This window comes from Streptomyces sp. NPDC052396 (assembly GCF_044593195.1).
Lineage (GTDB): Bacteria > Actinomycetota > Actinomycetes > Streptomycetales > Streptomycetaceae > Streptomyces.
In genome coordinates, this window is sequence record NZ_JBIUAW010000002.1 from 109,422 (window position 1) to 222,530 (window position 113,109).

The window sequence follows — 113,109 nt, forward strand, 5'->3', positions numbered from 1 at the left end:
GGGTGCGCTTGGGCTTCTCCTCGGCGGGAGCCTCAACCGCGTCCACGGCGGCGACGGCCTTCTTCGCGGTACGGGTCCGCTTCGGCTTGGCCTCGGCTTCCTCGGTCACCGCCGGGGCGGCGGCCTTGGCGGTGCGGGTGCGCTTGGGCTTGGCCTCGGCCTCGCCGTCCACGGCGGCCACGGCCTTCTTGGCGGCGGTGCGGGTGCGCTTGGGCTTCTCCTCGGCGGGAGCCTCAACCGCGTCCACGGCGGCGACGGCCTTCTTCGCGGTACGGGTCCGCTTCGGCTTGGCCTCGGCCTCGTCGGCCACCGCCGGGGCGGCCGCCTTGGCGGTACGGGTCCGCTTGGGCTTCTCCTCGGCAGGGGCCTCGACCGTCTCCACGGCCGCGACGGCCTTCTTGGCGGCGGCGCGGGTGCGCTTCGGCTTCTCCTCGGCGGGAGCCTCAACCGCGTCCACGGCGGCCGCGACGGCCTTCTTCGTGGTACGGGTCCGCTTGGGCTTCTCCTCGGCGACGACCTCGGCCGCCTCCACGGTCTCCACGACCGCGACGGCCTTCTTGGCCGTACGCGTGCGAGTCCGCTTCGGCTTGGCCTCGGCGGCGACCTCGGCCACCTGCACGGCCTCGACCGTGGCCTCGATCACGGCAGCGACCGGCTGCGCCTGGGGCACCACCGTCTCGACCGGCGTGACCGCGGCAACCGGTGCCGCCGTCGCACCACCGCGCGTCCGCCGGCGGCGGCGCGGGCGGGCCGGGGTCTCCGGAGCCGTGGTGGCGGGGACGGCCTCGGCGGGAGCCGACGCGGCCGGGGCCGCGGCGTCCAGCGTGCGCCCGGAGCGGGTGCGGCGGCGCTGGCGCGGAGTGCGGGTGCGCTCCGGACGCTCCTCGGTCACGGCCGGACCGGAGGACCGGCGGCCACGGCCGCCCCGGCCCTGCCCGCCCGGCTCGCCGAGGTCCTCGATCTCCTCGGCCGCCAGCCCGGCGCGGGTGCGCTCCGAGCGCGGCAGGATGCCCTTGGTGCCGGCCGGGATGTTCAGCAGCTCGTAGAGGTGCGGCGAGGTGGAGTAGGTCTCCTCCGGCTCGTCGAAGTCCAGGTCCAGCGCCTTGTTGATCAGCTTCCAGCGCGGGATGTCGTCCCAGTCGACCAGCGTGACCGCGGTACCGGACTTGCCCGCCCGGCCGGTGCGGCCGATGCGGTGCAGATAGGTCTTCTCGTCCTCGGGGGACTGGTAGTTGATGACATGGGTGACGTTGTCCACGTCGATGCCGCGCGCCGCGACATCGGTGCAGACCAGCACGTCCACCTTGCCGTTGCGGAAGGCCCGCAGGGCCTGCTCGCGGGCACCCTGGCCCAGGTCGCCGTGGACCGCGCCGGCCGCGAAGCCGCGCCGGGTCAGCTGCTCGGCGATGTCGGCCGCGGTCCGCTTGGTGCGGCAGAAGATCATGGCCAGGGCGCGGCCCTCGGCCTGCAGGATCCGGGCGACCATCTCCGGCTTGTCCATGGAGTGGGCGCGCAGGACGTGCTGGGCGATGTGCGCGTGGGTCTGGCCGGAGTCGTCCGGCTCGGTGGCCCGGATATGCGTCGGCTGCGACATATAGCGGCGGGCCAGCGAGATCACCGCGCCCGGCATGGTGGCCGAGAACAGCATCGTCTGCCGCTTGGCGGGCAGCATGGTGATGATGCGCTCCACGTCCGGCAGGAAGCCGAGGTCGAGCATCTCGTCGGCCTCGTCCAGCACCAGTGCCTTGACGTGGGCCAGGCTCAGCTTCTTCTGGCCGGCCAGGTCCAGCAGCCGGCCGGGGGTGCCGACAATCACGTCGACGCCCTTCTTGAGCGCCTCGACCTGGGGCTCATAGGCCCGGCCACCGTAGATCGCCTGGACCCGGACATTGCGCACCTTGCCCGCGGTGAGCAGGTCATTGGTGACCTGCTGGCACAGCTCACGAGTGGGGACGACCACCAGCGCCTGCGGGGCGTCGGTCAGCTGCTCCGGCTTGGCCCGGCCCGCCTCGACGTCGGCGGGCACCACCACACGCTCCAGCAGCGGCAGTCCGAAGCCCAGCGTCTTTCCGGTACCGGTCTTGGCCTGGCCGATGACATCGGAGCCGGCGAGGGCGACCGGGAGCGTCATCTCCTGGATGGGGAAGGGGTGGACGATGCCGACGGCCTCAAGCGCTTCGGCGATCTCGGGCAGGATCCCGAGGTCCCGGAAAGTGGTCGGAGTCTGCGAGGTGTTGGAGGTTTTCAGGGGTTTGCCTCTTCTTGTGAGACGCGGCGCGAAGCGGCGAAGGGGGTCATACGGGTACGTACGTACCGCGCCGGATTACGCGTCGGCCTGGGGGCCGGGTGGCGCGGGACCACTGCCTTCACACGGGCATTCGTGCCGCGAGCGGATCCCTCCTGGCATGCGGACGTCTCGTCCGCAGGGCGTGGAGGGCGGTCGGTTTTGTGGAAGCCGATCGGGCCACCGACCGGGCATCCGCTGGCACTCCAGGGAATCGCTCCCAGAAGAACCGGCATGGGTGCGGCCTGCCGAATACCCGGCGGGCCACATAGCACTGTACCCCGGAAAGCCGCATCCGTGCCCCGACGGAACGTGACCGTTACCGGAGCCCGCTGGCTGACCAGGCATTTCGGGGCGGGACAGGGCGGGCTATCGTTCGGTTCATGGAGACGCCCGACAAGGCCACCGAGCCCGCAGAAGAGCACACCGGAATCGCCGCCCAGAACTGGGATCAGGCATCCGCCGACCCGCAGTACCGGGCCGCCGTAGTGGATCTGCTCGGCGCCCTCGCCTATGGCGAGCTCGCCGCCTTCGAGCGGCTCGCGGAGGACGCCAAGCTGGCGCCCACGCTGGACGACAAGGCCGCCCTGGCCAGGATGGCCGCCGCCGAGTTCCAGCACTTCGAGCGGCTGCGCGACCGGCTGGCCGCGATCGACGTCGAGCCGGTGGGGGCCATGGAGCCGTTTGCCGCCGCGCTGGATGAGTTCCACCGCCAGACCGCACCCTCGGACTGGCTGGAGGGCCTGGTCAAGGCGTATGTGGGCGACTCGATCGCCAGTGACTTCTACCGGGAGGTCGCCGCCCGGCTGGACTCCGACACCCGCGCCCTGGTGCTGACCGTGCTGGATGACACCGGCCACACCAGCTTCGCGGTCGAGAAGGTCCGGGCCGCCATCGAGGCCGAGCCCCGGGTCGGCGGCCGGCTGGCGCTGTGGGCCCGGCGGCTGATGGGCGAGGCGCTCTCCCAGGCGCAGCGAGTGGTGGCCGACCGGGACGCGCTGTCCACCATGCTGGTCGGCGGGGTGGCCGACGGCTTCGACCTGGCGGAGGTCGGCAAGATGTTCTCCCGGATCACCGAGGCGCACACCAAGCGGATGGCCGCCCTCGGACTGGCGGCCTGACCCGAGCACTCCGGCTCGCACCGGGGTCCCCGAGAGGCCCGCTCACGCCGTCGCTGACCGGCGGGGCGGGCCTGACGGCCGCAGCAGCAGCGACAGCAGGGTGCCGCCGACCACCAGCGACCCCACCAGGGTGGCCAGGGCGTGACCGGGGCCGAGCACGGAATGGGTGAGCAGGGCGCCGAACAGCCCGGCGGCCGGCCCCGTGGCCAGGGCGAGCGCACCAGAGCGGAAGCGTCCGAAACGGGCGGGCAGCCAGCGCAGCGCGCCGGAGGCGACGGCGAGGCCGATGAGGACCGACCCGAGCGCTTCCCAGAGGATCATGGTGGTTCCCTCCCATGCGATGCCGAGAAGCGGATGCGATTCGGCCGATGGCGGTCTTACCCCACGTCTCCACCGGGCAACCCTCACCGGCTCCGGGGACGGCAACGGCGGGGCCCGGGTGAACTCGCCACCCGGGCCCCGCCGTTGTCATCAGCTGCCATCAGCGATGACTGCTGCTCAGATCGTGGTGAAGCCGACCCTGCGGACGGTGGGCTTGCCGATCTCGACATAGGCCAGCTTCTCGGACGGGACCAGGACCCGGCGTCCGTCTTCGTCCGTCAGGCTGAGCAGCGGTGCCTTGCCGGCGAGGGCCTCGGACACCAGGCGCTCCACCTCTTCGGTGGCCTGCCCGGTCTCCAGAACGATCTCGCGGGGCGTGTGCTGCACGCCGATCTTGACCTCCACGGCTACTGTCCCTCCGATGGTGTGCGGTCCCCCATGGCGTAGCCCCAGGGGAGGGGTGCGCGGCCGACCGCGCCGTACGTTTCACACATTAGCCCGGCGTGGCCGCCGGTCAGTGCTCCGGGCCGCTCTTGGGGAAGCCCGCCAGACCGCGCCAGGCCAGCGAGGTGATCAGCTGCACCGCGGTGGCCCGTGGCACCGTGCTCTCGCTGGACAGCCAGTAGCGGGCCACCACCTGGGAGACACCGCCCAGGCCCACTGCCAGCAGCATGGCCTCCTCCTTGGCCAGCCCGGTGTCCTCGGCGATGACCGCGCTGATCGCCTCGGCGCAGGCCAGCGAGACCCGGTCCACCCGCTCGCGGACGGCGGGCTCATTGGTCAGGTCGGACTCGAAGACCAGGCGGAAGGCGCCGCCCTCGTCCTCCACATAGGCGAAGTAGGCGTCCATGGTGGCCGCCACCCGCTGCTTGTTGTCATTGGTGGAGGCCAGTGCGGTGCGCACCGCCTGCAGCAGGTTGTCGCAGTGCTGGTCCAGCAGGGCCAGATAGAGGTCCAGCTTGCCCGGGAAGTGCTGGTAGAGCACGGGCTTGCTGACCCCCGCGCGCTCGGCGATGTCATCCATCGCCGCGGCGTGGTACCCCTGCGCCACAAAGACCTCCTGGGCGGCGCCCAGGAGCTGGTTGCGTCGGGCTCGGCGCGGCAGGCGCGTGCCCCGGGGGCGCGCCTCGGTCTGCTCGATGGCTGTCACGCCGCCTCCCATGATTGTTCCCTGTACGGCGAGCACCGCGTTCGCCATCGTACTTTTGGGTAACCGGCCGTCGCCTGGCCGTAGGGGAGAATTTCATCCGGCGGACGCTGTGGGAAGCCCACAAATATCCGACAATTTCCGCAGGTCACCACAGATCGCCCCCGTTCCCCCGGATCAGCGGTAGTCGTCCTCGTCCAGCTCCACGACGCGGGCCTGCTCCGCACGGTCCGCCTCGTTGGCCGGATAGCTGTCCAGGGGGGTCAGCGGATCGTCGCGGTCGGGTGCCAGCTCCGCGTGCTGCTCCGCGGCGTCGGCCTCGGGTGCCTCGACATCGAACTCCATGGCGTCGCCTTCGTCCTCGGTGATGTCGTCTTCGAAGGTGTCAGGGTTGGTCGGATCGACGGGCATGCTGGATGTCCCCTTCCGCGCGTGTCCCTCTGCCTTCCGGGTGCCTTCCGGGAAGAGCGCCCACTGCTCCTGCCTACGAGCCTAGGAGACCCGGCCCCGCGCCGCCAGGTGATCTGTGACCGCCGCCACAGGCATTTCCGGCGTGATCGTCTCGTAACATTGCCGCATGTCCGAGACCGAGTCCCTGGGCGCCCATGCCGTGCCGATGGTGCCGTCCATGCCCTTCGCGCAGCTCAGCGCGGGGGAGGAGCGGCGCACGGTGACCCTCCCGGGGGTCACGCTGACGGTGCGCCGCCGGCCGGGCGCCGAGCCCGGACTGCCGCCCGCTCTCTTCGTCCACGGTCTGGGCGGCTCGTCCAGCAACTGGACGCCGCTGATGGCGCGGCTGGCCGACGCGGTCGACGGAGAGGCACTGGACCTGCCGGGCTTCGGCGACGCGCCGCCGCCGGACGACGGCGACCACTCCATCACCGCCTACGCCCGGGTGGTCATCCGTTATCTGGACGCCGCCGGCCGCGGCCCCGTGCACCTCTTCGGCAACTCCATGGGCGGCGCCATCGTCACCCGGGTCGCCGCCGTCCGCCCGGACCTGGTGCGCACCGTCACCCTGGTCTCGCCCGCCCTGCCGGATCTGCGGCTGCAGCGCACCGCGCTGCCCACCGCGCTGATGGCGATGCCCGGTGTGGTGCCGCTGTTCGCCCGGCTGACCAGGGACTGGACCCCCGAGCAGCGCACCGCCGCGATACTGGCGCTCTGCTACGGCGACCCCGCCCGGGCCACCCAGGAGCAGTTCGACACCGCGGTCGAGGAGTACCGGCGACGGCTGGCGCAGCCCTACTGCTGGGATGTGATGGCCCGCTCGGTACGCGGCCTGGTGGACGCCTACACCCTTGGCGGCCAGCACTCGCTGTGGCGTCAGGCCGAGCGGGTGCTTGCCCCTACCCTGCTGGTGTACGGAATGCGCGACCAGCTTGTCTCCGTCCGTACGGCCCGCCGAGCGAGCGCCGCCTTCCGCGACTCGCGGCTGGTCGTGCTGGTGGGTGCGGGCCATGTCGCGATGATGGAGGACCCGGACGCGGTGGCCCGCGCCTTCCGGGATCTCCTCACGGACACCGCCAAGACGTCTGAACGGAGCGCCTCGCCTCGTGGGTAAACACAGCGCACGCGCCCCCCAGGCCGCTCCCGCACCCCCCGCGGACCGGCCCGGGACCGTGACCGGCTGGGCCGTCATCGGCCCCCAGCGCGGCCAGACCGCGCCTGCCGCCGCACCGGTGCCGTCGCCCCGCCGGGAGGCCGCGTCCTCACACCGTGGCGGCGGTGGCCGGGCGCGCACCGTCACCGGCGTCGCGGCCGCGGTGGTCACGGCCGTGCTGGCCGTGGTGGTGGCCGGCCAGGTCGAGGACGGTACGGACACCAAGGCTCAGGCCAGCACCGCCGACGTGGACGGCCACTCCGCCCCCCAGAAGGCCTCCCGCTCCGACAGCCGCCCAACACCGGACGGCGGGGTCCGGGCCCCCGCGAGCTTTGAGCAGAAGATGGCGCTGCGCTACCCGCTGGACGCCAAGGCAAAAGCCTCGGGTGATTTCGAGACCGTGGGCGGCCATGACCAAGCCCCCGGTAAGGGTGAAGTTCTCCGTTACCGCGTTGACGTGGAGAAGGGCCTGCCGCTGGACGGTGCCCTGTTCGCCGAGGCCGTCCACAAGACGCTGAACGACGACCGCAGTTGGGGGCATGGCGGCCGACGTACGTTCGAACGGGTCTCGTCCGGCCATGCGGACTTCGCCGTCACCCTGGCCAGCCCGGGCACGACGGCCTCCTGGTGCGCCAAGTCCGGCCTGGACACGACCGAGGACAATGTCTCCTGCGACTCGGCGGCGACCGATCGCGTGATGATCAACGCCTACCGCTGGGCGCAGGGTTCTCCGACATTCGGCGACCAGATGCTGGCCTACCGCCAGATGCTGATCAACCACGAGGTGGGGCACCGGCTGGGCCACGACCATGAGACCTGCCCCAAGGCGGGGGCGCTGGCGCCGGTGATGATGCAGCAGACGAAGTTCTTGGCCACGGATGGGGTTACTTGCCGGCCCAATCCTTGGCCGTTCCCTGGGTAGTTGGCTCACCGCCAGTCACAGCTCTTTCATCTCGCAACTCGAACCACACCCGCTTCCCCACGAGTTGCAGCTCGTCCCAGTCCCAGCTGACCCCGGACGCGTGCGCGAGGCCGCGCACGAGCGCCAGCCCGCGACCGCTCTCCTCGTCATCCCGGGCCTGCCGGGGCCAGGGGAGGCGACGGGTGTTGTCGTCGCAAACGGCCACGACGACGGCGGACGCGGTGGCCGTCAACTCAATGCGCAGGCTTTCCACTCCGGCGTGCTGGACGGTGTTGGTGACGGCGTCGGAGACGCACACGCAAGCGTCATCACGCAGGCTGAGATGCCCGGTTGCTTCGAGTGCGCCAGCGACGAACCGCCTTGCGAGCAGGGGCGTACTGCAGTTCGCTGGGGCGGTCAACTCATAGTGAGACTGCGCCGTTTCTTCGCAGATGGTGCTCGCGGCAGTGATCAATGCTGTGCCCATGGAGGTCTCCCAACGCGATACCCGATGGTCAGCACTCTCATGACCGCCCGTGGTACGGCCCGCCACGAATCAACACTCTTGCAGCAGGCGGCACTTCGAGCCCTATCGGCAATGAGGTGCGCAGCGTGAGCAGACCACACCCAGCGGCCGTAGCACCAGTTCTACAGCTGAGGTAAACCCGTTGGAGTGGTGTGTCGCTCACCTGCCCAACGTGGCAGCATGGGACCACCCGTGAGGAGGCAGGACGCAAGTGCCACCGAGACCAGCACCAACCGCACGGCAACAGCGACTTGGCGCCGAACTGCGCAAGCTGCGCGAGCACGCCGCAATGACGGCACCGCAAGCTGCGAAACACCTCGGCACCAACCGAACCGGCATCAGCAACATCGAAGCCGGCCGCTTCGGGGTGAGCGCAGAACGCGTCAGAGCGCTGGCTCGCATCTATGGCTGCGAAGACCGGTCCTACGTGAACGCGTTGGCTGCCATGGCCGAAGAGCGGACAAGGGGGTGGTGGGAGGAATATCGCGGCTCCATCCCAGTGGGTGCCCTGGATGTGGCCGAGCTCGAGCACCATGCCCATCGAATTCGCACCATCCAAATTATGCACATGCCCGGCCTTCTCCAGACCGAGGACTATGCCAAAGCTGTCCTTGCCACGGCTGTGCCCTCACCAGCACCGGCAGAACTCCGACGCAGGTTGTCTTTCCGTATGCGGCGACGCGATGTTTTGGACAAGGAGAGCGCGCCCATCTGTACATTCCTAATTCACGAGGCTGCGATGCGCATGCAATTCGGCGGCCCAAAGGTTGCTCGCCGTCAACTTGCCCATGTGTTGGAGGCCACGGAGCGGGACAACGTCGCGGTACGTGCGATCCCCTTTATTGCAGGCGGATTTCCTAATGCTGGCATTTCAACGCTCTATGCGGCTGGACCGGTTGTGCAACTGGACACGGTCCACCTTGATGTCGCCCACGGAAGCGCGTTGTTGGATGCCGATACGCAGCTGACGAACTACAGGGACATCCTGGACCGCACCGAAGAGGTGTCGCTTAGCATCGAAGGCACACATGCTCTAATGCTGGAAATCATCAAGAAGCTATAAAGGTGTAGTATGTCAGATATAGCCTGGCAAAAGTCATCGTTCTCTACAGATGGGAATGAGTGTATAGAGCTAGCACGAAAAGGGCGGAAGATACTCGTTCGCGAGAGCGCCTGTGCGCGCGTGATCTTATACTGCACACCTCTCGCGTTCCGACGTCTTTTGGAACGCGTCGGAACTAATACCGATCCGCACGTCTAGAAGGTCCTTCTCTTCGCGGTTGACCGGTCAATCACATGAAGCCGATCGAGGCTCTGAAGCGCAAGAGAGGGAAGTGGCCTGTCGTCTACGGTGACGGTTGCCTAGAAGTGTGAGTGCGGGTTGGTCATCTGGTTTGGGTGGCCGCGTTATCAGCGGTGTGGATTGGGTGTGGCGGTAGCAGCCCATTGCTGGGCTGCTGACAAATGCTTGACTGGCGCCGTCCTTGGCTTCTTTCGAGGCCAGGAGGGCTAGTTACCAACGGCGCCCTGTGGTGCTACCTCGGCAGCGGAAAGCGAATGCCGCGCCTGCTGTATTCTCCCCGCAAGCTGGACTGTACGTCCGGGTAAAGAGATCTGAATGCGTCGCCATCAATAGCTCTGGAGCGGATCCAAACTGCCGCAAGCGCAATTCCCAACTCGTAGCTGGCAACCAACTCCAGCTCCTCGTCGTGCGCCGAGGCAACTATCGCCCTGTCGGCCCGCTCATCTTCCCAGCGGGTAAGATCGATCAAAGCGTTGAGTCGCCAAGTAGGGTTTGCGTCAGGAGTTGCTAGATGGTCTCTCAGGATATCGGCCCGCGAATCCCATGTAAGGGGATTGCGGTTTAGAAGTGCGTCAACGAACTCCTGCGGTGGCGCGTATCGATGAAGCTCGACATAGTGACACACGAGTGCCGGAGCAGAGTAAGTCTCACCGCTGTCCGCGTAAACGTGAATTTCTCCATTGCCTACCGCTGGGATGGAGCCTGAGCAGAATTCACACTCATGGGTCCCGAGCTGCATGGTTCTAATTAGTCGTGTCTCGTCTTTCAGGCGTTGAGAAACGAGATCGTCGACTTCGACCAATTGGTTCTGCAGTCCGTACTTCGTACCCAGCCAGCCGATGTTCTTCATCGGAAACGGGGTGTCGCCGTAACAGTACGGGGATAGATCTCGATATTCAGCCATTCCCAAATCCAGGACGTCGACAAGCTACCCAATGACAATCACCCATCCCTGGCTTGAGTATATCACTCAGCAGAGTCGGCTCGTCCACTACGATGGAGCCCTCCCGGTATTTTAGCGGGAGGCCCGTCTGCGGGTGCCTTCCTAGTGGTGACAAAGTGTAGTTAGGGACGGTGTCACCAGGACCGAACATTTCCTCATATGGAACCCTTGGTCCGCCTGGGCCGGCGATTCTCAAGCCCACCAGCTGGTCGAGTGCCTTTCCGTCCTTAACGTACATATAAAGCTTTGTTCCTTCAGGCATTTCGAAGGTTCCGTCTCCGCGGTATCCGCCGTGGCCATGGATTACTGTGCTGCCATCGTCACGCAGCCCTGGAATTGCCTGAGCGCCGCCCGCTCGTTCGGGTTTGTCCAAGGAGAGCTCGACGTCACCCGAATCTTCAGGTGGGCATGGGGCAAGTCCTAGTGGGTCTGACCAGTTGTGTGGGTTGCGGACGTATGTCGCCGGGTTAGGTGCTGGCGTGAGCCCAAGGGGATCTGCTGACGCATACCGCCCGGTTTCCGGGTCGTAATGGCGATGGAAGTTGTAGTGGAGACCTGTTTCTGGGTCAAAATATTGGCCTGGAAAGCGGAGGGGTGTATAGGCACTGCTGTCTGTTGACCAGGCTGTCGCTCCCCAGAGAGTGCTGCGTGTATACCACGCCAACTTCCCTGATTCATCTACCAGTTCTGTAGGGGTGCCGATGAGGTCAGTGATGATGGCGAAGAAGCGGCGATCGATCTCTTGTTGGGGGGCGTTGACTGCAGATATTTTCTCGGTCTGCGTGACGGGGTGAAGGCCATTGTGGTCCCAGGTGAGGGTGACCTGGTTGGGGTGACCAGCTGAAGCGGTGGTTTGTTCGGTGAGGGTTGGCCCGTCCCAAGTGAAGTTGACTTGTTCGGCTATCTCGCCGGTTTCGGTAAGACGTTCTTTAGCTATCCGGCGACCGAGAGGGTCGTAGAGGTAGTGCCAGCGGGAGCCATCGGGAGTGACCACCGCGATCAGGCGGTCTTCGGCATCCCACTCGTAGCGCCAGGTGTCCGGCTTGCGGGACAGACGGGTCTTCTGGCGGAGGACGATGCGGCCCTGATCGTCGTATTCATAGCGGACGTTGCCAGCACGAGTGATACGCGTGCCGGTGTAGGTGCGAGAGCCTTGGGCCTCGGCGCCGGGGTGTTCGGTGGGCCAGGATGCTTCGGTTTGGTTGCCTGCTGAGTCGTAGGCGTAACGCTCCGTCCAACCGGGTGCATTGACTGCGGTGACACGGCCGATGGCATCCAGGTCGAAGGTACGGGTTCCACTGCGGGAGTCGGCGATGCCGGTGAGGTAACCATCGCGGCGATAGGTGTATGCGCGGTCGATGAGTGGAGTGGTCGTCTCGGCGCCGCTGGTTAGGGTCTGGGAGGTGAGGCGGCCGAGAGGGTCCCAGTTGTGGATAAGAGTGGTGTCGTCGCCGAAGTGGCGGGTTATCTCGCGGCCTGCAGCGTCGCGTTCGAGGTTGAAGGTGTGGCCGGAGGCGGTGAGGGAGGTTCGGCGGCCTGCGGCATCGTATGTCCAGGTGCTGGTGGCGCCGCTGGGGGTGATGCGGCGGGTTCGCCGGCCGAGTGCGTCGTAAGCGAAGGTTATGGTGCGGCCGTTGGTTGTCTCGGACTTGACGCGGCCGAGTCGGTCCCGGTGGTAGATGAGGGTGGCGTCGGGGTTGGTTGCTTCGAGGAGGCGGCCGGCGGGGCCATATGTGTAGGTGGTGATGTGGCCGTTGGGGGCGGTTTTGGTGACGACGTGGCCGAGCGCATCGTGCTCGTAAGTAATTGCCTCGCCGAGGGCATTGGAGCGTGAGATCAACTGCCCGTCAGCGTCATGGGTGTAGCTGAGTGTGCGGCCGTCGAAGTCGGTCTCGGAAATCAGGCGACCGACCGGGTCGTAGTCGTACGTCCAGGTCAGACCTTGAGGGTTGGTGACTTGGCGGAGGTTGAGGTCGGTGTCGTGGGTGAACTCGTGACGGACTCCGTCCGGGGTGGTTTGGGCGGTGAGCAGGTCGAAGTGGGTGTACTCGTAGGTGGTGACGCCGCCCAGGGCGTCGGTGTGGCGGATGCAGTTGCCTTCGCCGTCGTAGGTCCAGGTCTCCTCGGAGCCGTCCGCTGAGATGCGGCGGGCGAGCTTGCCCTCGGTGGTCCAGGTCAGGCGAGTGGTGGCGCCGAGAGGGTCGATGATGGTGGTGATGCGGCCGAAGGGGTCCCGGCGATAGGAGGTGACGCCGCCCAGGGGATCGGTGATCTCCATAGGAAGACCTGCGGTGTTGCATGCGATACGCGTGGTGTTGCCCAGGGCGTCGGTAACGGAGGCCGGGTGACCGTACTCGTCGTAGGTGTAGCGGGTCTGGGCGCCTGTGGGGTCGGTGACGGACATGCGGTTGCCCGCTTCATCACATGTCTGGCGCCAGACAGAGCCGTCCGGGCCCTGAGTCTCCTTCGGCTGCCCCATGTCGTCGTGGACGGTGGTTAGTTCGCTGCCATCCGGTCGGACGACCCGGGTCAGTCGGCCATCAGCGTCGTAGGTGAATTCGGTGGTTCGGTCCAGGGCATCGGTCTGCGCGATCAGCCGGTTGTGCCGGTCCCAGCGCGAGCGGGCCACGGCGCCATTCGGGTCGACTTCGGCGACCACCTGCAATACGTCATTGATCAGGTAGCGCGAGGTGTGTCCCAGGGAGCCGGTGACAACCGTGGTGCGCAGGCCGGTTTCCGGGTCGGGCTCACCGTATTCGAAGCGCGACCGCATGTGGCCTTCGGTGCCGGACTGTGCGACGCATCGGTGGAGTTGGTCGTAGACGTAGTCGAACCGGCTGCCGTTGCGGTCCGTCCAGGAAGTGATACGGCCTTCCTGGTCGTAGCCGAACAGGAGTGGGAGGCCAGAGGAGTTGAAGACGTGTGTGAGGTGGCCGTTGGTGTAGCCGTAGCGGATAAGTTCGAGGTCGGAGCCGTCAGTGGCGGCGCCCGCCAAATGGAGCGCGGTGATGCGGCCGGAGTCGGTGGTGATGCGTATGCGGTAGCCGCCGTCGTGGGTGATGGCGGTGGGGGTGCCATCGGCGTCGTATGCGAAGACGATGCGGTGGCCGTTGCGGTCGGTGAGTTCGTCCAGGAGTGCCAACTGGTCGGACTGCGGGGAGAAGTGCCAGGTGCGGCCGGTGAGTGGGTCCGTCACCGTGTAGGTGCCGTCCGTGGCGATGGCTAGTGGCCAGCGCACACCCTTGGTGGGAAGGGTGGGGACGTCTGCAACGGGGTGGGGGTAGGACAGCAGCACGCCGTCTTCGCCGATGAAGATGACGCCTTCGGCGTCGATCTCCAGGCGCTGGTCGGCGGTGCTGGCCCAGCCCGGGCCGAACCACTGTCCTGCACGGTAGGAGGTTTCGAAGTGCCGACGGAAGACGAGCGGTAGAGCGGCGGGCAGGGTGACGTCCGTTTGTGGAAGCAGCATGCGGCCCGTGGCTACATCGACCGGATCCTTTTCGCATGTTTTGGCCGCAGGGCTGCGCGATAGGTCATTCGGGTTGTCGTTGAGGTGTCCGCGCGCCGCGTTTTGGGCGCCGCGCTCGGCCCCTTCCTCCGCCCCCCGCTTGGCCGCGCTCATCGCCCCGCGTTCGGCGGCCGCGGCCTCACCCCCGCCCGTGAGCATCAACAGTGCGTTGCCGAAGAGGCGGCCGCCCGACTGGGACGGGTCGGAGCTCCAGCCGTCGCCCAGCAGGGCCTTGGGGAGGCGTTCGGGGTGGGAGGCCATGGAGAGCAGGCCGGCCGACATGGTGCTCAGGCCGTCCAGGTACATGGCGGGGTGCGTCATGTTGTACGGGTCAAGCGGGTTGACCATGCGGGACATCTTGACCAGGTCGGTGCCCGCGCGGAACACACCTCCGCCGAAGTGGAGGAGTTCGAGCTTGCTGCCGTCCTTGGCGTCAAGGAGGTCGGCCTTGAGGCGGTTCTTCATGGACGGCTTGGGCGGGGCGAGTTGGACGGCGGCGTCGATCTTCGACTGGGCCTCGCTGCCGGCGGTGTTGCGTTGTTTGCGGGCCTCGGCCAGCAGGTGCTGGGCCTTTTCCAGGTCGGCCTCGCCCGGGTCGGTGAACGGGGCGGGAACGGGGCCGGGGTCCTCATGGTTGGCGGCTTTGGCCTTGTAGGCGTCGACCTTGTCGTTGTAGTCCTTGCGGGCCTTCTCCGACGCGGCCTTGCCCTGCTTGTAGAGGCGGATCGCCTCCTTGGCCTGGCCCTGGGCCCAGGAGACGGTATGGGCGTACGCCTCCAGCGCGCCGGCCGCCTTCTCGCAGGCGTCTGCGGCCTTGGCCCACTTGCCCGGCTCCGGGGCGAACTTGGCGTCGAAGGCGTCGGCGCCTTCGCCCTTCCACTCGCCGGAGTGGATGCGCTGCAGGCCGGAGTGGACGGAGTTGAAAGAGGTGTGGAAGGTGCGGAGATGCTTTGCCGTGGCGTTGAGCTGTTTGACGTCGCCGTGGATGAGGTCCTTGGGGTCGTCGCTGTCGCCCAGCTGGTGCTCGCCGACATGGGCGCCGAGGTCGGACGCCTTTTCCTCGCCCCAGTGCCGTACCGACTTGGCGGTGTCGTGGGCGCCGACGTCGTCGAGGAGGTCGCCGGTCTTGTCGGTGGACCAGTGGACGGCCTCGCCGAGGTCCTTCTTGCCCTCGTTCCAGAGGCCCTTCGCGCCATGTCCGAGCTTGCTGAAGCCCTTACCGATGTCCATCAGTCATTCCCCTTGATGTCCCGGACGGTGCGGTAGGCCGTGCCGAACGGGGTCGGGCCGCCGGTCTTGGCGCTGTCCTCGAGGTCCTTGCCGGTCTGCGTCCACGTCTGCTCGGCGTGGTGGGCGGCGTCCTTGAAGGACTTGCCGCTGAAGTCCGGGTGCAGGGCGTCATTGACGGGGTTGTCGCCCAGGGTCTGCTTCCAGGACTGGTTTTCGACCTGTTCCTCGGTGAGGTGGGGGTTGCCCATGATGGAGTTGACGCCGACCTTGAGGGTGCCGGAGATGTAGTGGTCGGTTTCGTAGTAGGCGCCCGCGGACAACCCCACCTTCTTGGCGAAGTCGTTGGCGTCGCGCATCAGGCCGCGTACGCCCCATTCCCAGCGGTCGCAGAAGTGGCTGAAGGAGGAGGCCAGGCCGTCATGACCGGTCTCCAGGGCGGACATGGAGAGTTCGCCGAAGCCACGGCCGGTGGCGGATTCACCGACGCCGCCGATGCCCTTGAGCTCGCCCATGGAGTCGCGGATGCCCTTGGTGATGTCGGACAGCGCCTGGGCGTTCGCGTCGAGCTTGCCGTCGCCGCCGCTCATGACGCGTCCTCCTGCTCCATCTCCGCCAGCAGGCGGGCCGCTTCCTCGGGGGTGACGCGCAGGTCGGGGTTGTCCACCGCGCAGGCGTCGGGGACGATGCCCAGCACGGGCGGGAAGAGCATGGGACGCGGGCCGGCGATGTCCAGGGCGACGCCGGCGGGGACGCCGAGGGCCGGGATGGCCACATCGAGGAGGCGGGCGCCGTGGGCGGTGCGGTATTCGATGTCCCGGGGCTCGGTGCCGTCCGGTGTCCGGGCGAGCGCGAAGCGGGCCAGGGCCGCTTCGTCGGTGAAGGCCAGCAGCCAGCAAATGCCGTGCTGGGTCAGGGACATCAGGTCGCCGGAGCCTTCGTGCACGGGTACCAGCACACGGGTGCGGCGGAACTCGCCGACAAGCGCCTTGGGATTGCCCTCCTGGGCGTACAGCGTGGTTAGTTCGTAAGTTAACGACATTTTTTGGTCCCCTCCCCGGTCCGGCAGGTTATCGGGAAGGTGTGACAGCGGAGGAAGAGGGGGCGGCGGTGCGTCGGGTTTCTCTGAGGTGGGTGTCGATGTAGTCGGCGAGAACCCGGCCGTCACGAGGGGAATCGGCCTGGAAAGTGACGCGACGGAGGAGGCTGACCCCGTTGAGCGCGACGCCCTCACGGGCTAGGACGAAAACGAGGGCGAGGAAGGCGGACCGGGCGTTGCCGTCGTCGAAGGGGTGGAAGAAGCAGATGTCGAGGTAGGTGCGTGCGGCGCGGGCGGTCAGGGGGAGGGGGTGTCCGCTGTCCTTTGCGCTCTCGGCCAGGCAGGCGTCGAGGCGGGTGCGGGTGTCCGGGCCGATGCCATAGCGTTCCCGGCCGCCCTTGGCGAAGGCGGGCAGGGTGCGGAACTGCGGTGGCTGTGGGGTGCCCAGGACGTGCTGCTGCCAGCTGCGGAGCAGTTCGAAGTCGAGCGAGGCGCCGCGTGCGGCGTCGGCCCGCAGCAACTCCAGGGCGGTGAGCAGGCCCGCCGCGCGGGCCGGGTCCACGGCGGCGTCGAAAAGGCGGATGTCTTCCGCCGCACCGTCGCGGGAAGGGGCCACGGGATCGTCCCCGCCGCCGTCCGGGGCCTCGTGCCATGGCGTGGACTCGCGTACGGCCAGCCAGCGCTCCAGGTGGTCCGGCGTGGGGGCGGGGGATCGTTGGCCGTCGTCCGGTCGCAGCGAGAGGGCCAGCCGTTCCGCGATGTCGTCGACCAGCACGATGTCGGGGGCGGTCCAGCTTCGGAAGCGCCCGCCGACCGCCTGGTCGACCAGATCCTGTGCGAGGTCGGGGGCGACCCCCCAGCGGCTGAGGTACCAGGTGAGGACTTGGCGGCAGTGCCTGTGCCAGCCGCTGCCGGCGCCGGTGCGGTCGGTCACCTGCAGGATCAGGTTGCGGGCGGTGCGTTCCCACAGGATCCGCTGGTCCTCGATGTCGGCCAGGTCCAGCGGGTACCTCTCGAACCAGTCGGCGAGACTCTCCAGCCACCCGCGCCACTCGCCCAGCGCCGCGACGACCCGGGCGAGGGTCTCCTCAGGGGTGGTGACCGAGTGCTGTGGGCAGCACCAGTTTCCAACCGGCCCGCCGCCGTTGTCCCCTTCGTCGAGTGACCAGCGCCAGCCCACGACCCAGTGGCCATAGCGTCCGACGAGGGCATGGGACATGGCGTCGGCCCACAGTTCGGCCGCCTTGCTGTCGATGTCGGGGAGGTCCGGGCGGCATGGGACGCGCTGGGCCGGTCCAAGCGAGTGCACCACCCGCGCCGCCGAGGCGGCGTCGAAGGGATGACGGTCGGGGTCCACCTCGTCCCAGCTCAGCTCACCAGGGTTCAGATCGAAAAACACCGGTTGAGCCTGCCATGCCTGCCCGGTATGACTTCAAGTGAATTTCCCCAGGTCAGTGGCGTGGGGGAGTATCCCGCGAGCAAGGTTGTGAGACAGTTCGTCCCGCATGGCGAGACACCTTTGCGATGACCCGCAAATTAGTTCAATCTGCTACGCATGTCGCGTCACGCCCACCCCGCCGCCAAGAACGCCAGCATCGAGCTGGCGCTCATCGGTGTGGCCGCGCACGCCGTCGCCGACATTCACTGTCGCTGAACGCCTTCCTCGTTCCCCCGCGCCGCCCCGCCGGGGGCGGTTCGCGACGGCCGAGTACCTCAAGTACACCGTGACGCTCTGATCAACCGCCTTCGCGGGTGCGTGCATTGCACTGCATCCCTTGCGCCCGCGAAAGGCAACCATCATGCCCCGTCACACCCACCGCATAGCCGCCGCCGCCACCCTCGTCGCCCTGATCACCGGTGCCGTCGCCTGCGGCCCCAAGGGCCAAGGCGACACCAAGACCGGCGCCGCCGGTGCGCCCAAGAGTGGTGGCACGCTCACCGTGCTCAACAGACAGCCGCAGAAACAGTTCGATCCGGCGAGGCTGTATACCTCCGGCGGCGGCAATGTCCCCAGCCTGGTGTTCCGTACGCTCACCACCCGCCACCGCGCGGCCGGTGCCGAGGGCACCAAGGTCGTCCCCGACCTGGCCACCGACACCGGCAAGGCCAGCGATGACGCCAAGGTCTGGACGTACACCCTCAAGGACGGGCTGAAGTACGAGGACGGTACGCCCATCACCAGCGCCGACATCAAGTACGGCATCGAGCGCTCGTTCGCCGCCGAACTCTCCGGCGGTGCCCCCTACTTGCGTGACTGGCTGGTCGGCGGTGAGAACTACCAGGGTCCGTACAAGGAGAAGAAGGGGCTCGACTCGATCGAGACCCCGGATGCCAAGACCATCGTCTTCCATCTGCGCAAGTCCGAGGGCGACTTCCCCTACCTGGCCACCTCCACCCAGTTCGCCCCGGTGCCCAAGGCCAAGGACACCGGTGCCAAGTACGCCGAACACCCGGTGTCCTCGGGCCCGTACAAGGTGGTCAAGAACGAGGGCGACGGCCAGCACCTGGTGCTGGAGCGCAACACCGAGTGGTCGCAGAGCAGTGACAAGGAGCGGCACGCCTACCCGGACAAGGTGGATGTGCAGTCGGGGCTTTCGTCCGAGGTGATCAATCAGCGGCTGTCCACCGGGTCGGGCGCGGACGCCGCCGCGGTGACCACCGACACCAACCTGGGGCCGGCCGAACTCGCCCAGATCGGCGGCAACAAGGAGCTGGCCGGGCGGGTGGGCACCGGGCACTTCGGTTACACCAACTACCTGGCGTTCAACCCGAAGAACAAGCCCTTTGACGACCCCAAGGTGCGTCAGGCGGTGGCCTATGCCATCAACCGCACCAGTGTGGTCAACGCGGCCGGCGGTTCTTCGCTGGCCGAGGCGGCCACCACCTTCCTGCCCAACCGGTCGACCTTCGGCTACACGCCCTATGACCCGTTCCCGGCCGGCGCCACCGGCGACCCGGAGAAGGCCAAAGAGCTGCTGAAGGAGGCCGGGCACCCGGACGGGCTGGAGATCACCCTCACCCATTCCACCGCCCAGGACTTCGAGACCAGCCCGGACATCGCCACCGCCATCCAGGCTTCGCTGGAAAAGGCCGGTTTCAAGGTGAAGCTGGCGGGTCTGGAGACCAACGCCTACGACGAGAAGGTGCACAGCGTCAGCAACCAGCCCGATCTCTTCCTGGCGCACTGGGGTGCCGACTGGCCGTCCGGCGGGCCGTTCCTGGCGCCCATCTTCGACGGGCGGCAGATCGTCAAGGACGGTGCCAACTTCAACACCGCCCAGCTGGACGACTCCCAGGTCAATGATGAGATCGACGCCATCAACAAGATCACGGATCATGATGCGGCAGCCAAGCGGTGGGGTGCGCTGGACCAGAAGATCGGCGAACAGGCCCTGGTCGTCCCGCTGTTCCACCCGGTCTACAAGCGACTGGTCGGCAAGGACGTCAAGAACGTCGTGATCAGTGACTGGACCGGTGTGCTCGACGTCTCGCAGATTGCGGTCAAGTGACGCAAGAGACCGACTCCGCCGGCGCCCGGCAGGTGCTGCGGCGGTTGCGTGCGCGCAAGTCCGCGCTTGTGGCCGCCGCCGTGCTGGGCCTGCTGGTCCTGTTCGCGCTGGCCGCGCCGCTGCTGGCGGGCCTGGAGGGGCAGGACTCCACCACCTATCACGACAACCTGGTCAACTCGGCTGCCGGCGGTGTGCCGTTGGGGTCGTTCGGCGGCGTCAGCGCCGAGCACTGGCTGGGCGTGGAGCCGGGCACCGGCCGCGATGTGTTCGTCCGGCTCTGCTACGGCGCCCGTGTCTCGCTGGTCGTGGCGCTCGGCGCCACCGTGGTCCAGGTGCTGGTCGGGGTGGCGCTGGGCGTCACCGCCGCGCTGGGCAACAAGCTCGCCGACAGTGTGATCGGGCATCTCACCGATGTGCTGGTGGCCCTGCCGTTCCTGGCCTTCGCCGTGGCGCTGACCGCCGTGGTTCCGGCCGACTTTCCGCGTCCGGTGCTGCTGGTGCTGGTGATTGGGCTGCTCAACGGTGTCGGCGGACTGGCGCGGCTGGTACGGGCCCAGACGCTCAGCCTGAAGAAGCTGGACTATGTCTCGGCGGCCCGGCTCAGCGGCGGCTCCTCCTGGCGCATCGCCCGGCGTGAGCTGCTGCCCGCGCTTGCCGCACCCGTGATCACCTATGCCGCCGTGCTGCTGCCGTCCAACATCGTGATGGAGGCCGGTATGTCCTTCCTCGGCGTGGGCGTCAAACCCCCGACCCCCTCCTGGGGACAGATGCTTTCCACCGCCACCACCTGGTTCCGCGCCGACCCCATGTATGTGGTGCTCCCGGCGCTGTTGCTGTTCATCACCACCCTCGCCTTCACCGTGCTCGGGGACGCGCTGCGCACCGCGCTGGACCCGCGCGAGGCATCCCGGCTGCGGGTCGGCCGGGTCGGCCGGGTCGGCCGCGCCGGCCGAGTGGGCCGGGCCGGGCGCCGGAAGGAGGGTGCCGCATGACCGGCTATCTGCTGCGCCGGATCGCCGGCGGACTGGCCGTGCTGCTGGTGCTCTCCGTGATCATCTACGCGGTGTTCTATGTGGCGCCGGGCGACCCCGCCCGGCTGGCCTGTGGACCGCGCTGCAACCCGGAACAGATCCGGCAGGTCCGTGAGCAACTCGGGCTCAACCAGCCGGTGTATGTGCAGTACTGGCACTTCCTGCAAGGGCTGGTGGCCGGACATGACTACTCCACCGGCACCGGCACCATGCACTGCCAGGCGCCCTGCCTGGGCCTGTCGTACCAGAACGACCAGCCGGTCACCGACCTGATCGTCCAGCGGCTGCCGGCCACCGCCTCGCTGGCGGTGGGCGCCATGGTGCTGTGGCTGCTGCTGGGTGTGGGCAGCGGAGTGCTCTCCGCGCTGCGCCGTGGCGGGATCACCGAACGGGTGCTGACCTGGCTGACCCTGGCCGGCACCGCCACCCCGGTGTTCATCACCGGCCTGGGGCTGCTGATGCTGTTCTGCGCCTACTTGCGGTGGCTGCCCTTCCCCTCCTATGTGCCGCTGACCGACGACCCGGAGCAGTGGGCCTGGAACATGCTGCTGCCCTGGCTGGCGCTGGCCCTGCTGGAGTCCGCCAAGTACGCCCGGCTGACCCGCAGTTCCATGCTGGAGACGCTGGCCGAGGACCATATCCGCACCTTCCGTGCCTATGGTCTCGCCGAGCGCTCCATTGTCGGCGGGCACGCCCTGCGCGGTGCGCTGGCACCGGTGATCGCGCTGTCCGCGGCCGACTTCGGGTCGATCTTCGGTAACGCCATGCTCACCGAGACCATGTTCGGCCTGCCCGGTCTGGGCCAGCTGATGGTGACCTCGACCAAGACCATCGATCTGCCGGTGGTGGTGGGCGTGGTGCTGGTCACCGGCACCGCCGTGGTGGTCGCCAACATCGTGGCGGATGTCCTCTATGCCGTCGCCGACCGAAGGGTGGCCCTGCGATGAGCCGACCGCTGGTATCCGTCTCCGGCCTGACCGTGGACTTCCCGGTGGGCGAGGGCGCGGTACGGGCCGTGGACGGCCTGAGTTTCGAGCTGGCCGAGGGCGGCGCGCTGGGCATTGTCGGCGAGTCCGGCTCCGGCAAGAGCACCGCCGCTTTCGCGCTGCTGGGGCTGCACCGGGGGACCGGTGCCGGGGTCACCGGCTCGGTGCGGGTGGCGGAGCATGACGTCAACGCCGCGGATGATGCGGAACTGCGGCGGATCCGGGGCGGGGTGGCGGCCATGGTCTTCCAGGATCCGCTGTCCTCGCTTGACCCCTATCAGGCCATCGGTGACCAGATCGCCGAGGTCTACCGGGTCCACCGGCGTGCTGCCTCCCGGCGCGCGGCGCGCGCCCGCGCCGTGGAGGTGCTCGACCGGGTGGGCATTCCCGATGCCGCGCGCCGGGCGCGCTCCCGCCCGCATGAGTTCAGCGGCGGACAGCGCCAGCGCGCCCTGATCGCCATGGCGCTGGCCTGCGAACCCAGGCTGCTGGTCGCCGACGAGCCCACCACGGCGCTGGATGTCACCGTGCAGGCCCAGATCCTGGACCTGCTGCGGGAGTTGCGCCAGGAGACCGGCATGGGGCTGATCCTGGTCACCCATGACCTGGGCGTGGCCGCCGGCAGCGTGGACGAGCTGCTGGTGATGAAGGGCGGGAAGGCGGTGGAGCACGGCCCGGTGCGTACGGTGCTGGACGCGCCGCGCGAGCCGTACACCCGCGAGCTGCTGGCCGCCGTGCCCCGGGTGGAGGTGCGGCGCCCGGTCCGGGCCGTGGCCGAAAACGAGCCGCTGCTCGAAGTCACCGGGCTGCGGAGGGAGTTCGGGCGGGGCAAGCAGCAGGTGACCGCGGTGGAGGGCGTATCGCTGACCGTACGGCCGGGGGAGACCGTCGGGCTGGTGGGGGAATCCGGCAGCGGCAAGACCACCCTGGGGCGGATGCTGGTGCGGCTGCTGGACCCCACCGGTGGGCGGCTGCGCTACCGGGGGCGGGAGATCGGTGGGCTGAGCGAGCGTGAACTGCGGCCGTTCCGCAGTGAGTTGCAGATGGTCTTCCAGGACCCGGTGGCCTCGCTCAACCCCCGCCGCAGCATCGGCGAGTCCATCGCCGATCCGCTGCGCGCCGCCGGAGCGCTGACCGACGGCGAGATCGCCGCCCGGGTGCGGGAACTGCTGGAGCGGGTGGGCCTGGACCCCGGCGCCTACCACCGCTATCCGCATGAGTTCAGCGGCGGGCAGCGGCAGCGGGTGGGCATCGCCCGGGCGCTGGCCCCCCGGCCCAGGCTGATTGTCTGCGATGAGCCGGTGTCCGCCCTCGATGTCACCACCCAGGCGCAAGTGGTGGGGCTGCTGGGTGAGTTGCAGCGCGAGCTGGATCTGGCGCTGGTCTTCATCGCCCATGACCTGGCCGTGGTGCGGCAGGTCAGCGACCGGCTGGTGGTGATGAAGGGCGGCCGGATCGTGGAGGAAGGACCCGCCGACACGGTCTATGAGCAGCCGCAACATCCCTACACCCAGGGCCTGCTGGCGGCCGTGCCCCGCCTGACCCCCGCCGAGGCTGCTCTCTAACGGTCCGGCCAACGGGAAGGTCACGCCCGTTCACCCCTTCCGGTGGCGCGACGGACAACCGTCCGCCGCGCCACCGGGCAGCGCCCCTAGCGTGCTTCCGGCTGCCGTACGTCGGTGTGTGTCGGAGGAGATTCGGGGGTGTTGCGCTCGTGCGTGTGGGACTGCTGACCGAGGGTGGTTACCCGTATGCGGCAGGTGAGGGCGGGGAGTGGTGCGACCGGCTGGTGCGCGGGCTGCCCCGTCATGAGTTCGAGGTCTACGCGCTGAGCCGTACCGCCCGTCAGGAGGACAGCGGCTGGTACGCGCTGCCCGGCAATGTCCGCCGGGTACGGGCGGCCCCGCTGTGGGGCGATCCCGGACCGGGCCGGGCCGGGCGGGCCCATGGCAGCTACGGTCGGCGGGAACGGCAGCGGTTCGCCGAGCACTTCACCGGGCTGGCCGCCGCCCTGACGGCACCGGACTCGGAGGCGTACCGTTTCGCCGAGGGGCTCTACGGGCTGGCCGCGCTGGCCCGTGAGGAGGGCGGGCTGGCCGCCGGGCTCCGCTCCGAACAGGCGCTGCGCATCCTGGAGACGGCCTGCCGCGCCCCGGGGGCGCATCCCGCCGCCCTGGACACCCGGGTGGCCGATCTGCTGGTCGTCTCCGGCCTGCTGGAACGCGCCCTGCGGCCGCTGTCCCAGGACTGGTACGGGACGGCCGACGGTGATCTGGGGCTGGCCCGGGTGGATCTGTGCCATGCCGCCTCGGCCGGTCCGGCCGCCCTGGCGGGACTGCTGGCCAAACGCTTCTTCGGTACTCCGCTGCTGGTCACCGAGTACCGGGTCCATCTTCGCGACTACTACCTGGCCGCACCGCCCGGCCCCTCTCCCGCGGTGCGCGCCCTGCTGTCCGCCTTCCACCGGGCGCTGACCACCGAGGTCTACGCCCAGGCCGCCCTGATCACCCCGGGGGACGCCCAGGTCAGACGCTGGCAGGAGCGGTGCGGCGCGGACCGGGGCCGGCTGCGCACCGTGCCGCCCGGCATGGACGCCGGGCTCTATGAGGCGGTCGGCGAGGGGACGGCCGGGGGGTCGGCCGGGGCGGCCGACGACGGGCTGACCCTGCTGGGCGTGGGCGGACCCGCCGAGCCCTGTCTCTGGGAGGCGTTCGCCGCCCTGCGGGAGGCCGAACCCGGGCTGCGGCTGCGGCTGGCCGGCCCGGCGGAGGATCCGCCGCCGGAGCGGGACGGGGTCACCCGGGCCGACGGCTGCGGACCGGAGGACTACGCGGCGGCCGGCGTGGTGGTGCTGGCCGGCGCCCCGGACGGCTTCCCGGTGCCGCTGGCCGAGGCCATGTTCTGCGGCCGCGCGGTGGTGGCGCCGGATGCCGCGGTGGTACGTGAAGTGGTGGGCGGCACCGGCCTGTTGGTGCCGCCGGGCGACCCGGCCGCGCTCGCCGAAGCCTGTCTGGCCCTGCTGCGCGACCCCGGGCGCCGGGCCCGCCTGGGCGCCGCCGCCCGGGCCCGGGCGCTGGAACTGTTCACCGTGGAGCAGAACATCGCCGCCTTCGGCGCCCTCTATCTGGAGATCCTCTCCAGAGCGCCGGTCCGGCAGGACAACCCCGGGCAGGCCGTCCCCTTCGCCGAGGCCGCCCGCCCCCGCGCCACGCTGTCCTGGTCGCCCAGGGCCGCCTCTCCCACCTGGGCGGGCCGCCGGTGAGCCCTTCGGTAACCGCCCGCCCGGGCCCGGCGGCCCATGAGGCCGCCGGCATAGCCACCGACCCGGTGAAGGCCCTGCTCCACCGCCATCAGGAGCTGTGCGCGGGCGCGGTCGACCCGCTGGAGATCGCCGCCGGTCTGGAGGTGCGCGGCGTCACCGACCGGGTGGCCGCCGAGTACCGGCACCGCGATGTGTTCTCCCTGGCCGAGGAGCTGCACGCCCGCGCCGAAGGGGTCCAACCGGCCGCGCCGGCAAGGCCGTTGGACCCGCCGCCCGGGCCGCCCGAGGGCTGCTCGGTGCGGCCGGGGCGCAGCGGCTGGGGTGCGCGGGGCACCCTGGCCTGGCTCTGGCTGGTGGGCTACGGACTGATCGGTGACCGGGTGCTGGTGGCCCTGCTGCACCGCGGACACCACCCGGGCCCGTACGGCCTGGCCGCGGCCGCCGCGCCCACCGCCCTGGCCCTGGCCTGTGTGGTGGCCCCGGCCGCCTGGTGTGCGCACTGGTTCACCGCCACCGCCCGCGCGGTGCTGGCCGGCAGCCGGTCGCTGGCCGAGGTCGGGGCCCGGCTGCGGCCGGTGCTGCTGGTGGCGCTGGCGGTGTTCACCGGGATCCTGCTGGCCTTCCTGTGGTCCGCCCGGTCCGCGCTGCCGGCCGGCCACCCGGCCTCGCCGGCGCCGGTCTACGCGGCGGTGGCGGCGCTCGGCGGGCTGCTCTTCCTGGCCCGGCTGCTGGCCGGGCACGGGCTGGCCCGGACCGCCGTGGCCGCCACCGGCGCGGCCGCGCTGGCCGAGGCACTGCCGCTGGGCGTGCTGCTGGCCGCCCGGCTGCCCGGCTGCGGGGCGCTGGCCTGGCCGGTGGACGAGACCACCCGGGCCTTCGGGCCCGCCGCGCTGCCACTGGCGGCCTGCGCCGTGCCGGCGCTCGCCCTGCTGGCCCACGCCCTTCCCGCGCTGACCCGGGCCTCGGCCCATGGGCGCGGGGACCCCGCATCCGCAATCGGCACCGTGTGCTGACGTCCCTCCCAGCGCATCGCCGCACCGCAACCGCCTTAAGGAGCACCAGAGATGACCGTCCATTCCAAGAGTTACTTCCGGAGTCACCCCCGGAGTCACCCGCAGAGCGGCACCGGGCGAGAGCGAGGGCGCCAGCGATGAGGGTCCTGTTGCTCGGTGCCAATGGCTACCTCGGCCGCTTTGTGGCCGACCGGCTGCTCGCCGACCCCGCCGTCCAGCTCACCGCCCTCGGCCGGGGCGATGACGCCGATGTCCGCTTCGACCTGGCCAGCGGCAGCCCCGGCGCGCTGACCCGGTTCCTCAACGCCGTCCACCCCGGAGTGGTGATCAACTGCGCGGGCGCCACCCGGGGCGGGGCCCGGGACCTGGCCCGGCACAACACGGTGGCGGTGGCCACGGTCTGCGAGGCCATGCGGCGCAGCGGGTGCGGGGCCCGGCTGGTGCAGATCGGCTGCTCCTCGGAGTACGGCCCCTCCCAGCCCGGCTCCTCCACCGCCGAGGACGCGGTGCCGCGCCCCGGCGGCCCCTACGGGGTGAGCAAGCTGGCCGCCACCGAACTGGTGCTGGGCTCCGGGCTGGACGCCATTGTGCTGCGGGTGTTCTCCCCGGTCGGCCCGGGCACCCCGGCGGGCTCCCCGCTGGGGCGGCTGGCCGAGGCGATGCGGCGGGCCATGCAGAACGGCGACAGCGAGCTCAAGCTCACCGGCCTGGGGGTGCAGCGCGACTTCGTGGACGTCCGGGACGTGGCCCGGGCGGTGCACGCGGCCTCGCTGTCCGCCGCCCAGGGCGCGGTCAACATCGGTACCGGCCGGGCGGTGAAGCTGCGCGAGGCGGCCTCCCTGCTGGCCCGGGTGGCCGGCTTCGGGGGCGCGCTGCACGAACTGGACGACCCGCACCTGGGCTCGGCCCCCGCCTACCCCTACCCGGACGGCTGCGGCGCCTGGCAGCAGGCGGATGTGCGCACCGCCCGGGACCGGCTGGGCTGGCGGCCGAGGATCGGCCTGGAGGAGTCGCTGGCCGACATCTGGATGGAGGCCGCGTGCCGTATCTGACCTCGGGCCGGGGCCGTCCGGCGGCCAGGGGGCCGGGGCACCGCGACCCGCTGCGGCTGGGGGTGCCCGGCTTCGGCCATCCACTGCTGGCCCCGGCCGAGTGGTCCCGGCTGGCCAGACCCCGGGTGCCGCTGGACTGGGTGGTGGTGGGCGGCAGTTCGGCCGGGCCCGGCTGCCGGCCGGACCCCTACTGGTCGGCGGTGGTGCTGCCACTGCGGGCGGCCGGAGTGCGGGTGCTGGGGCATCTGGACTTCGCCTTCGGCGCCCGCCCCTTCGGGGAGCTGATCTCCGACGCCCAGCGGTACCTCAACTGGTACCGGGTGGAGGGCTTCGCGGTGGGCCGCTGCCCGATGGACGCCGAGGCGCTGCCCGAGGTGCGGCGGCTGGCCGGGGCGCTGCGCACCCTGCTGGTCGGCGCCCGGCTGGTGCTGGTGCACGGCAGGTACCCGGAGCCCGGATACGCCGCGCTGGCCGACCAGTTGGTGACCTTCACCGGCCCCTGGTCCCGCTACCGCCACTGCCAGGCACCCCGGTGGGCCGGGGAGCATCCGCCCGGCCGGTTCTGCCATCTGGTGCACTCGGTGCCGGGCGACCGGCTGGCGGAGGCCCTGTCCCTGGCCCGCGCCCAGCGGGCGGGCACCGTCTACCTCACCGACCGCACCGACCGGGACGGGATCAGCCCCTGGGAGGCGGTGCCCGGCTACTGGGACGATCTTGTCTCGCGCATCGGACCTGGTGTCTCGGAATGAGACGGGGCGTGGCAGTGTTACGGAAAGAACGACCGTACTGACATACCGACCATCGGAGTCCCCGTGTCGCTGCCACCCCTGGTCGAGCCCGCCGATGGGCTCACCGTCGACGAGGTCCGCCGGTACTCCCGCCACCTGATCATCCCCGATGTGGGGATGGACGGGCAGAAGCGGCTGAAGAACGCCAAGGTGCTCTGTGTGGGCGCTGGTGGCCTCGGTTCGCCCGCTCTGATGTACCTGGCCGCGGCCGGTGTCGGCACCCTGGGCATCGTCGAGTTCGACGAGGTCGACGAGTCCAACCTGCAGCGCCAGATCATCCACTCGCAGTCGGACATCGGCCGTTCCAAGGCGGAGTCCGCGCGGGATTCGGTGCTGGGCATCAACCCGTATGTGAACGTCGTTCTCCACCAGGAGCGCCTGGAGGCGGAGAACGTGATGGAGATCTTCGCCCAGTACGACCTGATCGTGGACGGCACCGACAACTTCGCCACCCGCTACCTGGTCAACGACGCCTGTGTGCTGCTGAACAAGCCCTATGTCTGGGGCTCCATCTACCGCTTCGACGGCCAGGCCTCGGTGTTCTGGAGCGAGCACGGCCCCTGCTACCGCTGCCTGTACCCGGAGCCCCCGCCGCCGGGCATGGTGCCGTCCTGCGCCGAGGGCGGTGTGCTGGGCGTGCTCTGCGCCTCCATCGGCTCCATCCAGGTCAATGAGGCCATCAAGCTGCTGGCGGGCATCGGTGAGCCGCTGGTCGGCCGGCTGATGATCTATGACGCCCTGGAGATGACCTACCGCCAGGTCAAGGTCCGCAAGGACCCGGACTGCGCGGTGTGCGGCGCCAACCCCACGGTCACCGAACTGATCGACTACGAGGCGTTCTGCGGGGTGGTGAGCGAGGAGGCGCAGCAGGCGGCGGCCGGCTCGACGATCACTCCCAAGCAGCTCAAGGAGTGGATCGACGAGGGCGATCCCATTGAGATCATCGATGTCCGGGAGCCGAACGAGTTCGAGATCGTCTCGATCCCCGGGGCCCGGCTGGTGCCCAAGAACGAGTTCCTGATGGGCAACGCGTTGCAGGATCTGCCGCAGGACAAGCGGATCGTCCTGCACTGCAAGACCGGTGTCCGGTCCGCGGAAGTGCTGGCGGTGCTGAAGTCGGCGGGCTTCTCGGATGCGGTGCATGTCGGTGGTGGCGTCATTGGCTGGGTGAATCAGATCGAGCCCGACAAGCCGGTGTACTAGGGGCCCCGTAAGGGGCGCGGGGCAGCGGCTGTTTGCGGCTCCGCCGCGTGGGGGCGACCAGCCACGGACGGCCCGCACCGGAAACCTATGAGCAGGTCGCCCCGGCCTTCGGCACGGTGCCGTCCAGCAGGTAGTGGTTGACCAGGCCGGTCATACACGGGTTTCCGGAGTTGTACGCGCCGTGCCCCTCGCCCCGGTAGGTGGCCAGGACGCCCACGTCCCGGCCCAGTTGCCGGGCCATTCGTCCGGCGCCCTCGTAAGGGGTCGCCGGATCACCGGTGTTGCCGACGACCAGCACGGGGGCCGCGCCCGGTGCGCTCACCTGAGGGGTGCGCCACTTGCCGGGCACCGGCCAGCCCGTGCAGTCCAGCAGGGACCAGGCCGCCGGCTCGCCGAATGTCGCCGACGCGTCCTGGAACCGGGGCAGTTGGGCGCGTACCTGGTCGGCCGAGTAGCGCTGCTGGGCGTCCAGGCAGCTGATGGCGCGGTTGGCGGCCTGGAGGTTGCTGTAGTGGCCGTCCGGTGAGCGGCCGGCCAGGGAGTCGGAGAGGGACAGCAGGACGCTGCCGGTGCCCTTGGTCATCGCCTCGCGCAGGCCCAGGCTCAGATACCGCCAGGTGTCCTTGGAGTAGAGCGCGGCGGCGATGCCGTTGACCGCCTCGTCCCGGGTCAGGACGCGCCCGTTCTGCTCGGTGGGCAGCGGGTTCCGGTGCACCCGGGACAGCAGGTCGGTGATGCCGGCCTGGGTGGGGCAGCCGTCGGTGCAGGCCTTGAGGTAGTCCGCCAGGGCGAGTTGGAAGCCCTTGGCCTGGCCCAGGGAGGCCTCCACCGGGTCCTGGGTGGGGTCCACCACCGCGTCCAGCACCGCCCGGCCGACCTTCCCGGGGTACAAGTGGGCGTAGACGCCGCCGAGTTCGGTGCCATAGGAGATGCCGAAGTAGTGCAGCTTGTCGTCGCCCAGCGCCTGGCGCAGCAGTTCCATGTCGCGGGCCGCGCTGGTGGTGTCGACCTGGCCCAGCAGCCGCCCGGAGTTGTGGGAGCAGGCCGCCGCGTAGGCGGCGTTCTGGGCCTGGGTGCGGCGCAGTTCGGTGTCGTTCTCCGGGGTGGTGTCGGTCTGGGCCGCCGCGTCCAGCGCCTTGTCGTCCAGGCACTTGACGCCGGCGCTCTCGCCGACGCCGCGCGGGTCAAAGCTGACCAGGTCATAGCGGGCGCGCAGGGCGCGGTACCCGGGGGCGAACTGGGGGAGGGCGGCCACTCCGGAGCCGCCGGGGCCGCCGAAGTTGAAGACCAGGGAGCCGATGCGGTGGGCCTGGTCGGTGGCCCTGGCGCGGATCAGGGCGATGCCGATGGTGTCGCCGTGCGGCTTGGTGTGGTCCAGCGGTGCGCGCAGGGTGCCGCACTGCCAGTCCGGGCCGGGTGCCCGGCCGCCGCCCTGGGCGGCGGTGGGGGCGCCGCAGGGCTTCCAGCCGAGCGCCGGGGGCCGGTCGTCGGTGCGGTCTCCGCTCGCCGGGGTGCCGCCACCGCACCCGGCGGCGGCCAGGGCGAGCGTGAGCGTGAGCGCGGGCAGGGTGCGGGTGGGGCGCATGTCCCGACTCTACGGAACGGCGGGGGGCGCGCAGCAGGGGGCGGTTGGGAGCGCGTCAGAGCCCGGAGGACAGCGAGCGCGGGTCCGGTGGGGGCTGGCTGGGCGGCGTGGGGCTGGGGCTGGGCCCATGTGGTGGGTGAACCATCGGCCCGGACTGCGTCTGCCAGAGTGCCACCAGGGTGGCCAGCAGTGCGGCGACGGCCAGGGCGCCGGTGGCCAGCTGCCCCCGGTGTCCGTCGCGCGAGGCGCGGTGCGGCATATGCCCCCTCCCAACTGATCCGGTTCCTATAGGACTATGCGTCCTATGAGCACACCTTGTCGTGCCCCGGAACCGTACCGTTCAGGAGATAGGTGTCCACCGCGTCCTTGACACACGCATTGCCGCTGTCATAGGCGCCATGACCCTGGCCCCGGTATGTCATCTCGGTGGCGACGCCCGGGCCCAGCGCCTGGACCATCTTCCGCGCTCCCTCGTAAGGGGTCGCCGGGTCACCGGTGTTGCCCACCACCAGGATCGGTGCCGAGCCCTTGGCGCTGACGTCCGGGGTCTGCCACTCGCCCTTGACCGGCCAGCCGGTGCACTGGGTCAGCCCCCAGGCCATGAAATCGCCGAAGACCGGGGAGGTCCTGCGGAACTCCGGGAGCAGGGTGGAGATTTGCTGGGCGGAGTAGCGCTGGGCGTAGTCGGCACAGGTGATGGCGGTCAGTGAGGCCTGGAGCGAGCTGTAGTGCCCGTCCTGGCTACGGCCGTTCATGGCGTCGCCCAGCGCCAGCAGCACCCGCCCGTCGCCGTTCTCCGCGTCCTCGACGCCCTCGGTGAGGTAGTCCCAGAAGTCCTTGGAGTACAGGGACTGGGCTATGCCGCTGGTGGCCAGCGACTGGGTCAGCCGGCGGCCGTCGGCTCCGGCAATGGGCTGCTTGGCCAGCCGGTCCAGCAGGCCGGTGATCTGCTGCTGGGTGGGGCAGTTGTCGTGCTGGTGGGGGCAGTCGGCGAGGTAGTTGTCGAGCGCCAGCTGGAAGCCCCGGGTCTGGCCCAGGGCGCCCTGGACCGGGTCGGTGGTGGGGTCCACCACCGCGTCGAACAGGGCCCGGCCGACCCGTTGCGGGAACAAGTGGGCGTAGACGCCGCCCAGTTCGGTGCCGTAGGAGACCCCGAAGTAGTGCAGCTTGTCGTCGCCCAGCGCCTCGCGTATCAGGTCCATGTCGCGGGCGGCATTGGCGGTGCCCACATAGGGCAGGACCTTGTGGGAACGCTCATGGCAGCCCTCCGCGTACTTCTGCACCCTGTCCACCAGGGCCTGTTGGTCCTCGGGGCTGGTGGGGGTCGACCCGGCCGCGTAGTAGGCGTCCAGTTCCTTGTCGTCCAGGCACTTGATGCCATTGCTGCGGCCGACGCCGCGCGGGTCGAAGCTGACCAGGTCGTAGCGGGCGCGCAGGGACTTGTAGTCGTCGGCGAAGGCCGGGAGTGTGGTGACCCCGGAGCCGCCGGGGCCGCCGAAGTTGAAGACCAGGGAGCCGATGCGGTGGGCCTGGTCGGTGGCCCTGGCGCGGATCAGGGCGATGCCTACGGTGTCGCCATGCGGCTTGGCGTAGTCCAGCGGGGCGTGCAGGGTGGCGCACTCCCAGTCGTTGCCCGGCTTCTTGGCCGGGGCGCCCTCGCTGACGTCGGGGGCCGGGCAGGAGCCCCAGTCCAGATGGGGCCCGGTGGCGCCGGTGGCCGTGGACTTGGTCGCGGCGGCCGTGGGTTCGGCGGAGTCGGCGGTGCAGCCGGACAGGGCCAGCGCCAGGGTCAGCAGCCAGCAGGAGCGTATGAGACGGGACACGGCACGCTCCCTGGGCTCGGCGGCGGGGACATGGTCCATGCTCCGGGCGGCGGGGGGAGGGCGCGCGTGCTGTGCGGCGTACGGGTGAGGTCACCGTGCTACGAGTGTGACCTGTGCGGCCTCGATGCTGGACCACACCCGGGTGCCCTCGGCCAGGGCCAGCCCGGCGGCCATGGCCGGGGAGAGCTCGGCGGTCAGCTGCGGCGGGCCGCTGATCAGTGCCTGTAGCCGGCCGCCCTGGGCGGTGAGTTCCCGAACGGTGCCCGGCCAGACATTGCGAGTGGCGGCGGGCTCCGGGGCGGTGGTGTGCAGGGTGACCGCTTCGGGGGCGATCACGGCGAGCGCGGTGTCGGTGCCGGGGGGCAGCGGGTCCGCGGCGGTGATCTCGGTTCCGTCGTCGAGCAGCAGGGTACGGTCCGAAGTCACCTTGCCCGTCAGGGCGTTGCGACCCAGCATCCGGGCCGTCCAGGGGGTGCGCGGACGATGGCCGAGCTCGGCGGGGGTCGCGTCCTGGACGGTGTGTCCATCCTCCAGCACCAGCACCCGGTCGGCCAGTGACAGGGCCTCCACCGGGTCATGGGTGACCAGCAGGCAGACCCCGGGGAAACCGGCCAGGTGGGTGCGCAGGGTGTGCCGGACGCGGGCCCGGGTGGACTGGTCCAGAGCCGCCAGCGGCTCGTCCAGCAGCAGCAGCCGGGGGCGTGCGGCCAGGGCGCGGGCCAGGGCCACGCGCTGGGCCTGGCCGCCGCTGAGCGCCTTTGGCCTGCGGTGCGCCAGGTCGCCGATGCCGAGCCGGTCCAGCCATTGCTGGGCTTGGCGGCGTGCCTCGGCCCGGGGGACGCCCTGGGCGCGCAGGCCGTAGGCGGTGTTGGCGAGGGCGGTGAGGTGGGGGAAGAGGGCGCCGTCCTGGGGGACCCAGGCGATGCGGCGCCGGTGGGCGGGGGTTGTGGGGTCCGTCTCTCCCAGGCGCAGGTGGGTTGCGGTGGCGCGTTGGGTTATGCCGAGCAGCGCTCGCAACAGGGTGGTTTTTCCGGCGCCGTTGGGGCCGACGAGGGCGACGGTGGTGCCGGCCGGGATGTCGAGGGTGGCGTTGACGGCGCCGGTGAGGGTGGCCTGGAGGGGATCCGCCGGTGCCGGGTGCGGCGCCGTCTCGGGGCACGCGCCTTCGGCGCGTGAGGCATCCCACCCGCACCACCCCTGACCCGGCGCGGGGCCGGCCGAGGTCGCCTGCGGGGGCTGAGCGCCGTCGGCGGCCGCCGCACCCAGCCAGCGGCCCCGTAGCGAGACCAGCACCCCCGAGGCGATCACCAGCAGCAGCAAGGAGACCGCCGTCGCCCCCGCCGGATCGTCCTGCAACAGCAGGTACACCTGGAGCGGCAAGGTCTGGGTGACCTCAGGAAGGTTGCCCGCGAAGGTGATCGTCGCCCCGAACTCGCCCAGCGCCCGCGCCCAGCACAGCGCCGCCCCGGCGACCAGCCCGGGCGCGACCATCGGCAGGGTCACCGTGGCGAACACCCGCAGCGGCGCCGCGCCCAGGGACGCCGCCGCCTCCTCATGGCGGACGTCCAGCCCGGCCAGCGCCCCCTCCAGGCTCACCACCAGGAAGGGCATGGCGACAAACGTGGCCGCCACCACCGCCCCCGCGGTGGAGAACGGCAGGGTGATGCCGAGGGAGGCCAGCCAGCCGCCGGCGATCCCGCGCCGCCCGTACCCCTGGAGCAGCGCCACTCCGGCCACCGTGGGGGGCAGCACCATCGGCAGCATCACCAGGCAGCGCACCCATGCCTTGCCGGGGAAGTCCGTTCGGGCCAGCAGCCAGGCCAGCGGCACCCCCAGGCACAGGCTCAGCAGCAGGGCCCAGCCGGACACCGTCAGGGAGAGTGTCAGCGCCGAGCGCACCTCGGTGGAGCCCAGCCGGGACGGCAGGGTGCTCCAGGGAGTGCGGGCCAGCACCCCGCTCAGCGGCAGCAGCAGGAAGAGCACCGCCAGCCCGGCGGGCAGGGTCAGGGCAAGGGGCGTGCGCCTCACGGCTGTTGGAAACCGGCCGCGTGCAGCAGCTTCTGGGCGTCGGGGGAGGCAAGCCACTTGACGAAGTCGGCCGCCGCGTCGGCATGCCGCGAGGACTTCAGGGCCGCGGCCGGATAGGAGGCCACCGCGTTCTGTGCGTCCGGAATGTCGACCGTGGCCACCTTCCCCTTGGCCGCCGCCGCATCGGTGACATAGACGATCCCCGCGTCCGCCTCGCCCATCGAGACCTTGCTCAACACCGCGCGCACGCTGGGCTCCTGGGAGACCGGATGCGCCGTGATGTGCTGCCGGTCCAGCACCTGCTTGCTGTAGCGGCCCACCGGCACCTGGGGGGCGGCGAGCACCACCTTGAGTTTGCTGTCAGCCAGGCCGGACAGGTCCTTCACACCCTTGGGATTGCCCTTGGCGGTGGCGATGACCAGCCGGTTCCTGGCGATCAGGGCGGGGGTGCCGGTGTCCGAGCGCAGCCCGTCCATGGTCTTGGTGTCCGCGGTGACCAGCGCGTCGGCCGGTGCTCCCTGGCGCACCTGCGCGGCCAGTTCCTGGGAGCCGGCGAAGGAGAACTTCACGGTGGTGCCGGGGTGTGCCTTCTCGTAGGCGGCGCCTTCCTGCTTGAAGACGTCGGTCAGGGAGGCGGCGGCCAGCACGGTGAGTGTGGTCTTCCCGCTGTCCTTCCCCTCGCCCTTCCCCTCGTCCTTGGACGAGGAGCAGGCGGCCAGGGGGATCAGCAGGGCGGCGGCCACGACGGCAGCGGCGGACTTGCGGCGCATGGAGGGCTCCAGGGATTGCGGGTCAGGCGCGGTCGGCGCGGTCGATGTGCACATTGGTGGCCTTGACCCGGGCGACGGCCTCCATGCCGACGGCCAGCCCGAGTTCCTCCACCGCCTCACGGGTCAGCAGCGAGACCAGCCGGTGCGGGCCGGCCTGGATCTCCACCTGGGCAGCGACATCGCCGAGCTTGACGGCGGTGATGATGCCGGGGAAGGCGTTACGGGCGGAGGTGTGGGACTCCTGCTCGCCGCCGTCCGCCGCGTCGGCCGCCAGGGCCACCGAGAAGGTGGCCAGATCGGGGCCCTGAATGGTGCGCTTGCCGGACTCGTCCCGTTCGGTGGGGATCCGTCCGGCGTCCGCCCAGCGGCGCACGGTGTCGGGGCTGACGCCGAGCAGCCGCGCTGCCCGGCCAATGGTGTAGGACCGCATATGCGGCACGTTAGGGGCGTTGGGCTCGCATCTGCAAGGCGATCCTAGATCGCTCCCTTGCGGGTGAGATGGGTGAAGGAGATCCAGCCGGGCAGCACCGGCAGCCATAGCGTCATCAGACGGAACAGCAGCACCGCGGGCGCGGCATGCTCGGCGGGCAGCCCGGCGAAGGTCAGGGCACCGGTCATGGCGAACTCCACCGCGCCCACCCCGCCCGGCGTGGGCGCGGCCGAGCCCAGGGCGTTGGCGGTCAGGAAGACCACCGCGGTGCTGGCATAGCTCAGTCCGCCGCCGAAGGCACGGATGGCGGCGTCCAGGCACATCACATTGGCCGCTGTCAGCAGCAGCATGCCGCCGATGCCGGAGAGCAGCTTCTGGGGGCGCTGGAGCACATCCAGCATGCGCGGCACCACCCCGGCGAACAGCGAACGCACCCGGGTGGAGACAAACTTGCGCAGCACCGGGATGGCCGCCACCACCAGCACCAGGACCGCCGCGGTCAGCAGACCGCCGATCACGGTGCGGGAGGGGCCCAGCGAGGAGCTGCGCTCGGTGCCGGTGACATAGCCGAAGGACAGCAGCAGCATGATGTGGCAGGCCAGGCCGAAGAGCTGGGAGGCGCCCACACTGGCCACCGCCAGCCCGGGCCGTACACCCGCCCGTTGCAGGAAGCGGGTGTTGAGCGCCACGCCGCCCACCGCGGCCGGAGCCACCACCTTGACGAAGGAGCCCGCCACCTGGGCCAGCACGGTGCGGCCGAAGCCCACCTTCTCCGGGACGAAGCCCAGCAGGCTCATCGCGGCCGCGACATAGGTCAGGACCTGGAAGGCCACCGCCACCGCCACCCAGATCCAGTTGGCCTGGTCCACCAGCTTGCCGAACTGGATGTGGGTGAGCTGGGTGAGCAGGAAGTAGGCGGCGAAGGCACCGGCCACAAAGCTGATCAGGGTCCGGGGCTTGATCCGCTCCAGCCGCACCGGCTCTATCGGGGCCTGCGGACGGATCAGCAGCACCTGCTGGCGGATCTTGACCAGCGGGTCCTCCTCGCGGGCCTCCTCCAGGGCCTCGTCCACGGCCTTCTTCTCGGCCTGGCGCTCGGCCTTCTCGGCCGCCTTGAGGGTCTTGCGGTCGGTCTCCGGGGCGCGCGCCGCCTCCTTGGCCTCCTTGGCCGCCCGGGCGTTGGCCAGCACCGTCTCGCGCTCCCGCTCGGCCCGTTCCCGGGCCAGCTTGCGCAGCGCCGCCCGGCTGACCCGGCTGAGCGCCAGCGGCTGGAGCAGCGGCAGGCTGTTGGCGACGGCGTCCGGGCCCAGCACATTCACCGCGGTGGCCACCGCACGCTCCGGGCCCACCCGCAGCGCCAGGGTGACCAGCAGCTGTGACACGTCCATGCGCAGCACCAGGTCACCGGCGGCGATCTCGCCGCCGCGCAGGTCGGTGAGGACCACATTGCCGGAACGATCCACCAGCAGGGCGTCGCCGTCCAGCCGGCGGTGGGCGATCCGGCGGGACTGCAGGGCCCGTACCTGGTGCCAGGCGCTGGCCATCAGCTCGTCGGTGATCTCCTGGTCCGGGATGGTGTCCAGGGTGCGGCCGGCCACATGCTCGTACACCAGCATCACCGCGTCCGGGCCCAGCTCGGAGGTGGCGATCAGCTTGGGGGCGTTGGCGCCCGCGGCGATGGCGGCATAGGCCAGCAGGGCCTCCTGCTCCAGCGCCTGGCGCAGCGACTGCAGGTTGCGGCGCTGGATGATGCCGCGCAGCGCCAGACGCTGCCAGAGGCGGTAGAAGAAGCCCTGGGCCTGCTGCTCCCGGTCCACCACGGTGACATCCAGCGGCGGCCCGTCCTCCAGGGTGACGATGTAGCGGCGGCCCCGGTCGTGGTGGACGTGCTCGGCGGGCTCCTCGGTGCGCAGCGCGGTGACCGGCTTGAAGCCCACCCGGCGCAGGCCGGCCAGCAGGTGCTGGCCGGTGGGGCGGACATTGGGGGAGCCGACGGCGTAGAGGGTGCCATAGGCGACGGTCCAGCCGATGAGGACCGTGATCACGATGGAGAACGGGGTGGTGTAGCCGTTGACCAGAACCGCGAAGGCGTCCAGCAGCAGCACCGCCCACATGGCGATCCGCCAGCGCGGGCGGCGGGACATGCCCACCGCCGTCATATAGGCGATCACCGGGGAGAGGTAGCCGTGCACCGGGTCGGTGACACCGCCGCCCGGGGTGACCCGGATCAGCGCCTGGTGGATGGACTCGGGGGCGGCCTTGGCCACCCAGAGGTCGGTGGCCAGCGAGACGCCATGGGCGAGCACCGCGGCCAGCACGCCGTCGGCGACCCGCAGCCCGTCCCGCTTGATCAGCCGTTCCACCGCGAAGGCCACCGGGACGATGAAGATCGCCACATTGGCGGTGAGCCCGGCGAGATTGGCCAGCAGCTGCGGCGCATGACCGGCGCTCTCATGGATGTCCTGCGCCAGGCCGGTGGTGGTCTGGTGCGCGAACGCGGCCAGGGCCAGCACCAGGGCGATGCCCAGGATGCCCAGGAAGAGGCGCACCAGGTCGGCGGGGCGGTGGACGCGGGCCGGAAGCAGGGGCTCGTCGCCGGAGACCTTGTCGATGTGGATCTCGCCGTCCTCGTTGTCGCAGGGGTACGAGCCGTGTGCCCCCGTTCCTCCGTCGCCGGGCAGCCCCTGGGGAGCGCGGTGCTCCTCCTGGGGAGGCTGCGCGCCCTGTGGTTCGTCCGACTCTTCCTGGTCTTCTCGTTCTCGTATCACCGTCACCGCCCGGAAGATGGTGGCATGGCCCGGCCGGGCGCGGGGGTAGCAGGGTGCACTTCAGGGGCGCGGCCAAAGGATCGTACGCCCTGTATTGCCGCTGCGCACTCTGGGTGATCTTGTGGAATACCGGACTCCGGACAGGGCCGGGGCCGATGTCCGAGGGCTGGGGCAGGATGGGCGGAATGGACGCGCTGCCGGAATACGCGGAACGGGTGCTGGCCGTCGCCGAGGAGATCCCGCCGGGCCGGGTGATGACCTACGGCGATGTCGCCGAGTGGCTGGCACAAGAGGAGCAGCCCGAAGGGCTTCCGGTGGAGGGTGGTGGTGGGCGACGGGTGGGAGGTCCCCGGCAGGTGGGCCGGGTGATGGCCCTCTATGGCGGCGCGGTGCCCTGGTGGCGGGTGGTCCGGGCGGACGGCGCCCTGCTGCCCGGCCATGAGGCACGCGCCCTGGAGCACTACCGGGTGGAGGGCACACCGCTGCGCGAGGGCCCCTCGGGGCCGCGGCTGGCGATGGCCCGGGCGCGCTGGGACGGTGTGCCCGCCGTGGGCGGTCCCGATGGGGGCGATCCCGGTGTGAATCGCGCCACCTGAGCGGGGCCGGGGGGACAGCGACACCCGAAGGGATGAGGCGGGAGCAGGGCCATGGTGACCCGGGGGACGCCCTGCGACCCGGGGGCATCCTGGCGTAGCGTCGGGGGTCTCCCTTTCCGACTTCCCCACCGACGGCACCACCTCTCCCCGCGAACCCATCAGGACCGGCAACCCACGTGAGCTCGACCCTCTCCCTCGCCGCCGCCACCGCCCCGGGTGGCTACCGGCTCGTCCGCACCAGGCCGGAGCGGGTGGCTCCTCCTGAACTGGACGCCGCCCAGCGGGCCGTGGTTGAGCACCGGCAGGGGCCGCTGCTGGTGCTGGCCGGCCCCGGCACCGGGAAGACCACCACGCTGGTGGAAGCGGTGGTGGACCGGGTCCGGCGGGGCACCGACCCGGAACGGGTGCTGGTGCTCACCTTCAGCCGCAAGGCCGCCGTGGAACTGCGCGACCGGATGGCGGCGCGCCTGGGGGGCGCGCAGGGTCCGCAGGCCACTACCTTCCACTCCTATTGCTATGGACTGGTCCGCACCCACCGGGACGCCGATCTCTTCGCCGACCCGCTGCGGCTGCTCTCCGGCCCCGAGCAGGATGTGGCCGTCCGTGAACTGCTCGCCGGCCAGGCCGAGTTGGAACGCGAGGGACGGGAGCGGGTGCGCTGGCCGGAGGAGCTGCGCGCCTGCCTGACCACCCGGGGCTTCGCCAACGAGGTCCGCGCGGTGCTGGCCCGCAGCCGGGAACTGGGCCTGGACCCCGGGGCGCTGGGCGCCTTCGCCGCCCGCAACGGCCGCACCGACTGGGCGGCCGCCGCCGGCTTCCTGGCCGAGTACCTGGATGTGCTCGATATGCGCGGCGTGATCGACTACGCCGAGCTGGTGCACCGGGCGGTGCTGCTGGCCGAGCGGCCGGAGGTGGCGGCGGAGCTGGCCCGCTCCTATGACGCGGTCTTCGTGGACGAGTACCAGGACACCGACGCGGCCCAGGCGCGGCTGCTGCGGGCGCTGGCCGGATACAGCGGGGCCGTGCGAAGCACGTCGATGAGGGGTGGTGGCCGGGCGACGGGCGGCCGTACTCTGGTCGCCTTTGGCGACCCCGACCAGTCCATTTATGCCTTCCGGGGCGCCGACGTGGGCGGCATCCTGGACTTCCCGCACGCCTTCCCGCGCGCCGACGGCACCCCCGCCCCGGTCGCGGTGCTCACCACCGCCCGCCGCTCCGGCGCCGGCCTGCTGGCCGCCACCCGGCTGCTCACCCACCGGATGCCGCTCACCCGGCTGCCGGCCGCGGCCGTCCGCGCCCACCGCGAGCTGACCGCCGCCCGCCGGGGCGGCCAAGTGGAGGCGTACACCTACCCGACGCCCAGCGCCGAGACCGACAACATCGCCGACATCCTGCGCCGGGCCCACCTGGAGGACGGCGTCCCCTGGGGCGAGATGGCGGTGCTGGTCCGGGCCGGCGCCCGCTCCCTGCCGTCCGTACGCCGCGCGCTGACCTCGGCCGGAGTGCCGGTGGAGGTCGACGGCGACGATGTCCCGCTGCGGCACGAGCCCGCGGTGGCCCCGCTGCTGACCGCGCTGCGGGTGGTGGCCGAGCCGGCGGACTCCCCACGGGTCCGGCTGACCCCCGAGGCCGCACTGGACCTGCTGACCTCACCCCTCGCCGGCATGGACGGCACCGACCTGCGCCGCCTGGGCCGGGCGCTCAGAGAAGAAGAGCGCACCGCGGGCAACCCCGTCCCCCGCCCCTCCGACACCCTGATCGCCGAGGCCCTCGCCGAGCCGGAACGCTTGGTCGCGCACGACCCCTCGTACGCCAAGGCCGCCCACCGCCTGGGTGCGCTGCTGCGCACGGCACATGAGCTCCTCGCCCGGGGCCGCACCGTCGAGGACGCCCTCTGGACGCTGTGGAACGGCACCCCCTGGCCCGACCGGCTGCGCCGCTCCGCCCACCGCGGCGGCGCCGCCGGCCGCAACGCCGACCGTGACCTGGACGCGGTGTGCGCCCTGTTCGAGACCGCGGCCCGGGCGGACGAGCACACCGGCGGCCCCGGCGCCCTGAACTTCCTGGACGAGCTGGACGCCCAGGACATCGCCGCCGACACCCTCACCCGCCGCGCCGTCCGCCCGGACGCCGTCCGGCTGATGACCGCGCACCGCGCCAAGGGCCTGGAATGGCGGCTGGTGGTGGTGGCCGGCGTCCAGGAGGGCCTCTGGCCCGACCTGCGCCGCCGCGGCTCCCTGCTGGAAGCCGACCGGATAGGCCGCGACGGCATCACCGAACCGCTCAGCCAGGCCGCCCTGCTGGCCGAGGAACGCCGGCTGTTCTATGTCGCCGCCACCCGCGCCCGCGACCGCCTGGTGGTCACCGCCGTCAAGTCCGCCGCCGAGGACGGCGACCAGCCCTCCCGCTTCCTCGCCGAACTCGGCGTCCAGCCGGCCGACATAACCCAGCGCCCGCGCCGCCCGCTGGCCGTCGCCGCCCTGGTCGCCGAGCTGCGCGCCACCACCGTCGACCCCGGCGCCTCCGCCGCGCTGCGCGCCGCCGCCGCCCAGCGGCTGGCCCGGCTGGCCGCGCTGCGCGACGACGAGGGCCAGCCGCTGGTGCCCGCCGCCCACCCCGACCGCTGGTGGGGCCTGGACGAGACCACGCACAGCCCCGCCCCGCTGCGCGACCCCGGACAGCCGCTGGCCCTCTCCGGCTCCGCCCTCGACCAGCTGGCCAACACCTGCTCCCTCCAGTGGTTCCTGGGCCGCGAGGTGAAGGCGGACGCCCCGGCCACCGCCGCCCAGGGCTTCGGCAATGTGGTGCATGTCCTCGCCGACGAGGTGGCCTCCGGCCGTACCCCCGCCGACCTGTCCGTGCTGATGGAACGCCTGGACACGGTCTGGGACGCGCTGGCCTTCGACGCCCCCTTCAAATCCCGGCAGGAGAAGGAGAACGCCCGCGCCGCCCTGGAACGCTTCCTGCGCTGGCACATCCTGGAGCGCGGCCGCACCGTGGTCGCCACCGAGCACGGCTTCGATGTCACCCTGGAGGCCGGCCGGTACCGGATCCGGGTGCGCGGCTCCATGGACCGGCTGGAGAAGGACGCCGGGGGCCACGCCTATGTGGTCGACTTCAAGACCGGCCGCAGCGCGCCCAGCGCGGACGAAGTCGCCCACCACCCCCAGCTCGCCGTCTACCAGCTGGCCCTGGAGCAGGGCGCGGCCGACGAGGCGTTCGGCGGGGTACGGCCCCGGGCCGGCGGCGCCGAGCTGGTGCACCTGCGCCAGGGCGCCACCCGCAAGGACGGCGGGGACGCCCTGCCCAAGGTCCAGGGCCAGCCGCCGCCCGGCGAGGCGGCGGACGGCGACTGGATCGGCGAGCTGCTCGCCGAGGCGGCCGGCCGGGTCCTGGAGGAGCGCTTCGCCCCACGCAGCGGCCCGCACTGCGGCCACTGCTCCTTCCGCGCCTCCTGCTCGGCCCGGCCCGAAGGCCGCCAGGTGATCGAATAGCCGGGCGGCCGAGCAACCGGGTGATCGAATAGCCGGTTGATCGAATAGGGCATTGTCAGTGGGTCCGGTTAGCGTTTTCGATCGTGACCCCGCGCCTGACCGACCCCGAGCAGCTCAAGGAGCTGCTGGGCATCCCCTTCACCCCGGAGCAGACGGCCTGCATCACCGCGCCGCCCGCCCCGCAGGTCATCGTGGCCGGCGCCGGGTCCGGCAAGACCACGGTGATGGCCGCCCGGGTGGTCTGGCTGGTGGGCACCGGCCAGGTCGCCCCCGAGCGGGTGCTGGGGCTCACCTTCACCAACAAGGCGGCCGGCGAGCTGGCCGAGCGGGTGCGCAAGGCCCTGGCCCAGGCCGGGATCCACGCCGGGCCGCCGGACGGCGCCGGGCCGCTGGACGACGGCGCCACCGGCGAACCGCAGATCTCCACCTACCACGCCTTCGCCGGCCGGCTGCTGAAGGACCACGGCCTGCGCATCGGCCTGGAGCCCGACGTCCGGCTGCTCGCCGACGCCACCCGCTACCAGCTGGCCGCCCGGGTGCTGCGCGCCGCCCCCGGCCCCTACCCCTCGCTCACCCGCCCGTTCGGCGACCTGGTCGCCGACCTGCTCGCCCTGGACGGCGAACTCGCCGAGCACCTGGTGGAGCCGGACCAGCTGCGCGCCCATGACACCGGGCTGCTGGCCTGCCTGGAGGACGCCAGACTCTCCAACGCCGACCTGCGCAAGGTGCCGGAGGCGGCCCGCGCCCGGCTGGAACTGCTCGGCCTGGTCGGCGCCTACCGGGCCGAGAAACGGCGGCGCGGCCTGCTGGACTTCGGCGACCAGATCGCCCGCTGCGCCGAACTGGCCCGTACCCGCCCGGAGGTGGGGCGGCTGCTGCGCGAACAGTTCCAAGTGGTGCTGCTGGATGAGTACCAGGACACCTCGGTGGCTCAACGCCTGCTGCTGGCAGGGCTGTTCGGCGAGGGAACCGGCCACCCGGTGACCGCGGTCGGCGACCCCTGCCAGGCCATCTACGGCTGGCGCGGCGCCTCGGTGGCCAACCTGGACGACTTCCCCCGGCACTTCCCGCACGCCGACGGCCGTCCCGCCCGCCGTCAGTCGCTCAGCGAGAACCGCCGCAGCGGCGGCCGGCTGCTGCGCCTGGCCAACGGGCTGGCCGCCGAGCTGCGTGAGCGCCACGAGGGGGTGGAGGCGTTGCGCCCGGCGCCCGGCGCCGAGCACGACGGCCTGGTCCGGTGCGCCCTGCTGCCCACCCACACCGAGGAACTGGCCTGGCTGGCCGACTCCATCTCCCACCTGGTGCGCACCGGCACCCGGCCGGGCGCCATCGCGGTGCTCTGCCGCACTGCCACCGACTTCGCCCGGATCCAGGGCGAGTTGGTGTCCCGGGACATCCCGGTCGAGGTGGTCGGGCTGTCCGGGCTGCTGCACCTGCCGGAGATCGCCGACCTGGTCGCCGTCTGCGAGGTGCTCCAGGACCCCACCGCCAACGCCTCGCTGGTGCGGCTGCTGACCGGCCCGCGCTGGCGGATCGGCCGGCGCGACCTGGCGCTGCTGGGCCGCCGGGCCCGCACCCTGGTGCCGTACGGCAGCGCGGGCACCGACCCGGAGCGGCGGCTGGCCGAGGCGGTCGAGGGCCGGGACCCGGCCGAGACCATCTCCCTGGCCGATGCCCTGGACACCTTCCTGACCGGCCGGTCCGGCCAGGAAACGGATGACGGCCTGCCGTTCTCCGCCGAGGCCCGGGTGCGCTTCGCCCGCCTCGCCGCCGAACTGCGTGAGCTGCGCCGCTGCCTGGCCGACCCGTTGATGGACGTGCTGCACCGGGTGCTGGCCACCACCGGCCTGGAGGTGGAGCTCTCCGCCTCCCCGCAGGCCCTGGCTGCCCGCCGCCGGGAGACGCTCACCCAGTTCCTGGACATCGCCGCCTCCTTCGCCGGGCTGGACGGCGAGGCCGGGCTGCTCGCCTTCCTGGGCTTCCTGCGCACCGCCGTCCAGTACGAGAAGGGGCTGGACAACGCGCTGCCCGGCGGGGAGGACACCGTCAAGGTGCTCACCGCGCACAAGTCCAAGGGCCTGGAGTGGGATGTGGTCGCCGTCCCCGGCCTGACCGCCCGCGCCTTCCCCAGCGAACAGTCCCGCGACCTGTGGACCGCCCAGGCCAGGGTGCTGCCGCACGCCCTGCGCGGCGACGCGGACACCCTGCCCGAGCCGGCCGCCTTCGATGCCAAGGGGCTGGCCGCCTTCAAGGCCGCCATGAAGGAACACCAGCGGATCGAGGAACTCCGCCTGGGCTATGTGACCTTCACCCGCCCCCGCTCCCTGCTGCTGGCCTCCGCCCACTGGTGGGGCCCGGAACAGAAGCGCCCGCGCGGCCCGTCCGCCTTCCTGAACGCCCTGCGCGAGCACTGCGAGGCCGGCCACGGCGAGATCGAGATCTGGGCCGACCCGCCCGAGGAGGGCACCGGCAACCCCGCGCTGGCCGAGCGCGAGGCCGACCTGGCCTGGCCACTGCCGCTGGACCGCACGGCCCTGACCCTGCGCCGGGCCGCCGCCGCGGAGGTACGGGCGCGCCTTGAGCGTCAACTCGAGGAGGAGGGCGCCGACTTGCCCGCCGAGGCGCGGACGGACCGTGCGGCCGGTGAACCGCATGCCACCGCGCCGGACCGGGACCCCGGTCCCGGGCACGCGCACGCATACGCCTACGACCCGGACTGGCCGCCTCCGCCGGAGGAGGGCGAGTTCCCCGAGTTCGCCGGGCCGATGGACTGGGACGCGCTGTCCAGCGTCCGTCCGGAGGACGAGCAGGGTGAACTGCCGCACGGTCGGGCCGAGTTCGCGGGCGGCGCGCCGGCCGCTGATCGTCCCGGCCCGGGGACCGACGGTGTGCCGTCGCCCTCCGGGCCGGATTCGGTCCGTCCGGAGAGCGGCCCGGCCGGGGAGCCGGATGGGCTGCCGCACGCGCGGGCCGGGTTCGCCGACGGTGCGCCGGCCGGGCGCGCACAGCCGGACTCCGGCCCGGACACCGTCCGTCCGGAAGGCGATCCGGCCTGGGAGCCGAGCGAACCGCCGTACGCACGGGACGAGTTCGCCGATGACGTGCCGGCCGACGGCCGCCCGGGGGGCCCGGACACCGGTGCGCGTCCCGGGCGGGGCGTCGCCGAAGGCTCCGGCGGCCGGGGCCCGCTGCCCGCCCCCCGGCACGAAGACGAGGTGCTCACTCCGGAGGAGGCGCGCCTGATCGCCTCCTGGGACAGAGACCTCGGCTCGCTCGCCGGTGAGCTGCGCCGGGCCCGGGCCGCCGTGCGCGACGTCCTGGTGCCGGCCTCGCTGACCGCCACCGAGCTCACCCGGCTCGCGGCCGACCCGGACGCCTTCGCCCGGGAGCTGGCCCGGCCCATGCCGCGGCCGCCGCAGCCCGCCGCGCGGCGCGGCACCCGGTTCCACGCCTGGGTGGAGTCCCGGTTCGAGGCCCTGCCACTGCCCCTGCTGGGCCCGGATGAGCTGCCCGGCGGCGCCGAGGACGAGCCGGAGATCGCCGACGAGCGCGACCTGGCGGCGCTCAAGGAGGCGTTCGAGCGCACCCCTTACGCCCGGCGCACCCCCTACCGGGTGGAGGCACCGTTCCAGCTCGCCCTGGCCGGCCGGGTGATCCGCGGCCGGATCGACGCGGTCTACCCGGGCGAACAGCCCGGCACCTTCGAGATCGTCGACTGGAAGACCCACCGCCGCCATGACGCCGACCCGCTCCAGCTGGCCGTCTACCGGCTGGCCTGGGCCGAGCGGCACCGTCTGCCGCTGTCCGCGGTGAGCGCCGCCTTTGTCTATGTCCGTGACGGCGAGGTGGTCCGCCCGTCCGGCCTGCCCGACCGCGCCGGGCTGGAGCGGATCCTGCTGGAGGGCGACGAAGGTCACGGGCGAAGATGACGGATGAGGTGGTGAGGAAGGAAACACCGGTCCCGGTTACCGCGGGTGTCCGGATAGGCTCGACGGCATGAGCCCCACCCCGGACAGCGCCGTCCGCAGCTATATCGACACGCACCGTGCCGCCTTCCTCGACGACCTCGCCGAGTGGCTGCGCATCCCGTCCGTCTCGGCCGACCCCGGCCGCGCGGCCGACGTGCGGCGCAGCGCCGACTGGCTGGCGGCCAAGCTCACCGAGACCGGCTTCCCCACCGTGGAGATCTGGGAGACGCCCGGCGGCCCGGCGGTCTTCGCCGAGTGGCCCTGCGGCGCCGAGGACGCGCCCACCGTGCTGGTCTACGGGCACCATGACGTCCAGCCCGCCGCCCGGGAGGACGGCTGGCACACCGAGCCCTTCGAGCCGGTGATCAAGGACGGCCGGCTGTACGCCCGGGGCGCCGCCGACGACAAGGGGCAGGTCTTCTTCCACACCCTGGGCCTGCGCGCCCACCTGGCCGCCACCGGCCGCACCGCGCCCGCCGTCAACCTCAAGCTGATCGTGGAGGGCGAGGAGGAGATCGGCTCGCCGAACTTCCCGGCCCTGATCCGCGAGCGCGCCGACCGGCTGGCCTGTGACGCGGTGATCGTCTCCGACACCGGCATGTGGGCCGAGGACACCCCCACCGTCTGCACCGGGATGCGCGGCCTGATCGACTGCCAGATCGACCTCCACGGCCCGGACCAGGACATCCACTCCGGCTCCTTCGGCGGTGCGGTGCCCAACCCGGCCACCGAGGCCGCCCGGCTGGCCGCGGCCCTGCACGACGAGGACCGCCGGGTGTCCGTCCCCGGCTTCTACGACGGCATCGTGGAACTGACCGACCGCGAGCGCGAGCTCTTCGCCGAGCTGCCCTTCGACGAGAAGCGCTGGCAGCGCACCGCCCACTCGCACGGCACCCTGGGCGAGACCGGCTTCACCACCCTGGAGCGGGTCTGGGCCCGGCCCACCGCCGAGGTCAACGGGATCTCCGGCGGCTACCAGGGCCCGGGCAGCAAGACCATCGTGCCGTCCAGGGCCCAGCTGAAGCTCTCCTTCCGGCTGGTGGCCGGCCAGGACGCGGAGGGCATCCAGCAGGCGCTGCGCGCCTGGGTGGCCGAGCGGCTGCCCGAGGGCATCCGCCACGAGATCCACTTCTGGGGCACCACCCGGCCCTGCCTGACACCGCTGGACGACCCGGCGCTGCGGGCCGTCGTACGGTCGATGGAGCGCGCCTTCGAGCAGCCGGTGCGCTTCACCCGGGAGGGCGGCTCCGGACCGGCCGCCGATCTGCAGGACGTGCTCGGCGTCCCCGTGCTGTTCCTGGGCATCTCGGTGCCCTCGGACGGCTGGCACGCGCCGAACGAGAAGGTGGAACTCGGCCTTCTGATGAAGGGCGTGGAGACCGCCGCCTATCTGTGGGGCGAACTCGCCGGCTGAGCCGGCGATCCGCACCACGACGTAACACCACCATTCGCAGGGGGAGTTGGAAGCAGCCGTGACCACCTGGACCGATCTAGCCGCCGACCGGCCGATCAAGCTCAGCGGCGCGAGCGGCATCGACCGCGCCGCACACCACCGCCTGGACGAGGCCTGGCTCTCCGCGGCGTGGAGCCACCCCTCGACCCGGGTCTTCGTGGTCTCCGGCGGCCAGGCCCTGATCGACGACACCCCCGACGGGCGCACCGAGCTGGTGATGACCCCCGCCTTCGAGGCCCCGCCCACCGAGACGCACCGCTACTTCCTGGGCCAGGACGAGGACGGGGTGGCCTACTTCGCGCTGCAGAAGGACGCGCTGCCGGGCCGGATCGACCAGTCGGCGCGCCCCGCCGGGCTACGCGAGGCCGGACTGCTGCTCTCCCCGCGCGACGCCGGGCTGCTGGTGCACGCGGTGGCCCTGGAGAACTGGCAGCGCCTGCACCGCTTCTGCTCGCGCTGCGGCGAGCGCACCGTGATCGCGGCGGCCGGGCACATCCGCCGCTGCCCGGCCTGTGGTGCCGAGCACTACCCGCGCACCGACCCGGCCGTGATCATGCTGGTCACGGATGAGAAGGACCGGGCGCTGCTGGGCCGGCAGATGCACTGGCCGGAGGGCCGCTTCTCCACCCTGGCCGGCTTTGTGGAGCCGGGGGAGTCCATCGAGCAGGCGGTGCGGCGGGAGGTCGCCGAGGAGGCCGGGGTGCTGGTCGGGGCGGTGGAGTACGTCGCCAGCCAGCCCTGGCCGTTCCCCTCCAGCCTGATGCTGGGCTTCCGGGCCCAGGCGCTGTCCTCCGACATACAGGTGGACGGCGAGGAGATCCACGAGGCCCGCTGGTTCTCCCGGGAAGACCTGCGGGCCGCGTTCGAGTCCGGAGAGGTGCTGCCTCCCACCGGAATCTCGATTGCGGCCCGGCTGATCGAGCTCTGGTACGGCGAGCCCCTGCCGTCGTAAGGGGCCCCACCGGCGTAGGGGTCCCGCTGTGGGCCCCGGCCCGGGTCAGACGCCGATCTTGGCCTTGACCTGGGCCAGCGAGGGGTTGGTGAGCGTCGAACCGTCCGCGAACAGCAGGGTGGGGACGGTCTGGTTGCCCCCGTTGGCCTTCTCCACAAAGGCCGCCGAGTCGGCGTCGAGCTCGATGTTCACCTCGTTGTACGTGATGCCCTCGCGGTCCATCTGGCTCTTCAGGCGTCGGCAGTAGCCGCACCAGGTGGTGCTGTACATCGTCACGGCGGACATCGAGGCTCCTTGGCGGGTCGGGGTGGGTGGTGTTCCGGTGGTTGAACGCGCGACGGGCTTGGGCCATTCCCCGGCCTTCCCGGATTCCCGGCCTCCCCGGCATTCCGGATTCCCGTCGCCTCCCCGGCATTGATATGACCGGGAGGGCCCGGCTGTGGACGACGGTCCCGGCTTGCTCCGCGAACCTGGCAGCATGGCGGGGTGACAGCAGCAACGCACTCCACCCTCTTCCCCGCCGTGCCGGAGACCCCGGACGCGGTGCTCGACGGGCTGGACCCCGAGCAGCGCGAGGTGGCCACCTCCCTGGACGGGCCGGTGTGCGTGCTGGCCGGAGCCGGTACCGGCAAGACCCGGGCGATCACCCACCGGATCGCCTATGGCGTCCGCTGCGGGGTGCTCCAGCCCGCCAGTGTGCTGGCCGTCACCTTCACCAACCGGGCGGCCGGCGAGATGCGCGGCCGGCTGCGCCAGCTGGGCGCCACCGGAGTCCAGGCACGCACCTTCCACTCCGCGGCCCTGCGCCAGCTGCAGTACTTCTGGCCCAAGGCGGTCGGCGGCGAGCTGCCCCGGCTGCTGGAGCGCAAGGCCCAGCTGGTGACCGAGGCCGCCGCCCGCTGCCGGCTCCGGCTGGACCGCACCGAGCTGCGGGATGTCACCGGCGAGATCGAGTGGGCCAAGGTCACCCAGACCGTCCCGGAGGACTACCCGGCCGCCGCCGCCAAGCACGGCCGCCAGGCCCCCCGCGACCCCGCCGAGATCGCCCGGATCTACGGCACCTATGAGCAGCTCAAGCGCGACCGCGGAGTGATCGACTTCGAGGATGTGCTGCTGCTCACCGTGGCCGTGCTCCAGGACCGGCATGACATCGCCGAGACCGTGCGCCGCCAGTACCAGCACTTCGTGGTCGACGAGTACCAGGACGTCAGCCCCCTGCAGCAGCGCCTGCTGGACCTGTGGCTGGGCGACCGGGACAACCTCTGCGTGGTCGGCGACGCCAGCCAGACCATCTACTCCTTCACCGGCGCCACCCCCGACCACCTGCTGAACTTCCGGGTCCGGCACCCGGGTGCCACGGTGGTCAAGCTGATCCGCGACTACCGCTCCACGCCCCAGGTGGTGCGGCTGGCCAACGGCCTGCTCTCGCAGGCCCGGGGCCGGGCCGCCGAGCACCGGCTGGAGCTGGTCTCCCAGCGGGAGAGCGGACCGGAGCCGGAGTACGCCGAGTTCGCCGACGAGCCCGCCGAGGCGGAGGGCATCGCCCGGCGGATCCGCCGGCTGCTCGACTCCGGCACGCCCGCCAGCGAGATCGCCGTGCTGTACCGCATCAACGCCCAGTCCGAGGTGTATGAGCAGGCACTGGCCGACGCCGGGGTGCCCTACCAGCTGCGCGGGGCCGAGCGGTTCTTCGAGCGGCCCGAGGTGCGCGAGGCCCAGCTGCTGCTGCGCGGCGCGGCCCATGCCGCGGCCGGGGCCCTTGACCCCCGGCTGGACGGTGCCGAGGAGCTGACCGCCCAGGTGAGCGCGGTGCTCTCCAGCCGGGGCTGGACGCCGGAGCCGCCGGCCGGCTCGGGCGCGGTACGGGACCGCTGGGAGTCGCTGGCCGCGCTGGTCCGGCTGGCCGAGGACTTCGGCCGGGCCCGGCCGGGCGCCACCCTGGCCGACTTCTCGGCCGAGCTCGCCGAGCGGGCCGCCGCCCAGCACGCGCCCACCGTGGAGGGTGTGACTCTCGCCTCACTGCACGCGGCCAAGGGCCTGGAGTGGGACGCCGTCTTCCTGGCCGGGCTCACCGAGGGCATGCTGCCCATCACCTACGCCAAGACCGATGAGCAGATCGAGGAGGAGCGCCGGCTGCTCTATGTCGGAGTGACCCGGGCCCGGCACCGGCTGACCCTCTCCTGGGCGCTGTCCCGCGCCCCCGGCGGCCGGCCCTCGCGCCGGCCCAGCCACTTCCTCAACGGCCTGCGGCCGGGCTCCAAAGCGGTCCGGACCGGGACGGCGGACATCTGGGAGCCGATGGCCGCCGGGACCGAGCGGGGCCGGACGCGTACCCGGGTGCAGCGGGCGCCCGCCCGCTGCCGGGTCTGCGGCCGCACTCTGACCGAGGCCGGCGAGATCAAGCTGCTGCGCTGTGAGGGCTGCCCCTTCGAGCTGGACGAGGGGCTCTATGAACGCCTGCTGGAGTGGCGGGGCGAACAGGCCCGGCGGCTGGGCCAGCCCGACTTCTGCGTCTTCACCGACAAGACGCTGCTCGCCATCGCCGAGGCGGTGCCGGGAACCGAAACCGAGCTGGCGAGCATCCCTGGTATGAGGAGACGCAAGCTCGCCCAGTTCGGGGATGACCTGCTCGCACTGTGCGCCGGAGGGGAACCGGAAAAGTCTCCGGAAAAATAGTTTGCGCGGTCGGATGGCGTACCCATAGCCTTCCGAACACGGAGGCAAACGGTTCTTCCAGGAGCCGTTGGTTCCGTGCTGTACTCAACCGAATCTGATGGATCCCGATCCGTCACCGAGACGCCGAGAGGAGGCGAGACCAATGATCAGCTTCATCATTCCGAACAAAATGACCGATCGCCCGGTCTTCGCCATGCTTCCGCTCGGCGCCGCCATCCGTCCCGTGTTCGGTTCGGTCAACGGCACCGGTATGTCCGCCGTCGTCCCGTCCCTGGTCAATGAGCGACCGACCAAGGCGTCTGCGGTAGTGGAACCGGCAGCGGCAGCGGCACTCGCCCCGGCGAGCGCCCTCGCACCGAAGACCGAAGGCGCCGGATCCCTGAAGCGGCAGTACCAGCTCCACTCGCAGTGGGCCTTCCGTGGGCTCGAACCCTGGAGAGATCCAGCCTGATCGCGTGATCAGGTCGGCACCTTCCAGGGCCGCGGAACCCACACCGGGATCCGCGGCCCTTTTGTTTGTCCCCCAGCCGGGGACACCAGCCCGGCCACCAGCCGGAACAACAGACGAGGAAAAGACACCGTGCAACTCAGGACGCACACCCCGTCAGCCACCGACTTGATCCCCCCGCCCGTCCCCACGGAGGACAACTTGACTTCCCTCACCGCCCTGACCGACCTCGACGACGCGATCGAGAACCTGGGCGTGGCCGTCCCCTGCCGCAGCAACGACCCCGAGGTCTTCTTCGCCGAGTCCCCGGCGGACGTGGAGTACGCCAAGTCGCTCTGCCAGACCTGCCCGTTGCGCGAGGCCTGCCTGGCCGGCGCCAAGGACCGCCGCGAGCCGTGGGGTGTCTGGGGCGGCGAACTCTTCGTCCAGGGTGTGGTGGTGGCCCGCAAGCGCCCCCGCGGCCGCCCGCGCAAGAACGCGGTCGTCGCATGAACGCCATCGGCACCATCGACCACCCCCTGACGCACGACCCCAAGAAGCAGGATCCGACCATGCAGCGCCCCATCTCCGAGCCGTTCGGCCCCAAGTCCTTCGCCCGTGACACCTCCGGTGCGACCGCCTCGCGCCAGAACAGGAACCTCGAAATGCAACTCATCCCAGAAGTCCTGGCCCGAGCCCAAATGCAAGACCGGCTGCAGGAAGCCGAGGCCGAACGCCTGGCCTGGCGTCTGGCCACCGCCCGGCGCATGCAGCGCCGGGCCGAGCGGGCCTCACTGCGGGCCCGCCGGGCCCTGGCCATGGCCGTGATGCACTGACCCGGCAGGCCGGTACGGCCGATGCGGCCACACCACAGGGGGCCGGTCCGAACGGACCGGCCCCTCGGTGTTCGGGTGCGTTGTCCGCCGGTGAACCGCCCACGGGGATATCGTCTCCGGGTGGACCAGAAGACGCCTGACCCAGCGCAGTTGGACCCTGAGGCCACCGGGAACACGGTGTGTGCCCGATGTGGCGCCACCGCCGCCGATGGCGCGCCGCCCACCTGGACCTGCTCCGTGGAGAACGGCAGCCGCCGCTACTTCTGCGACGACTGCGCCCGGGCCAACCTCAGAGCGATCGAGGGCCGGCTGGACTCCTCCTGGTGGTAGGGCCCGGGCACCGTCCCGCTCAGGCGGGAGTCTCCTGACCGAGACCGCCGGCCGCGAACCCGGGGACCCAGGCCTCCATCTCGTCCCGCAGCCGCACCGTGGCCCCCAGCTGGCACAGCACCCCGATGGTGCTGGTGGTCACCCGGTGGATCAGCAGGTACGAGGGCGGCAGATTGAGCTGCCGGGCCAACTGGTAGGCGGGGGACCGAGGATCGGCGATCCGCGCCGCCTGGGCCCGCATCCAGTCGCGGCTGAAGGTGAACTCCTCCGTGCGCGCCGGCTCGATGATCGGCAGCAGGTAGTCCAGCACCGCGCCCGGATCCAGCTCGATCTCCGGCTTGACGAAGCCCTCCTCGCACAGCAGTTGGTGCACCTCCTCCGCCTCGCCGTCCAGCGTCAGCCGCAGCGCGGTGCCGATCTCCGGCGGCAGCCCCTGCGGCAGCCGGTCGACGGTGCCGAAGTCCAGCACCCCCAACCGCCATCTCTCCGGCGGGCCGTCGGGGGCATCCCCGGTCAGTAGCCGGAAGTTGCCCGGATGCGGATCGGCGTGCAGCAGCCCGGTGCGGGCCGCACCCGAGAACAGGAAGCGCGCCAGCAACTGCCCGGCCCGGTCCCGCTGCTCCTGGGTGCCGTTGGCTATCACCTCGGACAGCGGCATCCCCTCCAGCCACTCCGTCACCAGCACTTGGTCGCTCTGGTGCACCACCTCGGGCACGGTCACATCGGGATCCCCGGCGAACTCCCGGGCGTGGGCCCGCTGGGCACGCGCCTCCAGTTCATAGTCCAGCTCCTCCGACACCCGGTCGCGCAGCTCGGAGATCAGCGGCTTGATGTCCATCCCCGGAACCAGCGGCCCCAGCAGCTTTGCGAACCGCCCCAGTTGGGTGAGGTCGGACAACAGCGCCTCGCCCGCTCCCGGATACTGCACCTTGACCGCGACCTGGCGCCCGTCATGCCAGACGGCCCGGTGCACCTGCCCGATGGACGCCGCCGCGGCCGGCTTGTCCTCGAACTCCTGGAAAAGATCAGGCCAGTCGGGCCCCAGCCGCTCCGCCAGCGCCGCGTGCACCGACTTCACCGGCATCGGCGGAGCCGCCTCCTGAAGCTTGGTCAGCGCCGCCCGGTAGGGGCCGGCCACCTGTTCCGGAAGCGCCGACTCAAAGACCGACAGGGCCTGTCCGAGCTTCATCGCCCCGCCCTTGAGCTGGCCCAGGGTGGCGAAGAGCTGATCGGCGGTGCGCTGCTGCAACTCCGCGGCGATCAGCTCGGCCGGCCGTCCGCCGATGCGTTTGCCGAGCCCCAGCGCCGTACGCCCGGCGAACCCCAGTGGCAGCGCGGCCAATTTGGCGGTACGAGCGACCGCCTTGCGCGGTAGATCAGACATGCGCCCCTCCAACTAGCTGAACAGCCACGCCGCTGACGGCGGTTACCCGTGCATTCTCCCGTGCGGCGCTCCGGCGGCCGAGGGGCCGTCCGGATCACCGGATCCCGCCGCACCGCAGGGGCACCGCGGATGAGGTGCGACAGGACGCGAGGACCAGCCCGGACCCGGCAGCGCCAGCTCCAGGCGTGACCCCGCGTTCACCCGGGACCCACCGTCGAGGAAAGCCAGCGCCCACGACGCGGTCAGCCCCGCCACCACCGTGGCCAGTGCCATGTCGCACGACGGTACCGCCGAGCGCCGGCCGGACCGCCACTGGGCGAGCATCCGGGGCCAGGTGGCATCCCGGTCCACCTCGGCCAGCTCCAGACAGCCCGCGCAGGCCGACCGGCCGGGCAGCACCAGCGGACCCACCACCCCGGTCGCCTCGACGACCCCCGCATACAGATGCGGGATGCCCGCCGCGAGCAGCTCCCGGGCGCCGGCCGGATCCGGGGCGTAGACCGCCAGGCCGTCCCGGGGCGCCAACACCGTGAGGGACAGCGGAGGTTCGGGCGGGGCCCCGCCGCCGGCCCGCGCCCGGGGCGGTGGCTGGGAGGCGGTCCGCCGCACCACCCGGCGTGCCGCCGCCTCCCTCCGCTCCCCGGCCTGCTCGGGATCCACCCCGCCGGGCCCGGCGTCCCAGGGCTCCACACAGCCGCCGTCCATCACATCCACCCTGCCCACCCCCGAGGCGGACAGCAGCGCCGCGACGGCCGCTCCCACCCGCCCGGCGCCCCGCACCTGCACCCGGGCCCGGCGGCGCGCCGCCAGCAGATGAGCCGCCGCCCCCGGCTCGGAATGCAGCAGGGCCAGCGAGAACAGATCCGGCCGCAGTCGGTCCCCGGCGGCGCCCGGGGCGGGTGAGGTGGTGCCGTCGCGGCCGGTGGAACGGTCGTCCAGCAGACCGGCCGTGGCCAGCCGCTGAACCACGGCGTCGGCGCGGCCTTCCTCAAGCCCCATGGCCGTGGCCTGTTCGCGCAGCAGCGGCAGCCCCCGGGTGCCGTCCAGCAGGGAGAGGAAGGCGCCCGTCGCGGTGTCCACCGGGGACACCACCACCGCATGCGCCCGGGTCATCCCGAACTGCACGGTGTCCCGGCTGCGCCAGGCCCGGCGCAGGGCGGGCTTGATCAGTGGGTGCATGGTGTCCGGCAGTTCGCCGGAGGCGGGCGGGGAAGCCGGTCCGGAATCGGGCCAGGACGTCGGTGCGGTCCGCTCGCATACGGCGGTCGTCTGCATGGTTCCCCCTCAAGGCGGCGGCCCTGCCCGGGTGTTGGACGCGGTACCGGTCGGTGGTCATCAGCATGCAGCTACGCCGCGCTGGCCGTGCGAAGTTATCCACAGGCACCGGTATTTGTCGTACAAGCGCTGGCGAGGGTCCCGTTTCTCCGCCAACCCGGCGGTGGGCGGGACTTCGCGCGCTGCCAGCGGGTAACGTCGGGGCGTGCCCGTCGACCCCCTGCACAGTGCCGCAAGACCACCGCGCAGTGCCTCGAGCCCGCCCGCCAAGGGCGCGGAGAGCGGTGCGGTCGAGGTTCGCCGGAGCGCGCGCCGCCGCAGAACGGTCTCCGCCTACCGCGAGGGCGACCGCACCATCGTCCTGATTCCGGCCCGGATGTCGGACGCCGAGGAGCGGCGCTGGGTGAGCGTGATGCTGGAGCGGCTGGCCGCGCAGGAGAGCAAGCGGATGCTGGGCGATGCCGAGCTGGCCGACCGCGCCGCCCGGCTGTCGGAGCAGTATCTGTCCGGCCGGGCCAGGCCGGACAGCGTCCGCTGGGTCACCAACCAGAACACCCGCTGGGGTTCCTGCACCCCGGCCGAGGGCAGCATCCGGCTCTCCCACCGGCTGCAGGGCATGCCCGAGTACGTGGTCGACTATGTACTGCTCCATGAGCTGGCGCACCTGCTGGTGCCCGGCCATGGGCCGGACTTCTGGCGGCTGCTGGAGGCGTACCCCCGCACCGAGCGGGCCCGTGGCTACCTCGAAGGCGTGGTGGCCGCCGACCGGCTGCCCCACCTGCCCGCCGCCCGCAGCGAATGACCCCCTCGGCCGAGGGGCCACCCGCCGCGGCGGCGGCCGGTCACAGCCGGGCGCGGGTGCGCTCCACCAGCCGCACCACCGACTCGTCGGCCACCGAGGCCACCTCGTCGTAGGCGAACCAGCGGACGTCCAGTGACTCGTCGCTGACCGCGTGCACGGCACCGGCCGGGGCCAGCGCCGCGTACTGCACATCCAAGTGCCAGGCACAGGGCGTGTGATGGCGGTCCAGGCGCACCGGTCCGCCGGGCAGCAGGGTCAGCCCGGCGACCCCGGACTCCTCGGTGGCCTCGCGCAGCGCGGCCTCGCCCAGGGTGGCGTCCTGCGGTTCGCAGTGCCCGCCCGTCTGCAGCCACATCCGCAGCTTGCGGTGCAGGGTGAGCAGCACCCGGCAGCCCGCCGGGTCGACGACCAGGGCGCTGGCCGTGAGGTGACCGTCCCGGCAGGCCTTCCACATGCCGTCCGGGCGGGCCTGGAGGTGGTCGAGGTAGGCCAGCCGCAGGGCGTCCTGCCCGGGCTCGGCGGACGGGGCGGACCACTCCTTGAGGACCCGCCCGGCGTCCTGGTGCAGGTTCGGCGGGGTCACTCCCCGGAGTCCTTGCCCTGACCCTTGCCCTGGTCCTGCCCCGGCTCCTCGGGCTTGTCCTCGGCCTTTTCGCCGGCCTTTTCCCCGGCGTGGCCGCCACCGCGCCCGGCCGCCTCGCCGAGCATCTTGTCCAGCTCGGAGAAGTCCAGGTGCTCACGGTGGACAAAGCCGTCCGGGTCGTCCAGGTCGGCGGCGGTGGGCAGCATGTCGGGGTGCTCCCACAGGGCGTCGCGGCCCTCGGCGCCCCGGGCGTCGGTGAGCGAGGCCCACAGCCGGGAGGCGTCGCGCAGCCGGCGCGGGCGCAGCTCCAGACCGATCAGGGTGGCGAAGGTCTGCTCGGCGGGACCGCCGCTGGCCCGGCGCCGGCGCAGCGTCTCGCGCAGCGCGCCCGCCGACGGCAGGTGGGGCTCGGCGGCGGCGTGCACCACCGCGTCCACCCAGCCCTCGACCAGGGCCAGCGCGGTCTCCAGACGGGCCAGCGCGGCCTTCTGCTCGGGGGAGTCCTCGGGCTGGAACATGCCCTGCTGCAGGGCCTCCTGGAGCTGCTCGGGATGCGAGGGGTCGAGCTGGCCGACCGCGTCCTCCAGCTTGGCCGTGTCCACCTTGATGCCGCGGGCGTAGCCCTCCACGGCGCCGAACAGATGCGAGCGCAGCCAGGGCACATGGGCGAACAGCCGCTGGTGGGCGGCCTCGCGCAGGGCCAGGTAGAGCCGCACCTCCTCCTTGGGCACGCCCAGGCCGGAGCCCAGCGCGTCGATGTTCACCGGCAGCAGGGCAGCCTTGCCGGACGGGCCCAGCGGCAGGCCGATGTCGGTGGAACCGACCACCTCGCCCGCCAGCACGCCCACGGCCTGGCCGATCTGGGTGCCGAACATGGCGCCGCCCATGGAGCGCATCATGCCCAGCAGCGGGCCCGCCATGGCCTGCATCTCCTCGGGCAGCACCCCGCCCATGGCCGCGCCGACCCGCTCGGCGACCGGGTCCACCAGCTCCTTCCACACCGGAACGGTGGCCTCCACCCATTCCGCGCGGCTCCAGGCGACCGCCGAGGTGGAGCCGGAGGGCAGCGAGGTCACGCCGTCCAGCCACAGGTCGGCCAGGCGCACGGCCTCCTGGACGGCGGACCGCTCGGCGTCGGTGACGCTGGCGTCCTTGGTGCCGTCCGCGGTGCCCTGGGCGACGGTCTGGCGGGCGATGTCCTTGGCCATGTCCCAGTTCACCGGGCCGCCCTCGTAGGAGAGCATCTGCCCGAGCTGCTGGAAGGCGGCGCCCAGGTCGGCGGGGTTCATCGAGCCGAACATCGCGGCGAAGGGGTTGTCCCCGCCGCCGGCGCCCGCCCCGAAGCCAAAGGGATTCGCGGGCCCCTGCCCGCGGTCGCTGCCGCCACCCTGGTCACCGCCCTTCTTCTTGCCGTTGTCGCCGTCCTCCGGCTCCTCCGGCGGAAGACCGAATCCGAATGGGGTGTCACTCACGGGTTTCCTCGGCTCGTAGGGCCGCCGGCCCGGGGCCGACGGCGAATGCCCGACAACACCACCCAGCGTAGACACCTCCTCCGGTTCCGGGCTTGGTGCTTCCCCGTCCCGGGGCCTGCGGCAGGATGGACGTCACCTGGTACGTACGGTTCATGACACTGGTGATGGCGCGTACGCACTGAAGACAACCGCTGGAGACGCCCGGTGAGTTCCCCCGACCGAGAAGTTCGCGCAGCGCGAAACGGTTCCGCGCGAGACAGTACGACCCCGCCCGGCCGGCGGCCCGTGGTCGCCGTGACCGGCGCCGCGCGGGGCGTCGGCGCGCTGCTCACGCGCCGCCTCGCCGCCTCCGAGGAGATCAAGCATGTGATCGCCATCGATGAGCGGCGCGGCGATGTGACCGAGGCGCAGTGGCACGTCCTGGACGTCCGTGACCCGGTCATCGCGGAGAAGCTGCGCGGCGCGGATGTGGTGGTGCACCTGGCGCTGGACCTGGACCTGGAGACCGATCCGGCCGCCCGCACCGCCTACAACGTGCGCGGCACCCAGACCGTGCTGACCGCCGCCGCGGCGGCCGGGGTGCACCGGGTGGTGCTGTGCACCTCGGCGATGGTCTACGGCGCGCATCCGGACAACGATGTGCCGCTGGCCGAGGACGCCGAGCTGCGGGCGACCGCCGAGGCCACCGGCGTCGGCGACCTGCTGGAGATCGAGCGGCTGGCCAGGCGGGCGCCGCGGGCGCACCCGGGGCTGAATGTGACCGTGCTGCGGCCGGCCGTGCTGGTCGGCGGCACCGACACCGCGCTCACCCGCTACTTCGAGTCGCCGCGCCTGCTGGTGGTGGCCGGTTCCCGGCCCGCCTGGCAGTTCTGTCATGTGGAGGACCTGGTCAGCGCGCTGGAGTTCGCCGCCCTGGAGAGGGCCGAGGGCGAGCTGGCGGTGGGCTGTGACGGCTGGCTGGAGCAGGAGGAGGTCGAGGAGCTCAGCGGGATCCGGCGGATGGAGCTGCCCTCGGCGGTGGCGCTGGGCGCCGCCTCCCGGCTGCACCGGCTGGGGCTGACGCCCTCCCCGGCCGGGGACCTGGAGTACACCATGCATCCCTGGGTGGTCAGCGGCCACCGGCTGCATGACGCGGGCTGGCGGCCGCGCTGGACCAATGAGGAGGTGCTGGCCGAGCTGCTGGAGGAGGTCGCCGGGCGGCACACCGTCGCGGGCCGCCGGCTGGGGCGCAAGGACGCCACCGCCGCGGGCGCGGCGGGTGCGACGGTCGCCCTGCTGGGTACGGCCGCGCTGGTGCGCAGGGCGCGCAAGGCCCGCCGCCGGGCGTAGGCCGCCCCGCGCGCCTTGGCGGAACCTCCGGACGCCGGGTGGTGAAGCGGTAGGGACGCCCGGGGCGGGGCAGGTGCCGGGGTACGGCACGATGGACGCCATGGCGCGTACTGAGGACCATCCCGGCGGACCGGCCGCCCCCGACCCGATCCGGCTGCTGGCGATCCGGGACACCCCGTTGTCCGTGGACGAGGCGTTCACCGCCGTCGGCGACGACGCGGCGGGCGGCACCGCGCTCTTCGTGGGCACCGTCCGGGACCACGACGGCGGCGCGGACGTCGCCGGGCTCGGCTACTCGGCACACCCGTCCGCCGAGGCCGAGCTGCGGCGGGTCGCGGAGAAGGTGGCGGCGGACTTCCCGGTACGGGCGCTGGCCGCCGTGCACCGGGTCGGGGAGCTGGCGGTGGGCGACCTGGCGGTGGTGGTGGCGGTGTCCTGCCCGCACCGGGCGGAGGCGTTCGAGGCGTGCCGGCGGCTGATCGACGATCTCAAGCGTGAGGTGCCGCTATGGAAGCACCAGCGGTTCTCGGATGGCACCGAGGAGTGGGTCGGGGTATAGGACGGGGGTTTGCACGGACGGTATTCCTCCGGTTGCGTAACCGGTCCCCTGACGGGAGCGTTGAGTCGGCAGGCTATTAATCTGCTCATCGGTCAGTTAACGGTGTGTCAAGGGGTCGGAGGCCGGCATGGCGGCGCTCGCATGGTTGCTGATTCCGGTTGTCGCGGCCGCCGCGGCGGCGCTGTGGGGCAGCTGGGCGGCCCGCAACCGCAAGGCCGGCGATGTCGCGGAGCTGGCGGGGTACGAGAAGTTCCGTGAGGCGATGGAGCGCTCGGATTCCGGGTCGGGTTCGGCCCAGCAGCCCCCCTCCTCGGCCGCCTGACCGGTCGGAGAGCCGCTCGGCTGCCCCGGACGGACCGCCCCGGGAGTGGACTGTCGGACCCGTCCCGTACTGTCGTTCCATGCCCCGCCGCACCGCGACGATGCTCGCCTCCTTGCTGACGCTGATCGCGCTCCTCTGCGCAGGAGTGCTGATCCCCGTGCCCTATGCGGAGATGTCGCCCGGGCCGACGGTCAACACCCTGGGCGACCACGGCGGCGAGCCGGTGCTGCAGATCTCCGGCCAGGAGACGTACCAGAACAGCGGCCACCTCAATATGACCACGGTGCGGGTCACCGGCTCGCAGTACCGGATGAACCTCATAGAGGCGGTCTACGGCTGGCTGAGCAATGACGACCTGGTGGTGCCGCACAGCACGCTGTACCCCGACGACAAGTCGCCGGACGAGCTGAACCAGGAGACCGCCGAGGAGTTCAGCCAGTCCCAGGAGAGCGCCAAGGTGGCGGCGCTGAAGCATCTGCACTTCACGGTGGGCAGCCGGGTGGTGGTCTCGACGGTGGTCAAGGCCAGCCCGGCGGAGGGCCGGCTGCACGCGGGCGATGTGATCAAGGCGGTGGACGGCACCGAGGTCAAGCAGCCCGGTGATGTGGCCAAGCTGGTGACCAAGCACCGGCCGGGCCAGCAGGTCTCCTTTCGGGTGATCCCGGCCAAGGAGGCGGCCGCCGCCGAGAAGGAGAAGCGGCAGCCCAGGACGGAGGAGACGGTCAGCCTGGTCACCGCGGCGGCGCCGGGGGACAAGCGGGCGATCGTCGGTATCCAGGCCGGGACCGCGCACACCTTCCCGTTCTCGATCAACATCAAGCTGGCGGACGTCGGCGGGCCCAGTGCCGGGCTGATGTTCGCGCTGGGCATAGTCGACAAGCTCACCAAGGGTGGGCTCACCGGCGGCAAGTTCGTCGCCGGCACCGGCACCATCGACGACGACGGCAAGGTCGGGCCGATCGGCGGGGTGGAGATGAAAACCCTGGGCGCCCGGGACAAGGGTGCCCGTTACTTCCTGACCCCCAAGGACAACTGCGCCGCCGCGGCCAAGGACACCCCCTCGGGGCTCACCCTGGTCAAGGTCGACTCCCTGGACGACGCCCTGAAGGCGCTGGCGAAGATCCGCACCGGGGACTCGGCCGGCCTGCCGCGCTGCACGGCAGGCTGACCCCTTCCCCGGCCGGAGGCCGCCCGCTCGCTACTCGGCGAAGGTCGTCGCCAGCGCCTCGGCCAGGCCGGGCACCAGGTCGGGGCCGGTGAGCACCTCGGTCGGGGAGTCCTTCTCACGCAGCCGGATGGCCGACTCCCGGGCACCGTCCCGCAGCACGGCCACCGTCATCCGCACCTCCTGCCGGTCCGGGTGCCTGGCCACCCAGGCGGCCAGCTGCTTCTCGCCCATCCCGTGCGGCACCGAGGCCTCGGCGGACGGCGGCAGCATCAGCCGCTCCACGGTCAGCGCACAGCCCACCACCGCGTCCGGCCAGGCGATGGTGCCCAGGAACTTGTCCAGGGCGGTGCCGGCGGGCAGCTCGTCCTGCTCGATGGGGGTGTAGGAGGGGGCGGAACCGGCCTCGGCGGGCTGGTCCAGGCCGAGCTGGGCGGCCAGCGCGGGTTCCTGGGCGCGCAGCCGGGCGGTGTCCACCAGGGCGAACAGGCGTGCGGGCTGGTCCCAGCCGAGGGTGGAGGCGTAGTCGTCGATCTCGAGGACGGCACGGGTGAGCGGGCTGGCGGCCATGGGGGCGCCGGGGTCGGGGAGGCTCGAGGAGCCGGTGTTGCTGGACATGCCCAATATCGTGCCTTGCCAGGGGCCGAAAACGGGAACCGAGTAAGCCCTCGGTAAGTTGCCACACTGGGCCCTGCCATCGCGGGCCCGGATCCACAGCTCCACCGACAGCGAACTTCGAGGTGCGCACCTTGGCTTTCCAGATGCCGGACCGCGGCGGAGGCCCCACAGGGCCACGGATAAGAGTCGGCCGGCCGCCCCGGCGCGTGAGAACCCTGCTGACCACCCTGGGTGTGCTGGCCGCGCTGGCCATGCTGTTTGTGATGTTCGCCGGGTTCTGGACCGACTGGCTCTGGTACCGCTCGGTGCACTACTCCTCGGTCTTCACCACCACCCTGGGCACCAAGATCGGGCTGTTCGCCGTCTTCGGTCTGCTGATGGCGCTGGCGGTGGGGTTCAACATCTGGCTGGCACACCGGCTGCGGCCGCCGCTGAGCGCCATGTCGGTGGAACAGCAGAGCCTGGACCGCTACCGGATGGGCATCGCCCCGTACAAGAAGTGGGTGCTGCTGGCGGTCACCGCCCTGGTCGCCCTGGTGGCCGGTGCCTCCGCGGCCGGTCAGTGGCGCACCTGGCTGCTGTGGGTCAATGGAGTGCCCTTCGGCCAGCGGGACCCGCAGTTCCACAAGGACATCTCGTTCTACACCTTTGATCTGCCCTGGTACCGCTTCCTGTTGAGCTTCGGCTTCGCGGCGGCGGTGCTCTCGCTGATCGCCGCCGCACTGGTGCACTACCTCTACGGCGGGCTGCGGCTGACCAGCCCCGGCCACCGGGCCACCGCCGCGGCCACCGGTCATCTCTCCGTGCTGCTGGGCCTGTTCGTGCTGCTGAAGGCGGTGGCCTACTGGCTGGACCGGTATGGACTGGCGGTCAAATCAAGCGGGTTGAAGTCCACCGAAGGCTGGACCGGTCTGCGTTATGTTGACGCCAATGCCTTCCTGCCGGCCAAGACGATCCTGTTCATCATCGCGCTGATCTGCTCGGTGCTGTTCTTCGCGACGCTGTGGCGGCGCACCTGGCAGCTGCCGGTGATCGGCTTCGGGCTGATGGTGCTCTCGGCGATCCTGATCGGCGGGCTCTACCCGGCGATCGTGCAGAAGTTCCAGGTCCAGCCCAACGAGCAGGCCAAGGAAGCGCCTTACATCAAGAAGAACATCACCGCCACCCGGCAGGCGTACGGCATCGACGGCGCCGAGGAGAAGGACTACTCCGGCGCCAGCGATCTCAAGGGCAAGGACAAGGACAAGCTGCGCGCCGCCGCCGACTCCACGGCCGCGCTGCGCATTCTGGACCCCAATATCGTCTCCCCGGCCTTCCAGCAGCGGCAGCAGGGCAAGGGCTACTACCAGTTCCCCTCCACCCTGGACGTCGACCGCTATCAGGTGGACGGCAAGGAGCAGGACACCGTCATCGGTCTGCGCGAGCTGAACATCAGCGGCATTCCGGAACGGAATTGGATCAACGACCACTTCAAATACACCCATGGTTACGGCGCCATCGCGGCCAAGGGCACCAGCGCCGACGGTCAGGGCGAACCCGACTACCTGGAGCGCGACCTGCCCACCGAGGGCAAGCTCGGCACGTACCAACAGCGGGTGTATTACGGCGAGAAGACCACCCAGTACTCCATCGTGGGCGGTCCGCAGGAGGAGCTGGACTACTCCAGCGACAAGGGCGAGAAGAGCTACCGCTACCGGGGCAAGGGCGGGGTGAGCCTGTCCAGCCCGGTCAATCGCGCCGCTTACGCGGTGGCCTTCGCCGAGCCGCAGATTCTCTACTCCGGTGCCATCGGCAATGGTTCGAAGATCCTCTACAACCGCACCCCCAAGGAGCGGGTGGAGGCGGTGGCCCCCTGGCTGACCATCGACGGCGATGCCTACCCGGCGGTGATCGACGGACGCATCCAGTGGATTGTGGACGCGTACACCACCAGCAATGGCTACCCCTACGCCTCCCGCACCACTCTGGGAGACTCCACCGCGGACTCGCTGACCACCGGCCAGCGGGCGGTGGTCGCCCAGCAGAACCAGGTCAACTACATCCGCAACTCGGTCAAGGCCACGGTGGACGCCTATGACGGCACCGTCACCCTCTACCAGTGGGACAAGACCGACCCGGTGCTCAAGACCTGGATGAAGGCGTTCCCCGGCACGGTGAAGCCCAAGTCGGCGATAAGCGAAAGCCTGTTGGCGCACCTGCGCTATCCGCAGGACCTTTTCAAGGTGCAGCGCGAACTGCTCACCCGCTACCACGTCACCGATGCCGAGACCTTCTACACCGGCAGTGAGCGCTGGCAGGTTCCGGATGACCCGACCAACAAGTCGGGGCATGCCGTTCCGCCGTATTACCTCAGCATGAAAATGCCGGACCAGGCACAGCAGGCGTTCTCCCTGACCACCACGTTCACGCCCAACAGGCGGGATAACCTGGGTGCGTTCATGGCGGTGAACGCCGATGCCAAGAGCGATGACTACGGCAGGATCCGCGTGCTGAAGCTGCGTTCGGACCGGACCGTCTCCGGTCCGCGTCAGGTGCAGAGCCAGTTCAACAGCAACAATGAAATCGCCAGCAAGATCAATATTTTGAAGCGCGGCGACTCCGAGATCGAGTACGGAAATCTGCTGACCGTGCCGCTCGAGGACGGACTGCTCTATGTGGAACCGGTGTACGTCCGGGGCGCGGGCGTCAACTTCCCGCAGTTGAAGAAGGTGTTGGTCACCTATGGTGACCGGACGGCCTTCGAGGACACCCTGCCGCAGGCGCTCGATGTGGTGTTCGGCGGCAAGGGCTCCACGGCACCGCCCAAGCCACCGGGCACCACCCCCACCGGGCAGGACACCACGGTCCAGCAGGCGCTGAAGGATGCCCAGGACGCCTGGGACGCCTCCCAGAAGGCCCTGGAGAACAAGGATCTGACGGCCTATGACAAGGCGCAGCGCTCCCTGAAGGACGCGCTGGACCGGGCCAGCAAGGCCGAGAAGGAGGCCGCCGCCAAGGGCGGGGGCAAGAAGGAGGCCGGCCAGTAGGCCGAGCGAGGGGTCGTCATCCCGTGCGTGGTACGGTTGTGCCACAACAGCGCGGGGTGGAGCAGCTCGGTAGCTCGCTGGGCTCATAACCCAGAGGTCGCAGGTTCAAATCCTGTCCCCGCTACGGAAGGACAAGGCCCGGAGTTCTCGGACTCCGGGCCTTGTCGTGCGTCCGGGCGGCCCGCCGGCCCGGGGACCAGCGTTCGCATCGCACGCCACGCTGCTCTGTGCGGGTTATGTGCGGGGGTTTTGATTAGAGTTTGGAGCGCCGTTGTGTCGGGAAGTCGGGAAGTCGACAAAACGCTGAAGTGACCTCACTGGCTGCGGTATTCCAGGTGTACGCAGGTTGCGGGAGTGCGACGATGGGACTTATGGGGGACAGGGCGAGGCTGGTGGAGACACGTCGGCTTGTGGCAGCTCCCAGGACCGGGAGCGAGCAGGACGAGCAGGACGCGTCCCCCTGCGAGGCCGAGCCCGCGCCCGCCGGGGACACCTTGTGCACCGCAGATCCGGCGGACCTCGAACTCGAGACCGCTCGCCGCCGTGCCATGGAGACCGGTGACCCGGCCGCCTTCAGCAGACTGGGCGCGCTGCTGCTCCGCCGGGGTGATCTCGAGGGGGCCGAGCGCCATCTGCGTGCCGCCACCGCCGAGGGGGACCGCTCCGCCGCCAACAACCTGGGCGTGCTGCTGCACCAGCGTGGCTATGCCGATGAGGCCGCCGCCTGGTGGCGGGTGGCCGCGGTCGCCGGATCCGCCGCCGCCGCCCACGCCCTGGGCCGCTACCACCGTGAGCGCGGTGACGAGCCGGCCGCCGAGTACTGGCTGCGCCAGTCCGCCGAGTCCGGCCACGCCCTGGGCGCCTACGCCCTGGCCGACCTGCTGGAGCACCGCAGCGATGTGGGGGCCGAGCGGTGGTTCCGCTCGGCCGCCGAGCGCGGGCACCGGGAGGCGGCCTACCGGCTGGCCCGCATCCTGGACGGCCGGGCGCCCGGCAAGGTGCCCGTCAACGGCCTGACCGCCAGCCTGGGCCCGCAGCGCAATGTGGCCGGCGGCGACACCTCGGTGCGCGACCTGCGGGCCGCCGCGGCCGGCGGGCGCGAGGCGGCCGAGGCCGAGCAGTGGTACCGGCAGGCCGCCGCCCGCGGCCACCGCCGGGCCGCCCTGCATCTGGGCACCCTGCTGGAGGGGCGCGGCGAGACCGAGGAGGCCGCGCACTGGTATCTGACCTCCGCCAAGGACGGCGAGTCCCGGGCCGCCTGCGCCCTGGGCTTCCTGCTGCGCGATGCCGGCGACACCGAGAGCGCCGCCGTCTGGTGGCGGCGGGCCGCCCAGGACGGGGACGGCAACGCGGCCAACGCGCTGGGCGCGCTGCACGCCGACCGGGGCGAGCCCCAGCAGGCCGAACGCTGGTACCGCACGGCGCTGGAGGCGGGGGACATCAACGGCGCCTACAACCTGGCGCTGCTCTGCGCCGAGCAGGGCCGCACCGCCCAGACCGAGCAGTGGTACCGGCGGGCCGCCTACGCCGGGCACCGGGAGGCCGCCAATGCGCTGGCCATCATGCTGCTGCAGGTCGGGGACGCGGCGGGCGCCGAGCCCTGGTTCTCCAAGGCGGCCGAGGCGGGCAGCGTGGACGCCGCCTTCAACCTGGGCATCCTGTACACCCAGCGGAACGAGGAGCACACCGCGCTGAAGTGGTACGAGCGGGCGGCGGCGGCCGGGCACACCGATGCCGCGCTGCAGGTGGCGCTGGTGCTGCAGCGGGAGGGCGAGGACGCGGAGGCCGAGCGCCATCTGCGCATCGCGGCCGGCGGCGGCAGCGCGGAGGCCGCCTTCCGGCTGGCCGCGGTGCTGGAGCGGGACCTGCAGCGGGACTCTCAGCCGGCCGAAGCGGCCGCCGGGGAGTGCGAGCGGTGGTACCGCAAGGCGGCCGAGGACGGTCACCGGCGGGCCCAGGTGCGGCTGGGCATGCTGGTCGCCGAGCGGGGCGATGTGGTGGAGGCGGCCCGCTGGTACCGCGAGGCCGCCGAGGCGGGCAGCCGCAACGGCGCCTTCAACCTGGGGCTGCTGCTGGCCCGTGAGGGCAGTGAACCGGAGGCCGCCATGTGGTGGGCCCGGGCCGCCGAGGCCGGGCACGGCCGGGCGGCGCTGCGGCTGGCGCTGCTGGCGGCCCGGCGCGGCGACCTGGCCGAGGGGCAGATGTGGTGCGCGCACGCGGTGGAATTCGGCCCGGCGGAGGTGGCCGAGCGGGCCGCCCGGCTGCGGGACGCGCTCCAGCAGGAGCTGTCGGCCTGACCGGCCTTTGGTCATCCGTTTGCGCATCGGCCTTACCGGGGTTAAAGTTAAGGACATCGACGCGGGGTGGAGCAGCTCGGTAGCTCGCTGGGCTCATAACCCAGAGGTCGCAGGTTCAAATCCTGTCCCCGCTACTGAAGACGAAGGCCCGGATCCTTGAGGATCCGGGCCTTCGTCGTGCTGCGTCTCAGTCCGCCGCGCAGTCGGGGCACAGGCCCCGGTAGGTCACCTCGACCGCGGAGACCCGGAAGCCGAAGCGCTCCGCGGAGGGCAGGCCGGCCAGCAGGTCGCCGTCGGGGTGGACATCGCGGATGGTGCCGCACCGGGAGCACACCAGGTGCTGGTGGGCGTGGTGGGCGTTGGGGTCATAGCGCTTGGCCCGGCCGTCGGTGCTCACCTCGAGAACCTCGCCCAGGGAGACCAGCTCCCCGAGGGTGTTGTAGACGGTCGCCCGGGAGATCTCCGGCAGCCGCTCGGCCGCCTTGGCGTGCACTTCGTCAGCCGTGTAGTGCACATGGTCCCCGTCGAGCACCTCGGCGACGACGCGCCGTTGCGCGGTCAGCCGCCAGCCGCGTCCGCGAAGCCGTTCCAGCAGGTCACTCATGCCATTCACCCATCAATCGGATAGCACCAGGGTAGCAGTGGGCCTTGTCCATGCATGGAACTAGTATTTGTGTTGTCTTCTTCTTGACTTAGACAAAGTCTAATGTAGGATCGAGCTCGGCTCCGGACGGGAGTCGGGACGAGATCTACGGAGGTCGCACGTGTCGGTTCAGGGCGAGGCCACCACGACGGGTCCGCTGACCACGGAGTCCGGGGCTCCGGTGGCGGACAACCAGAACAGCGAGACCGCGGGCATCGGCGGCCCCGTTCTGGTCCAGGACCAGCTGCTGCTGGAGAAGCTCGCGCACTTCAACCGTGAGCGCATCCCGGAGCGGGTGGTGCACGCCCGCGGCGCCGGCGCATACGGCACCTTCACGGTGACCGCGGATGTCACCCGGTGGACCCGGGCGAAGTTCCTCTCCGAGGTGGGCAAGCAGACCGAGACGTTTCTGCGCTTCTCCACCGTGGCGGGCAACCTCGGTTCCGCGGACGCGGTGCGCGACCCGCGCGGCTTCGCGCTGAAGTTCTACACCGAGGAGGGCAACTACGACCTCGTCGGCAACAACACCCCGGTGTTCTTCATCAAGGACGCCATCAAGTTCCCGGACTTCATCCACACCCAGAAGCGCGACCCCTACACCGGCTCCCAGGAGGCGGACAACGTCTGGGACTTCTGGGGTCTTTCGCCGGAGTCCACCCACCAGGTGACCTGGCTGTTCGGCGACCGGGGCATCCCCGCCTCGTACCGCCATATGAACGGCTACGGCTCGCACACCTATCAGTGGAACAACGAGGCCGGCGAGGTCTTCTGGGTCAAGTACCACTTCAAGACCGACCAGGGCATCAAGAACCTCACCCAGGCCGAGGCCAACAAGCTGGCCGGCGAGGACCCGGACAGCCACCAGCGCGACCTGCGCGAGTCCATCGAGCGCGGTGACTTCCCGTCCTGGACCGTGCAGGTGCAGATCATGCCCGCGGCCGACGCGGCGGCCTACCGCTTCAACCCCTTCGACCTCACCAAGGTGTGGCCGCACGAGGACTACCCGCCGATCGAGATCGGCAGGCTGGAGCTCAACCGCAACCCGGAGAACATCTTCGCGGAGGTCGAGCAGTCGATCTTCTCGCCGGCCCACTTTGTGCCCGGCATCGGCCCGTCCCCGGACAAGATGCTCCAGGGCCGGCTGTTCGCCTACGGCGACGCGCACCGCTACCGGGTGGGCATCAACGGCGATCACCTGCCGGTCAACCGCCCGCACGCCACCGTGGCCCGCACCAACAACCGGGACGGCTACGCCTATGACGGCCGGCATGGCAAGGCCAAGAACTACGAGCCCAACAGCTTCGGCGGCCCGGTGCAGACCGACCGCCCGCTGTGGCAGCCGATCGCGGTGACCGGCGCCACGGGCGAGACCGCCGCCCCGGTGCATGCCGAGGACAACGACTTCGTCCAGGCCGGCAACCTCTACCGGCTGATGTCGGAGGCGGAGAAGGAGCGTCTGATCAACAACCTGGCGGGCTTTATCGCCAAGGTCTCGCGGGACGAGATCGCCGAGCGGGCGATCAACAACTTCCGCCAGGCCGACCCCGACTACGGCAAGCGGCTGGAGGCCGCGGTCCAGGCCCTGCGTGGCTGACCCACCGCCTGCCGTACCCACCGAAGAGGCCGGACGCCATGGGGCTCCGGCCTCTTCGGCCTTCACCGGGCCGGTGCGTCACCGGGCCAGGCTGCGCTCCGGCGCGGGGGCCCAGCAGCGGATGATGTCGCGCACCGACACCACGCCCACCGCCTCCCGCCCGTCCAGCACGATCAGATGCCGGAAGCCGCCGGAGGCCATGGCGGTGGCGGCCTCCTGAAGGGTCCAGCCGGGGGCGGCGAAGACCACCTCGGTGGTGGTGTGGTCATGCACCCGCTCCCGGTCCGGATCCTGGCCGGCGCCCAGTGAGTTGAGGATGTCGCGCTCGGTCAGAATGCCGGGCCCGCCGGCGTCCGGGTCGAGGACCACCGCCGCGCCGACCCCGCGTACGGACATCAGCAGGGCCGCCTGCCGCAGGGTGTGGGCGGGGCCGACGGTGAGGACCACCGTGCTCATGGCGTCTTGGACGAGCATGGACGAAGCCACCTCCTTGATGGACCGTGAACTCCCCTGATGTATTCACAAGTTCACAAGTGTGGCGGGTCCTCATCGTCACACAACGGCCGAAGGCGGGCAAGGGGCGTGCGGGGGAGGAACGGCCAGGGTCCTTCGGCGCCGCACGCCCCGGTGGATCAGCGGGTGAGATAGCCCAGCAGTTCGTCGTGGAGCAGGCCGTTCGAGGCGGCCGCGTTGCCGCTGTGCGGGCCCGGGCGGCCGTCCAGACCGGTGAACCGGCCCCCGGCCTCCTCCACGATGACCACATTGGCGGCCATGTCCCACAGCGAGAGCTCCGGTTCCGCGCAGATGTCCACCGAGCCCTCGGCGACCATCATGTACGGCCAGAAGTCACCGTAACCACGGGTGCGCCAGCAGTCCCGGGTCAGATCCAGGAAGCCCGGGAGCATCCCGCGCTCCTCCCAGCCGGACAGCGAGGAGTAGGCGAAGGAGGCGTCCTGGATGCGCGCCACCCGGGATGCCTGCAGGCGGCTGGCCGACATCAGGCTGCGGCCGGTGTACGCGCCGGAGTCCTTCGCCGCCCACCAGCGGCGGCCCAGCGCCGGGGCCGACACCACGCCGACGACCGGGTGGAAGCCGCCCTCGCCCTGCACCATCAGCGAGATCAGGGTGGCCCAGACCGGCACCCCGCGGACGTAGTTCTTGGTGCCGTCGATCGGATCGACCACCCAGCGACGCGGGCCGGTGCCCTCGCTGCCGAACTCCTCGCCCAGTATGGCGTCACGCGGCCGTGCCCGCTGCAGCTGACTGCGAATCAGCTCCTCGGCGGCCTTGTCCGCCTCGCTCACCGGGGTCATGTCCGGTTTGGTCTCGACCTTGAGATCGAGGGCCTTGAACCGGTCCATGGTGGCCGCATCGGCGGCGTCCGCGAGGACGTGAGCCAGTCGCAGATCATCGTGGTAGTCGGACATGCTGGGAACATTACCCGTGGCCATGGCCCGAGTACGCGCGGCCCGCTGGGGCTCTTGACACCGTCTGGCAGGGCGTCAATTCTGTGGCATCAACTGGTCGTCCACTGTCGTCGGCCGTACGGCCGGGGAGGCGACGATGCCCGCGGCAAGAGATCTCTTACTGGACGCGGCCTTCACGGCGCTCGGGACCCGGCCCTGGAGCGGGGTCCGGATGGTCGATGTGGCGGCCGCCGCCGGGGTCTCCCGGCAGACCCTCTACAACGAGTTCGGCAGCAAGGACGGCCTGGCCAGGGCGCTGGTCCGGCGCGAGGCGGAGACCTTCCTGGCCGGGGTGGACCGGTCGCTGGCCGAGGCCGCGGACCGGCGGCCGGACGACCCCGGGGCGTGCCTGGCGGCCCTGGCGGAGTGGACGCTGCGCTCCGCCCGTACCAACGCGCTGGTCCGCGCCGCGCTCACCGGCTGCCGTGGCGAACGGCTGCCGGCCCAGGCGGCACCCGCGGTGCCCGCGCCCCGGGCGGCCCCGGGCCCCGGCACCCGTGCGGCGCCGTCGCCCGGGGCCATGCTGGAGCGCGTCTGCGCCAGTGCGACGGCCGTGGTGGGCGGCGCGGAGCACGACGCGCAGCGGGTGCGGGAGGCCTGTGAGGCGGCCGTGCGGATGACGCTGTCCTATGTGGTGGCGCCGGGCCCCTCGGACGCGGAGGCCGGGGAGCGGGTGGCGGGTGTGGTGCGGGAGCTGCTGGCGGTCTGACGGCCGGTCAGTGCGCCGAGCCGGACAGCTGCAGCCCGATCACGCCCAGGATCACCAGCGTGATGGAGACCAGCTTCAGGGCGGAGACCAGGTCGCCCAGGAAGACCATGCCGTAGATGGCGGTGCCGGCCGCGCCGATGCCCGTCCACACCGCGTACGCCGGCCCCACGTCCAGCTTCCTCAGCGAGAGCGTCAGCAGGCCGAAGCTGCCCAGGGCGAAGCAGGCGAAGGCGATGGTGGGCCACAGCCGGGTGAAGCCGTGCGAGAGCTTGAGGCAGACGGCGAAGCCGGTTTCCAGCAGTCCGGCGACCACCACCAGCAGCCACGCCATCCGATCGCCTCCCGCGTCCTTGACCGCCCCGTGCGTCACCGGTGTGTTTGTTGGACTTGCCGCTGGCGGTCATTCGCAAACGTAGGCGATCAGTCGCCTTCGCGCCGTTCGCGGGTGGCCAGCAGCCGGCGCAGGGAGTACAGCCGCTGCGGATCGGCATGGCCGTCCGTCACCCACTGGTCCAGCGCGCAGTCCGGCTCGTCGTGACTGCACGCCCGGGGGCAGCCTTCGGTGCCCGGCTCCAGGTCGGGGAAGGCGTGGATGACCCGGGAGGGATCGATGTGGTTGAGGCCGAAGGACCGCACGCCCGGGGTGTCGATCACCCAGCCGTTACCGGCGGGCAGCGGCAGGGCCAGGGCCGAGGTGGTGGTGTGCCGGCCCCGGCCGGTGACCGCGTTGACATGGCCGGTGGCCCGCTGCCGCTCCGGCACCAGATGGTTGACCAGGGTGGTCTTGCCCACCCCGGAGTGGCCGACAAAGGCGGTGATCCGCCCGCGCAGTCGCTCGCGCACCTGCTCGGCGGCGTCCCCGTCCGCCAGTTCCTGACGGCTGGTCACCACATGGGGCACGCCCAGCGTCCCGTAGGACTCCAGCAGCCGATCGGCCGGCGCCAGGTCCGACTTGGTGAGCACCAGCAGCGGCTCCAGCCCGGCGTCATAGGCGGCCACCAGGCAGCGGTCGATCAGCCGGGGGCGCGGCTCCGGGTCGGCCAGGGCGGTGACGATGGCCAGCTGATCGGCGTTGGCCACCACCACCCGCTCGAAGGGGTCGGTGTCATCGGCGGTCCGGCGCAGCACCGAGCGGCGCTCCTCCACCCGGACGATCCGGGCCAGGGTGTCCTTGTCCCCGCTGAGGTCGCCCACCACGGCGACCCGGTCACCGACCACCACGCCCTTGCGGCCCAGTTCGCGGGCCTTCATGGCCAGTACGGTGCGGTCCTCGACCAGGACCGTCAGCCGGCCCCGGTCCACGGTGAGGACAAAGCCCTCGGCGGCGTCCTCGTGCTTGGGGCGGATGCTGGTGCGGGGTCGGGTGCCCTTGCGGTTGGGGCGGACCCGGACGTCGTCCTCGTCGGTGTGCTTGCCGTAGCGGCGCATGGCTGGTCCAGCTCTCTCAGACTCTCGGGACCGCCGTCGCCCCCGCGACGGATCCGAGCATCGCGTTCCACAGCTCCGGGAAGTCCGGGAGCGTCTTGGCGGTGGTGGCCACGTTCTCCACCTGAACGCCGGGCACGGCCAGGCCGATCACGGCGGCCGCGGTGGCCAGCCGGTGGTCCTCATAGGTGTGGAAGACGCCGCCGTGCAGCGGGCGCGGGCGGATGCGCAGCCCGTCGGCGGTCTCGGTGACATCGCCGCCCAGCTCGTTGATCTCCTTGGCCAGCGCGGCCAGCCGGTCCGTCTCATGCAGCCGCAGATGGGCGATGCCGCGCAGCTCGGACTCCGAGTCGGCCAGCGCCGCCACCGCCGCGATCACCGGGGTCAGCTCGCCGACCTCGTGCAGATCGGCGTCGAGGCCGGTGATCCGGCCGGTGCCGGTGAAGGTCAGCCCGGCGTCGGTGAGCTCACAGGAACCGCCCATGGCGGTGAAGATCTCGCGCAGCGCGTCACCGGGCTGGGTGGTGTGCCCGGGCCAGTCCGGGATGGTGACCCGGCCACCGGTGACCAGGGCGGCGGCCAGGAAGGGCGCGGCATTGGACAGATCGGGCTCGACCACCAGGTCACGGCCCAGCAGGGCGCTGGGGGAGACCCGCCAGACATTGGGCTCGCCGCCCGACTCCGGGGTGTCCACCTGGGCGCCGGCGGCCCGCAGCATGTCCACCGTCATCCGGATGTGCGGCATCGAGGGCAGCACGGCGCCGGTGTGGCGCACCTCCACACCCTGGTTGAAGCGCGGCCCGGACAGCAGCAGGGCGCTGACGAACTGGGACGAGGAGGAGGCGTCGATCTCCACCGGGCCGCCATCCAGCGCCCCCGCGCCGTGCACCGTCATCGGCAGCGCGCCCCGGTCGTTGTCGTCGATCCGGGCGCCCAGCGCGCGCAGCGCGTCGATCACCCCGTGCAGCGGGCGCTCATAGCTGCGCGGATCGCCGTCGAAGCGGATGGGGCCGTCGGCCAGCGCGGCGACCGGAGGCAGGAAGCGCATCACGGTGCCGGCGTTGCCCACATCCACGGTGGCCGGGCCGTGCGGATGGGCGGGGATCACCCGCCAGGCCTCGCCGGTGCCGTCCGGGCCCACGCCCTCCTCGATGCCGACGCCCATGGCGCGCAGCGCCTCGGCCATCAGCAGGGTGTCGCGGGAACGCAGCGGGCGGCGCAGCCAGCCGGGCTCGGCGGCCAGGGCGGCCAGCACCAGTCCTCGGTTGGTGACCGACTTGGAGCCGGGCACGGTGACGGTCGCGTCGACGGCTGAGGTGGCGGTCGGGGCGGGCCAGAGGTCGGTGTGCGCGGGGCTCTCGGTCATGCCCTCAACCTTAGTGGCTCGTTTCCGGCTCACACTCCGAGCAGCCAGCGCCCGCCGGCTGCCAGTGAGGCCAGGGTGACCACATGGAACAGCAGCAGCCACAGCGTCGCCGGCGTCCGGGTCAGCCGGGCCAGCTGGTCGGCGTCGGAGTCACCGGCACCCCGGTACCGGCGCTTGTGCTGCAGCTCGAACACCGGGCGCACCCCGCCCAGCAGCAGGAACCACACCACGCCATAGGCGAACATGCCCTGCACCTCGGAGCCGGCCTTCCAGGAGACCAGGACGAAGGCGGCCCCGGCCAGCAGCACGGTGAGCACCCCGTAGGCGTTGCGGATCATCACCAGCATCGCGGCCAGCAGCCCGGCGGCGCCCCACAGCAGCGCTGTGCTGTGCCCCGCCGCCAGCAGCGCGGCCCCGGCCAGGCCGAGCAGTGAGGGCGCGGTGTAGCCGGCGGCCGCGGTCAGGATCATGCCGAGGCCGGTGGGCCGGCCGCGGGAGACGGTCAGGCCCGAGGTGTCCGAGTGCAGCCGTATCCCGTCCAGCCGGCGTCCGCTGACCAGAGCCACCAGGGCGTGGCCGCCCTCGTGCGCGATGGTGACCGCGTTGCGGGTCAGCCGCCAGACCGGACGCGGGAGCACGGCCAGCAGGGCGACCAGCCCGGTGACGATCACCGTCCAGTGCGAGGGCGCGGGCTGGGTGCCGAAGACGCGGTCCCAGAGATCGGTGGCATTGGTGTCCATCGGTGGCCGCTCTCCCTGCTGTGGTGGTGCTCGGTGACGCTCGGTGCTTTATGGCGCTTCGCCGTGCTGAGGGACGGCCGATACCGGCCGATGGTTCCCCACGGCCGGGGCCGCTGAGGCAGCATGGGCGTACGAGGCGTGAGCGAAGGGGCGGTCCACGGATGTGCGGGCGGTACGCGTCGAGCAGGCGGCCGGAGGATCTGGCCGGGCTCTTCGAGGTCGAGAAGTGGGAGCCGGAGGAGGCCCTGGCGCCCGACTGGAACGTGGCCCCCACCAAGCAGGTGCACGCCGTCCTCGAACGCCCGCTGAAGGGATCCCAGGATCCCCGCCCGGTGCGACAACTGCGCACCCTGCGCTGGGGCCTGGTGCCCTCCTGGGCCAAGTCACCGGAGGGCGCCGCCCGGATGATCAACGCCAGAGCGGAGACGGTGCATGAGAAGCCGTCCTACCGGCGGGCCTTTGAGCAGCGGCGCTGTCTGCTGCCGGCCGACGGCTACTACGAGTGGGTCACCGGGGCCCAGGAACGGGAGCTGGAGGAGAAGGGCCGGCGCAAGCGGCCGCGCAAGCAGCCCTACTTCGTCACCCCCGCCGATGGCTCGGTGATGGCCCTGGCCGGGCTGTTCGAGTTCTGGCGCGACCGTACGCTGCCCGACGACCACCCGGCCGCCTGGTGGGCGACCTGCTCGGTGATCACCACCGAGGCGGACACCGAGCCCTTTGCGGGCGAGCCATATGAGGGCGGCCCGCGCTCACTGGCCGAGATCCACCCGCGGATGCCGCTGTTCCTCACCCCCGACCGGTGGGCGGCCTGGCTGGATCCGGCGTGCACCGACCCCGAGCGGCTGCGCCCGCTGCTCGCCCCGCCGCCCGCCGGCCTGCTGCGGGCCTATCCGGTGGCCACGGCGGTCAGCGATGTGCGCAACAACGGGCCGGAGTTGCCGGCGGAGCTGCCCGCGCCGGAGGAGGCGACGCTGTTCTGACCGCCGGCTCCCGGCCGCCATGATGTCCCCCATGAGCGTGGAGAGAGTCGACACCCCCGGGGGCGAAGCCCGGATCCACTGGCACCGCGCCGCACGGCCCGGGCTGGTGCTCGCCCTGGGGCATGGCGCGGGCGGCGGCATCGAGGCCCGGGACCTGGCGGCGCTGGCCGCTGCGCTGCCCGCGCACGGGGTGAGCGTCGCCCTGGTCGAACAGCCCTGGCGGGTGGCCGGGCGCAAGGTGGCGCCGGCGCCGCGCGTGCTGGACGAGGCCTGGTGCGCGCTATGGCCCGCGCTGGCCGCGCCGGGGCTGCCGGTGGTGGCCGGCGGGCGGAGTGCGGGGGCGCGGGTGGCCTGCCGGACGGCCGATGGGCTGGGGGCGCGCGCCGTGCTGGCGCTGAGCTTTCCGCTGCATCCGCCGGGGAAGCCGGAGAAGTCGCGTGCGGAGGAGCTGGTCTCGGCGGGGGTGCCGACCTTGGTGGTGCAGGGGGCCCGGGATCCGTTCGGACGGCCGGAGGAGTTCCCGGCCGGCACCCGGCCGGTCGAGGTGCCGTACGGCGATCATGGCTTCGCCGTGCCGAAGAAGGCCGGCATCAGCCAGGAGGATGCGCTGGCCGTGATCGTGGACGCCGTTCAGGCGTGGCTCGGCACGCTCTGAGGGCCGCCCGCAACCGCGCGGGACCCCCGGGAATGCGCCGCAGGGCCCTCGCGTTGACGCACTCGTACAACGTCAAGGCCCTGGCACATGACAAAGGAATGGGAGTCCCCCGCAATGGGTTCGATCGCCTGCCTGTCCCGCCCCTCCTCGGCCGACGCCGGATGGCCGGTGACCGGGCTGCCCCGGGCGGCCGCGGCTGGAGCGGCGGGCCGGGCGGATCGTCGTCTATTCTCCGAATCGAGCGAGCCCGTCACGGGGCCCGCCACGAAGCTGGAGGAGGTGGGTCCGGTCGCCGGCACCGACGCGGGGACGAACGACAGCCCGGAGCCGCAGGCTGCCGAGAGCGTGGCGGAGCGCAATGCCCGCTTCGAGCGCGATGCGCTGACCTACCTCGACCAGATGTACTCCGCCGCGCTGCGCATGACGCGCAATCCCGCGGACGCGGAGGACCTGGTGCAGGAGACGTATGCGAAGGCATACGCGTCGTTCCACCAGTTCCGTGAGGGCACCAACCTCAAGGCCTGGCTCTACCGCATCCTGACCAACACCTTTATCAACTCGTACCGCAAGAAGCAGCGTGAGCCGCTGCGCAGCGGGTCCGAGGAGATCGAGGACTGGCAGCTGGCGCGTGCCGAGTCCCATATGTCGCAGGGTCTGCGTTCCGCCGAGTCCCAGGCGCTCGACCACCTGCCCGACTCCGATGTCAAGGCGGCCCTTCAGGCCATTCCCGAGGAGTTCCGCATAGCGGTCTACCTCGCGGACGTCGAGGGCTTTGCCTACAAGGAGATCGCGGACATCATGGGTACCCCCATCGGCACGGTGATGTCCCGGCTGCACCGGGGCCGCAGGCAGCTGCGCGGGCTGCTGGAGGACTACGCCCGCGAGCGCGGCCTGGTCCCCGCCGGGGCCCCCGCCGCGCCGAACGGTTCCGACGCGTCGCACAATCGGAAAGGCTCGGACTCATGAGCTGCGGAGAGCCGCACGAGACGGACTGCTCTGAAGTCCTCAACCACCTCTACGAGTTTCTCGACCGCGAGATGCCCGACGGGGACTGCGCCAAGTTCGAGGTGCATATCGACGAGTGCAATCCGTGCCTGGAGAAGTACGGCCTGGAGAAGGCGGTCAAGAAGCTCGTCAAGCGCTGCTGCGGCCATGACGATGTGCCCGCCGATCTGCGCGCCAAGGTGATGGACCGGATCCAGCTGATCCGGACCGGCCAGGCGGTGCCCGAGCAGGATGTGATCGCCGAGGCCAGGGCCGCCGAGGCGCGCGGCCTGCCGCGCGACTGATCCCTCCCGTCCCGGCCCTAACCGTCCGCCCCCCGAACATCACCCGAACGGACGGCTCCACCGGCAGATGCGGCCGCCACCAGGCGGCCGTCGGCCTATTCTCCCCTTCCTGATGGCAGGCCCGGCCGCCGTGTTCGAGCACGGGCGGGCCCGGGGCGGAACGGGGAGGACACCTGATGGGGGCACTTCCGGCAGCGGCGCGTGCCGGTATCGCCTGCGCCGTGCCGGCCGCCGTGGCCTGCGGCGCACCCGCCGTCTGCGCCGGACGGCACACCCCCTGGGCGACGGTGGCACTGCTCGCGGCGCTCTGTGCGCTCGGTGAACGGCTGCCCCGCTGCTCCCTGACCCCGCCGGCCCTGCTCACCGGGGCCTTTCTGCTCCCGCCGGCCGCCGCGGCGCTGCTGGCCTGGCCGCTGGCGCTCACCGCCCGGGTGACCGGCCCGCCCCGCTGGGCGCGCCGGAGCTGGCGGGCGGCCATGTACGCGCTGGCCACCGCGGCCGCCGCCCGGCTGTGCGCCCCGCTGCGGACCGCCCGGCTGCCCGGGGCCCTGCTGCCCGCGCTGGCCGGCGCTCTCACCCTGTTCCTGGTGGTGGCCGTGCTGGACGCGGCCATCCGGACCGCCGCCGAGCACCGCCCGGTGCGGGCCGCCTGGCGCGGGCTGCCGCGCGAGGTGCTGGTGCCCGCGCTGGTGTACGGCCCCACCGCCCTGCTCACCGCCGTGCTGTGGCACAGCGCCTATGGCCCGCCCGGCGCGCTGCTGGCCCTGCCGCCGGTGTGCGTCTGCTCCTGGTTCCTCGACCGCTGCCGCCGGGAGCGCGCCGCCCACCAAGCCGCCATCCGGGCCCTGGTGCAGGCGGTGGACCTCAAGGACCACTACACCCGGGGGCACAGCGAGCGGGTCGGCCGGGCCTCGGTGCTGATCGCCCGGGAGCTGGGGGTGGCGGGTGAGCGGCTGGAGGCGCTGCGTTTCGCCGGCACTCTGCATGACGTCGGCAAGCTGGGGGTGCCCACCCGGCTGCTGCGCAAGGACGGCCCGCTGACCCCGGAGGAGCGGCGGGTGGTCCAGCTCCATCCCCAGTACGGCCATGAGATGGTGCGCGGCATCGGCTTCCTGGCCGAGGCCCGGGCGGCCATCCTGCACCACCATGAGCGGCTGGACGGCAGCGGCTACCCGCTGGGCCTGACGGACCGTCAAATCCCGGAGGCGGCCAAGGTGGTGGCGGTCGCCGATGCCTTTGACGCGATGACCTCCACCCGCTCCTACAGCCGGGCCCGCCCGGTCCCGGCCGCCCTGGCCGAGCTGCGGCGGTGCGCCGGATCGCAGTTCGACCCGCGGATGGTGGACGCCCTCTCCCGCGCCCTGGACCGGCATGGCTGGCACCCCGAGGTGCCGGCGGAGCCGGGCGAAACCGCAGTTCCGCGCCGCCGAAACGTCCCTCCTGATCACCTCCCCGACCGCCTTCCCGAGCCCTTACCCGAGCCCGAGCACCGTCCCGCCCACCCGGGCGGCGCGGTATGAGCCCCCCGCCCGGCCCGGCGCGCTGGGTGCACGCGGCCGCCGGGGCCTGCGCCCTGCCGGCCCTGGCCTGGACCGCCTGGCACGGCCTGGCCCAGCCCCGGGTCGCCCTCGCCTACGGCCTGCTGATCGCGCTGGGCGAGGCGGTGCGGCGCCGGCCGCCCGCCGGTGACGCGCCGGGGGCCGGCCGGGAAGTGGCGGGCACTGCCCCGGTGAGCGCGGCCGGTTCCATCGCCTACGCCCTGCTGGACGGGGTCGGCGGTGACCCGGCCACCCAGGGCGTGCCCCAGGTGGTCGCGGTGGTGCTGGGCGCCACCCTGGCCGGCGCCGCGGGCCGGCCGGCCGCCACCCGTCGAGGACGGCGCCACCCGCCGGCCCGGTCCATCGCGGCGGACCGGCTGGCCCGCCGGGTGCTGCATTCCGCCTTCGCCGCCCTGTGCTGCCAGGCGCTGCACCATCTGGGCGCGCTCGCCCACCGGCCCGGCTACGGCCCGTACCACGCCCCGGCGCTGCTGCTCCTGCTGGCGCTGACCATGCTGTGCGACGCGCTGCTGGCCGCCGCGCTGGACCGGTCGCGGCGGGGCGGCGGCTATGCGGCGGCGCTGGGCGAGCGGCTGCGCGCCCTGCCCGGCATCGGCATCGCGGTCTGCGCCACCGCCGTGGTCACCGCGCTGGCGCCCGGGGTGGCCGGACTGTGGGCGCTGCCGGTGTGCGCCCTGCCGCTGCTGGTCATCCAGCTGTCCGCGCGGCTGGGCGAGCCGGCGCCGGCCACCCGCCGGCAGACGGTGACCTCGCTGGCCCGGGCCACCGAGATCGCCGGCTGCACCCCGGCCGGTCACGCGGGGCGCGTAGCCGCCCTCAGCCGGGCCGTCGGCCGGGAGCTCGGCCTGTCGCAGGGCGAGCTCACCGTGGTCGAGTACGCGGCGCTGATGCACGACGTCGGCCAGCTCTCACTCGTCGACCCGGTGCCCGCCGGAGCCACCGAGCCGCTGCCGGCCGAGGAGCGCCGCCGCATCGCCCGGCTGAGCGGCGCCGTGGTGCGGCAGACCGGGGTGCCCGCCGAGGTTGCCCAGGTGGTGGAGCACCAGGCGGACCCGTACCGGGAGGCGCCGCTGGCGGCTCGCATCGTTCGGACCGTCAACGCCTACGAGGATCTGGCCGCCACCGGGGCGTGCGGCCCGCGCCGCGCGCTGGAGCGGCTTCGCCGGGCGACGGCGTACGACCACGAGCCCCGGGTGGTGGAGGCGCTCGCGCGGGTACTCGCCCGGGGGGAGCCCGAGCTGAGGGAGTGCTTCCCGCACTGAGGGACGCGCCGGTGGATCCGGAGTAGCACGGCTAACCCACGGGTAATGAGCGGGCGTCCGAAGGGGCATGGTTGGATGCGAAGAGAAGCAGAGTGACGAAGAGCAAGACGGGAATGCGGGATCGGGGGGTGTCGTGGGCGCCGTCATCGGCAAGAAGGCGTGGTGGGCACCGCCCCCCGCAGCGGCGGCCCGGTGTACCGGCCGGGTCGTGGGAGATGAGGCGTGGCGGACGGCCGTCGGGGAGGACGGCGCCCGTCACCTGGGCCATCCGGCGTGGGTGCACGCGGAACGTCGAGAAATCAGCAGGCGGGCATCGTGAGGATCTTCGGCAGGGTACGGCACCGGCCTTCCGCCTCGTGGCGGCAGGCCACCGACCGCGCCTTCACTCTGATCGGCGACGGCCGGTACGAGGACGCGGGCGCGCTGCTGACGCGCGCCGCCGACATGGAGCCATGGCTGTCCGAGTCGTGGTTCAACCTCGCACTGCTGCACAAGTTCCGGCATGACTGGGAGCAGGCCCGGGCCGCCGGCCTGCGGGCCGTGGCGCTGCTGGACCGTGAGGCGGGCGCTCCCGACTGGTGGAACGTGGGCATCGCCGCCACCGCCCTGCAGGACTGGCCGCTGGCCCGCCGCGCTTGGCAGGCGTACGGCCTGAAGGTGCCCGGCGAGGGCAGCCCGGCCGGTGAGCCGGTGGGCATGGAGCTGGGCAGTGCGGCCGTGCGGCTCTCCCCCGAGGGCGAGGCCGAGGTGGTCTGGGGCCGCAGACTGGACCCGGCGCGGATGGAGGTGCTCTCCATCCCGCTGCCCTCCTCCGGCCGCCGCTGGGGCGAGGTGGTGTTGCACGACGGCGTCCCGCACGGCGAGCGGGTGACCGCGGCCGGGCCGTCCTACCCGGTCTTCGACGAGATCGAGCTGTGGGCGCCCTCGCCGGTGCCCACCTGGGTGGTGCTGCTGGAGGCCGCCACCGAGTCGGACCGGGACGCCCTGGAGCGGCTGGCGGCCGACGCGGGCTTCGCCGCCGAGGACTGGTCCTCCTCGGTGCGGCTGCTGTGCCGCACCTGCTCGGAGAGCCGGATGCCCAGCGACGAGGGCGACGGCGAGCACCTGGACCCGCATGACCACAGCGAGCCCGGCCACCCCGGCCCGCTGGGCCACCGCACCGCCGGCTCCGGCCTGCTGTGGGTGCCCGAGCGCGAGTGCGGCATCGCGGCGCCCGCCGGGCTGGTGCGCGGTCTGCTGGACGGCTGGGTCGCGGACAGTCCCGACACCCGTGAGTGGCGTGATCTGGAAGAGGTCTGCTGAGGCGGCGGGCCGGCACCCGTACCCTGTAGAGGCCCAGTGGATTTGGGCAACATAGTGCTTTCGGGTTGTGAGAGAGGCATACGGCGGCCATGGCGCAGCAAGAGACCGAGCAGACGGAGAGCATCGAGTTCTTCGATGACGTGACGGACGCGGAGGAGCGCGAGCGGGCGCACCGGGAGCGCGGGACCTCCCGTCCGATCACCGTCGTCGGCAACCCGGTGCTGCACAAGGAGTGCCAGGACGTCACCGAGTTCGACGACAAGCTGGCCAAGCTGATCGACGACATGTTCGCCAGCCAGCGCACCGCCGAGGGGGTGGGCCTGGCGGCCAACCAGATCGGTGTGGACCTCAAGGTCTTCGTCTACGACTGCCAGGATGACGAGGGCGTCCGGCACGTCGGCCATGTCTGCAACCCGGTCCTGGAGGAGCTCCCCGCCGAGCAGCGGGTGCTGGACGAGTCCAACGAGGGCTGCCTGTCGGTGCCCACCGCCTACGCCGAGCTGGCCCGCCCCGACTACGCGGTGGTGAGCGGCCAGGACATGAACGGCAAGCCGATCGTGGTGCAGGGCACGGGTTACTTCGCCCGCTGCCTCCAGCACGAGACCGACCACCTCTACGGCTACCTCTACATCGACCGGCTGTCCAAGCGGGACCGCAAGGACGCGCTGAAGCAGATGTCGGAGGGCACCCCGCGCTACCCGGTCGTCGCGAACGACTGACCCCACCGGGGGTGAGCCGGCACCGGCTCACCCCAGCTCGGCCGCCTCCATCACCGGCCGGAGCTCAACGACCCCTTCCCGGAAGGGAATCCGGGTCGCCCAGTCCGTCGCCTCGTCCATCGAGGCGACCTCGATGACCCAGTAGCCGGCCACCAGGTCCTCCGTCTCCGGGAACGGGCCGGCGATCACGCTGTGCCCGCCGGCGGCGAACACCACCCTGGCCCCGTCCGAGGACGGGCGCAGGCCGTCCGCCGACAGCAGCACCCCCGCCTTGGCCATCTCGTCGTTGAACCGGCCCATCTCCGCGAACTGCTGCGCGCTGGGCAGCCGTCCGGCCTCGGACTCCTCGTTCGCCTTGACCAGCATCATCACTCGCATCGGCGGATACACCCCTCGGGGAATGGGAAAACGGCAGGACCGCCGGACAGCATTCACCACCCGGCGGCCCTGCCGCACGCCTATCCGCTGCGCGTCTTTAGAAGTCGTCGTCGAAGGCGACCGAGCCCTCCACGGCGATCTGGTAGGCCGAGGCGCGCCGCTCGAAGAAGTTGGTCAGCTCCTGGACGTTCTGCAGCTCCATGAAGGAGAACGGGTTCTCCGAGCCGTAGACGGCCGGGAAGCCCAGCCGCTGCAGCCGCTGGTCGGCCACGCACTGCAGGTACTCGCGCATGGACTCGGTGTTCATGCCCGGCAGTCCGTCGCCGCACAGGTCCTGGCCGAACTGCAGCTCGGCCTCGACGGCCTCCTTGAGCATGTCGGTGACCTGCTGCTGGAGCTCCTCGTCGAAGAGGTCGGGCTCCTCCTGGCGGACGGTGTCCACGACCTCGAACGCGAAGTTCATATGCATGGTCTCGTCACGGAACACCCAGTTGGTGCCGGTGGCCAGGCCGTGCAGCAGGCCGCGGCTGCGGAACCAGTACACATAGGCGAAGGCGCCGTAGAAGAACAGCCCCTCGATGCAGGCCGCGAAGCAGATCAGGTTGAGCAGGAAACGGCGGCGGTCGGCCTTGGTCTCCAGGCGCTCCAGCTTCTCGACCTCGTTGATCCACTTGAAGCAGAACTGGGCCTTGTCGCGGATGGAGGGGATGTTCTCCACCGCGGCGAAGGCGGCCGTCCGCTCCTCGGGGTCGGGCAGGTAGGTGTCCAGCAGCGTCAAGTAGAACTGGACGTGCACCGCCTCCTCGAAGAGCTGCCGCGACAGGTACAGCCGCGCTTCGGGGGAGTTGATGTGCTTGTAGAGGGTGAGCACCAGGTTGTTGGCCACGATGGAGTCACCGGTGGCGAAGAAGGCCACCAGCCGTCCGATCATGTGCTGCTCGCCCGGCGAGAGCTTGGCGAGGTCGGCCACGTCCGAGTGGAGGTCGACCTCCTCCACGGTCCAGGTGTTCTTGATCGCGTCGCGGTAGCGGTCGTAGAAGTCCGGGTACCGCATCGGGCGCAGCGTCAGCTCGAAGCCGGGGTCGAGCAGGTTCTTCTGGCGTTCGGTGGTCACTGGCAGGCCTCGCAGGACTCGGGGTTCTCAAGGGAGCAGGCGATGGCGTCCGCGTCGGGCGCGGCCTGCTGGACGGGGATGGTGGCGGCGGCCGAGGCGGACGCCGCGCGGGCGATCCGGGTGGCCGGGCGCGAGCGCAGGTAGTACGTCGTCTTGATGCCCTGCTTCCAGGCGTACGCGTACATCGAGCTGAGCTTGCCGATGGTCGGCGAGGCCATGAACAGGTTCAGCGACTGGCTCTGGTCCAGGTACGGGGTACGGGCCGCGGCCATGTCGATCAGGGAGCGCTGCGGGATCTCCCAGGCGGTGCGGTAGAGGTCGCGCACCTCCTGCGGGATCCAGTTCATCTCCTGGATGGAGCCATTGGCGTCCGTCATGGCGTCCCGGGTGGTCCGGTCCCATACGCCCAGCTTCTTGAGGTCTTCCACCAGGTAGGTGTTGACCTGGAGGAACTCACCGCTGAGCGTCTCGCGCTTGAACAGGTTGGACACCTGCGGCTCGATGCACTCATAGACGCCCGCGATGGAGGCGATGGTGGCCGTCGGGGCGATGGCCAGCAGCAGCGAATTGCGCATGCCCACCGAGGCGATGCGGGTGCGCAGCGCCTCCCAGCGGTCCGCCCAGGCGGCCACCGCGTTGGGGTAGTGGTCGGGGTGCAGCACCCCGCGGGCGGTGCGGGTCGCGGACCAGGCCGGGTGCGCGCCGTGCCGCTCGGCGAGGTCGGCGGAGGCCTCGTACGCGGCCAGCATGATCCGCTCGGAGATCCGGGTGGACAGCTCCTTGGCCTCGGCGGAGTCGAAGGGCAGCCGCAGCCGGAAGAACACATCCTGAAGGCCCATCAGGCCCAGACCCACCGGCCGCCAGCGGGAGTTGGAGTTGCCGGCCTGCTCGGTCGGGTAGAAGTTGATGTCCACCACGCGGTCGAGGAAGGTCACGGCCGTGCGGACGGTGCGGTCCAGCTTCTCCCAGTCCATCTCGCCGTCGGCACCCAGGTGCGCGGCGAGGTTGACCGAGCCGAGGTTGCAGACGGCCGTCTCGCCGTCGTTCGTCACCTCGAGGATCTCGGTGCAGAGGTTGGAGGAGTGGACGACCTTGCCCGGCTCCGCCGTCTGGTTGGCGGTGCGGTTGGCGGCGTCCTTGAAGGTCATCCAGCCGTTGCCGGTCTGCGCCAGGGTGCGCATCATCCGGGCGTAGAGCACCCGGGCCGGGATGGTCTTGACGGCCTTGCCCGCGGCCTCGTAGGCGCGGTACGCGGCGTCGAACTCATCGCCGTAGAGGTCGACCAGGTCCGGGGTGTCCACCGGGGAGAACAGCGACCAGTCGGCGTCCGCCTCCACCCGGCGCATGAACTCGTCCGGGATCCAGTGCGCGATGTTGAGGTTGTGGGTGCGGCGGGCCTCCTCGCCCGTGTTGTCCCGCAGCTCCAGGAACTCCTCGATGTCCGCGTGCCAGGTCTCCAGGTAGACGCAGGCCGCGCCCTTGCGCCGGCCGCCCTGGTTGACGGCCGCCACCGAGGCGTCCAGGGTGCGCAGGAAGGGCACGATGCCATTGGAGTGGCCGTTGGTGCCCCGGATCAGCGAACCGCGGGAGCGGATGCGGGAGTAGGACAGGCCGATGCCGCCGGCGTGCTTCGACAGCCGGGCCACCTGGTGGTAGCGCTCGTAGATGGAGTCCAGCTCGTCCAGCGGGGAGTCCAGCAGGTAGCAGGAGGACATCTGCGGGTGCCGGGTGCCGGAGTTGAACAGGGTGGGGGAGGAGGGCAGGTAGGAGAGCGTGCTGGTGAGCCGGTAGAGCTCGGCCACGTCCGCCAGCGCCCGCTCCGAGTGGTCCTCGGCCAGGCCGCAGGCCACCCGCAGCAGGAAGTGCTGCGGGGTCTCGATCACCTGGCGGGTGATCGGGTGGCGCAGCAGGTAGCGGCTGTGCAGGGTGCGCAGGCCGAAGTAGCCGAAGCGGTCGTCGGCGCCATCCCCCAGCGCCGCGTCCACCAGGGCGTCCAAGCGCCCGGCGTGGGCGGTGACGAACGCGGCCGTCTCGTCGCCGATCAGGCCCTCGCGGTGGCCGACCGCGACCGAGGCGGTGAAGGAGACGGCGCCCTGGCCGGCGGCCTCCTCGCGGATGGCCAGGGTGAGCAGCCGGGCGGCCAGCTTGGAGTACTCGGGCTCCTCGGCGATCAGGCCGGCGGCGGCCTCGGTGGCCAGCGAGCGCAGCTCGGCCTCGTCGGAGCCGGGGTGCCGGCCGCGCAGGGCGGCCGCGGCGACCTTGCCGGGGTCCGTGGCGGGCAGATCGGCGGTCAGTTCGGTCAGGGTGCGCAGCAGCGCGGTCCCGGGACCGCCGGACGCCTCCGCTGAAACTGAGACCGGATCTGCGGGCGCGATGGTCACTGGGGCTCTCCCTCGCTCGGCTGGGGGCCGGGCGGGAGAGCGGCAAGGGCGCGTCAGGGCAGCCCTGAGCGCGTCAGGGCAGCACCACACCGCGTCCCTCGGCCCAACCCGCGAGGCCCGGACGTATTCCACGCCCAGGCCAAGCCGTACGGCTCGGTCATGGGCGTGCTGTCGGCAGGTCCTCGGACTGGTGGTGCGTCAAAAGAGCACACATACACCGTTGCGGGACAGTTCCGGATTTCCACCGGATTCCCCTGCGGCGACAGCGAAGACGAGCATACATCTAGTGCCGGGCGGCAAAGGCACCCCCACATGTAGTGCCGGGATCGTGATAGTGCGCCCAGGGCTGGGCCTGATTGCCGTGCTGGGGACACTCTGGAGGCCGGTATCGACGCGCCCTGATCGAGGCTTGTGTTCGCTTCTTGACGCATTGTGATTAATCTACGGAATGAGTAATTCCTGGCCCCGTCCGACCCTGCGAAGGACGCCCATGTGATGGCTCTCCGCTTCTCCCTGGCAAAGACCGTCTACGGTACTCGCCGGCGCGCTCTGCGCGCCCTCCTGCTGCTCGCCCTGGTGGCCCTGGCGGCCGGACTGGGCGGCCGGGGGGTCGGAGAAAGACTGGCGCCCGGGGGCTGGACGCCCGCCGGCGCCGAGTCCACCCGGGCCGATGCCCTGCTGGCCGACCGCTTCCACGCGGGGCAGCCCCAGTTGCTGTTGTTGGCGACCGCGAAGGGTTCCCTGGACGCCCCGGAGGCCGAGCGGGCCGGCCGCGAACTGACCGCCCGGCTCACCGCCGACCCGCATATCGCCTGGGTGCGCGGCTACTGGCCGCGGCACCCGGCCGAGTTGCGCGCCCGCGACGGGCACAGCGCCGTGGTGGCGGTGCGCTTCACCGGCGATGAACGCGCGGTGCGCGCGGCGAGCAAGGCGGTGACCGACCGGGAGACCGGGCCGGGCGGCGGCGCATTGCGCATCGCGGTGGCCGGGGAGTCCGCCCTGTACTCGGAGATGGAACGGCTCAGCACCCGGGGCGCCATGATCGCCGAGCTGATCGTGGCCCCGCTGGTGCTGCTGGTGCTGCTCTGGGTCTTCGGCAGCCTGGTGGCCGCCCTGCTGCCGGTGGCGGTGGGCGCCTTCGCGGTGCTCACCACCACCGCGCTGCTGCGGGCGCTCAGCGAGCTGATGACGGTGTCCATGTTTGTCCTTAATATCGCCACCGCGCTGGGATTCGGCCTCGCCGTCGACTACTGCCTGCTGATCGTCAGCCGCTTCACCGAGGAACTCGCCGGCGGAGCCGGGCCGGTGGCCGCCGCCGGCCGGGCCATGCGCACCGCCGGCCGGGCGGTGGCCTTCTCCGCCGTCACGGTGGCGGCCGCGCTGGGCGCGCTGACGGTCTTCCCGCTGCCGCTCACCCGCTCCCTGGCGCTGGGCGGCGCGGTGGTCGCCCTCTGCTCGGCCGCCGGGGCGTTCCTGGTGCTGCCCCCGCTGCTGGTGCTGCTGGGCCGGCAGGTCAACCGCTTCGACGCCTTCCGCCGCTGGCGGGGCCGCGGCGGCCGGCCGGTGGCCGAGGGCCGCTGGTACCGGCTGGCGCTATGGGTCACCCGGCGGCCTGTGCTGGTCGCCCTGGGCACCCTGCTGCTGCTCGGCCTGCTGGCCGCGCCGGGCGCCCAGGCGCGGTTCGGCATGTACGACGACCGCATTCTGCCCGCCTCCTCGCCGGTGGCCCGGGCGTCCCAGCGGCTGCGCGCCGGCTTCCCCGGCGGCGAGGACAACGCGGCCGGCGTGGTGCTGCCCGATGTGCATGTCCTGCCACCGGAAGCGGACCACTCCCCCCTGGCGCTGCGCTCCGCCCCGGAGGAACCCGCGGTGCACGCCTACGCCGCCCGGCTCTCCCGGCTGCCCGGGGTGCGGCAGGTGACCACCGCCACCGGCGTCTACCGCGACGGACGCCGCACCGAACCCGCCGGCCCCTGGGCGGCGTCCTTCACCGGCCCGGCCGGCACCTGGCTGAGCGTCCGGCCGGCCGGCGACTCCCCGCTGTCCCCCGAGGGCCGCCGGCTGACCGAGCGGCTCCGGGCCGAACCCGCCCCCGGCACGGCCCTGGTGGGCGGCCCCGGCGCCCGGCTGACCGACACCGAGGACGCCCTGACCGGGCCGATGCCGCTGGCGGTGCTGCTCACCGTGGCCGCCACCCTGGTGCTGCTGTTCGCCTACACCCGCAGTGTGCTGGTGCCGGTGAAGGCCGTCCTGCTGAACGCGCTCAGCCTGGCCGCCACCTTCGGCATCATCGTCGCCGTCTTCCAGCAGGGCCGGCTGGAGGTGCTGATCGGACCGCTGCGCGGCCCCGCCACCACCGATGTGGTCATCCCGGCGGTGATGTTCTGCACCGCCTTCGGCCTGTCCATGGACTACGAGGTCTTCCTGCTCTCCCGGATCCTGGAGGAACACCGCCGGGGAACCCCCACCCGGCTCGCCGTGGCCACCGGGCTGCAGCGCACCGGGCGGCTGTTCACCTCCGCCGCCCTGGTCTTCGCCGTGGTGATGGCCTCACTGGCCGCCTGTGACCTGGTGATGCTCCAACTCATCGGCTTCGGGCTGGCGGTGGCCGTGCTGCTGGACTGCACCCTGGTGCGCGCCCTGCTGGTGCCGGCCGTCATGTCCCTGGTGGGGAAGGCCAATTGGTGGCCCGCCGCCCGGCGCCGGGCGGCCCGCCGGCCGTCGGCACCGGTGCGGGAACCGGACGGTCAGCTGGCCGGCCGGGGCGAGTAACCTGGACAAATCACCCACCAGCCAAGCTGTTTGTGAATTACCCACAGTTCTCGCCCACCGAATCGGTTGCCTTCCCAAGCACTGAGTCCGCCCCGAACTGGCATTGTCTCCAATGAGCCCTCGTCCTCTGGCGATTGGCTCTTGTGAGTATCTGATAGCGCGTGGAGGAGACCAATGGCCGACGACAGTGCTGTGCTGGTGACCGGCGTGGGCGCGATCACTCCGCTGGGCGCCGACGCGGCGTCCACCTGGTCGGGGATGCTCGCCGGGAAGTCCGGGGTGCGGCTGCTCACCGAGGACTGGGCCGAGGAACTGTCCGTACGGATAGCCGCCGGCCTCCCCGTGGACCCGGCCGGCCTGCTGGACCGGGTGCAGGCCCGCAAGCTGGACCGCTGTGAGCAGGTGGCGATGATCAGCTCCCGGGAGGCATGGCAGGACGCCGGACGCCCCCAGGTGGAGCCCGAGCGGCTGGCCGTGGTCATCGGCACCGGCACCGGCGGGGTGCTCACCACCCTGGGCCAGGACGACCTGATGGAGCGCTCCGGGACGCGCCGGATGTCCCCGCACACCGTCCCCATGCTGATGCCCAACGGCCCCGCCGCCTGGGTCAGCATGGACCTGGGCGCCCGGGGCGGCGCCCGGACCCCGGTCAGCGCCTGCGCCTCCGGCGCGGAGGCCATCGCCATGGGCCTGGATCTGATCCGGGCCGGCCGCGCCGATGTGGTGGTCGCCGGTGGCGCCGAAGCCTGTCTCCACCCCTTCACCCTGGCCGCGTTCGCGCAGATGAAGGCCCTGTCCACCCGCCATGACGACCCCGAGGCGGTCTCCCGGCCCTTTGACGCGGATCGCAGCGGCTTTGTGATGGCCGAGGGCGCGGGCATGCTGGTGCTGGAACGGGCCGGGCACGCCCGGGCCCGGGGAGCCAGGGTCTATGGCACGCTCGCCGGAGCGGGCATCACCTCCAGCGCCCAGCACATCACCGCCTCCGACACCGAGGGCCAGGTGCTGGCCATCCAAACCGCCCTGCGCTCCGCCGATTTGACCTCCGGCGACATCGAGCATGTGCACGCCCATGCCACCTCCACCGAGTCCGGCGACCTGGCCGAGGCCCGGGCCATCGCCCAGGCGGTGGGCGGGGCCGCGGTCACCGCGACCAAGTCCATGACCGGCCATATGCTGGGCGCCTCCGGCGCGGTGGCCGCCGTCGCCGCCCTGCTGACCATGGAGAGCGGCACCCTGCCCGCCATCCGCAACCTGGACCGGCCCGACCCCGGAGCGGAACTCGACTTGGTCCGCGGCGAGAACCGCTCCGGGACCTGGTCGGCCGGTCTGGTCAACTCCTTCGGTTTCGGCGGGCACAACGTCAGCCTGGTGCTGACCCGTTGACGCCCTGAATGCTCAGTGCCCGCCCGGCGCCCCGGCCGTGGCGGGCGGCAGCTCGGCGCTGACACCCGGGTCGCCCGCGTCCGCCGTGTAGTCCCCCGCCGAGGTCTCGTCCACCCCGTCGGGGGCCCGCAGGGCGCGCAGGACGAAGGTCAGCACCACCGCCACCGCCGCGTTCAGCGCAAACGCGGTCAGCCCGATATACCCCTTCTCCCCGATGAACGGGATGAGGTTGGTGTTGCCGAAGTGATCCTGGGTGGCACTCGGGGTCTCATACGCCCGCCAGGTGCCGTACCCCATGCCCACCGCCCAGCCCGCCAGCAGCGCCCAGCGGTGGAACCAGCGGGTGAACAGCCCGCCCACCAGGGCCGGTACGGTCTGCAGCACCCAGATGCCGCCCAGCAGCTGGAAGTTGATGGCCACCGTCTTGTCCATGGTCAGCACGAACACCAGGGCACCCACCTTCACCAGCAGCGAGGCCAGCTTGGACACCTTGGCCTCATGCGCCGGGGAGGCGTCCGGCCGGATGAAGTCCTTGTAGATGTTCCGGGTGAACAGGTTGGCCGCCGCGATGGACATGATGGCGGCGGGCACCAGCGCCCCGATGCCGATCGCCGCGAAGGCCACTCCGGCGAACCAGTCGGGGAACATATCGGCGAACAGCTCCGGAATGGCCAGCTGCCCGTTCTTCACCTTGATCCCGTCCGCCACCGCCATAAAGCCCAGCATCGCCAGCAGGCCCAGCATCAGCGAATACAGCGGCAGAATGGTGGTGTTGCGCCGGATGACCTCGCGGCTCTTGCTGGAGAGCACCGCCGTCACCGAGTGCGGGTACAGGAACAGCGCCATCGCCGATCCCAGCGCCAGCGTGGCATAGGCCCACTGTGCGTCCGGCGCGGTGACCAGGGAGCCGCGGGGCTTGCCGGTGGCCGGGTTCACCGTGGCGAAGGCGTGCCCCGCCTTGCTGAAGATGTGCTCGAACCCGCCCAGCCGGATGGGGATATAGATGATCGCCACCGCGATCACGATATACACCAGGGCGTCCTTGACGAACGCGATCAGCGCGGGCGCCCGTAGCCCCGAGGAGTAGGTGTACGCCGCCAGCACCCCGAAGGCGATCAGCAACGGCAGGTCCTTGACGAACCAGTTGGCGTGCTCTCCGCCGCCCACGCCCATCACATCCAGTACCGCCTGGATGCCCACCAGTTGGAGCGCGATATACGGCATGGTGGCCAGCAGCCCGGTCAGCGCCAGCGCCAACGACAGCCCCCGGGAGCCGAATCGGCCCCGGACGAAGTCCGAGGACGTCACATAGCCATGCCGGTGGCACACCGACCACAGCCGGGGCAGGAAGGTGAACACCAGCGGGTAGCACAGGATGGTGTACGGCACCGCGAAGAACCCCGCCGCGCCGCCCGCGTAGATCGCCGCCGGTACGGCCACAAACGTATATGCGGTGTACAGATCCCCGCCCAGCAGGAACCAGGTCACCCAGGTCCCGAACGACCGCCCGCCCAGCCCCCATTCATCCAGACTCTCGGCCTGCTCCGCCCGCCGCCAGCGGGCGGCCAGGAACCCCATGACCGTCACGGCCACGAAGAAGAAGCAGAAGACCGCCAGCGCCACGCCGTTCACTCCGTGCTTCATGGCCGCCCACCATCCCTACGGGCCCGCTGGTGCCGCTTCACCAGTGCGTACGCCGCCACCGTCAGCCCGGTCGACAGCAGCACCCAGAGCATCTGGTACCAGTAGAAGAACGGAATGCCGATGAGCTTGGGATCGATCCGCGCATAGGAATCGACCCAGAGCATCGCCCCGAACGGAATGGCCAGGCAGATCCCTGCCCATACCAGCTCCAGTGGCACACCCTGCCTGCGACTGCCCTCAGGTGGTTCCGACATGCGGCTACTCCGTCCCCGTGCGCGATCACTTGCGTAATGCGCTGGAAATGTAGGGGAGGGTGCCTCCGGGCGTCACCCCCCGTCCGCATATCGGTATGACAACGTCATGTTGACCTGGGAGCGTGCTCACCCTCTCATCGCCGCACGCACCGCTGCCGCCCCACGCGTCGCACGTTCCGCCACCGCCTGCTGCTGCGCCGGATCTTGTCGGCAATCCCCGCACGACTCCTCTCCGTTCAGCGGGAGAAAGAGCCGAGGCTGGATGTGCTGCTCACCCCGGCACTCGCGCATACGCCCGACGCGCGGCTCCAACGCGGCTTTGCCCAGGAAAGGTTGCCGAATGATCGGCGGCACCTCCGGCATCTTCCGGCCAAGCCGGTCCCGCAGCAGCGCCGCCGCACAGTGCACCCGCTCCGGCAGCCCGGCGGTGAGCGTCTCGCGCAGTTCGGTCACCGAGACCCCGCGCAACAGCCACTCACCGGCCAGCGGCGCCAGCCGGGCCACCTCCCGCCCGGTCAGCCGCAGCCGCCGGTCCTGGTGCGAGAGCGCCGCCAGGACGAGCGCGCCTCGCTCGGCCAATGGATGTGGTTCCGGGGCCGGTTGGGGCTTGGCCGCGCGGGAGGGCTGGGAGGGCGGGTGGTCAGTCTTCTCCCCAGTGTTTGTAGGGGAGCCACCGACCGGCCGGGATGCCGGTCCACCGGTGGCCGGCTTCTCGGCACTCGGCGCGAACCCGTCCCGGATCGCCACCGCCTCCTCGGCGCCCAGCGGCACCCCCGACACCAGCTGAGCGGTGGTCCACCGCCCGCCCGTGCCCTGACGGCGCCACTCATGGACGTAGCCCTCCGCCGCCAACTCCCGCTTGGCGCGCTGGAATCCACCGTTTCGAATCCCGGCCCGCGTGGCAGCGGTCGACAGCGACAGCCCGGACGGATCCGGTAGCGACAGCACCCACAGCAGCAGCCGGACGGCGTCCGAGCCCAGGCGAGGGTGACGGATGAGATCGTTCGGAACCTGGGTGAAGAAGCGGGCGGGGGCGATAACATGCTTGAGCATGCGCTGAGAGCTCCTGACTCATGGTGCGTGTAGACCCCTGGCCTGGCTGTTATCCGGTGCCAGGGGTCGCTTCGTTTCGGGGAACGTAACCCGTCGGTGGGCGGGAAGTGGTCCGCATGCTTGAGCAACACCCCTGTGGGTGACGGGCGTTGGTGCGGCGGTTCCGCCCTTCTCGACTCGGAGGGTCTGTCTCGAAGTTGCCTCGTCGCCGGCCGCGTACAGCGACGGGCCTCGGCCGCCCTCCGGGGAGGCCCGCCTTGGGCTCAGAGGCCCGTCAAACGGCCTGGTCGCGCCAGGTGTCGAGGACGGCCTGGACGGCGCTGGAGACCCGGTTCTGCTGGATGCGGTCCGCCCACAGGTGCGTGTCGTGCTCGGTGAGCGTCACCGTCTCGCCGGTGGTGGTGGCGGCGAAGTTGAACTGGCGGGTGGCGCGTCCGCTGCCGGAGCGGTAGTCGAAGTGGCCGAGGTAGGCGCCGACGGCCGTGACCGTCAGTCCGGTCTCCTCGACGACCTCCCGGTGCAGGGCCGCGATGAGGTTCTCGCCGGCGTCGACGCCGCCGGAGGGCAGTTCCCACAGTCCGCCGAGGTAGTCGTGGGCCGGGCGGTGCAGCAGCAGGACCTTGCCGTCGTGGTCGGCGATGACGGCGCCGACGACGGTCTTGGTGATGCCGTCACGTTCGGCGGTGCGAGCGAGGTCGTCGAGCAGAGCGGTGTCGAGGGGAGACGTACTCACAGAAGGTCCTTCGCGTGGGAGGCGACTTTGGCGATGGCCGCGGTGTAGGCGTCGGCGAGGCGGACGTCCTCCTGGCCGTGCCACACCGGCAGCTTGAGGGCGGTGGCGTGCACATGCTCGGCCGCCGGGAAGTCGCCGACGGCGGGGCCCTGATGATCAGCGTAGCCAGGCAGCAGGGCCCCGGGGGTCCGGAACAGCGGATGGGTGCCCAGGGGGCAGGTCGAGCCCGTCTGGTCCGCCGCGCCGGCGCCTTCGGCGCTGATCACCGAGCCGGTCCAGGTCCTGCGGTACTGCCAAGTGCGCGATGCCGCCTGGCACTACGCCATCCCTCATGAGACGTTCTCGGCTCGGGTAGCTTCCACTGGGTGACCACCGATTTCCAGCGAGGAGAGGCCCCGGCCAGCGCTCAGGAGAACGCTGACCAAGGCCGTGTCGTGCTAGCTGCGGCTGCGATCACGCATGCAGTGCTGGCACACGTACCCAGTGCGCAGCACCAGTTGCATGGCTTCCGGGTCCTTGTGGACCTGGCACAGCCACGACAGCTCGGAGTTCTCCGGGAGGTCCCGTTTCAAAAATCGTCGGGCTGTCGCGCGGGCGCTGCCGTCGCCGGATGTGCCGCTAGTTGCCATCCCCTTCCCCGTTCTGGTCGGAGTCGTCAGGCTCGGCCGGAGTGATGATCTCCTCGCCTGCCACGTCGTAGCCATTCACGTTGTCGGTGCCCACGTCGGGCCTCCTTCGGTTGTAACGGGTCGGGATGGTGCGTGGAACCCCGTCTCCGGGGCGCTGAGCGGTTGTGCGACCCGCCCGGGCCATCGACGGCCACGAGGGCAGCCGGGCGGGCGGGCCTGTGGCTCCGCTGAGATGGGCGGGGGAACCCATGTGCGCAAGGGACTGCGTGAGCTTGTTGCTCATCGCTGTGTCGTTCCGCAGCGCAGCAGCCATCCGCGCGGCATCCAGCATGGTGCGGGCCCGACAACGCACCTTAGTGCGGCGAGGAGTTGGCCGGGCGTGTCAGCCGTGGGCCTCCCGCAGGTGCCTGCCCATCAGGACGATGTAGTCACTCACCTTGCTCCGGTCGCCCCGCTCAGCGGCAGCCGCACGCGCAGCCTTGAGCCGTGCGCACTCGGTGCAGCGCTTCGTCTCAGTGGGCACCCGAACCCCCGGACAGGGCAGCGGATGACTGGTCCGGCTCGTGGCGCCCCCTGCATCGGCGGCAAGTGCAGGGCGCGAAGCCTCCCCGCACGGGCACCTCCTTGCCGTGCGGTACATACGTCGTCGGCCCCCAGGTGCGCCCACCGTCCTGGGACACCCGCAGCGTCATTTTCACGTCGCCGTCAGGCTGTCTCGCCATCGTCTCGTCATCCCCTCGCGTAGGTCGCGAAGGACGTTAAGACGAAGCACGGTTGGCGACGGACCCAAACTGTCCCCCTACTCGAAAGGGTTAGGCAGCGGCCACTCCCACAGCCTCAGCAAGCCCGACAGCATCGGCCTTCAGCGGGCCGGACGCAGCCTTGGCCAGGTCCCGGGCGAGAGACCGTGCGAACGGCACATAGCGCACTCCTTCCGGGCTGACCTTGTGGGCCGTTGACAGGTAGTGCACCCCTGCCGCTGTCTCGTGCTTCTGGTGGTGACCGGCCGCAATGTCGAGCAGCAGACGGGAGCGCCGTTCCAGGGAACCGACGGCTTCCGGTGTGATTGCCTCAGCGCGCCGCAGGGCCTCGCCCGGCGTCAGCAGCCCCACGCCGACGCTCACGCCGTGAATCGCGACGTTGGACGCGTCGAACGCTGACGGGGTGTGCGTGTAGCCGGCGGGCAGACGGGATGCCGTACGGTCGGCTTCCGCCAGATACCGCTCAGCGTCGCCAGAACGGCCGTCGAGTCCGCACGAGATAGCGGCTTGCAGGTTCAACGCCCCATAGACGCCCAGGACTTCAAGATCGCCCTGTTCCAGCAGATCCCGCAGCAGCGCCATACCGGCTTCATCGGTCTGAACGGCCTCTTCCCCGAACCCTGCCGCGCGCTGCCCAATGGCCGTGGACCACGCCGCCAGGGCGAGAGAGACGGGGTTGTCGGACTCCTCGCTGTGCGCCCGTCCACGGTCCAGCGCGAGCCAGTACAGCTCAGGCTCGCAGATGTGGGCAAGCAGCCGCTGAACGAGGCGGTACAGGTCGGCTGTAGCAGCGTGAGCGACCCGCCGGTCGTCCCCCTGGTGAGCTTTCACGCAGGCGTGTGCGTCCCGGATCAGGTCAGGCAGCAGCGCCCCGACCTCCGTCCGCTGGTGCCTGCTGCGGTGCCAGAGCCGCCACGCGCCCTCCACACGGCCTTTGAGCGCTTCAGGGGAGCACGTGCCCACGGTCGGCGTGCCGACGAACGAGACACCGTGCAGAGCCGCCCTGATCGGTGTAACGCAAGCGTGAGACAACTTGCCGACGGCATCCGCCGGGATGACCAGCTCATTCCCGGTCAGTACGGCCACATCGGAGATGTGCAGTGCATGAGCCAGCCGCACAAGGTGCGTGATCGACCTCAGCTCTCGCTCGCCGTTCTCGATTTTTTTCAGCCAGTCAGACGACCTACCGACCAGATCAGCGAGCACGGCGCGCGTCATCCCCCGGCGTTCCCTAAGGATGCGGACACGCTCACCAGCCGTCAGCTCTGCGGGCAGATCAGTCATGGTGCACGCTCCCTTTGACAGGTAGGGCTCTGGTACCCGCAGCGTACGCCCGGCAAGCGGCCCCCGTCCGTGACAGCAAGGCGCCCAGCGGGCCCGTGCTGGCCTTCCCGGCGTCCTCCTGATCTGGCGGTTCCGCCGCCACATCGCAGGGAACCACCGGGTGCCTACTGGCTGTTGGCCGCCCCGGAAGGCGAGAACGGGCTCTGCGATCCGCATCACGTACGCAAGCTCATCAGGGACGGTGTGCCCTGCACATAAGCTGCCGGACATGACCCCGAACGACCCCATAGGCCTCGTCATCTTCGACTGCGACGGTGTACTGGTCGACAGTGAACGCATATCCGTCCGCGTGGACGCCATCATGCTGGCCGACCTCGGCTGTGACTTCACCGAGGCGGAAATCATCGAGCGATTCGTCGGGAGTTCCGGCGAAGTCATGCGTGCCGCCGTCGAGGAGCGGCTCGGGCGGCCGTTGGCGGATGGCTGGTGGAAGCCGTACCAGTACCTCTACGAGGAGGCATTCGACGCGGAGTTGACGGCGGTGGACGGGATAGCCGAGGTGCTGGCGGGGGTCCGTGTCCCGTTCTGTGTGGCCTCCAATGCCGGGCATGCGACGGTACGGAGGAATCTGCGCACCACGGGACTTCTTCAGCAGTTCGAGGGGCGAATATTCAGCGCGGAGGACGTGGCGCGGGGCAAACCCGCGCCCGATCTCTTTCTGCATGCCGCACGGACCATGGGCGTGGAACCGGCCCGCTGTGCCGTGGTGGAGGACAGCCGCTATGGCGTCCAGGCGGCCAGGACGGCGGGAATGCGGGTATTTGGTTACGAGGGAGGCGAGTTGACGCCCTCGGGGCTGTTGGAAGGGCCTGGAACGGTGGTCTTCGAGGACATGCGGAAGCTGCCCGCGCTGCTTGCGGGCTGAGCGGGCAGGAGGCGGTCCGCGGACAGGGCGCCGATGAGGAGTCCGGCCACCATGGGCGGGCGCGGGCCGGTGCGGGCGGTGACCCGGCCCGCCAGGGCGGAGGCCGGCGCGCCCAGGCAGACGGCGCGCAGCAGGCCGGCCCGTTGGGCGGCGCCCTGGCGGAGCGTATGTTTGCCCTCAACTGGCTGCGGCGCGGCAGGTATCGCCGGGTGGTATGGCTGACCGACCTCGGCCGTGAGCGCCTGACGACGGCATTCGGGGTGCCGCCGGAGGCGGTGGCCAGAGGGAGGGGCGATCGATGGAGACGGTGCTGCCGGGACTGCGGCAGGCCAGGGAGGCGGACCACGGCCCGATCGTGGCCGGGGTGCGGCAGTGGTGGCCGGGCTCGTACACCCCCGAACAGGCCCGGGAGCTCTCGCTGTTGCTGCCCCGGCTGTTCCTGCAGTTCTTCTCCGGCACCAGCCTGGTGCTGGAGCGGGACGGGGAGATCAGGGCGTTCCTGGTCGGCCTCTACTCGGCGGACGACGCGGAGCGGGCGTATATCCACTTTGTGGGAGTGGACCCGGGGCTGCGCGGCCAGGGGGTGGGACGGGCCCTGTACACCGCCTTCTTCGAACGGGCCGCGGCGGCCGGCCGGCGGGAGGTACGGGCGGTCACCTCACCCCGCAACACCGGTTCGGTGGCCTTCCACCGGGCGATGGGCTTCGCGGTGGAGCCGGGGGACCGGGAGGTCAACGGGGTGTGGGTGCAAACCGATTACGACGGTCCCGGCCGGGATCTGGTGTGTTTCCGCAGGACGGTGGGCGGCGGACGCTGAGCGTCCGGAAGGCCCACGACCGCGCCCCTGGGGGCGCGGGGAACCGCGTGGGGCCGGAGCCGCTTACTCCTCGGGCCGCCGCAGCCGGGCGACGAACTTGTAACGGTCGCCCCGGTAGACCGACCTGACCCATTCCACCGGCATGCCCTGGGCGTCCAGCGAGTGCCGGGAGAGCATCAGCATGGGCAGCCCGGTGTCCGTGCCCAGCAGGCTCGCCTCGCGCGGGGTGGCCAGTGAGGTCTCGATGGTCTCCTCGGCCTCCGCCAGCCGTACGTCGTAGACCTCGGCCAGCGCGGTGTAGAGCGAGGTGTACTTGACCAGGTTGCGGCGCAGCGCGGGGAAGCGCTTGGCGGACAGATGGGTGGTCTCGATGGCCATCGGCTCGCCGCTGGCCAGCCGGAGCCGTTCGATGCGCAGCACCCTGCCGCCGGGGGCGATGTCCAGCAGGCCGGCCAGCCGGTCATCGGCGCTGACATAGCCGATGTCCAGCAGCTGGGAGGTGGGTTCCAGGCCCTGGGCCCGCATGTCCTCCGTGTAGGAGGTCAGTTGCAGGGCCTGGGAGACCTTGGGCTTGGCGACAAAGGTCCCCTTGCCCTGGATCCGTTCCAGGCGGCCCTCGACGACCAGTTCCTGAAGGGCCTGGCGCACCGTGGTGCGGGAGGTGTCGAACTCGGCGGCGAGGGTGCGCTCCGGCGGCACCGGGGTGCCGGGCGGGAGGGTTTCGGTCATTCCCAGCAAGTGGCGTTTGAGGCGGTAGTACTTGGGAACGCGCGCGGTCCGCGTCCCGCCGCCCGGGCCGCCGTTTCCGTCCGTACCGTCCTCGCTCGCCATGGGGTGCCTTCCCGACTCCGATGCTGCTGCCGTCACCGGCATCCTCCGTTTATCGCGGTCACATGGTGGCACGGGCAGAGCCCGAGGGGACCGGGGACGCCCAGGTCGGCCTCGAGGTGTCGGTCCGGTAACGGAGCCGACAGCGACTCTTATACACCCTTGACACCCCAAAAGGTCTAGGCCAAGCTGCGGGCACTGGTCTAAACCATTAAAGACCACTTTCGGTCTCTGAGGAGAGTGCTGACCGTGAAGCGTGGGCTCATAGCGGCGACGGGTGTCGTGGCCATGTTGGTGAGTATTGCTGCCTGTGGGTCCAGTGGCAGCGACGACAAGGACTCCGATTCCGGTTCCGGCAAGGGCAAGACGCTGACCGTCTGGTTTATGGACGGCTCCAACCCGGCGGGCTGGACCAAGTCCGTCCAGGCCGAGTTCGAGCAGAAGACCGGCGCAAAGCTCAATATCCAGGTCCAGAAGTGGGACGGGATCCAGCAGAAGCTCACCACGGCGCTCTCCGAGTCCAACCCGCCGGATGTCTTCGAGGTCGGCAACACCCAGACCCCGTCCTATGCCCAGACCGGCGGCCTGGCCGAGCTCGGTGACCTGAAGAAGGAAATCGGCCAGGACTGGACCGAATCCCTCAATAAATCCACGGTGTTCGAAGGCAAGCAGTACGCCGCCCCATGGTGGGCCGCCAACCGTGTGGTCCTCTACAACAAGAAGATCTGGGCCGACGCCGGCATCAAGGATGTGCCCAAGACCCGCGCCGAGTTCTTCAAGGACCTGGAGACCATTGGGAAGCAGGACGGCGTGGAGCCGCTCTATCTCCCCGGCCAGAACTGGTACTTCTTCGACGGGCTGACCATCGGCACCGGTGCCGACCTGGTGAAGAAGGACGGCAACAAGTGGGTCTCCAACCTCGCCGACCCCAAGGTCGCCAAGGCCATGGACGTCTACAAGCAGTACCAGGCGTTCAGCAAGGCCCCCAAGGACAAGGACGAGGCCACCCCGCAGCAGGCCGATGTCTTCGCCAAGGGCAAGACCGGCGCCTTTATCGGCATGGGCTGGGAGGCGCAGACCGCCATCAAGGCCAACCCGGCCATCGAGAAGGACCTGGGCTACTTCGCCATCCCGGGGGAGAGTGCCGGCAAGCCCGAGGGCGTCTTCCTGGGCGGCTCCAACCTGGCCATCGCCGAGGGCAGCAAGAAGCAGGGACTGGCCAAGGAGTTCCTGAAGATCGCGCTGTCCGACAAGAACGAGGGCGCGCTGGCCCATGAGGCCGGCCTCATCCCCAACAAGTCCGCACTGCTGTCCCAGGTGCAGGCCAACTCCGCCGGTTCGGCGGGCGCTCCGGCCGCCCAGGGCGGCGGCACCACCCCGCTGATCCCCGAATGGGCCGCGGTGGAGAACGCCCCCAACCCCATCAAGACCTATCTGACCGCCGTGCTCAACGGCAAGTCGCCCGACGAGGCCGCCAAGCAGGTCGAGGGCGAGATCAACAAGCGGCTCAGCCAGAAGCCGTGAGCTGAAGAAGGCTCCGGGCCGGGGACCGGACAGGGGTCCCCGGCCCGGCCATGCACCACGCAGCACCGTTCGACAGGGGAGAAGGCGGACGACGATGTCAGCGCAGACCGACCAGGCGGCCGTCCGGCCCGCCGCCACGACCGGCGAGGATGGCCCACCGCCGCCCAAGGCCGCTCCCCGATGGCCGGGCATGGGCGTTCCATATCTGCTGATCCTCCCCGCCGCCGCCCTTATCGTGCTGGTGCTGGGCTGGACACTGGTGCAGAACGGCCTGATGTCCTTCCAGACGCTCAACCCGCGGCAGCTCATCCGGCATGTCACCGAGTGGACCGGGGTCGACAACTACCGGGAGCAGCTGGGCAGTTCGGAGTTCTGGCATGTGGTCGCCCGCTCGCTGGTGTTCACCGCGGTCAATGTAGTGCTGATCATGCTGCTGGGCTGCGGCATAGGACTGCTGCTGGCCCGGCTGGGCACCAAGCTGCGGCTGCTGCTCTCGGCGGGGCTGGTGCTGGCCTGGGCGATGCCCACGGTGGCCGCGACCACCGTCTTCCAGTGGCTCTTCGACCAGCGCTTCGGCGTGGTCAACTATGTCCTGGACAAGCTGGGCCGGCACTCGATGCACGGCTACAGCTGGACCAGCGGGCAGCTGTCCACCTTCTTTGTGATCACCGTGCTGATCGTCTGGCAGTCGGTGCCCTTTGTGGCCGTCAACCTCTATGCGGCCACCACCACCATTCCCCATGAGCTCTATGAGGCGGCCGCGTTGGACGGGGCCACCGCCTGGCGGCGGTTCACCTCGGTGACCTTCCCGTTCCTCAAGCCGTTCTTCCTGGCCACCACCTTCCTCGAAGTCATCTGGATCTTCAAGGCGTTCACCCAGGTGTTCGCGATCAACGAGGGCGGGCCGGACCGGCTGACCGAGACCCTGCCGGTCTATGCCTTCCAGGAGGGCATGGGCAGCCAGCACTTCGGCGCCGGCGCGGCCATCTCCATCCTGACCATTGTGATGCTGCTGGCCATGACCGCGTACTACCTGCGTCTGGTGCTCAAGCAGGAGGAGGACGAACTGTGAGGCGCTCGACTCTGGGCCGCGTCTGGCCGGGGGTGACGGCGGTGGTGCTCTTCCTGGGCTTCGCCTTCCCCGTCTACTGGATGTTCGCCACCGCCTTCAAGGCCAACCAGGACGTGGTCAGCGAGACGCCCGTCTGGTTCCCCACCAGCCCCACCCTGGAGCACTTCACACGGGCGGTGCACGCGGACGGGTTCTGGACCTTCGTCGGCAACTCCTTCATCGTCACCCTCACCGCGGTGGCGCTGTCCCTGGTGATCGCCCTGCTGGCCTCCTTCGCCATCGCCCGGATGCGGTTCAAGGGGCGCAAGAGCTTCATCCTGGTGATGATGATGGCGCAGATGGCGCCCTGGGAGGTCATGGCGCTGGCCTACTACATGATCGTGCGCGATGCGGACATGCTCAACAGCCTGACCCCGCTGATCGCCGTCTACACCGTGATGGTGCTGCCGTTCAGTGTGCTGACGCTGCGGGGGTATGTGGCCGCGGTGCCCAGGGAGTTGGAGGAGTCGGCCATGGTCGACGGCTGCACCCGGGCACAGGCGTTCCGCCGGGTGATCTTCCCGCTGCTGGCGCCCGGGGTGATGGCCACCTCGCTCTTCGGCTTCATCACCACCTGGAACGAGTACCCCTATGTACTGATCCTCAACAAGGACCCGGGCGCCCAGACACTGCCGGTCTGGATCACCGGGTTCCGCACGGCATTCGGCGACGACTGGGGGGCCACCATGGCCGCGTCCTCGCTGTTCGCCATCCCGGTCCTCGTCCTGTTCATCATCCTCCAGCGCAAGGCAGTCGGCGGCCTCACCTCCGGCGCAGTGAAGGGCTAGTACGCACTCCATGGACACCCAGCTCACCCGTGACGCACTGACCGTCCTCCAGCCGGGATTCGCCGGCACCACTGCCCCCGACTGGCTGCTGCGCCGGCTGGGGGAGGGGCTGGGGGCGGTCGGGGTGTTCGGCCGCAATATCGTCTCGGCCGGCCAACTCGCCGAGCTCACCGCACGGTTGCGGGCCGAGCGGGAGGATGTGCTGGTGGCGATCGACGAGGAGAGCGGGGATGTCACCCGGCTGGAAGTGCGCACCGGCTCCTCCTTCCCCGGCAACCTGGCCCTCGGCACGGTCGACGACACCGGGCTGACCCAGGACGTCGCCGCCGAACTGGGGCGGCGGCTGGCCGGGTGCGGGGTCACCTTCAACTGGGCGCCCTCCGCGGACGTCAACTCCGACCCGGACAACCCGGTGATCGGCGTGCGCTCCTTCGGCGACGACCCCCGGCTGGTGGCCCGGCACACCGCGGCCTATGTCCGGGGGATGCAGGCGTCCGGGGTCGCCGCCTGCGTCAAGCACTTCCCCGGACATGGGGACACCGCGGTGGACTCGCACCATGACATGCCGCGTGTGCAGGCGGACCTGGAGACGCTGCGGGAACGGGAGTTGGTGCCGTTCCGGGCCGCCGTGGCGGCCGGGGTGAAGGCGGTGATGAGCGCCCATGTGCTGACACCGGCCCTCGACCCGGAGCTGCCCGGCACGCTCAGCCCGGCGGTGCTGCACGGACTGCTGCGGGCCCCGGTCGAGCAGGGCGGACTGGGCTTCGACGGCCTGATCGTCACCGATGGCATCGAGATGAAGGCCATCGCCGACGGCTATGGCATCGAACGCGGCACCGTGCTGGCCATCGCGGCCGGCGCGGACGCCATCTGCGTCGGGGGCGGACTGTGCGACGAGGGCACCGTGCTGCGGCTGCGGGACGCCCTGGTACGGGCCGTGCGCCAGGGTGAGTTGGCGGAGGAGCGGCTGGCCGACGCGGCGGCCCGGGTACGGGCGCTGGCCCGCTGGACCTTGGAGGCGGGCGCCGCGGCGGGGACGGCGCCCGCCCCCGAGGTGGGACTCACCGCGGCCCGGCGGGCCCTGCGGATCACGGCCACGGCGGCTCATGAGCCGCTGACCGGACCCGCCTATGTCGCGGCCTTCACCCCGGTCGCCAATATCGCGGTCGGTGACGAGACCCCCTGGGGCGTGGGCGCCGAACTGGCCCGCCTGCTGCCGGGAACCGAGACCGGCACCCATGGCCCGGACTCGGCCGACGCGGCCCGGGTACTGGCCGCGGCGGGGGAGCGGCGGATCGTCGCCGTGGTGCGCGACGCTCACCGCCATGACTGGATGGCCGACGGCCTGGCCCAGCTCCTGGCCGCCCGCCCGGACACGGTGGTGGTCGAAATGGGCCTCAACCAGGCCCCGCCCACCGGCTCCCTGCATATCGCCACCCATGGCGCGGCCCGGGTCTGCGGCATCGCTGCCGCTGAGGCCATCGTGGGCGGTCAGCCATTCTGAACGGCCGGCCGCCGTCGCCGGGTTGGGGACACCCCGCCGGGTCGGGTGCCCCCGCTGCGTTCCAAGTGCGGGCCGTCCGTGGCTGGTCACGCCCACGCGGCGGAGCCGCAAAGCACCCGGGAACGGGCTACAGACCCTGCCAGGCCGGCTTCGCGGCATAGGTGGCGCGGAAGTAGTCGGCGAGCTTCAGCTTGGCAGCGGCGGCCTCGTCGACCACCACCGTGGCATGCGGGTGCAGTTGCAGCGCGGAGGCGGGCACCAGGGCCGAGACCGGACCCTCCACGGATGCCGCCACGGCGTCCGCCTTGCCCGCGCCGGTGGCCAGCAGGACCAGGTGCCGGGCCTCCAGGATGGTGCCGATGCCCTGGGTGATCACATGGTGCGGCACCTGGTTGATGTCGCCATCGAAGAAACGGGCGTTGTCCACCCGGGTCTGCTCGGTGAGGGTCTTGATCCGGGTACGCGAGGCCAGCGAGGAACAGGGCTCGTTGAAGCCGATGTGCCCGTCGGTGCCGATGCCCAGCAACTGGAGGTCCACCCCGCCGGCCTCGGCCAGCGCCCGGTCGTAGGCCTCGCAGGCGGCCTGGACGTCCTGGGCCGTGCCATCGGGGCCCATAAAGGAGTCCACGGTCAGGCCCAGCGGCTCGACGACCTGGCGCAGCACCGTGGAGCGGTAGGACTCCGGGTGGTCGGCGGGCAGCCCGACATATTCGTCCAGCTGGCAGATGCGGGCCCGGGTGGCATCCACCGCACCGGCTTGGACCTTGGTCTGAAGTGCCTGGTAGACGGGCAGCGGGGTGGACCCGGTGGCCACCCCGAGCAGAGCGTCGGGCTTGCGGCGCAGCAGGGCGGCGACCGCCTCCGCGATGAGCTCGCCACCTGCCTTGGCGTCCGGGACGATGACAACTTCCACGCTGGGGCCTGCCGATCTTGAAGGTGAGGTCTTCGAGGGTGGTATAGACCAATCTAACAGAGGCGGCCATCCCGGACCCCGGATGGCGGGGGCCCCGCTTCCCATGGTCGACTGGAGAAACCGGCGCGGCCGGGCAGGCGCCGCCCGGAACCCCATGGAGGCCGCATGTCCGCCTTCGAGCAGGGACCATGTCCGGCGAGATGGCCGAGCAGCCCGCGGTACTGCGGCGCGTCCTGGAGGAGGGCGCCCCCCGCCATCCGCCGCACCGCTGGCCTGATCGCCGCCCAGGAGCCCCGCTTCGTTCTGCTCACCGCCCGGGGCAGCTCCGGCCATGCCGCCCTGTATGCCAAGTGCCCCCTGGAAATCCGGCTGGGCCTGCCCTGCGGCTCCTCTCCGGCGGCTGGCCCATGAGGTCGCCCTGGCTCGGGGCCAGGACCCGGACGCACCAAGGGCGTTGGCCAAGGTGACGGAGACCGGCTGAGACCGAATGAGACCGGCTAGAGCAGCGCGCCACCGGTGGCGTCTATCCACTGCCCGGTGACAAAGCGGCCATCGGATGAGGCCAGGAAGGCCACGGTATCGGCGATTTCGGCGACCCCGGCCACCTTCCCCAGCGGGGATGCCGCCGCGATCGCCGCCCAGGTGGCCTTGTTGGCCTCACCGCGCAGCCAGCCGGCATTCATATCGGTGTCCACCACGCCCGGAGCCACCGCGTTGACCGTGATGCCGCGCGCGCCCACCTCCTTGGCCAGAGTCGCGGTGAACACATCCAGCGCACCCTTGGACATGGCGTAGGAGATCAGCTCCGGCATCATCGGCCGCCGGCTGAGACCGGTCGAGATATTGATGATCCTGCCCCCCTCCCGCATCCGCTCCAGGCCCAACTTGGTGATAAAGAAAGGGGCCTTGGCGTTCAGCGCGAAGACCTCGTCGAACTCCTCCGGCGCGGTGTCGCCGATGTGCTTGCGGGCACCGCCGGTCCCGGCGTTGTTGACCAGGATGTCCACCCCCTCGGCATGGGCGTCGAAGGCCGCCCACAGCGCCTCGGCGTCACCCGCCACCCCCAACAGGGCCTGGATCGCGAAGGCCTGGCCACCCGCCCGCTCAATGGCGGCGACCGTCTCCTTGGCGCTCGCCTCATCCCGCCCGTAGTGCACCGCGACCCGCGCGCCCTCGCGCGCCAGCCGCTCGGCGATTCCCCGCCCGATGCCCCGGCTGCCGCCCGTCACCAGCGCCGTCCTGCCCGTGAGCGTGCCCATGGAAGCCGCCCCCCTTCTTTCTCTAGCGGTCGTTACAGAAGTACCGTAGCAGGGTTTCTTGAGTGAGCGCTATAGAATTCCCCCATGACTGCCAAACAGCGTGGACGCCCTCGCTCCTTCGACCGGGAGACCGCCCTGGAGCAGGCCATCCGGGCCTTCTGGGAGCATGGCTACGAAGCCACCTCGATAGCCGACCTCACCCGTGCCATGGGCATCGGAGCACCCAGCCTCTATGCCGCCTTCGGTGACAAGAGGTCCCTGTTCGCCGAGGTCGTCGAGGAGTACGGCCACACCTACGGCGCCTTTATGGGCCGGGCCCTGAGCGAGGAGCCCACCGCCCGCCGGGGGGTCGAGCGGATGCTGCGCGAGGCCGCCGTGGAGTACACCGAGCCCGGCCGGCCGCATGGCTGCCTGGTCATCTCGGCCGCCGTCAACGCCACTTCGGACTCCGCCGATGTGGTGGCGGAGCTGCGCGCCCGGCGCGAGGCCAATGTCCAGGCCGTGCGGCGGGCGATCGAGGCGGACATGGCGGCCGGGGAACTGCCCGCGGAGGTGGACGCCCAGGCGCTCGCCCGGTTCACCGCGGCCACCATCCAGGGCATGTCCCAGCAGGCCCGCGACGGGGCCGGCCGCCAAGAGCTGGAATCGGTCGCGGAGTTGGCGCTGCGGGTCTGGCCCGGGCGGCCCGCCGCCACCGGGGCGACTCAGGGCCGCGGCGCCTGACCGGGACCCTCGACCCGGCCGGCACCGCAGCCCGGAGCGATATCGGCCGGTCCGCCGGGCGGGGTGTGCGGGCCCCGGGGCCGGAGCGGCCGACCGGAGGCCATGGCGCGGTCAGGACAGAGAGCGCCGGGCCTCGCTCCGCCTTCCTGTGCGGGGAGGGCGGACGCCGTGCGCACATTGTGGACTAGACCATTCTCCGCTGTCCATGCCCGGGACGGCCTCTTCTCCGTGGCGGCCGAGGCGGCGGGACGGCCGAGCCGGCGGGACGGTCGAGGCGGCCGGACGGCCCGGGCGGTGGGACGGCCCAGGCCCGCATGGCCGGTCCGCGCGGCCGGGGGAGAGGAACTAGGCTCGCAGGCGTGCCCTCCATGAACGATCTCGTACACCAGCACACCGCGCTCGACGACTCCGACCTCGAATGGCTCCATCTGCTGGTCTCGGAGTGGCAGCTGCTCTCCGACCTGTCCTTCGCCGACCTGGTGCTGTGGATCCCCACCCTGGACGGCACCCGCTATGTCTCGGTCGCCCAGATGCGGCCCAACACCGGACCGACCTCCTACCAGAACGACATGGTCGGCCATCTGGTGCCGCGCGGGCGCCGCCCGATGCTGGACGCCGCCCTGGACGAGGGCCGGATCGTGCGCGAGGGCGATCCGGAGTGGCGCGAGGAGGTGCCGGTGCGGGTGGAGTCCATCCCGGTCCGCCGGGAGGGCCGGGTGCTGGGAGTGATCGCCCGCAACACCAACCTGCTGACCGTGCGCACCCCCAGCCGGCTGGAGCTCACCTATCTGCAGAGCGCCTCCGACCTCGCCCAGATGATCGCCGCCGGGTCCTTTCCGTTCCCGGGGCAACAAGTCGACATGGACGCCTCACCACGGGCCGGTGACGGGCTGATCCGGCTGGACGCGGACGGCATCGTCCAGTACGCCAGCCCCAACGCGCTCTCCGCCTATCACCGGCTGGGGCTCGCCGCCGACCTCGTGGGGCATCATCTGGGCGAGACCACCGCTCAGTTGGCGCCCTCCCGGGCTCCGGTGGACGAGAGCCTGGCCAAGCTGGCCAGCGGCTGGGCGCCCCGGGAGTTCGAGGTCGAAGCCAATGGCGGCGTCATCCAACTGCGGGCGATTCCCCTCAAACCCAAGGGAAACCACATCGGTTCGCTGGTCCTGCTGCGGGATGTCACCGAACTGCGGCGACGCGAGCGGGAGTTGATCACCAAGGACGCCACCATCCGGGAGATCCACCACCGGGTGAAGAACAATCTGCAGACCGTGGCCGCGCTGCTGCGCCTGCAGGCGCGCCGGATCTCCTCGCCGGAGGGCCGGGAGGCGCTGGAGGAGGCGGTGCGCAGGGTCGGTTCCATTGCGATCGTCCATGAGACCTTGTCGCAGAACCTTGACGAGCGGGTGGAGTTCGACGAGATCGCCGACCGGGTCCTGGCCATGGTTTCCGAGATCTCCCCGGGGCGGGTGACCACGCGGCGGACGGGTCGCTTCGGGGTGCTGGACGCCGAGGTCGCCACTCCGCTGTCGATGGTGCTGACCGAGCTGCTGCAGAACGCGCTGGAGCATGGCTTCGGCGCGGGGGAGCAGGGGACGGTCGAGGTCACCGCGGTGCGGGGCGGTTCCCGGGCGGATGCCCGGCTGTTGATCTCCGTCCAGGACGACGGCCGTGGATTGCCGGAGGGCTTTGATCCGCAGCGGGCGGGAAATCTGGGGCTGCAGATTGTGCGGACGCTGGTCGAGGGCGAGTTGGGGGGCACATTCGATATGCGGCCGGCGTCGGAGCGGGGGACGCGGGTGGTTCTCGACATTCCGGTCCGGGCGGGGAAGCCATAGGGGGCATCACCCGTAAAAGCACTGAGCCCCCGGACCGGAGGTCCGGGGGCTCAAAGCTTTACGCGTGCTCAGCACGGGGGGTTACTGCGCGCTGCGTGCTCGGGGGGCGAGGGCAGTCGTCAGACAGGTGGCGTCAGGCGGTCGCGTTGCGCGCCCGGTTGCGAGCGGCGCGGCGCTTCATGGCACGGCGCTCGTCCTCGCTGAGGCCACCCCAGACGCCGGAGTCCTGGCCGGACTCGAGCGCCCACTGCAGGCACTGCTCCATCACGGGGCAGCGGCGGCAGACGGCCTTGGCTTCCTCGATCTGCAGCAGCGCAGGACCGGTGTTGCCGATGGGGAAGAACAGCTCGGGGTCTTCCTCGCGGCAAACGGCGTTGTGACGCCAGTCCATGGCTGCTCCATCTCCTCGTAATTGCGGCTGTTGCTTGTGAATGTGAACGCTTTCACGAATCCCCCCGCAAGGGAAGGGCCGACCTCCAGTCATAAGACTGGTGCGGTCCAGGTAAGTGAGAGGGGGTTCGGGCAATTCAGGGAGCCGAGATGAGCGGCCGTCCCGATCGCCAAGAAGAGACTCGCAAACCTCGGCGGCGGATACAACCCCTTCTGGAAAGTTTTTTTTGATTCCTCGGTGTCGGCTAGGTCACAGCCGTACTTCCAGGGGGTGGAACCCAGGCTAAACGTTCGACTGGAAGGACTTTAGCCCGTGTCACTCACACAATCACACGCAGTGCTCGGCGAACGCCTGTGAACGTCACGCTGGTCCGCAGTCCCAGGTGGTCACCGTCCATCTGGAAGGGCATTGGAACCTGCGAATGCAAGGTGAAGTCCGTCAGGTCATGCAACGGCACCGCGTGCTTGCCCTGTGGACCGCGCTCCGGGCTGGAGGCCAGCAGCTGGCGGCCGTAGCGGCCGGCGGTCAGGGTGGTCAGCTTGGTGAGTCCCAGCACGTCAAGGGCGGTGTCGAAGGACGCCTGGGGCAGCGCGTAGAGCGGCCGGTTGCCCAGGTAGGTCCAGGGCGAGGTGTTGCAGATTATCGACATAACGAGATTCTCGAGTGGCGGCTCGCCCGGTCGTTCGAGGGTGATCGTGCCATGCCGGCGGTCCGGCTCACCGAGGAACTGACGCATGACCTGTCGCACATACAGGGAGTGCGTCGAACGCTTGCCGCGCTCCCGCTGCTGTTCGACCCGGCCCACCACGCCCGCGTCAAAGCCGAAGCCCGCGCAGAAGGTGAACCACCGCGGGGGCACCCCCTCGTCCTGGGAGCCCGGGGTGCCGGCCGCGTGCCCCAGGCCTACGGTGCGCTCACTGCCCTCGCGCAGCGCGTTCAGCAGGGCGCCGGTGGCCTCGACCACGTCATTGGGCAGGCCCAGCGCCCGGGCGAAGACATTGGTGGAGCCGCCGGGGACCACCGCCAGCCGGGGCAGGCCCTCCGGGTCGGGGCCCCGGTGCAGCAGGCCGTTGACCACCTCATTGACGGTGCCGTCACCGCCGAGCGCGACCACCAGCTCGGTGTTGCCGCTCTCGGCGGCGGCCCGGGCCAGGTCGCGGGCATGGCCCCGGTACTCGGTGGTGGCGACCTCCAGTTTGAGGTCGCTGGCGAGCGCGTGCACCAGGACATCACGCGTACGGGCACTGGTGGTGGTGGCCGAAGGGTTGACCACAAGAAGCGCACGCATGCGCGCCAGCCTACCTACTTGTGGGTACACGCCTCATCCCCGGCCCGGCCGATCGACGGCCGGGAGCGGTGCCGGCAGGGCTACCCTGCTGGGGTGAGCAGTAAGCAGTCCTCGTCGAAGTCCGCCGTGAAGACCAAGGCCTCCCCGGCATCCGAGCCCGCCGGGCCGCGGCCCGCGCGGCTGACCGGTGCGGCGGCGCTGACCGCCGTGGAAGGGGTGGCGCTGGCCGGCAGTGGGCTGTATCTGCTGGCCATGGCCCTGCTGAGCAAGCCGGACAGCCTGCGCCAGGCGCTGACCGCCGGGGTGACCGTGCTGGTGCTGGCCGCCCTGCCGCTGCTGGCGGCGCGCGGGCTGTGGCTGCTGCGCCGCTGGAGCCGTGGCCCGGCGATCATCACCCAGCTGATGGCGCTGCCGGTGGCCTGGACCTTTGTCAACGGCGGCGGAGCACTGATCGCGGCGGGCGCGGCCCTGGCGCTGGTCGCCGTGGTCACCCTGGTGCTGCTGGTGAACCCCACGGCGACCGAGGCGCTCGGCATCGGTCCGCGCCAGGACTGAGCAGGCCGGCTCACTCCTCGATGAGCAGCCGCTCCCTGAGCTGGGCGAGGGTGCGGGCCAGCAGCCGGGAGACATGCATCTGGGAGATGCCGACCTCCTGGGCGATCTGGGACTGGGTCATATTGCCGAAGAAGCGCAGCAACAGGATCTTCTTCTCCCGGGGCGGCAGATCCTCCAGCAGGGGTTTGAGGGACTCGCGGTACTCCACACCTTCCAGCGCCTCGTCCTCGGCGCCCAGGGTGTCGGCCACCGCCGGGGACTCGTCGTCGGTGTCCGGCACATCCAGGGAGAGCGTGCTGTAGGCGTTGGCGGACTCCAGCCCCTCCAGCACCTCCTCCTCCGAGATGCCCAGGTGCTCGGCCAGCTCATGGACGGTGGGCGCCCGGCCGTGCCGCTGGGAGAGCTCGGCGGTGGCCGTGGTCAGCGACAGGCGCAGCTCCTGGAGCCGACGCGGCACCCGCACCGCCCAGCCCTTGTCCCGGAAGTGGCGCTTGATCTCGCCCACCACGGTGGGGGTGGCATAGGTGGAGAACTCCACGCCGCGGTCGGGGTCGAACCGGTCCACCGACTTGATCAGGCCGATGGTGGCGACCTGGGTCAGGTCGTCCAGCGGCTCGCCCCGGTTGCGGAACCGACGGGCCAGGTGCTCGACCAGCGGCAGGTGCATGCGCACCAGGTGGTTGCGCAGCTCGGCCCGCTCGGGCGATCCCACGGGAAGCGCGCGCAGCTCGATGAACAGGGCCCGGGCTCCGCTGCGGTCGTGCGGATCCGGGTGCTGCCCGCTGTGGTGCTGGTGCTGATCCATGTGGTCC

General features: G+C 71.2%; 100 protein-coding genes, 2 tRNA genes, 1 pseudogene and 1 riboswitch (1 of these 104 cut by a window edge). Of the genes and pseudogenes, 57 read left to right on the forward strand and 46 right to left on the reverse strand.

What is annotated here, in order from left to right:
- A partial coding sequence (locus ACIHFE_RS05555) for a DEAD/DEAH box helicase (RefSeq protein WP_400104514.1) occupies positions 1-2,131 on the reverse strand: 2,131 nt, incomplete at its 3' end.
- Positions 2,132-2,667: 536 nt separating this feature from the next.
- Here ACIHFE_RS05555 and ACIHFE_RS05560 point away from each other — a divergent pair.
- Positions 2,668-3,405, forward strand: coding sequence for a ferritin-like fold-containing protein (locus tag ACIHFE_RS05560; RefSeq protein WP_400104515.1), 738 nt, complete (start codon positions 2,668-2,670; stop codon positions 3,403-3,405).
- Between the two features lie 42 nt (positions 3,406-3,447).
- On the opposite strand, the gene ACIHFE_RS05565 is transcribed toward ACIHFE_RS05560, so the two are convergent.
- The 4 genes from ACIHFE_RS05565 to ACIHFE_RS05580 form a co-directional block, all read right to left on the reverse strand.
- A complete protein-coding gene (locus tag ACIHFE_RS05565) occupies positions 3,448-3,726 on the reverse strand; it encodes a hypothetical protein (RefSeq protein ID WP_400104516.1) in 279 nt (92 codons plus the stop codon).
- A 177-nt stretch (positions 3,727-3,903) separates the two neighbouring features.
- Complete coding sequence (locus ACIHFE_RS05570) at positions 3,904-4,131, reverse strand: DUF3107 domain-containing protein (protein ID WP_400104517.1); 228 nt, start codon at positions 4,129-4,131, stop codon at positions 3,904-3,906.
- Positions 4,132-4,240: 109 nt separating this feature from the next.
- Positions 4,241-4,876: a TetR/AcrR family transcriptional regulator gene (locus ACIHFE_RS05575; RefSeq protein ID WP_400104518.1), complete on the reverse strand. Its 636-nt coding sequence runs from the start codon at positions 4,874-4,876 to the stop codon at positions 4,241-4,243.
- A gap of 174 nt (positions 4,877-5,050) precedes the next feature.
- The gene (locus ACIHFE_RS05580; RefSeq protein ID WP_400104519.1) at positions 5,051-5,284 is read right to left on the reverse strand and encodes a hypothetical protein; all 234 of its coding nucleotides are present in this window, start codon (positions 5,282-5,284) and stop codon (positions 5,051-5,053) included.
- A gap of 166 nt (positions 5,285-5,450) precedes the next feature.
- Here ACIHFE_RS05580 and ACIHFE_RS05585 point away from each other — a divergent pair, with 166 nt between their 5' ends.
- Positions 5,451-6,437, forward strand: coding sequence for an alpha/beta fold hydrolase (locus tag ACIHFE_RS05585; protein WP_400104520.1), 987 nt, complete (start codon positions 5,451-5,453; stop codon positions 6,435-6,437).
- A complete protein-coding gene (locus tag ACIHFE_RS05590) occupies positions 6,430-7,398 on the forward strand; it encodes a DUF3152 domain-containing protein (protein WP_400104521.1) in 969 nt (322 codons plus the stop codon). Before ACIHFE_RS05585 ends, ACIHFE_RS05590 begins: the two co-directional genes overlap by 8 nt.
- Here the strand turns inward: ACIHFE_RS05590 and ACIHFE_RS05595 are convergent.
- Complete coding sequence (locus ACIHFE_RS05595) at positions 7,361-7,864, reverse strand: ATP-binding protein (RefSeq protein WP_400104522.1); 504 nt, start codon at positions 7,862-7,864, stop codon at positions 7,361-7,363. The two genes, ACIHFE_RS05590 and ACIHFE_RS05595, sit on opposite strands and share 38 nt — an antisense overlap.
- A gap of 250 nt (positions 7,865-8,114) precedes the next feature.
- On the opposite strand from ACIHFE_RS05595, the gene ACIHFE_RS05600 reads away from it, so the two are divergent.
- Both ACIHFE_RS05600 and ACIHFE_RS05605 read left to right on the forward strand, forming a co-directional pair.
- Complete coding sequence (locus ACIHFE_RS05600) at positions 8,115-8,966, forward strand: Scr1 family TA system antitoxin-like transcriptional regulator (RefSeq protein WP_400104523.1); 852 nt, start codon at positions 8,115-8,117, stop codon at positions 8,964-8,966.
- A 9-nt stretch (positions 8,967-8,975) separates the two neighbouring features.
- Positions 8,976-9,164 carry a DUF397 domain-containing protein gene (locus ACIHFE_RS05605; protein WP_400104524.1) on the forward strand — a complete coding sequence of 63 codons (189 nt, stop codon included), beginning with the start codon at positions 8,976-8,978 and terminating at the stop codon, positions 9,162-9,164.
- Between the two features lie 274 nt (positions 9,165-9,438).
- On the opposite strand, the gene ACIHFE_RS05610 is transcribed toward ACIHFE_RS05605, so the two are convergent.
- The 5 genes from ACIHFE_RS05610 to ACIHFE_RS05630 are packed head-to-tail and all read right to left on the reverse strand — an operon-like array spanning position 9,439 to position 17,322.
- Positions 9,439-10,056 carry a hypothetical protein gene (locus ACIHFE_RS05610; protein WP_400104525.1) on the reverse strand — a complete coding sequence of 206 codons (618 nt, stop codon included), beginning with the start codon at positions 10,054-10,056 and terminating at the stop codon, positions 9,439-9,441.
- Positions 10,057-10,102: 46 nt separating this feature from the next.
- The gene (locus ACIHFE_RS05615; RefSeq protein WP_400104526.1) at positions 10,103-14,887 is read right to left on the reverse strand and encodes a putative T7SS-secreted protein; all 4,785 of its coding nucleotides are present in this window, start codon (positions 14,885-14,887) and stop codon (positions 10,103-10,105) included.
- Positions 14,887-15,474: a hypothetical protein gene (locus ACIHFE_RS05620; RefSeq protein WP_400104527.1), complete on the reverse strand. Its 588-nt coding sequence runs from the start codon at positions 15,472-15,474 to the stop codon at positions 14,887-14,889. Before ACIHFE_RS05620 ends, ACIHFE_RS05615 begins: the two co-directional genes overlap by 1 nt.
- Entirely contained in the window at positions 15,471-15,926 is a 456-nt protein-coding gene (locus tag ACIHFE_RS05625) for an SseB family protein (protein ID WP_400104528.1), read from the reverse strand. Before ACIHFE_RS05625 ends, ACIHFE_RS05620 begins: the two co-directional genes overlap by 4 nt.
- Before the next feature lie 28 nt (positions 15,927-15,954).
- The gene (locus tag ACIHFE_RS05630; RefSeq protein WP_400104529.1) at positions 15,955-17,322 is read right to left on the reverse strand and encodes a Fic family protein; all 1,368 of its coding nucleotides are present in this window, start codon (positions 17,320-17,322) and stop codon (positions 15,955-15,957) included.
- A gap of 156 nt (positions 17,323-17,478) precedes the next feature.
- Between ACIHFE_RS05630 and ACIHFE_RS05635 the strand changes: the two genes are divergently transcribed.
- From ACIHFE_RS05635 to moeZ, 10 genes are all read left to right on the forward strand, one after another.
- On the forward strand, positions 17,479-17,577 hold the full coding sequence (locus tag ACIHFE_RS05635) for an Ms4533A family Cys-rich leader peptide (RefSeq protein ID WP_400104530.1): 99 nt from the start codon (positions 17,479-17,481) through the stop codon (positions 17,575-17,577).
- A gap of 145 nt (positions 17,578-17,722) precedes the next feature.
- Positions 17,723-19,432, forward strand: a complete 1,710-nt coding sequence (locus ACIHFE_RS05640; RefSeq protein ID WP_400104531.1) for an ABC transporter substrate-binding protein — start codon at positions 17,723-17,725, stop codon at positions 19,430-19,432.
- Complete coding sequence (locus ACIHFE_RS05645) at positions 19,429-20,424, forward strand: ABC transporter permease (RefSeq protein ID WP_400104532.1); 996 nt, start codon at positions 19,429-19,431, stop codon at positions 20,422-20,424. Before ACIHFE_RS05640 ends, ACIHFE_RS05645 begins: the two co-directional genes overlap by 4 nt.
- Positions 20,421-21,410, forward strand: coding sequence for an ABC transporter permease (locus ACIHFE_RS05650; protein WP_400104533.1), 990 nt, complete (start codon positions 20,421-20,423; stop codon positions 21,408-21,410). Before ACIHFE_RS05645 ends, ACIHFE_RS05650 begins: the two co-directional genes overlap by 4 nt.
- Positions 21,407-23,014, forward strand: coding sequence for an ABC transporter ATP-binding protein (locus tag ACIHFE_RS05655; RefSeq protein ID WP_400104534.1), 1,608 nt, complete (start codon positions 21,407-21,409; stop codon positions 23,012-23,014). The genes ACIHFE_RS05650 and ACIHFE_RS05655 overlap by 4 nt, the downstream gene beginning before the upstream one ends.
- Before the next feature lie 149 nt (positions 23,015-23,163).
- Complete coding sequence (locus ACIHFE_RS05660; RefSeq protein WP_400104535.1) at positions 23,164-24,711, forward strand: DUF3492 domain-containing protein; 1,548 nt, start codon at positions 23,164-23,166, stop codon at positions 24,709-24,711.
- Positions 24,708-25,724: a hypothetical protein gene (locus tag ACIHFE_RS05665; RefSeq protein ID WP_400104536.1), complete on the forward strand. Its 1,017-nt coding sequence runs from the start codon at positions 24,708-24,710 to the stop codon at positions 25,722-25,724. The genes ACIHFE_RS05660 and ACIHFE_RS05665 overlap by 4 nt, the downstream gene beginning before the upstream one ends.
- 137 nt (positions 25,725-25,861) lie before the next feature.
- Complete coding sequence (locus tag ACIHFE_RS05670; protein WP_400104537.1) at positions 25,862-26,776, forward strand: NAD-dependent epimerase/dehydratase family protein; 915 nt, start codon at positions 25,862-25,864, stop codon at positions 26,774-26,776.
- Positions 26,764-27,525, forward strand: a complete 762-nt coding sequence (locus ACIHFE_RS05675; RefSeq protein ID WP_400104538.1) for a spherulation-specific family 4 protein — start codon at positions 26,764-26,766, stop codon at positions 27,523-27,525. The genes ACIHFE_RS05670 and ACIHFE_RS05675 overlap by 13 nt, the downstream gene beginning before the upstream one ends.
- A gap of 63 nt (positions 27,526-27,588) precedes the next feature.
- Positions 27,589-28,767 (forward strand): adenylyltransferase/sulfurtransferase MoeZ, encoded by a 1,179-nt coding sequence (gene moeZ, locus ACIHFE_RS05680; RefSeq protein ID WP_400104539.1) that lies wholly within the window; start codon positions 27,589-27,591, stop codon positions 28,765-28,767.
- A gap of 85 nt (positions 28,768-28,852) precedes the next feature.
- Here moeZ and ACIHFE_RS05685 read toward each other — a convergent pair whose 3' ends face one another.
- Genes ACIHFE_RS05685 through ACIHFE_RS05715 form a run of 7 tightly spaced genes read right to left on the reverse strand, consistent with a single transcriptional unit; the run spans position 28,853 to position 38,171 of the window.
- Positions 28,853-30,352: an alpha/beta hydrolase gene (locus ACIHFE_RS05685; protein WP_400104540.1), complete on the reverse strand. Its 1,500-nt coding sequence runs from the start codon at positions 30,350-30,352 to the stop codon at positions 28,853-28,855.
- Positions 30,353-30,407: 55 nt separating this feature from the next.
- Positions 30,408-30,611 (reverse strand): hypothetical protein, encoded by a 204-nt coding sequence (locus ACIHFE_RS05690; protein ID WP_400104541.1) that lies wholly within the window; start codon positions 30,609-30,611, stop codon positions 30,408-30,410.
- 43 nt (positions 30,612-30,654) lie between these two features.
- Positions 30,655-32,214, reverse strand: a complete 1,560-nt coding sequence (locus ACIHFE_RS05695) for an alpha/beta hydrolase (RefSeq protein WP_400104542.1) — start codon at positions 32,212-32,214, stop codon at positions 30,655-30,657.
- Positions 32,215-32,265: 51 nt separating this feature from the next.
- The gene (locus ACIHFE_RS05700) at positions 32,266-34,203 is read right to left on the reverse strand and encodes an ABC transporter permease (protein ID WP_400104543.1); all 1,938 of its coding nucleotides are present in this window, start codon (positions 34,201-34,203) and stop codon (positions 32,266-32,268) included.
- Entirely contained in the window at positions 34,200-34,973 is a 774-nt protein-coding gene (gene modA, locus ACIHFE_RS05705) for a molybdate ABC transporter substrate-binding protein (RefSeq protein WP_400104544.1), read from the reverse strand. The genes ACIHFE_RS05700 and modA overlap by 4 nt, the downstream gene beginning before the upstream one ends.
- Positions 34,974-34,995: 22 nt before the next feature.
- The gene (locus ACIHFE_RS05710) at positions 34,996-35,403 is read right to left on the reverse strand and encodes a molybdopterin-binding protein (protein WP_400104545.1); all 408 of its coding nucleotides are present in this window, start codon (positions 35,401-35,403) and stop codon (positions 34,996-34,998) included.
- A 44-nt stretch (positions 35,404-35,447) separates the two neighbouring features.
- Positions 35,448-38,171, reverse strand: a complete 2,724-nt coding sequence (locus ACIHFE_RS05715; protein ID WP_400105011.1) for a lysylphosphatidylglycerol synthase domain-containing protein — start codon at positions 38,169-38,171, stop codon at positions 35,448-35,450.
- A gap of 176 nt (positions 38,172-38,347) precedes the next feature.
- Here ACIHFE_RS05715 and ACIHFE_RS05720 point away from each other — a divergent pair, with 176 nt between their 5' ends.
- From ACIHFE_RS05720 to nudC, 5 genes are all read left to right on the forward strand, one after another.
- Positions 38,348-38,767 (forward strand): MGMT family protein, encoded by a 420-nt coding sequence (locus ACIHFE_RS05720; protein ID WP_400105012.1) that lies wholly within the window; start codon positions 38,348-38,350, stop codon positions 38,765-38,767.
- A 176-nt stretch (positions 38,768-38,943) separates the two neighbouring features.
- Complete coding sequence (locus ACIHFE_RS05725) at positions 38,944-42,261, forward strand: ATP-dependent helicase (RefSeq protein WP_400104546.1); 3,318 nt, start codon at positions 38,944-38,946, stop codon at positions 42,259-42,261.
- An 83-nt stretch (positions 42,262-42,344) separates the two neighbouring features.
- Complete coding sequence (locus ACIHFE_RS05730) at positions 42,345-46,190, forward strand: UvrD-helicase domain-containing protein (protein ID WP_400104547.1); 3,846 nt, start codon at positions 42,345-42,347, stop codon at positions 46,188-46,190.
- 67 nt (positions 46,191-46,257) lie between these two features.
- On the forward strand, positions 46,258-47,643 hold the full coding sequence (locus tag ACIHFE_RS05735) for a dipeptidase (RefSeq protein ID WP_400104548.1): 1,386 nt from the start codon (positions 46,258-46,260) through the stop codon (positions 47,641-47,643).
- A gap of 58 nt (positions 47,644-47,701) precedes the next feature.
- On the forward strand, positions 47,702-48,634 hold the full coding sequence (gene nudC / locus ACIHFE_RS05740) for an NAD(+) diphosphatase (RefSeq protein ID WP_400104549.1): 933 nt from the start codon (positions 47,702-47,704) through the stop codon (positions 48,632-48,634).
- Positions 48,635-48,679: 45 nt separating this feature from the next.
- On the opposite strand, the gene ACIHFE_RS05745 is transcribed toward nudC, so the two are convergent.
- The gene (locus tag ACIHFE_RS05745; RefSeq protein WP_400104550.1) at positions 48,680-48,919 is read right to left on the reverse strand and encodes a mycoredoxin; all 240 of its coding nucleotides are present in this window, start codon (positions 48,917-48,919) and stop codon (positions 48,680-48,682) included.
- A gap of 201 nt (positions 48,920-49,120) precedes the next feature.
- Between ACIHFE_RS05745 and ACIHFE_RS05750 the strand changes: the two genes are divergently transcribed.
- The 5 genes from ACIHFE_RS05750 to ACIHFE_RS05770 all read left to right on the forward strand — a co-directional run bounded on the left by ACIHFE_RS05750 (position 49,121) and on the right by ACIHFE_RS05770 (position 52,903).
- Positions 49,121-51,310 (forward strand): ATP-dependent DNA helicase UvrD2, encoded by a 2,190-nt coding sequence (locus ACIHFE_RS05750; RefSeq protein ID WP_400104551.1) that lies wholly within the window; start codon positions 49,121-49,123, stop codon positions 51,308-51,310.
- A 142-nt stretch (positions 51,311-51,452) separates the two neighbouring features.
- The gene (locus ACIHFE_RS05755; RefSeq protein ID WP_400104552.1) at positions 51,453-51,761 is read left to right on the forward strand and encodes a hypothetical protein; all 309 of its coding nucleotides are present in this window, start codon (positions 51,453-51,455) and stop codon (positions 51,759-51,761) included.
- Between the two features lie 129 nt (positions 51,762-51,890).
- Positions 51,891-52,250, forward strand: coding sequence for a WhiB family transcriptional regulator (locus tag ACIHFE_RS05760; protein ID WP_400104553.1), 360 nt, complete (start codon positions 51,891-51,893; stop codon positions 52,248-52,250).
- Complete coding sequence (locus ACIHFE_RS05765) at positions 52,247-52,573, forward strand: hypothetical protein (protein ID WP_400104554.1); 327 nt, start codon at positions 52,247-52,249, stop codon at positions 52,571-52,573. The genes ACIHFE_RS05760 and ACIHFE_RS05765 overlap by 4 nt, the downstream gene beginning before the upstream one ends.
- Before the next feature lie 120 nt (positions 52,574-52,693).
- Entirely contained in the window at positions 52,694-52,903 is a 210-nt protein-coding gene (locus ACIHFE_RS05770) for a hypothetical protein (protein WP_400104555.1), read from the forward strand.
- A gap of 19 nt (positions 52,904-52,922) precedes the next feature.
- On the opposite strand, the gene ACIHFE_RS05775 is transcribed toward ACIHFE_RS05770, so the two are convergent.
- Both ACIHFE_RS05775 and ACIHFE_RS05780 read right to left on the reverse strand, forming a co-directional pair.
- The gene (locus tag ACIHFE_RS05775) at positions 52,923-54,287 is read right to left on the reverse strand and encodes an ABC1 kinase family protein (RefSeq protein WP_400104556.1); all 1,365 of its coding nucleotides are present in this window, start codon (positions 54,285-54,287) and stop codon (positions 52,923-52,925) included.
- A gap of 42 nt (positions 54,288-54,329) precedes the next feature.
- Positions 54,330-55,562 carry a ThiF family adenylyltransferase gene (locus ACIHFE_RS05780; protein ID WP_400104557.1) on the reverse strand — a complete coding sequence of 411 codons (1,233 nt, stop codon included), beginning with the start codon at positions 55,560-55,562 and terminating at the stop codon, positions 54,330-54,332.
- Between the two features lie 205 nt (positions 55,563-55,767).
- On the opposite strand from ACIHFE_RS05780, the gene ACIHFE_RS05785 reads away from it, so the two are divergent.
- Complete coding sequence (locus ACIHFE_RS05785; RefSeq protein WP_400104558.1) at positions 55,768-56,364, forward strand: M48 family metallopeptidase; 597 nt, start codon at positions 55,768-55,770, stop codon at positions 56,362-56,364.
- 40 nt (positions 56,365-56,404) lie between these two features.
- Here the strand turns inward: ACIHFE_RS05785 and ACIHFE_RS05790 are convergent, their stop codons facing one another.
- Both ACIHFE_RS05790 and ACIHFE_RS05795 read right to left on the reverse strand, forming a co-directional pair.
- Positions 56,405-56,947 carry an NUDIX hydrolase gene (locus ACIHFE_RS05790; RefSeq protein WP_400104559.1) on the reverse strand — a complete coding sequence of 181 codons (543 nt, stop codon included), beginning with the start codon at positions 56,945-56,947 and terminating at the stop codon, positions 56,405-56,407.
- A complete protein-coding gene (locus ACIHFE_RS05795; RefSeq protein ID WP_400104560.1) occupies positions 56,944-58,419 on the reverse strand; it encodes a zinc-dependent metalloprotease in 1,476 nt (491 codons plus the stop codon). Before ACIHFE_RS05795 ends, ACIHFE_RS05790 begins: the two co-directional genes overlap by 4 nt.
- 204 nt (positions 58,420-58,623) lie before the next feature.
- On the opposite strand from ACIHFE_RS05795, the gene ACIHFE_RS05800 reads away from it, so the two are divergent.
- The 4 genes from ACIHFE_RS05800 (at position 58,624) to ACIHFE_RS05815 (ending at position 61,797) form a co-directional block, all read left to right on the forward strand.
- The gene (locus ACIHFE_RS05800) at positions 58,624-59,748 is read left to right on the forward strand and encodes an SDR family oxidoreductase (protein ID WP_400104561.1); all 1,125 of its coding nucleotides are present in this window, start codon (positions 58,624-58,626) and stop codon (positions 59,746-59,748) included.
- Between the two features lie 100 nt (positions 59,749-59,848).
- Positions 59,849-60,307, forward strand: a complete 459-nt coding sequence (locus tag ACIHFE_RS05805) for a molybdenum cofactor biosynthesis protein MoaE (RefSeq protein ID WP_400104562.1) — start codon at positions 59,849-59,851, stop codon at positions 60,305-60,307.
- Between the two features lie 127 nt (positions 60,308-60,434).
- Positions 60,435-60,629, forward strand: coding sequence for a hypothetical protein (locus ACIHFE_RS05810; protein ID WP_400104563.1), 195 nt, complete (start codon positions 60,435-60,437; stop codon positions 60,627-60,629).
- Between the two features lie 79 nt (positions 60,630-60,708).
- Positions 60,709-61,797: a PDZ domain-containing protein gene (locus ACIHFE_RS05815; RefSeq protein WP_400104564.1), complete on the forward strand. Its 1,089-nt coding sequence runs from the start codon at positions 60,709-60,711 to the stop codon at positions 61,795-61,797.
- Between the two features lie 30 nt (positions 61,798-61,827).
- Here the strand turns inward: ACIHFE_RS05815 and ACIHFE_RS05820 are convergent, their stop codons facing one another.
- Complete coding sequence (locus tag ACIHFE_RS05820) at positions 61,828-62,412, reverse strand: PPA1309 family protein (RefSeq protein ID WP_400104565.1); 585 nt, start codon at positions 62,410-62,412, stop codon at positions 61,828-61,830.
- A gap of 143 nt (positions 62,413-62,555) precedes the next feature.
- Between ACIHFE_RS05820 and ACIHFE_RS05825 the strand changes: the two genes are divergently transcribed.
- The 4 genes from ACIHFE_RS05825 (at position 62,556) to ACIHFE_RS05840 (ending at position 67,869) form a co-directional block, all read left to right on the forward strand.
- Positions 62,556-65,438 (forward strand): UPF0182 family protein, encoded by a 2,883-nt coding sequence (locus tag ACIHFE_RS05825; RefSeq protein ID WP_400105013.1) that lies wholly within the window; start codon positions 62,556-62,558, stop codon positions 65,436-65,438.
- 50 nt (positions 65,439-65,488) lie between these two features.
- A tRNA-Met gene (locus tag ACIHFE_RS05830) sits at positions 65,489-65,562 on the forward strand.
- A 238-nt stretch (positions 65,563-65,800) separates the two neighbouring features.
- Positions 65,801-67,735 carry a tetratricopeptide repeat protein gene (locus ACIHFE_RS05835; protein WP_400104566.1) on the forward strand — a complete coding sequence of 645 codons (1,935 nt, stop codon included), beginning with the start codon at positions 65,801-65,803 and terminating at the stop codon, positions 67,733-67,735.
- Between the two features lie 60 nt (positions 67,736-67,795).
- Positions 67,796-67,869: transfer RNA gene (locus ACIHFE_RS05840), tRNA-Met, on the forward strand.
- Between the two features lie 53 nt (positions 67,870-67,922).
- Here ACIHFE_RS05840 and ACIHFE_RS05845 read toward each other — a convergent pair.
- A complete protein-coding gene (locus ACIHFE_RS05845; protein WP_400104567.1) occupies positions 67,923-68,339 on the reverse strand; it encodes a Fur family transcriptional regulator in 417 nt (138 codons plus the stop codon).
- A 160-nt stretch (positions 68,340-68,499) separates the two neighbouring features.
- Between ACIHFE_RS05845 and ACIHFE_RS05850 the strand changes: the two genes are divergently transcribed.
- Positions 68,500-69,972, forward strand: coding sequence for a catalase (locus ACIHFE_RS05850; protein ID WP_400104568.1), 1,473 nt, complete (start codon positions 68,500-68,502; stop codon positions 69,970-69,972).
- Positions 69,973-70,050: 78 nt separating this feature from the next.
- Here ACIHFE_RS05850 and ACIHFE_RS05855 read toward each other — a convergent pair whose 3' ends face one another.
- Entirely contained in the window at positions 70,051-70,446 is a 396-nt protein-coding gene (locus ACIHFE_RS05855) for a cyclic nucleotide-binding/CBS domain-containing protein (protein WP_400104569.1), read from the reverse strand.
- Between the two features lie 158 nt (positions 70,447-70,604).
- On the reverse strand, positions 70,605-71,399 hold the full coding sequence (gene hisN / locus ACIHFE_RS05860; RefSeq protein WP_400104570.1) for a histidinol-phosphatase: 795 nt from the start codon (positions 71,397-71,399) through the stop codon (positions 70,605-70,607).
- A gap of 136 nt (positions 71,400-71,535) precedes the next feature.
- Between hisN and ACIHFE_RS05865 the strand changes: the two genes are divergently transcribed.
- Complete coding sequence (locus ACIHFE_RS05865; RefSeq protein WP_400104571.1) at positions 71,536-72,147, forward strand: TetR/AcrR family transcriptional regulator; 612 nt, start codon at positions 71,536-71,538, stop codon at positions 72,145-72,147.
- A 7-nt stretch (positions 72,148-72,154) separates the two neighbouring features.
- On the opposite strand, the gene ACIHFE_RS05870 is transcribed toward ACIHFE_RS05865, so the two are convergent.
- The 4 genes from ACIHFE_RS05870 to ACIHFE_RS05885 form a co-directional block, all read right to left on the reverse strand.
- Positions 72,155-72,478 carry a DMT family transporter gene (locus ACIHFE_RS05870; protein ID WP_400104572.1) on the reverse strand — a complete coding sequence of 108 codons (324 nt, stop codon included), beginning with the start codon at positions 72,476-72,478 and terminating at the stop codon, positions 72,155-72,157.
- Between the two features lie 89 nt (positions 72,479-72,567).
- Complete coding sequence (gene rsgA, locus ACIHFE_RS05875) at positions 72,568-73,575, reverse strand: ribosome small subunit-dependent GTPase A (protein WP_400104573.1); 1,008 nt, start codon at positions 73,573-73,575, stop codon at positions 72,568-72,570.
- A gap of 16 nt (positions 73,576-73,591) precedes the next feature.
- Positions 73,592-74,938, reverse strand: a complete 1,347-nt coding sequence (aroA, locus tag ACIHFE_RS05880; protein WP_400104574.1) for a 3-phosphoshikimate 1-carboxyvinyltransferase — start codon at positions 74,936-74,938, stop codon at positions 73,592-73,594.
- A 29-nt stretch (positions 74,939-74,967) separates the two neighbouring features.
- On the reverse strand, positions 74,968-75,678 hold the full coding sequence (locus ACIHFE_RS05885; protein ID WP_400104575.1) for a M50 family metallopeptidase: 711 nt from the start codon (positions 75,676-75,678) through the stop codon (positions 74,968-74,970).
- Between the two features lie 161 nt (positions 75,679-75,839).
- Here ACIHFE_RS05885 and ACIHFE_RS05890 point away from each other — a divergent pair, with 161 nt between their 5' ends.
- From ACIHFE_RS05890 to def, 8 genes are all read left to right on the forward strand, one after another.
- Positions 75,840-76,658 (forward strand): SOS response-associated peptidase, encoded by an 819-nt coding sequence (locus ACIHFE_RS05890; protein WP_400104576.1) that lies wholly within the window; start codon positions 75,840-75,842, stop codon positions 76,656-76,658.
- A gap of 31 nt (positions 76,659-76,689) precedes the next feature.
- Positions 76,690-77,313: an alpha/beta family hydrolase gene (locus tag ACIHFE_RS05895; RefSeq protein ID WP_400104577.1), complete on the forward strand. Its 624-nt coding sequence runs from the start codon at positions 76,690-76,692 to the stop codon at positions 77,311-77,313.
- A 279-nt stretch (positions 77,314-77,592) separates the two neighbouring features.
- Positions 77,593-78,279 carry a sigma-70 family RNA polymerase sigma factor gene (locus tag ACIHFE_RS05900; protein ID WP_400105014.1) on the forward strand — a complete coding sequence of 229 codons (687 nt, stop codon included), beginning with the start codon at positions 77,593-77,595 and terminating at the stop codon, positions 78,277-78,279.
- Complete coding sequence (rsrA, locus tag ACIHFE_RS05905; RefSeq protein ID WP_400104578.1) at positions 78,276-78,602, forward strand: mycothiol system anti-sigma-R factor; 327 nt, start codon at positions 78,276-78,278, stop codon at positions 78,600-78,602. The genes ACIHFE_RS05900 and rsrA overlap by 4 nt, the downstream gene beginning before the upstream one ends.
- A gap of 176 nt (positions 78,603-78,778) precedes the next feature.
- Positions 78,779-80,122, forward strand: coding sequence for an HD-GYP domain-containing protein (locus ACIHFE_RS05910; RefSeq protein WP_400104579.1), 1,344 nt, complete (start codon positions 78,779-78,781; stop codon positions 80,120-80,122).
- Positions 80,119-81,423, forward strand: a complete 1,305-nt coding sequence (locus ACIHFE_RS05915) for an HD-GYP domain-containing protein (RefSeq protein WP_400104580.1) — start codon at positions 80,119-80,121, stop codon at positions 81,421-81,423. The genes ACIHFE_RS05910 and ACIHFE_RS05915 overlap by 4 nt, the downstream gene beginning before the upstream one ends.
- Positions 81,424-81,738: 315 nt before the next feature.
- Positions 81,739-82,725: a tetratricopeptide repeat protein gene (locus tag ACIHFE_RS05920; RefSeq protein WP_400104581.1), complete on the forward strand. Its 987-nt coding sequence runs from the start codon at positions 81,739-81,741 to the stop codon at positions 82,723-82,725.
- Between the two features lie 89 nt (positions 82,726-82,814).
- Complete coding sequence (def, locus tag ACIHFE_RS05925; protein WP_400104582.1) at positions 82,815-83,444, forward strand: peptide deformylase; 630 nt, start codon at positions 82,815-82,817, stop codon at positions 83,442-83,444.
- A gap of 27 nt (positions 83,445-83,471) precedes the next feature.
- Here the strand turns inward: def and ACIHFE_RS05930 are convergent, their stop codons facing one another.
- The 3 genes from ACIHFE_RS05930 to ACIHFE_RS05940 all read right to left on the reverse strand — a co-directional run bounded on the left by ACIHFE_RS05930 (position 83,472) and on the right by ACIHFE_RS05940 (position 87,317).
- Positions 83,472-83,822: a YciI family protein gene (locus tag ACIHFE_RS05930; RefSeq protein WP_400104583.1), complete on the reverse strand. Its 351-nt coding sequence runs from the start codon at positions 83,820-83,822 to the stop codon at positions 83,472-83,474.
- Between the two features lie 97 nt (positions 83,823-83,919).
- The gene (locus ACIHFE_RS05935) at positions 83,920-84,876 is read right to left on the reverse strand and encodes a ribonucleotide-diphosphate reductase subunit beta (RefSeq protein WP_400105015.1); all 957 of its coding nucleotides are present in this window, start codon (positions 84,874-84,876) and stop codon (positions 83,920-83,922) included.
- Between the two features lie 56 nt (positions 84,877-84,932).
- Positions 84,933-87,317 (reverse strand): ribonucleoside-diphosphate reductase subunit alpha, encoded by a 2,385-nt coding sequence (locus ACIHFE_RS05940; protein ID WP_400104584.1) that lies wholly within the window; start codon positions 87,315-87,317, stop codon positions 84,933-84,935.
- A gap of 155 nt (positions 87,318-87,472) precedes the next feature.
- Positions 87,473-87,613: riboswitch (cobalamin riboswitch) on the reverse strand.
- Between the two features lie 199 nt (positions 87,614-87,812).
- On the opposite strand from ACIHFE_RS05940, the gene ACIHFE_RS05945 reads away from it, so the two are divergent.
- Positions 87,813-90,089 carry an MMPL family transporter gene (locus tag ACIHFE_RS05945; protein WP_400104585.1) on the forward strand — a complete coding sequence of 759 codons (2,277 nt, stop codon included), beginning with the start codon at positions 87,813-87,815 and terminating at the stop codon, positions 90,087-90,089.
- Between the two features lie 174 nt (positions 90,090-90,263).
- Entirely contained in the window at positions 90,264-91,475 is a 1,212-nt protein-coding gene (locus ACIHFE_RS05950; RefSeq protein WP_400104586.1) for a beta-ketoacyl-[acyl-carrier-protein] synthase family protein, read from the forward strand.
- 12 nt (positions 91,476-91,487) lie between these two features.
- On the opposite strand, the gene mctP is transcribed toward ACIHFE_RS05950, so the two are convergent.
- The 6 genes from mctP to ACIHFE_RS05980 form a co-directional block, all read right to left on the reverse strand.
- Positions 91,488-93,119, reverse strand: a complete 1,632-nt coding sequence (gene mctP, locus ACIHFE_RS05955; protein WP_400104587.1) for a monocarboxylate uptake permease MctP — start codon at positions 93,117-93,119, stop codon at positions 91,488-91,490.
- A complete protein-coding gene (locus ACIHFE_RS05960) occupies positions 93,116-93,373 on the reverse strand; it encodes a DUF3311 domain-containing protein (RefSeq protein ID WP_400104588.1) in 258 nt (85 codons plus the stop codon). The genes mctP and ACIHFE_RS05960 overlap by 4 nt, the downstream gene beginning before the upstream one ends.
- 126 nt (positions 93,374-93,499) lie before the next feature.
- Complete coding sequence (locus tag ACIHFE_RS05965) at positions 93,500-94,426, reverse strand: hypothetical protein (RefSeq protein WP_400104589.1); 927 nt, start codon at positions 94,424-94,426, stop codon at positions 93,500-93,502.
- A 274-nt stretch (positions 94,427-94,700) separates the two neighbouring features.
- A complete protein-coding gene (locus tag ACIHFE_RS05970) occupies positions 94,701-95,159 on the reverse strand; it encodes an NUDIX hydrolase (protein ID WP_400104590.1) in 459 nt (152 codons plus the stop codon).
- Positions 95,156-95,425: a hypothetical protein gene (locus ACIHFE_RS05975; protein WP_400104591.1), complete on the reverse strand. Its 270-nt coding sequence runs from the start codon at positions 95,423-95,425 to the stop codon at positions 95,156-95,158. Before ACIHFE_RS05975 ends, ACIHFE_RS05970 begins: the two co-directional genes overlap by 4 nt.
- A 1,175-nt stretch (positions 95,426-96,600) precedes the next feature.
- The gene (locus ACIHFE_RS05980; RefSeq protein ID WP_400104592.1) at positions 96,601-97,833 is read right to left on the reverse strand and encodes a helix-turn-helix domain-containing protein; all 1,233 of its coding nucleotides are present in this window, start codon (positions 97,831-97,833) and stop codon (positions 96,601-96,603) included.
- Positions 97,834-97,847: 14 nt separating this feature from the next.
- On the opposite strand from ACIHFE_RS05980, the gene ACIHFE_RS05985 reads away from it, so the two are divergent.
- From ACIHFE_RS05985 to ACIHFE_RS05995, 3 genes are all read left to right on the forward strand, one after another.
- The gene (locus ACIHFE_RS05985) at positions 97,848-97,955 is read left to right on the forward strand and encodes a DUF397 domain-containing protein (RefSeq protein WP_400104593.1); all 108 of its coding nucleotides are present in this window, start codon (positions 97,848-97,850) and stop codon (positions 97,953-97,955) included.
- 146 nt (positions 97,956-98,101) lie between these two features.
- A complete protein-coding gene (locus ACIHFE_RS05990; RefSeq protein WP_400104594.1) occupies positions 98,102-98,758 on the forward strand; it encodes an HAD family hydrolase in 657 nt (218 codons plus the stop codon).
- Between the two features lie 298 nt (positions 98,759-99,056).
- Positions 99,057-99,575: a GNAT family N-acetyltransferase gene (locus ACIHFE_RS05995; protein ID WP_400104595.1), complete on the forward strand. Its 519-nt coding sequence runs from the start codon at positions 99,057-99,059 to the stop codon at positions 99,573-99,575.
- A 63-nt stretch (positions 99,576-99,638) separates the two neighbouring features.
- Here ACIHFE_RS05995 and ACIHFE_RS06000 read toward each other — a convergent pair whose 3' ends face one another.
- Positions 99,639-100,406 carry a GntR family transcriptional regulator gene (locus tag ACIHFE_RS06000; RefSeq protein WP_400104596.1) on the reverse strand — a complete coding sequence of 256 codons (768 nt, stop codon included), beginning with the start codon at positions 100,404-100,406 and terminating at the stop codon, positions 99,639-99,641.
- A 246-nt stretch (positions 100,407-100,652) separates the two neighbouring features.
- Here ACIHFE_RS06000 and ACIHFE_RS06005 point away from each other — a divergent pair, with 246 nt between their 5' ends.
- From ACIHFE_RS06005 to ACIHFE_RS06020, 4 genes are all read left to right on the forward strand, one after another.
- Positions 100,653-101,927 (forward strand): extracellular solute-binding protein, encoded by a 1,275-nt coding sequence (locus ACIHFE_RS06005; protein WP_400104597.1) that lies wholly within the window; start codon positions 100,653-100,655, stop codon positions 101,925-101,927.
- A 94-nt stretch (positions 101,928-102,021) separates the two neighbouring features.
- Positions 102,022-102,999 (forward strand): carbohydrate ABC transporter permease, encoded by a 978-nt coding sequence (locus tag ACIHFE_RS06010; RefSeq protein ID WP_400104598.1) that lies wholly within the window; start codon positions 102,022-102,024, stop codon positions 102,997-102,999.
- On the forward strand, positions 102,996-103,826 hold the full coding sequence (locus ACIHFE_RS06015) for a carbohydrate ABC transporter permease (RefSeq protein WP_400104599.1): 831 nt from the start codon (positions 102,996-102,998) through the stop codon (positions 103,824-103,826). The genes ACIHFE_RS06010 and ACIHFE_RS06015 overlap by 4 nt, the downstream gene beginning before the upstream one ends.
- A 10-nt stretch (positions 103,827-103,836) precedes the next feature.
- Positions 103,837-105,330, forward strand: coding sequence for a glycoside hydrolase family 3 protein (locus tag ACIHFE_RS06020; RefSeq protein WP_400104600.1), 1,494 nt, complete (start codon positions 103,837-103,839; stop codon positions 105,328-105,330).
- A 127-nt stretch (positions 105,331-105,457) separates the two neighbouring features.
- Here the strand turns inward: ACIHFE_RS06020 and nagB are convergent, their stop codons facing one another.
- Positions 105,458-106,243 (reverse strand): glucosamine-6-phosphate deaminase, encoded by a 786-nt coding sequence (nagB, locus tag ACIHFE_RS06025; RefSeq protein ID WP_400104601.1) that lies wholly within the window; start codon positions 106,241-106,243, stop codon positions 105,458-105,460.
- A gap of 188 nt (positions 106,244-106,431) precedes the next feature.
- Between nagB and ACIHFE_RS06030 the strand changes: the two are divergent.
- Positions 106,432-106,630 (forward strand): annotated as a pseudogene (locus tag ACIHFE_RS06030) (glucosamine-6-phosphate deaminase); the annotation flags it as partial.
- 110 nt (positions 106,631-106,740) lie between these two features.
- On the opposite strand, the gene ACIHFE_RS06035 reads toward ACIHFE_RS06030, so the two are convergent.
- Positions 106,741-107,502: an SDR family oxidoreductase gene (locus ACIHFE_RS06035; protein WP_400104602.1), complete on the reverse strand. Its 762-nt coding sequence runs from the start codon at positions 107,500-107,502 to the stop codon at positions 106,741-106,743.
- 84 nt (positions 107,503-107,586) lie between these two features.
- Here ACIHFE_RS06035 and ACIHFE_RS06040 point away from each other — a divergent pair, with 84 nt between their 5' ends.
- Positions 107,587-108,225, forward strand: a complete 639-nt coding sequence (locus tag ACIHFE_RS06040; protein ID WP_400104603.1) for a TetR/AcrR family transcriptional regulator — start codon at positions 107,587-107,589, stop codon at positions 108,223-108,225.
- Positions 108,226-108,593: 368 nt separating this feature from the next.
- Complete coding sequence (locus ACIHFE_RS06045) at positions 108,594-110,063, forward strand: sensor histidine kinase (protein WP_400104604.1); 1,470 nt, start codon at positions 108,594-108,596, stop codon at positions 110,061-110,063.
- Positions 110,064-110,196: 133 nt separating this feature from the next.
- Here the strand turns inward: ACIHFE_RS06045 and ACIHFE_RS06050 are convergent, their stop codons facing one another.
- Positions 110,197-110,454 (reverse strand): WhiB family transcriptional regulator, encoded by a 258-nt coding sequence (locus tag ACIHFE_RS06050; protein WP_004937597.1) that lies wholly within the window; start codon positions 110,452-110,454, stop codon positions 110,197-110,199.
- A gap of 319 nt (positions 110,455-110,773) precedes the next feature.
- Positions 110,774-111,742 (reverse strand): diacylglycerol/lipid kinase family protein, encoded by a 969-nt coding sequence (locus ACIHFE_RS06055; RefSeq protein ID WP_400104605.1) that lies wholly within the window; start codon positions 111,740-111,742, stop codon positions 110,774-110,776.
- Between the two features lie 93 nt (positions 111,743-111,835).
- Here ACIHFE_RS06055 and ACIHFE_RS06060 point away from each other — a divergent pair, with 93 nt between their 5' ends.
- A complete protein-coding gene (locus ACIHFE_RS06060) occupies positions 111,836-112,297 on the forward strand; it encodes a hypothetical protein (protein WP_400104606.1) in 462 nt (153 codons plus the stop codon).
- A gap of 10 nt (positions 112,298-112,307) precedes the next feature.
- Here the strand turns inward: ACIHFE_RS06060 and ACIHFE_RS06065 are convergent, their stop codons facing one another.
- On the reverse strand, positions 112,308-113,109 hold the 3' portion of the coding sequence (locus ACIHFE_RS06065) for an RNA polymerase sigma factor SigF (protein ID WP_400105016.1). It continues 83 nt past the right edge of the window; 802 of the gene's 885 nt are visible here — the last part of the coding sequence; the start codon falls outside the window, past its right edge; its stop codon occupies positions 112,308-112,310.

Bases quoted from the DNA above. Each gene is read 5' to 3' on its own strand.
- ACIHFE_RS05560 (WP_400104515.1), top strand. From the start codon at position 2,668: ATGGAGACGCCCGACAAGGCCACCGAGCCCGCAGAAGAGCACACCGGA.
- ACIHFE_RS05565 (WP_400104516.1), bottom strand. From the start codon at position 3,726: ATGATCCTCTGGGAAGCGCTCGGGTCGGTCCTCATCGGCCTCGCCGTC.
- ACIHFE_RS05580 (WP_400104519.1), bottom strand. From the start codon at position 5,284: ATGCCCGTCGATCCGACCAACCCTGACACCTTCGAAGACGACATCACC.
- ACIHFE_RS05585 (WP_400104520.1), top strand. From the start codon at position 5,451: ATGTCCGAGACCGAGTCCCTGGGCGCCCATGCCGTGCCGATGGTGCCG.
- ACIHFE_RS05595 (WP_400104522.1), bottom strand. From the start codon at position 7,864: ATGGGCACAGCATTGATCACTGCCGCGAGCACCATCTGCGAAGAAACG.
- ACIHFE_RS05605 (WP_400104524.1), top strand. From the start codon at position 8,976: ATGTCAGATATAGCCTGGCAAAAGTCATCGTTCTCTACAGATGGGAAT.
- ACIHFE_RS05610 (WP_400104525.1), bottom strand. From the start codon at position 10,056: ATGAAGAACATCGGCTGGCTGGGTACGAAGTACGGACTGCAGAACCAA.
- ACIHFE_RS05615 (WP_400104526.1), bottom strand. From the start codon at position 14,887: ATGGACATCGGTAAGGGCTTCAGCAAGCTCGGACATGGCGCGAAGGGC.
- ACIHFE_RS05620 (WP_400104527.1), bottom strand. From the start codon at position 15,474: ATGAGCGGCGGCGACGGCAAGCTCGACGCGAACGCCCAGGCGCTGTCC.
- ACIHFE_RS05625 (WP_400104528.1), bottom strand. From the start codon at position 15,926: ATGTCGTTAACTTACGAACTAACCACGCTGTACGCCCAGGAGGGCAAT.
- ACIHFE_RS05635 (WP_400104530.1), top strand. From the start codon at position 17,479: ATGTCGCGTCACGCCCACCCCGCCGCCAAGAACGCCAGCATCGAGCTG.
- ACIHFE_RS05640 (WP_400104531.1), top strand. From the start codon at position 17,723: ATGCCCCGTCACACCCACCGCATAGCCGCCGCCGCCACCCTCGTCGCC.
- ACIHFE_RS05650 (WP_400104533.1), top strand. From the start codon at position 20,421: ATGACCGGCTATCTGCTGCGCCGGATCGCCGGCGGACTGGCCGTGCTG.
- ACIHFE_RS05655 (WP_400104534.1), top strand. From the start codon at position 21,407: ATGAGCCGACCGCTGGTATCCGTCTCCGGCCTGACCGTGGACTTCCCG.
- ACIHFE_RS05670 (WP_400104537.1), top strand. From the start codon at position 25,862: ATGAGGGTCCTGTTGCTCGGTGCCAATGGCTACCTCGGCCGCTTTGTG.
- ACIHFE_RS05685 (WP_400104540.1), bottom strand. From the start codon at position 30,352: ATGCGCCCCACCCGCACCCTGCCCGCGCTCACGCTCACGCTCGCCCTG.
- ACIHFE_RS05690 (WP_400104541.1), bottom strand. From the start codon at position 30,611: ATGCCGCACCGCGCCTCGCGCGACGGACACCGGGGGCAGCTGGCCACC.
- ACIHFE_RS05695 (WP_400104542.1), bottom strand. From the start codon at position 32,214: ATGGACCATGTCCCCGCCGCCGAGCCCAGGGAGCGTGCCGTGTCCCGT.
- modA (WP_400104544.1), bottom strand. From the start codon at position 34,973: ATGCGCCGCAAGTCCGCCGCTGCCGTCGTGGCCGCCGCCCTGCTGATC.
- ACIHFE_RS05710 (WP_400104545.1), bottom strand. From the start codon at position 35,403: ATGCGGTCCTACACCATTGGCCGGGCAGCGCGGCTGCTCGGCGTCAGC.
- ACIHFE_RS05720 (WP_400105012.1), top strand. From the start codon at position 38,348: ATGGGCGGAATGGACGCGCTGCCGGAATACGCGGAACGGGTGCTGGCC.
- ACIHFE_RS05735 (WP_400104548.1), top strand. From the start codon at position 46,258: ATGAGCCCCACCCCGGACAGCGCCGTCCGCAGCTATATCGACACGCAC.
- ACIHFE_RS05745 (WP_400104550.1), bottom strand. From the start codon at position 48,919: ATGTCCGCCGTGACGATGTACAGCACCACCTGGTGCGGCTACTGCCGA.
- ACIHFE_RS05755 (WP_400104552.1), top strand. From the start codon at position 51,453: ATGATCAGCTTCATCATTCCGAACAAAATGACCGATCGCCCGGTCTTC.
- ACIHFE_RS05765 (WP_400104554.1), top strand. From the start codon at position 52,247: ATGAACGCCATCGGCACCATCGACCACCCCCTGACGCACGACCCCAAG.
- ACIHFE_RS05775 (WP_400104556.1), bottom strand. From the start codon at position 54,287: ATGTCTGATCTACCGCGCAAGGCGGTCGCTCGTACCGCCAAATTGGCC.
- ACIHFE_RS05780 (WP_400104557.1), bottom strand. From the start codon at position 55,562: ATGCAGACGACCGCCGTATGCGAGCGGACCGCACCGACGTCCTGGCCC.
- ACIHFE_RS05805 (WP_400104562.1), top strand. From the start codon at position 59,849: ATGGCGCGTACTGAGGACCATCCCGGCGGACCGGCCGCCCCCGACCCG.
- ACIHFE_RS05810 (WP_400104563.1), top strand. From the start codon at position 60,435: ATGGCGGCGCTCGCATGGTTGCTGATTCCGGTTGTCGCGGCCGCCGCG.
- ACIHFE_RS05815 (WP_400104564.1), top strand. From the start codon at position 60,709: ATGCCCCGCCGCACCGCGACGATGCTCGCCTCCTTGCTGACGCTGATC.
- ACIHFE_RS05820 (WP_400104565.1), bottom strand. From the start codon at position 62,412: ATGTCCAGCAACACCGGCTCCTCGAGCCTCCCCGACCCCGGCGCCCCC.
- ACIHFE_RS05825 (WP_400105013.1), top strand. From the start codon at position 62,556: ATGCCGGACCGCGGCGGAGGCCCCACAGGGCCACGGATAAGAGTCGGC.
- ACIHFE_RS05835 (WP_400104566.1), top strand. From the start codon at position 65,801: ATGGGACTTATGGGGGACAGGGCGAGGCTGGTGGAGACACGTCGGCTT.
- ACIHFE_RS05845 (WP_400104567.1), bottom strand. From the start codon at position 68,339: ATGAGTGACCTGCTGGAACGGCTTCGCGGACGCGGCTGGCGGCTGACC.
- ACIHFE_RS05855 (WP_400104569.1), bottom strand. From the start codon at position 70,446: ATGCTCGTCCAAGACGCCATGAGCACGGTGGTCCTCACCGTCGGCCCC.
- hisN (WP_400104570.1), bottom strand. From the start codon at position 71,399: ATGTCCGACTACCACGATGATCTGCGACTGGCTCACGTCCTCGCGGAC.
- ACIHFE_RS05865 (WP_400104571.1), top strand. From the start codon at position 71,536: ATGCCCGCGGCAAGAGATCTCTTACTGGACGCGGCCTTCACGGCGCTC.
- ACIHFE_RS05870 (WP_400104572.1), bottom strand. From the start codon at position 72,478: ATGGCGTGGCTGCTGGTGGTGGTCGCCGGACTGCTGGAAACCGGCTTC.
- rsgA (WP_400104573.1), bottom strand. From the start codon at position 73,575: ATGCGCCGCTACGGCAAGCACACCGACGAGGACGACGTCCGGGTCCGC.
- aroA (WP_400104574.1), bottom strand. From the start codon at position 74,938: ATGACCGAGAGCCCCGCGCACACCGACCTCTGGCCCGCCCCGACCGCC.
- ACIHFE_RS05885 (WP_400104575.1), bottom strand. From the start codon at position 75,678: ATGGACACCAATGCCACCGATCTCTGGGACCGCGTCTTCGGCACCCAG.
- ACIHFE_RS05890 (WP_400104576.1), top strand. From the start codon at position 75,840: ATGTGCGGGCGGTACGCGTCGAGCAGGCGGCCGGAGGATCTGGCCGGG.
- ACIHFE_RS05895 (WP_400104577.1), top strand. From the start codon at position 76,690: ATGAGCGTGGAGAGAGTCGACACCCCCGGGGGCGAAGCCCGGATCCAC.
- rsrA (WP_400104578.1), top strand. From the start codon at position 78,276: ATGAGCTGCGGAGAGCCGCACGAGACGGACTGCTCTGAAGTCCTCAAC.
- ACIHFE_RS05910 (WP_400104579.1), top strand. From the start codon at position 78,779: ATGGGGGCACTTCCGGCAGCGGCGCGTGCCGGTATCGCCTGCGCCGTG.
- ACIHFE_RS05915 (WP_400104580.1), top strand. From the start codon at position 80,119: ATGAGCCCCCCGCCCGGCCCGGCGCGCTGGGTGCACGCGGCCGCCGGG.
- def (WP_400104582.1), top strand. From the start codon at position 82,815: ATGGCGCAGCAAGAGACCGAGCAGACGGAGAGCATCGAGTTCTTCGAT.
- ACIHFE_RS05930 (WP_400104583.1), bottom strand. From the start codon at position 83,822: ATGCGAGTGATGATGCTGGTCAAGGCGAACGAGGAGTCCGAGGCCGGA.
- ACIHFE_RS05935 (WP_400105015.1), bottom strand. From the start codon at position 84,876: ATGCGGTACCCGGACTTCTACGACCGCTACCGCGACGCGATCAAGAAC.
- ACIHFE_RS05945 (WP_400104585.1), top strand. From the start codon at position 87,813: ATGGCTCTCCGCTTCTCCCTGGCAAAGACCGTCTACGGTACTCGCCGG.
- ACIHFE_RS05950 (WP_400104586.1), top strand. From the start codon at position 90,264: ATGGCCGACGACAGTGCTGTGCTGGTGACCGGCGTGGGCGCGATCACT.
- mctP (WP_400104587.1), bottom strand. From the start codon at position 93,119: ATGAAGCACGGAGTGAACGGCGTGGCGCTGGCGGTCTTCTGCTTCTTC.
- ACIHFE_RS05960 (WP_400104588.1), bottom strand. From the start codon at position 93,373: ATGTCGGAACCACCTGAGGGCAGTCGCAGGCAGGGTGTGCCACTGGAG.
- ACIHFE_RS05965 (WP_400104589.1), bottom strand. From the start codon at position 94,426: ATGCTCAAGCATGTTATCGCCCCCGCCCGCTTCTTCACCCAGGTTCCG.
- ACIHFE_RS05980 (WP_400104592.1), bottom strand. From the start codon at position 97,833: ATGACTGATCTGCCCGCAGAGCTGACGGCTGGTGAGCGTGTCCGCATC.
- ACIHFE_RS05990 (WP_400104594.1), top strand. From the start codon at position 98,102: ATGACCCCGAACGACCCCATAGGCCTCGTCATCTTCGACTGCGACGGT.
- ACIHFE_RS05995 (WP_400104595.1), top strand. From the start codon at position 99,057: ATGGAGACGGTGCTGCCGGGACTGCGGCAGGCCAGGGAGGCGGACCAC.
- ACIHFE_RS06000 (WP_400104596.1), bottom strand. From the start codon at position 100,406: ATGGCGAGCGAGGACGGTACGGACGGAAACGGCGGCCCGGGCGGCGGG.
- ACIHFE_RS06010 (WP_400104598.1), top strand. From the start codon at position 102,022: ATGTCAGCGCAGACCGACCAGGCGGCCGTCCGGCCCGCCGCCACGACC.
- ACIHFE_RS06020 (WP_400104600.1), top strand. From the start codon at position 103,837: ATGGACACCCAGCTCACCCGTGACGCACTGACCGTCCTCCAGCCGGGA.
- ACIHFE_RS06035 (WP_400104602.1), bottom strand. From the start codon at position 107,502: ATGGGCACGCTCACGGGCAGGACGGCGCTGGTGACGGGCGGCAGCCGG.
- ACIHFE_RS06040 (WP_400104603.1), top strand. From the start codon at position 107,587: ATGACTGCCAAACAGCGTGGACGCCCTCGCTCCTTCGACCGGGAGACC.
- ACIHFE_RS06045 (WP_400104604.1), top strand. From the start codon at position 108,594: ATGAACGATCTCGTACACCAGCACACCGCGCTCGACGACTCCGACCTC.
- ACIHFE_RS06050 (WP_004937597.1), bottom strand. From the start codon at position 110,454: ATGGACTGGCGTCACAACGCCGTTTGCCGCGAGGAAGACCCCGAGCTG.
- ACIHFE_RS06055 (WP_400104605.1), bottom strand. From the start codon at position 111,742: ATGCGTGCGCTTCTTGTGGTCAACCCTTCGGCCACCACCACCAGTGCC.